This is a genomic window from Pedobacter sp. GW460-11-11-14-TSB4 (assembly GCF_059423705.1).
The window spans coordinates 58252-173594 of record NZ_JBWKYI010000004.1 but is presented as its reverse complement, the minus strand read 5'-3'; the positions used below and the strand labels follow the sequence as shown (position 1 = coordinate 173594).

Sequence of the window (115343 nt, the reverse complement as noted above, 5' to 3'; positions counted from 1 at the left end):
CCGGTGGCGATGTTAGGTTTGTCGATAGTAATGGCGATAAGATCATTGATGATGCCGACCGCGCCGTTATTGGTAACCCAAATCCAGGTTTGTTCGGAAGTTTGAATAATACCTTCACTTACAAAAACTGGAGTTTAGATGCCTTGATCACTTTTGTTAGTGGTAATGATGTTTATAATTATACCAGGTCACAGTTAGAATCCGGAAGTACTTATTACAACCAGACTCCAAATATCAACAACAGGTGGAAAGGTGATGGACAAATTACAACAATACCCAAAGCGACTTATGGCGATCCGGTTGGGAATGCCCGTTTTTCTGATCGCTGGATAGAAGATGGTTCTTATTTACGTTTGAGAACGGTTAATGTAACCTATAATGTGCCTTTAAAACTGAAAGCCATTAAGTACGCAAAAATTTATGCTACGGCTAATAACTTGTTTACCGTAACCAATTATTTAGGCTATGATCCAGAATTTAGCAACTCCGGAAGTTTATTTAGTCAGGGCGTAGATACCACGCTTGAGCCACAGTTCAGGTCTTTTCAGCTAGGTGTTAGAGTTGGATTATAATTAAGAAAGATATACTCATGAAAATGAACTTAAATAAAAAAATTGCATCCCTTTTGTTATTGGGTATTTTATCGGCAGGTTCCTGGTCTTGCAAAAAAATGCTCGATGTACCAACAGAAGATAAACTGGATAGTGTAAATGCATTTAAAACGGTATCTGATGCAGATGCTGCGGTTATAGGTATTTATGGCCAGTTTTTGGGACTGGAAAAACTCTACATCCTTCAGAACGAGCTCCGGGGTGATTTAATGGATGTTACTTCGAAATCAAGTACCGATCTGCAGGAGCTATCAGCACATACCGAAACAAAAAACAATCAATATGTTGACCCAAGACCATATTATCAGGTAATTGTGAATTGTAACGATGTGCTCAAAAACTTTAAAATGATGGTTGATGATCGTCGGATGAGTGTGGACGATTACAACAAACGTTACTCTGATATTGCTACATTAAGAAGCTGGATTTATCTGCATTTAGGTATCCAGTACGGTAGCATACCTTATATTACCGATGCGATCGAAACGGTAGATGATTTAAAAAACCTGGCCAATTACCCGAAAACACCATTCGACCAGCTATTGGATAAATTAATTGCCTTTAACGAAAGCCTGCCTTATAAGGAAGCTTATGCTTACCCAACAGGAACATCGCTGCTGGTTACCATTGATGCTAACAGTACTCAAAAGTTATTTGCTTCAAAAGCCTTTTTATTAGGTGATCTTTATTTGTGGAAAGGAAATTACATCAAGGCAGCAGAAAATTATGCGAAGCTGATGAATGCCGAAAACAATAACGGGAATGATAACTTTAGGTTTAATTTTTATAAGATCAATAACTCCGGAGATCCGGCTTATGCCAATTTAGCCATCTTATTTAGCAGAAGCGGACAAGATCCGACCAGTTTAATCAATAGTTTAGATGCAGGCTGGAGGGCTATTTTTGGCTTACCAACCACATCAAGTGCGTGGAGTTCAGAATGGTTTTGGTCTATGCCTTACAATACGGCATTTAAACCTGTAAATCCGATGATTGACTTATGTTCGCCGCTTAAAAGCTATCAGATTAAGCCATCACAAGCCATAAAAGACCTTTGGAATAGCCAGATGACCTACGGTGGTGTTCCCTTCGATCCAAGAAGCAAATTATCGTTCAATGCTTCTGCCATGGGTGATGAAATTACCAAACTTACTGATAACGGCGGGAAATGGGGCATTTACAGGGCACCTTTGTTGCATCTTCGTTTTTCGGAGGCGGCCAACAGAGACGGACAAACCAAATTAGGCTGGGCATTGTTAAACACAGGAATCAGAAATACTTATTATGTAGGTACATTTACCGCTGGGGCACAGGCACCTGTTTCGGTAGCGGAGTTAAATACCATGATTACGCCTTATCCGCAAAGCTCGCCTTATTATTTCGATGCCAGAAAAAATAACGATGTTTCAGGTACCTGGTACCGTAACTGTGGCATTAGGGGCAGGGCAGTAGTAACCGCAATTGATGTCAGTTACCAGACGGATATGGTTGGCTTGGAAGGTAAATTAATCGATGAGGCTGCACTGGAACTCGCTTTTGAAGGTAACCGCTGGCCAGATCTGGTTCGGATTGCCCGCAGGCAGAACAACCCGGCTTTTTTAGCAGATCGCATTTATCAAAAACTCTTAAAAGCAGGTAATCCTAATGCCAGCCTTACCAGACAGAAATTAATGGATCCGGCCAATTGGGTACTCCCATTTGACTGGAAATAGAAAATAAATAAGAAGTTGTATCATAATGACGATTTCACCTCAAATGCTGTCATGTTGAGCCTGTCGAAACCCCTCAAAGCGTAATAACAGGTCCTTCGACAGGCTCAGGATGACAAAATTATATTGACGTATACAACTTCTTTTTGCTATTCAACAGCTTCAAGGCCCAAAATCTGTGCCTTGTATGCTGCTGGTAGAATCAGGTTTCTTAAAGGTTTATTTACCTTCAGTTTCCGGCTTATTTTGTATAAAGTAAGCACTGGTGTAATTGCTTTTCCATTTCCGAGCTTAAGTAATTCATTCACTTTTAATGGAACGATCAGTGCTTGTATTTTTCGCATTAATGAATATCTTAGAAAACCAAGGTGTTTTTTATACTGATCATAAAGATCATGCGAAAAGCAACTGTGAATTAAATTCTCCTGTAGCTGTTGCTCATGCATCATTTGCCACGCTGCAAAATTACTCGGAAGTCCGTTTATTTCCATGCGGTGCCCAACTTTATAGAAAGTAGAAAATATTTCTTCTTTTTCTATTAAGGTGAGTTTTCTTTCCAGCACTTCAAAAGCGCTGATGGAATAGCTAATCAGCATAAAAAGAACATCTCTATAGGCCCAATCCGGAATTTTAGCGTTTCTTCCGGCTTCAACATGCTGATGGATTTTGGTAATCTGATCTATTGCAGCAGTTGCTTCGGTTACAGAAGAAAATACGATTTTTTGAGCATAGGCTACTGTCGAAAATAATCTTCCCAACGGATCTTTAGGCAGTTTTCCCGTAAAATACAACCAATCAACAGCTTTATTCAGGCTAAATTCTGCTGCAGCACCGGCGAAAATAAAAAGAATAACATCTGTATTACCCCATATTTTCCTTACGATAGAATGTTTGTCTACAAAGTCCATAATCCGTAATGTTCTGCTAATATTTCAATTTTTTTAATATTAATGCGGCATAATATTAACGGGACAATTCCGAAAATACCAAAAGAACAGTCTATCAATTGCCAAAATAGAGGGATCTGACGGATGTTTCCGGCAATTAATGCCAATGGAATAATCGCGATACAGCAGATCATACCAAAGTCGATTACCCATTTGTTTTTTACAGGATCTTTTAATGGCCCGATAAAAAGTATGGCCAGCATGATATGGGCAAATGCCAGCCAATCGGTGCCATAACTTAAAAAAGGATACTGCAGATTGGTCGCTTTAAGGGCTTGATAAACGGCTCCAAGCCAGGTTTGAAGACTCACCGGTAAAATTTCAATATACTTAACCAGATAAGCCATTTCGGTTTCTAACGGAAATGCAGTTAATCCGCTGATGGCCAGTCCAATAATGATGATGCTGACGTATGTTTTTGAATGTAACCTTAATTTTTGCTGTTCGGTATTCATCATTTCTGATTTATAATGGTGATTTGCAAGTTATGATAAGCCTTATGAATAAATTGCTTCATATTTCTATGTTTTGTAAAGTGCTTTGTATTTCAAAGTAAATACTAAAAATTGAATATTCCAAAAAAAATGATGCGGATTTTTCAGCATGATGAATTTTATCTTGCTGTAAGAAGATTGGAAATGGAAGACCAGCGCTTAAAGATTATTCGATTTGGGAGGTTTTTATCACAGATTTCACCGGATAATGGTAGTATATCTAAAAAGCAAAAGCGCCGGCATCGCGCTGGCGCTCTTGGTATCATTAACTAAACTAAATCAACGCACTGCTTCTCGCAGTTGTTTCATTCGTTAAACAAATATCTGTCGCATTGACAATTAAAACGAAGGTGGCTGGTAAATACGGAAAATGTCCTGTTGAATAACTTTTTGCGGAATTTAATTCTGTTGGTAGTTTTAATTATACTTTTTGCCAAAATTTTGTTCTTTTTTTGTGCTCCGCTTAAGGGTTTAACAGAGAGTATTTATATATTTGGATATTCATTATAAACTAAGCCTAGAAAAGAGATAAATAGACTAACCACTATAATGGAATTATACACCCCTGACCAAACAGACAGAGATATTTTAACACTATTACAAAAAGATGCAAGGCTAACCTATAAGGAACTGGCTGCGATGCTGCATTTGTCAAAATCGCCCATTCAGGAACGTGTAAAACGCTTAGAACGTTTAGGATTCATTTCTTCGGTAGTGGCATTAATCGATCCGAATAAATTTGAGAACTGCATGATATCCTATTTGCAGGTTCAGCTTACCAACCATTCTGTTAATACCTTCAGGTTATTTCAGCAGGAGGTAAGTAAACTCGATGAAGTACTGGAATGTTACCATACTACAGGAGGGTTTGATTTTATGCTAAAGGTTGTGGCAAGAAATATGATCGCTTATAACGATTTTTTAATTAATAAGTTTGGTCGTTTGGATAATATAGGTACACTTAACAGCTCGCTTGTAATTACGCAGGCAAAACGCGAAACCGCTTTACCTGTATAGCAAGAGCATTAAATTTATAAATTAAAAAAGCACCGTGGATTTAAATCCATGGTGCTTTTCTGCTTTATTTTGTAGGTTATATCGCTACATTGATCTGTACATTGATATTGCCACGGGTAGCTTTAGAGTATGGACAGGTTTGGTGCGCAGCTTCAACTACTGTTTTGGCTTCTTCGTAAGTAAGTCCGGGTAAAATTACATTTAATCTTGCCTGAAGGCTAAAGCCGCTGTCGGCCAAAGCCAGATCAACTTCTGCATCAATTGCCGCATCTGCTGGAAGGGCAATTTTAAGTTGAGGTGCATTATGTTTCATTGCGCCAATAAAACATGCAGCCCAGCCTGCAGCAAATAACTGCTCAGGATTTGTTCCTTTTCCTGCACTGCCAGGAGATGACAATGCGGTATCAAGCAAACCATCGCTACTTTTGGCAAAGCCCTCACGGCCACCGCTTACATGAACTTTTCCGGTATAAAGTACTTTGTTGATAACTACATTTAAAGTATTTGTCGATTCAATTGCATTTTGATTTTCCATTTTTTTGAAATTTTATTGTGAATATTTGAATTTTTAAGATGATTAGTTTTTATCAGGCCATCATAGCTGCCTGTATAATGGCGTCTGCGAATGCCTGGGGTGCTTCCTGAGGAAGATTATGTCCAATGCCGCCATCGAGATTGTGGTGTGCATATTTGCCCGTAAACTTAGCTGCATAATTAGCAGGATTACCATGTGGGGCACCATTGGCATCACCTTCGAGCGTAATGGTCGGAACGGTTATAACTGGAAATGTGGCTAGTATTTTTTCGTATTTATCATATTGTGCTTCCCCTTCTGCAAGCCCCAATCTCCACCGGTAATTATGGATGACAATGGCAACATGATCTGGATTATCGAGTTCAACTGCTGATTTTTCGAAAATGGCATCGGTAAATTTCCATTCCGGAGAAGCGCTTTGCCAGATCAGTTTGGCGAAATCTTTTCGGTTAGCTTCATAGCCTAAACGGCCGCGTTCGGTTGCAAAATAGAATTGATACCACCATGATAATTCTGCTTTGGGCGACAATGGTTTTTGGTTTACCTCCTGGCTTCCAATAAGGTATCCGCTTACCGAAACCATTGCTTTACAACGCTCAGGCCATAATGCAGCCATAATATTGGCCGTTCTTGCGCCCCAATCAAAGCCACCAATTATGGCTTTATCTATTTTTAGGGCATCCATGAAGGCAATAATATCTGCTGCAATGGCCGATTGTTGTCCATTTCTTGGCGTTTTAGCCGAAAGAAACTGTGTATTGCCATGGCCGCGAAGGTGTGGAACAATTACCCGGTAGCCTTTAGCAGAAAGCAAAGCTGCTACATCTGCATAACTATGAATGGTATAAGGCCATCCGTGTAACAGTATAACGGGTTCACCATCTGCTGGTCCGCTTTCTGCATAAGCCATGTTTAATACGCCGGCCTGAATCTGCTTTATGGCATCGAAAGATGCATTGCTGTGCGATGTAGGGTTGCCGGATGTCTTCTTTACATTTTCCTGCGCATTTAAAAGGTTTAATCCTCCAAGTTCTGCAACGGCAACAGTTAGTGCGGCTACACTTAAAAAGCGCCTGCGGCTGTAATTATTTTGATTTTCCATCGTGCTAAAATTTGTTGACAATTAAGGTTTTACCTGCTTTGGTATGTCAAAATTAATGCGATTAGCAGGAGGTGATTAGCCGTTTCGGGATGAAATAGACAAATTAGGTTTTGACTTATACATTGTTGAGCCTGAGCAGGACAGGAGTAATCGGCTCAGCTAAGGTTATGAAGTTAAAGGTTAAGTATGGGCGTGAAAACATTGTCCTTCGACAGGCTATCATTGAAAGATTCCAATAAGGCGGTCGTCTTTCCCGCGCATGCTGGAATCTTAAAGCGTATTGTATGATGATTATTGAACACTAAGTGATTCCCAATCGAGTTGGACATAACGATATTCTGAGCGCTATCATCTACTTAAAATCGCTCAGTCAATATTATAAACCAAAAATCAGCTGCATAATTACTTTCTTGCGCGCTAACATTAATGCATTAAAATCCTGAACGGTAATTTGGAACAATTGCTGGTATAATGGGGCCATCATCAATGGATAGGAAAGGAGCGAAAAAAGATTCATTAAAAAATGTGCAGGATCGGTTTTTACGATCGTACCCTTTTCCATTTCCTGCTGTACTTCTTTTAAAAATTGCTTAACCGGATTTGTTTGGATATTGCCCATAAGTTCTTTACCCAAAGTATTAATTTCAGTTACCAAAAATGTTTCCTGATAGGGGAAAGCGATCATGTCTTCTAAAAAAACCGTTATCAGGTGTTCAACTTTCTGCTTAAAAGGTTTTTCAGATTCCATACTTTCGTTAAGGCGTTTGCTTAGTCCCTGCATGGTTTCCTGAAATACAGCTGCAATTAACAGGTCTCGGGAACGAAAATAATAGTGAAGCGCCGTTCTGTTTACACCAGCGGCATCAGCTATTTCCTGCGTGGTCGCATGAAGCTTGCCTTCGGCAAACAAAATCTTTTTAGCAGTGTCTTTTATCAGTTGTTCTGTACCTGTATTTTTAAGTGGCATTTTTTATAGATGAAGGCTGTTTTTAGTGAGACTGATCTGGCTGGTTACGCCAATTTCTTTTATAAAATGCTGATCATGCGAAATAACCAATAACGTACCTGTAAAGTTTTTTACGGCTGAAGTTAAGATCTCCAAACTCTGAACATCGAGGTTGTTAGTGGGTTCATCGAGGATAAGCATATCAGGCGCTTGTTTACTTATTGCCAGGCAACATAAAGCCAGTTTCATTTTTTCACCGCCACTTAATCCTATGCATTTTCTATCAAACATCTCCTGACTAAATTGTGAATAAATAAGCAACGATTTTAGTTCATGTTCCTGTAATCCATCATGATTATATTTTTGCACCTGTTCGTAAAGACTGAGGTCGGGCTTTATCATGGTATAATCCTGATCGAGATAAAGATATGAAAAATCCGGGCTCATGTATTGACCTTCTGTAGGTTCTATGGCTCCTGTAATCATCTTAAGCAAGGTGGTTTTTCCTGCACCATTATCGCCCTCAATATGCAAACGGTCTCCGGATCTTACCTGAAAGCTTAGCGCTTCCCATAAAGTGTTGCCATGATAACCATAGTTAACGTTATTCGCATCAATCAGAATCTTACCATGATGAAGATGAGAAGCCGCTATATTAATGTGCAGTGCCTGGTATTGCTGTATTTGCGATCGGGTTTCCCTGATATGCTCAGCGAGGCCAGATATTTTCTCGTGATGAGCATCCAATACCTTAGCTGTACTTTGCTCTGCTTTACTTTTAAGTCTGCCCGCAACAATACGGGGTAACGAATTGCTTTGTCCCGCACTTTTGCCTTTTGCCTCCTTTTTTTGACGTTGCTCAGCCATATCGCGGGCCTTTTGCTGGCTCTGTTTCAACGTTTTGGTTTGTTCTTCGAGTTTGGCTTGCAGAGCATTAACTTTTTCTTGTCTTTGCTCCAGATAAAAGTCGAAATTGCCACCAAAAACCTCTATTCCTGTTTGGCTAAGGGCGAAAGTTTTGTGAAGGAGATTTAATAGCGTTATGTCATGGCTAACGGTCAAAATTGTTGCCTGATGTTGTGTAACCAAATCATATAACATCTTGCGGCTGTTTGTATCCAGGTGGTTAGTGGGTTCATCAAGAAGAATAATCCTGGGTTGATGAATTTCAATACCGGCAAGAAATACTTTTGTTTTTTGGCCACCGCTTAAACTTCCCATGAATTGATGAGCACTAAAATGTCCAAGGCCCCATTTCGTCAGGGCCATTTCTGCTTTTTCTTCAATTTCCCAGTCATCATCCAGATCAGTAAAGTAAACCGGATCGATACTTCCGTTAAGGATGGCTTGCATTGCATTTAACTTTACATCTATTTTTAAAGCCTCAGCAATAGATAGATGATCGTATTGTCCAAGATGTTGAGGCACGTACCAGCAACTTTCAGAAAGCATAATTTCTCCGGACGTAGGCAAAATGGTGCCTGCCATAAGCTGTAGCAAGGTCGATTTTCCCATGCCATTAAGCCCAACCAGGGCTGCCTTTTCACCTTTGCCAAGCGTTAAATTTAATTCGTGGAAAAGCTTTTCTCCATCAGGATGGGTATAACTAAGCGATCTGATGATTAAACTCATGTCTTTTATTATTGAATGCTAAACAATTCGTTTGCAAATATAAATATTTTAATATTTTTGTTTAACAAAATTGTTAAAATAAAAAAATAGCTTTTCTGTTAATCTAAACCTGATATTGTCTATTTCAATACCGAATCTGTCTGGTTCAGGTTCGAAATGGTTTAACTATAAGATTGGGGTGGTTACTTTAGGTGAAAAATGAAGAGAATGATGTGGCTTAGCTTAAAACGAAGTCGTCATATTCTTTAAATTTAAGTGTAATAAATTATTATTTTTGATTATCCCAACCCACCTTAATTGGCCTGGCTAAAAACGAACATGACTAAAAGCCCTTTAAAGATTTCGCCTGTTATTATCTGGGTAAGTTCCATTTTTCTTGGACTTTTATCTTCTGTTCCTCAAATAGCAGAGCATCATTTTAATGCCGCCGAAGCTGCGGTAAATGCGGGCATTACTTCGGTATTTGCCTTGTTGATGTGGTATTTGAATATTTATATGCTGTCGCGAAAGCGCAGCCGGCCGGGCAAACAAGGCATTTCCTACTCCAGGTTATTTAAAAGTCTTTTAATTGGTATTGGGGTGATGCTTTGCCTGGCATGGATTCAGCAATTGATTCTTTCGCACATTAATTTCGGTCCGGTGATGTTGATGGTGGAGGTAAGGGGGATATTGATCAATTTAATTTTTTATATGTTCCTCCATCTGTTACAGCAAAATTACGAAAATCAGCAGGTGAACATGGAACTGGAGAAAATTAAAAGTGACAGTTTGGGTGCGCAGTATGAATTGCTAAAGCAGCAGGTTAATCCACACTTTCTTTTTAATAGCCTCAATACCCTAAAAGCCATGGTAGAAATTGGCGATGAAGAGGCGGTTGATTTTATCCTCAAACTGTCTAATTTTTATCGCTATACCCTCGAGAGCCGTAAATTAGACCTGATTCACGTGTCGGAAGAAATGGAAATACTGAATGCTTATCTGTTTTTACAAAAAGCACGGTTTGATGGTGGTTTCATCTTTACCTCTACTTTAAATGAAGCAGTATTACAGACCTTAATTCCTCCTTTTACGCTGCAGCTGTTAATCGAAAACTGTATTAAACATAATGTTGTTTCATTGGATAAACCTTTGCAGATCAGTTTGTACGCTATCGATGGGCAAATTGTTTTGGAAAATCCTATCCGTTTAAAAATAGCCGGTAACAACTCATTAGGGGTGGGGCTAAAAAATATCACACTACGCTACCAGCATCTTCTCGAAAAACCAATTGAGATTAGTAATGATGGCCAGATTTTTAAAATTAAACTCCCATTAATTCATGAACATCATCATCATTGAGGATGAGCTGAAAACAGCTAAATCACTCGAAAATATAATCCTGAGCCTGAGGCCCGATGTTAAAATAATAGGGCAGTACCAGAGTATTGAGGGATCGGTAAAAGCATTGACAGAACAGCCGCAACCCGATTTGATATTTATGGATATTCAATTGGCAGATGGATTATGTTTTGAAATATTTAAACAGGTTAAAGTTAATTGTCCCGTTGTGTTCTGTACCGCCTTTGATGAATATTCCCTGGAGGCTTTTAAACGAAACGGCGTAGATTATGTGTTAAAACCATTTTCTAAAACAGATATTCAGGAAGCCTTTCAAAAAGTAGATGGCCTTCAGAATTTTTTTCAGCAGAAGGTAATCCCCGATTTAAGCAATTTATTAACCAAATTGAATAGTCCGGCTGGAAAAGAGAGCTTTTTAGTGTTTAAAAACCAGAAATATACCACTGTTCAAACCGAAAACATTGCTTTCTTTTACATCAGAAATGATGCTTCAACCATTATGTGTTTCGATAAGCAGGAGTTTGCCCTAAGTCAATCGCTTGATCAGATTACAGCACTGATATCTTCTAAACAGTTCTTCCGGGTTAACCGCCAATATCTGGTAAATTTTAAAGCCATTAAAGAAATTGAACATTATTTCTTAAGAAAGTTATTTGTAAAACTGGTGATTGAAACCCCTGATAAATTATTGATTAACAAGGAAAAAACACCTGCTTTTCTTTCGTGGATGGAAGATAGGTGAGGATACCATATCCCTGATACGGTGTTGAAAAGGCTTGAAGCAGGTATCTGTTTTCAAGCCTTTTTAATTTCAGGCTGCTGCGCCTTTGTCTTGTTTATCTGTTCCCTGTCCAGCTCTTCCATTAATTTGTCCGGTTCAGCTATTTCCAGCTCATTTCAGCGATGCTACGCGCTTATTTTTGATAAAAAAAGAATAGAAATTATGAAAACACTAAAAAGAATAGCGATCGTAAATGTGGTTATTGTAGGGATAATAGCGCTCAGTGCATTTATTTGGGTAGGATCAGCCCGTGAAAAAAAAGCGGAACAGCCTGTTAATGGAAAAGGTTTTGCCGTTCTGGAGTTATTTACTTCTGAAGGATGCTCAAGCTGCCCGCCAGCAGAAGATTTACTGGCCCAAATAGAAAAAGAATCGAAAGGAAAAGCGGTGTACGTGCTTGGATATCATGTCGATTATTTTGATAACCTAGGCTGGAAAGACGTTTTTGCTAGTCCTGAAAATACAAAAAGGCAAAAAAAATATAGTGCCTGGTTAAATGCACAGGTTTATACGCCTCAATTGGTGATTAACGGCGCTCAGGAATTTATTGGATCTAATGAAAGTGATGTGAGAAATGCCATTAACAAACAGCTTTTGAATCAACAACATACAGCCAGTTTAGCCTTCGGTACCAGAAGAGATGGGGAAGTATTGAAAATAAATTACGAGGCGAAAGGTACCCAGGCTGGCGACGACCTTGTTTTTGCACTCGTACAAAAAAACGGAAGTACTCACGTACAACGTGGGGAAAATGCAGGACTTAAATTATCTCATGTTCAGATCGTACGGAAAACCTTAACCCTATCGCTAAAGAATACAAAATCAGGAACTGCAGCGCTGAATATTCCTAAGAGTAGCGGTGCCGAACAATGGGAAGTAATTGGTATGGTTCAGCATCAAACAACAGGGCTAATTTCTGCAGTTAATGTATCCGCAATTTTTTAATCACCATATCATGGAAAATCATCAAAATAACACGACCAACAGTTTACTTGTTGGATTGGCAACCTTAATGGCGACACTTTTTATGGTTAGCCCTCCATTCGAAAAAAATCCACAGCAATGTGAAATGGTACAAAGTATCGGAAAGAAAAAACAAAAAGGGCTTGAGCGTGAGTCTGACCCAATGGTATAACATCAGATCTAATTACCATTCATAAACAGAATTATTTTTTGAGGTCGCCATATATTTGGCGACTTTTTTAATTAAAAACAATACGCCCTACGCTTTAGGTATAAACTTAGCTAAAGGGATAAACATTCACCACGTCAAATATTTGTTACGGATAAAATCCTCCTGAATATTTACTTTAGTTCGATATTGGGCATCGTTTACAGTAAAATGGAGCTATATCCGTCATTATTTTTAGCATTGAAATCAAATTAACATCATAAATTAATCAACTATGTCGAATCGAAACAACGCAGCCGATACTACTAGAGCCCTAACCGATGCTGGGATAAGCCCAGACAAGAAAACATTTTTACAAGCGCTTACCGAAGATTGGTGGGCCGTTATATTGGGAACAATTATTATTGCCACTGTACTTTATTTAACCAGCAATGGTACTGTTATCAGTTTGCCTGCATTTAAATGGGCAAACAGTGAGGATCTTTTGGGTAAAATATTATCCGCATCTAACTTATTGTTGATTGTTGAAACGGGTGTCGTTTTTATGGCCTTAGCTTCGATAGCGATAGGTTTATCAGGGGGCAATGTTGCGCGGTTTGCTGGTGGTTTTGCACTCATTTATTTTTTAGCGATCGTTTCCTTTATTATCGGCGGTAATAAAAGTGTATCGTATTTCGGATTAGAATATGTGGTATTTGCATTGCTTATCGGTATTGCATTGGGTAACCTGATTAAGTTGCCGTCCTGGTTAAAAGAAGCTGTACGATCGGAGTTTTATATTAAAACAGGTTTGGTGATATTGGGCACCACTATTTTATCAGCCGATTTGATTAAGGCAGGTTTACCGGGTATAATACAGGCAATTATTGTCGTTACCGTAGTCTGGTTTTTTTCCATGTGGTTAAGCCGTAAATTAAAAGTTGATGATGAATTTGGTGTGATATTGGCTTCAGCAGTGTCTATTTGTGGCGTTTCTGCTGCAATTGTTGCCGCTGGCGCTATTAATGGTGATAAACGTAAGTTGTCTTATGTAACCACGCTGGTATTGATCATGGCGATCCCGATGATGATTATTTTACCCTGGGCAGTAAAGTATTTTCATATTCCTGAGGTAATTGGTGGCGCATGGCTGGGAGGAACCTTAGACACAACGGCAACGGTAACGGCTGCAGGCGATTTGGTTGGACCAATAGCTGTTAAAGCAGGTGTGATTGCCAAGTTTTCGCAAAATGTTTTTATTGGTGTTGCTGCTTTTTTTATTGCAATTTGGTGGGCCTATAAAAAACCTAAGGGTGAAGATGGCGTAGTCATTAAAGCAGAACGCCCGGGATTGAAAATTGTATGGGAACGATTCCCGAAATTTGTATTGGGTTTCGTGGCGGCATCTTTGGTATTTTCTTTTTTGTTATCTCCGGCCACTGCAAAAAGTGTTGCACCAACCTTAAACGGTTTACGCACCGTGTGGTTTGCAATCGCATTTATTTCAATTGGTATGGAAGCTAAATTTTCCTCACTGGTCAAACTTCAAGGTGGTAAGCCCGCATTTACATTCGTTACCGCGCAAATATTCAACATCTTCTGGACCTTGTTATGGTCGTATATTTTATTTGGTGGATATGTATTCCCTGTACCTGATTTTAAATAAAAGGGGGAATTTCTTCCAGCAAAAAAAAGCGACATCACTGTCGCTTTTTTTTTGTCTTTTTGTGCGGTTATTTCGCCAGGGCAACCGTTTGCAAGGTGTTTGTATCCGGGTTACTCATTTCCGTTGTTAGAGCAGCAAATCTATCCAGGTTTAGTTTTGGTGTTTTACCCATCACCAAAGTATGTTTATCAGTAGCACCACTCAATTTTAGATCGGCATTGTTTTCGATTACGGTATATAAACTTTCTGTATCTGAATTGATTTCGGCAACTGCATTTCCTTTTAAAAATACCTGAAGATATTTAACATCCAGTTTGCCTTGGGTTTTTACCACCGCGTGGTCAGATGCCTTAACCCTATAAATATTATTCACATAAAGCGTAATCTTCGCCACTTCTTTATCTTCTGAACTGATTTTTAATGCGTAGCCATCTTGTGTTACTTTCACTTTGCCTGTATTGTCATCATTGTAGCTAATGCCTTCTTTCTCTCTTTGAATTAAGGTAACTTCTACATTTCCGCTTACAATTACTTGATTGACGTTTTTAGGCGCAGAAACTTTACTTGGTTGTTTCTCATCGGCCATTACGCTTGTAGAGAAAATAGAAGAACTTAAAACGATAGCTGCTAAAAGCGATTTTGTCAGGGTTTTGATTGAGGTTTTCATAATGCTGTTGTTTATATTTTTAAATAATATTTTGTGATTGTTTTGTAGATAAGACGCCTGTACCCCAAAAACGTTGCAGCAGAAATGCCGCTATTATACCAACACAGCTTAATTGTCGACGAACTGGATTTAAAAACTGCCGAATGGCTGAGGTCATTATTGTATTCGATCAATAGGGGCCTTCTGTTTATTCGGTTTTCCTCAAAATTTCTATTTCTGTTCATGTAAAATCTAATAACCAGATTTTATATTATCTTTAAACCTATAGGAGCGGGGAATTTTAAGATTTCATTTTTTTAACCAAATGATTTGAAGAATAATATGAGAAATACGAAAACTACTTATTTAGCTTTTTTTACCTGCCTGATCTGCATCGGTTTTTGTGGTTTTATTTCCGATAAACAGTCCTACCCGCGTTTAGGTATTGTATCTGGTTTAACACAGGATAGTTTAGCTTACGTTTCGGGTTTTAAAATGATTGGCGAATCGGTTCCAAAGATGCTTTCGCCTGTTTTAACAGATGATCAGTTTCGTGACAATTTGAAAAAGATTAAAGCTGCAAAATGTAAAGTGTTAACCTGCAATCTTTTTTACCCGGCGAGTATAAAAATAGCTGGGCCAGATGAAGATGAAGCAAAGGTTTTAGCATATACCGAAACGGTTCTTTCCAGAGCGCAGCAAGCGGGAATCAAGTTTATTGTTTTGGGTAGCTCGGGTGCAAGGAGTATTCCGGCAGATTATAATATCGTTAAGGCAAAATCAGATTTTATTCGTTTGGGCAAAAAACTGGGGCAAATTGCCGGAAAATATAAGGTGACCATTGCGTTAGAGAATCTCGAAACCACCGAAACCAACTTCATCACCTCGTTAAAGTCTGCAGCAGAAATTGTAAGGGAGATTGATCATCCAAATTTCAGGCTAAATGCGGATATATTTCACATGATGCGTGAAGGGGAATCGCCAGATGAAATTATTGCAGCTGGCGCATTGGTTGCATTTTGTGAGGTGGCCGAAAAACAAAACAGATCATTGCCTGGTGTGATGGGTGACGATTTTAAACCCTATTTAAGAGCCCTGCACAAAATAAATTACAAAGGGTTCATCTTTATAGAAGGAAGCATCAAAAATGCAGCTACCGAAATGCCAGTTGCTTTTAAATATCTTTCTGCCCAGATTGCCGAAGTGTATGCGGAAAAGAAGACAGATTAATTATTGTCCTGTACCAACTGAAATAAGAAATATTATGCCTTTATTTTGATAAGGATACCAGCGTTTGCATACTTGATTTTTCTGCGGCCTGATCAATATTTGGTAAGCGCATTTTTGCAATGTTGGTCTCAACCGTTAAAGATGGATTTTCATTTTTTGCAAGTGCAGCAATGTCCCTCACCGTGCTCGATAACATTTTAAGCGTAATTAAAAACTGACGGTCGATATTCCTGATCTTTTGAAAATCAATGTTTGGATTAAAATGCTCCGTATTCGACCGCTCACTGTAATTAAACTGGATGCTGTCTAAAAGCACCAGTTTGTCTGTAATTTGGTTTAATACTTCGTCCGAAAGAGTTAGTCCTTGTATGCCTATTACCCTATTGTTTTTTACGAAATAATCTAAGCCGTTAAAGCTGATGAGGGTTAGGTTGGTCCTATTAATGATATATTCAGCCTTTGGAAGGCTATTTTTCGAACGGTTTTTGTTAAATGCACTGCGTTGGGCAGCTAATCGCTCAATCATATCGTTGCCATTCAGATGGGCTGTGTTCTCGAAAATATCAGCTTCTTTGGTTTGTTTGTTTTGAGCAAGAACACCAACAGATAAACAAGAAAATGAAGTAATTAAAAGGAACAATAGCGTGGTTGATTTGGCACTTTTCATGCAGCAAAGATATTTTAATAATTGCTAATATTAAACTTTTTGTATGTTTAATATTACGGTTTTAACATGTTTTTGGAATTTTTTTGATGACAAAAATCAATTTTTTATTTAACAGTTATTTAATGCTTAAGGAACACATCAAATTGTTCGGTTCAATAATTTAAAATTGAGGAATAGAAATACTAATTAAACCTTTCATCGCTATGTTTTTTGCGCTTTACAAATAGTTCAATACTTTTGATTTAGTATTATCCGGTATCACCTCATAATTGATGATCGAACTCGACTTTTTCTTTAATCTGCCTAATGGCGATGTTATGCATTTTCAGCTTATCCAGCTTTCGAGAGCTGAGCCATGGACTGTGCTTGATCATGATCAGCTATTGGGAAGGATGACAAAAGAGAGTGGGGAATGGAAACCATTGTTAGGCAGTTCCTTATCTGAAGCACTTATCCAAAATATAGGACTGTTTATTGATCAGCAGGAATATCAGAAATTACCGAATGAGATTAAATTGCGATGGCCAAAGCTTGTTGAGGAAATTATAGTGAAGTCAGATTCTGAATATATGGTCATTTGCAAACCATTTGTCAATTTCAGATCATTTGAAAAACTGTTTGAAAAATTTGTACCTCCAATGATAAAGGATGAATGGGAAATCAGCTTTAAAGTTTATAACCACGATTTTGGTGAGGATTTTACAAAGAAACTTAGCCGGAAGGAAGATAAAACCGGTTATCAACCTATTGAGAAATGGTAATCTTGAATGAGGATTTTAAATCATGTTAAATATCCGGTATTTAAAATATCACAGATAAATTCCTGATCACCCTGTTTGCTACATTTTAGGACGTTAATTCTACCGTACTCAGTAAATGTATTTTTGTTGCAGCAAGTCCCCGTGCGGTAAGCTCGATTTCAAAAGAAATCTCATCATTGATCCTGATTTCTTCCTGAAGTTCCATTAGAAAGAATTGAATTTTCTGCTCATTTTCATCTTTAATAATACCATGTCCACTATTTTGATTTACATAGCATATCGTACCCTTTCTCATTTTTTAATCTGTTTGGTTAAGATTTATACTTAATTCATTAACGAAGAATTATCTAAATATCAAAACGTCAATTAAGATGGTTTAATATAGTAATAATTCTGTTACATTAAATAAAAGAAAGCGATAATATTTTTCGTCGGAGTTGAAGATGTGTTTAAGGGAAGTTTTTCTTATTTCAGCTAAATTTAAATGTTAAACATGGATCGTTTGTTCGGTTTTTTTATCTTCAGATTCTATTGTTAACGCATTTAATGAAATACTGATGCTTAAAGTATAAAAACCTTCTTCGTCAATGCCAGCGGTCATTTCGGCATTTTGATGGTAAGCATATTTTAGCCGGTTACGGATATTATCCATTCCAGAGCCAAAGCCTACCTTACTTTTTACTAAGCGGGGTAAATTGCGGCTTTCGATATGTAGTTTGCCATCAAAGGTATAAACATCTATTGTGGCCTTATTTTCTATATCATTAAGGTTTCCATGTTTAAACATATTTTCCAAAATCGTAAGCAAAACAAGTGGAATTAATTTGATTTCACCAAGATCAGGTCCGCTGGCCAGTTCAATATAAATGGCACCCTGGGTAATGCGGTGCAAACCAATCAGGTTTTCACATTGCGAAATTTCCTCACTAAGATATACGAAGCCCTCATTATGCTGAGTGTTGGCGGCAAAACGCATCATATCAGAAAGATAAAGCATCACTTTGGCATCTTCAGGCGAGTAGGTGCTTAGTTTCTGGTGTACAAACTCAAATGTATTAAAAAGCAGATGGGGATTAATCTGTGCTTTCATAAAAGCATTCTTAGACATGGCCAGCTCCTTATCCATTTTTTCCTTATCAATAAGCATTTGAAAACGCTGTTTTTCAATACGGGATTTCTCTGCTTTTTCTTTAATGAACCGCTTTAAGAAATAATAACCTGTAGAAAAAAGAAGAAAGAACGAACCTCTGTAAAGTACCTTGGTTACCCTGATCTTAAGACTTGGTAATTTTCCAGGTAAAATGTTAGTATAAGTATTTAGCAGAATATCAACACCGGTAACTATACCCAAATAAGTCAGGATGGTGAGCATAACCACTAAGGGGACTTTCCATACTGCTTCATTAGGAAATGTTGTTGCTTTTTCCATCAGTAAAGCATAGGTGTAAAATAAGGTAATATTAATGGTATAATGAATAGCATAGTTTCCAAATGTGCCTAACATACCAATAAAATAAACAACCATAACGGTTTCCCAGATGATAAATACCGACCATGCAATTATGTGTATCCGGTATGTATACAACCAGTTTTGCAACATACTGTTGCTCCATTTTAACCTATTCATAAAGACTTATTTACTATTTGTGTAACAGTTAAAGTTATAAGGTGTTGTCGCCGCTAGTTTTCGAAAAAAAACGATTATGAAAACTCAAAAATTAGCCAAAAGAACACTTTTTGTATTTAAAAAAAAATATAGTGGAAAGTTAGGTGAAACCACCACCACCTCCGAACCTACCACTACGACATTTGTTACAAATACAGGTATCATTTAAAATTGTTGAATGTTTCATCAGTAGCCGTTATTTTTTACGGCTACTGATGATTAGCTTTTCAGCAATAAAATTTTTAAATTCATTATAATAAATATCGCCTACGGTAAAGCTAATGTGGTTATTCAGGGTAATCCGGTTGCCATCTACATACAAAATCTTATCAATGGCAACAATATAACCGCGGTGTAATTGTATAAAATCTTTTTTAATACTCAGCTGCTCCCGAACATCTTTTAAGCTTAAGTAAGCAATAATTACTTTTTCTACGGTATGTATTTTAATGTAATTATGAAAACTCTCAAAAGCAATAATATCTTCATATTTAACCATCACCGCACGGTGTTCCTCTTCTTTGTTTTTAACCAGAAAATAATCTTCGTTGGCTCCACCTGTCATTTCCTGTCCAAAAAGCCGGGTAATGGTGGTGGCAAATTTGGCATAGCTATAGGGTTTAAGCAAATAAGCATCTCCTGCAGCTTCAAAAGCATCAAAAGCGTATTCCTGGTGCGAAGTAGTAAAAATGAGCTTTCTGGTTCTAAACCGGATGGCCTTGGCCAGTTCCAGGCCAGAAATCTGGGGCATTTCCACATCCATAAAAATTACATCAACCGTTTCTGAGTTGGCCAGCTCTCTTAAAGCCGTAATTGGATCAGTATACTGCTGGACGAGCCGCATGTTTGGAGTATCCTCAATATATTTTTGTAGCCCCGCTAAGGAACTAAACTGGTCGTCTATGGCTATGCACTTAATCATCTTCAAAAAATCTGTTTCTCTTATAACGAAATTACGCCTTTTCGTACCGAAAAGGGAACTATCTGTACGGATTAATTTTAAGTCTTTTTCTTATTTACTAATTTAACGCAAAAATGTGTCAATTAAGTTTACAAGATGCAGGCAATAGCTACAATCCATAAAAATATTCTGGAATACCTATAAAATACACGTCACCATTAATGGTTTGGCTTACCGAATTATAAGTTTAATTAAGCTAAGAGCGCAGGTTCGTTCTTTTTGTTACAAGAATATACATACTCCTACAACTGTGTAGTCCCGACCATCTAATTAGCGCTCTCATTCTTTAGAATCTTCAATGGTTATCATCAGTGTATTGATTAGTGTTGGTTAAACGTCATATATATCCAGATAAACATGACTTGGTTTTATTAAAGATATTTTTGCAGCATAGATTTTTATCCCTTTAATTTATGGCTGATCACTTATTAAAAAACGTACCTTATTCCGTTCTCGATCTTGCAACCGTTTTAGACGGTTTTACTGCAGCAGATACCTTTAAAACAAGCCTCGATTTAGCCAGGCAGTCTGAAGATTTGGGTTATACACGTTACTGGTTTGCCGAACACCATAACATGGCTGGTGTTGCCAGCTCGGCAACGGCGGTGCTTATTGGTTATGTTGCCGGTGGTACAAACCGTATTCGTGTAGGTTCGGGGGGTATTATGCTGCCCAATCATGCGCCATTAATTGTGGCCGAACAATTTGGAACATTGGCATCTCTTTACCCCAATCGAATCGATTTGGGTTTAGGCAGGGCACCTGGAACCGATCAGGTTACGGCGGTGGCCATCCGTGGTGAAAATTTTAGTGCTGTTCATAGTTTCCCCAGAGATATAGATAAATTACAGCAATTGTTTTCTTCAGATAATAATCGTGCGAGTGTAAGGGCCATTCCTGGTGAAGGATTGGATATTCCGATCTGGGTGCTGGGCTCGAGTACCGATAGTGCACGCTTGGCAGCAGAAAAAGGACTTCCGTATGCTTTTGCCAGTCATTTTGCCCCGGCCTATTTCGAACAGGCCATTTCCATTTATCGAAATAACTTTAAGCCATCTGTATTTTTACAGGAACCCTATGTAATGGCCTGTGTAAATGTGGTCGCTGCCGATACTGATGAAGAAGCAGAACGTTTATCAAGCTCTGTAAAACGTATGTTTTTAGGTGTTATTACAGGTAAAAGAGAATTGTTGAAACCTGCAGTCGATGATATTAATGTGTATTGGGACCAGTTGGAAAAAGAAGCGGTAGAACAAATGTTGTATTATTCATTTATCGGCAGTGCTAAAACGATCACCGAAAATTTAGAAGCTTTTGTATCGAAATACGGTGTAAACGAGATCATGAGTACCTCACATATTTACGATCATCAGGCAAAATTACATTCGAATAAAATTTTTGCAGGCTTGTTCAGTTAAATCAAACCCATTTAGCCGGCTTCACACTACATTCGATGTGCAGAAATCTCGAACTGCACATCGATTATTGTTATTGTCTTAACACAGGCTTCATCTCAATATGCTTGCTTTGTTTATTAAATTTTTCTAAATCAATGAAGAAAGCGTTACTGAACCTGATGGTATAGGTGCCTAAATGTTATGTTATCATATAAAATGCCTTATTGATATGCCCGACCGTACCGTACTTTTACCCTTTTTGTACCTAAAGTATAGGAATTGAGGCTTACATTGATAACATTTGTACAGCCTATATTAATTTACCTATGTACTACAGTGGTGTAACTGTTGATGATGAGCAGCAACCATTTATGTACGCCATGATGATATTAACGGTAGATTCTTGCTTTAAATGTTATTTCGGTAAACCGATCTCCATAAAACGTTTGACTGGTAACATTGATACAGGGATTATGACTTAATAATCTGCCGATAAAAAATGAAATAGCTTATGATCGAACTTACATACCTTTTTAAACATGAATTTTTAGAAGACGTATCCTATCAGTTAATGCGGGCCGGCATGGAAGATCCATGGTTGGTGCTGTCTGGATGTAAAGTGTTGGGTATTATTGATGAAGTTGAAGGCAGCTGGATCCAGATTGTAGGAGGAGATATTCCTCCAGCAGCAATTGAAGGAATGGGGAAACTGATTAGTATGCAGCAGTTTAGCTGGTTGCCGAATCTGATTAAAAAACAGTGGCCCAATTATGTACTGGATGTGATTGTGGAAGATATAGACCGTTATGAAATAATTTGCCCTAAAGAAGTTTGTCTAAAACGGTTTCAACAACGTTTTACACTAGGTATCCACGCATTGGCCCAAAGAGAATCAGCTCTTGTTTTTAATGTGCGGAGCTTTCAGCAATCAGATAGTTATGAGGTGGTTAAAGCGCCCGCAATTGACCGGTATGTTTAATTCCTCTTTTTGTATTGGCGCTTAATATTTTTTAAGGGTAAACCAATTTGCTAAGGTCATCAGGATAGGCTACGTAATATTTGTATAATTCTTGTTTGTTTAAGTGTCAATGTCAATCTAATATTTAAATTTGGCCCGACAAAAAACCTTCTTCAACATGACCTTTGTAGAAAAATTGCAGGCCTTACGCCAATTAATGGCTGTACAAAAAGTAGATGCTTATATCATTACCGCGGCAGATCCTCATATTAGTGAATATTTACCCGCGCATTATAAGGCTATTCCTTTTGCCTGCGGATTTACAGGGTCAGCCGGAACGCTGGTCATTACTCAGTATTTTGCAGGGCTGTGGACTGACTCGCGATATTTTACACAGGCTGAAACGCAACTGAGCGGTACCGGTTACGAACTGGTAAAGTTGAAAGTGCCTCATACACCCGAGTACATCGATTGGTTGCTCCAGGTTTTACCAAAGGGTGCAAAAGTAGGTTTTAACCATCAACTCATTACGGTTGGCTTAGCCCTCGAGATGCAGAATAGTTTGGCCCAGCGTGCAATTGAGATTACTGACGTTGATTTTATCAGCACGATTTGGCTCGATAGGGTAGGGTTACCCGTAGAAAAGGCCTTTTTAATTGGCGAAGAAGCTGCGGGGCTTAGCATTTCGGCTAAAATAAACGAGGTAAGGGCTGCTTTAAAAATAAATGGGGCAGATTATCATTTCATTTCATCGCTTGACGACATTGCCTGGCTTTTTAACCTCAGGGGAAAAGATGTAGATTATAATCCGGTAACTTTAAGTTTTGCACTTATTGCACCTGCTGAGGTGAAACTCTTTATCGACAAGCAGAAATTATCACAAACAGATATCGATACTTTAAATCAACAAGGTATAACTTTGCACCCTTACCATGTGGTGGCTGATGCATTAAAAAACCTCCCAAAAAATGCACAGATTTTTATCGATCCAAAACGTACCTGTTTCGGCTTGTATCAGTGCTTGCCAGGTGGTTCTAAAATCATTTCAGGCATTAACCCAAGTACACATTTAAAAAGCCTAAAAAATAATACAGAAGTTAGTCATATTCGTAAAGCGATGTTAAACGATGGCATAGCGCTAACGAAATTCTTTAAATGGATGGAAGATCATTTGGGGAAAGAAAAGATTACAGAATGGTCTGCAGCAGATAAACTGGCCACGTTTAGGGCCGAGCAGACATCTTTCGTTGGTTTAAGTTTCAATACGATTGCTGGCTATAATGCCAATGGTGCATTGCCGCATTATAGTGTAACAGCAGAAAGCAATCAGGAAATTTTAGCTGATGGTTTGTTTCTTGTCGATTCCGGGGGCCAGTATTTGTATGGTACAACCGATATCACCAGGGTAATGCCCATTGGTAATTGTTCACCAACCCAGGCCGATGATTATACTTTGGTGTTAAAAGGCCTGATAGAAGGTTCAAAACTGATTTTTCCGGAAGGTACCAAGGGTTATCAAATCGATGCTATTTGTAGGAAACCATTGTGGGAGCACGCCATAAATTTTGGTCATGGGACTGGTCACGGTATTGGTTTTTTTCTGAATGTACACGAAGGACCTCAGAATATTAGCCCGGCTAATGTAGATGTTGCCTTTAAGCCAGGTATGGTAACCTCCATCGAACCGGGGATTTATCGTCCTGGAAAACATGGTGTGCGTATCGAAAACCTGGTTTTATGTATCCCTCAGGGCAATAGTGAATTTGGTGACTTTCTCACTTTCGAAACCTTAACCTTATGTTTTATCGATACCACAATCATCAATAAAACACTTTTGGCGCCAGATCAGATCGCCTGGTTAAATCAGTATAATCAAATGGTACTTGATCAGCTACAGCCACTTCTTTCAACAGAAGAGGTAGCATGGTTAAAAGAGAAATGTAAAGCAGTTTAATAATCCGCATCGGGATGCTGAGCTTGTTGAAGATCTTATGCTATAATGCCTTAAATGCCCTTATACTTTTTAATTGGTAATCATTTGATAGAGGAAAGCAATTCATGCATTTCAATTAATGTCAGCCACGCTTTCCGCTATAGTCCTCATTTCATTCGAAGCTGCCGCTGCAATCGCTTTTAGGTAGCCGATATAGCGATTAATAATCTGCGTGTTTTGCGCAATCTGCGGGAAGTTAAATGCTCCGGGTATTTCAATATAATCGTTGTGCCTTAAATGCCCTTATACTTCTTAAATGTTAATCATTTGATATAGGAAAGCCATTCCTGCACTTCAATCAATGTCAGCCGCGCTTTCCGCTATAGTCCTCATTTCATTCGGAGCTGCTGCTGCAACCACTTTTAGGTATATGGGGCTGTGCTGATGGGGTTGGCTTCCTCTCAGGGATTAATCATCTGCGTGTTTTGCGTAATCTGCGGGAAGTTAAATCTGAGTCAACCTATTTTGTTCATCTTGCTCGCTGCTATGCACTATCGCGCCTATCCGCTCCGCCTCAGGCCCAACTCCCCATAAATACACCAATTCTTTACCGATTTTGCGCTATTTTTAAGTTCGATGCCAGCTTTATCTTTTAAATTTTATTTTTGATTAAACCACATCCCTAAATCCACTTGGTCATCATGAATCGCAAACCACAAAAGAAGAGATCTTTATCTATAATAACTTTTAAAGCAATATTTTGCTGTATTTTACCTTTTCTAAATATTGAGGTAATTATGGCCCAGTCGCCATGGATTGCTTTAGGCAAAAAGCCATCTACTTTGGGCCTCGAAAATGGGTTCTCGACTTACCATACCGGAGCATTTACCCTAAAGCTCGTTAAGTCGTCCCAAACAGTGGCAAGTCTTCAGCCCAAAATGGTTAAGGATTTCGATTTTGTGCCCAGCGACAGTTTAAAAGTGCGGAGTTCAGATGGTTTATACCATTTGGGTGATATCAATTTAAAGTTACGCTACATGGGCGAAGAAAGCTGGAGAAGTTTCAGCACGGCCGCAAAACGAAGTCCCGTAAAAAATATTCCCATGGGTAAAAACATACTCGCTGCTGCAGATCTGGCTGCAACGCTTCCTGCTGATATTCCGTTACAGGTTAAACGGATCTGGGAAATGTTAAATGGAAAACTGGTGCTCCGCTTCGAACTCAAAAACAAGACCGATAAAAACATAGAAATTGGTGCGTTGGGTATCCCGATGATTTTCGATAATATTTTAGAAGGCCGCACATTGGAGCAAACCCATGCTAAAAATGTTTTTTACGATCCCTACATCGGAAAAGATGCGGGTTATTTGCAGGTTACCCGCTTAAGTGGTCATGCACCATCTTTGCTTGTTACGCCTTTAGGACATACGCCATTTGAAGCTTACAATCCGCTTAATGACGACCGGACACCCCGTGGAATTGCTTTTGAAGGCTTTTACGAATGGATGGTATACAGTAAAGCCTATGCCGAAAATGAATGGAAAAACGCTGAGCAATGGAACACCGCAACTTCCACCTTTTTAAAGCCTGGCGAAAGCCGAAGTTATGCCCTTCAGTTTATCCTTTCAGGAACAGCAAAAGATATAGAAAGTAAACTGATTGAAAATAAAAGACCGGTAGCGATAGCTGTTCCAGGTTATGTGCTGCCTAAAGATGTGGAAGGGAAATTATTTATCAGCTACCCTAAAAAAATTAAATCTATTCAGGTTCTGCCCGAAAACGCCTTGAAAGTAAGTGTTTTAGCCTCTACCAAAAATGGATGGAAAACTTATTCCGTAAAGGGAAATGCCTGGGGAAGAGCAAGGCTGTCCATTACCTATGAAGATGGCCTGGAGCAAACGATAAATTATAAAGTAATTGAAGCCGAAAGTGATGTGATTGCTAGTTATGGTAATTTTTTAACAACCAAACAATGGTTTAACCAGGCCGATCCTGTTTTTAAAAGAAGCCCTTCAGTGATTACTTATGATAATGAAAAACAACAACAGGTAACGCAGGATAACCGGGCCTGGATTGCTGGCTTAAGCGACGAGGGCGGGGCCGGATCATGGCTGGGTGCAATAATGAAACAACTGGTACAACCCAAAAAAGAAGAAGTTGATCAGCTGAAACAATTTGTAGATAGTGTAATGTTTGGCAGAATACAGCTTAAAAACGGCCCTCAGAAATATGGCGTAAAAAAGAGCTTGTTTTATTATGCGCCAGATTCACTCCCTAAAGATACTTATGCTGCAAATATCAATTTTAAAACATGGTCTGCATGGCCAAAAAAAGAAGCTGATAACCTGGGCAGGTCTTACAACTATCCGCATGTTGCGGCTGCCCATTGGGTAATGTACCGGTTGGCCCGAAATTATAGCGGCCTGGTAGCAGAGCAGAGCTGGAAACAACACCTGATTGATGCGGCTGAAACGGGTATGGCTATGGTTAACATTGCCCCTTATTATGCACAGTTTGGCCAAATGGAAGGTACAGTTTTCTACCTCATCCTAAACGACCTTAAAAATGAAGGATTAACAGATGAAGCAACCAGGTTAGAAAATGAAATGAAAAAGCGGGCTAATCACTGGCGCTCTTTACAATATCCCTTTGGTAGTGAAATGCCTTGGGACTCTACAGGTCAAGAAGAGGTTTATGTATGGTCGAGCTATTTTGGCTATCAGGACAAAGCAAATGTAACACTTGATGCCATCTTAGCCTATATGCCTGTAGTGCCGCATTGGGCCTACAATGGTAATGCCCGCCGGTATTGGGATTTTCTTTACGGAGGTAAGCTTTCGCGTATCGAGCGGATGATCCATCATTATGGTTCGGCACTCAATGCCATTCCTGTATTGATGGATTATCGTAAAAATCCCGGCGATTTCTATCTTTTGCGAGCAGGTTATGGTGGACTGCTGGGAGCGATCTCCAATATCACTCAGGATGGGTTTGCGCCTGCAGCATTTCATGCTTACCCTTCAACCTTAAAAAATGACGGCATTACCGGCGATTACGGATCTGGTTTTTTTGGCTACGCTGTTAATACTTCATCGTATGTATTAAACCATCCTGAATTTGGTTGGCTGGCTTTCGGTGGCAACCTGAACAAAACAGGTAATAACATCAAGGTTAAATTAACTACAGCAGCAAAATCTGCGGTTTACATCGCACCTGCAGGACTTTGGATTAGCCTTGACGCCGGAACCATTGATGAGTTAGATTACAATACGATAAATGGCGAAATTCGCCTAAAACTGAGCAAGGCAAATGCATATACACCTAATGCCATGATGAGGTTGCAGCAACCGGCAAAAGTTAATGGTATGGGTTCTTATACTGTAAAAAGCAATAACATGAAGAAGAGGGGAGGATATGAATTTCCACTTAACAAAGCGCACACCACTGACATCATTCTTCAAAAGTAATATCAATTAATCTACTCTCTCAGCCTCGTGAAATAAAATTTACGGGGCTTTTTTATGGTATCTTTATTTTGATATTCAGTAGGATATGAGCTTTATTTATATGTTGTATTAAAATATTTGAATATAATTAATTGTAATTAAGTTTGTTAAGTTGTGAAATATTGTTTTTTGAGCTTGTTGATAAGAATTTATATCATCAAAATGAGGCTATTTATAGTTATACTTTTACTTTAAATAATTCATTTTAATTTTTGTTAACCAAACTATTATATTTTATTAAAGTAATATTGTCCATTTAAATTTTAATCCATCATTCTCATTTGTAACGAGAATGAACGAGAAGGGCGATTTTATCGCCCTATCAACAACTCTTATCGCCACATTACAAATGTGGATTTCAATAATCTTCGCTACAAACGAGGACTATATCTTTCCGTGTCTTTTTGCTTCCCTGACTAAAAATTAATTGTGCTATTTACAATCGTCCTCGTTTATAACGAGGATGGACGAGAAGGGCGATTTTATCGCCCTATGAACAACTCTTATTACCACATTACAAATGTGGATTTCAATAATCCTCATTACAAACGAGGACTATATATCTTGCCTTCTTCCGTGGCTAAAAATCATTCGTGTTATTTACAAACTTTCCTTAATTATTCTTACGCTATAAATAGGACCTGCACTATTTTTTGCTTTAGGGAATAGTTTTACGGTTACTTTATTTTTGCCTTTGGTTATTTCAACAGGGATTTTATAAGAAATATCATAAAAGCGGCTTTCTTTATATTTGTTCAGATCTTCAGTGGCAATGTTTACACCATCAACCAGCACATCGAAATTCCGGCCACGGTTATCCATGCCCCAATAAGAAGCGATTATGGTATTTTGCATAGTGGGATCTACCTTCACTTCAAATTGTAAGAAACCGTTTTCACCTGCAACGCGCCATTTACTGCCATGATCTTCGCCCATATATTCTTTAGCTGCACTAAAGTTGTGGTCGCGTTCTGGCTGCATTTCGCCAAACCTGAATACGTCAGTCGTTTTATCTTCTAATTCTTTCTGTTTACGTTTTTGCTCATCGTATATTTTTTGTTGTACCGTCCATTTTTCTGGGGTAAATACATCCCAGTAAACGCTGTAGTATTGGTTTTTGGTTTGATAAAACGGAACTAAGGTAACATCTTGTGGTTGCGCAATATTTTTTGTTTTAAATTGAAGTTCTTGTTTATTTACTACGCTCAACCAATCTTTAGGATCATTATTGGCACTCACAAATACCGGAACCCCCTTTACCGGATCTGGTTCTGTTGTTCCCAGCACACCAGCCAAAAGCACTGGCCCATAAAAAACAGCTCTTCGATCGGCATTATCTGGCATCGCTTCTGTGTACAACTTTTCCGGTGTGGTGTAGGTGATTTTGTCGTTGTTTTTCCAAATGCGGGTAATTACATAATAACCCGTTTCATCCGGAGTAATTTTTTGCAGCTGCCCATTCACAGCAATTGTGGTTTGGCTAGACCATTTTGGCTTTCTCACCCGGATAGAAAATTTTGAACCTTTGACTAAGCTTAGGGTTAAATTTGTTTGGTCGCCTTGTGGTAAAGCCGTTTGTTGTGTAATTTTTATTCCTTTTTCTTTCCAGTCTAAAACCGACGGAATAAAAAGATTCACATATAAACTGCCGTCGCTTCCCCTTGAATAAATGCTTTCATTGTATTTAACATGGTTTTCCATGCCGGTACCCACACAACAGGTAAAGGTGTTAAATTTATCGCTGTATTCTTTTTTTCCACCCATACGCAGTGGTACAAAATAGCAGGTCATACCGTCATCATGGTTCTGAGAAGCCAGGATGTGGTTATAAAGTGCTTTTTCGTAATAATCAAACAGTTCGGCGGATGGATTTTCTGCAAACAGATGCCCGGTAAGTTTGAGCATGTTGTAGGTATTGCAGGTTTCGGTGGTATTTTCTGTGAGTTTATCATTCAGTTTATCCGGCTCGCTCAGGTATTCGTAATTACTGTTTCCGCCGGTTACATAAGAGTGGTGATAAACAATCGTTTTCCAAAAGAAATCGGCAATGGTTTTATCCCGTTGGTCGCCGGTAATTTCATGTCGCCTTGCGCTGGCAATAATTTTAGGGATCTGCGTATTCGAATGTTTTCCGGGTAGAATGTCTGTTTGCTGCGCCAGCGGGTCGAGTATGCGTTTGTCGTAGAATTTGTATGATAAATCGAGGTATTTCTTTTCTCCGGTAATCGCATAGAGGTTAACCAGGGTTTCGGCCATTCCGCCATACTCACAGAACAGCATTTTTTGTAAAAGCTCATCGTTTAAGCCTCCAATGGTAGTGCCTGTCCAATCGGCCAATGCCACGCATGCACTCAATGCTTTTTTATTGTTCGTATACAGGTAGGCATCGAGCAAACCGGCCATAATTTTATGCACGGTGTACCAGGGTGCCCAACCGCCATTCAGGTCGAAACCTCCGGTTTTAACATTGCCTTTTGCCAGCTCGCCCCAAATTTTATCTTCATTGTTGAAAGCACCTAAATAGCCGTTTTTTCTGGCTTTCTGGCACTCTACCAGTTCATCTACGATATAATTTGCTTTTTGCAAAAAAGCAGGATTTCTGCTCGAAGCATACTGCATCGCTATAGCCGAAAGGTAATGCCCAAGCGAATGCCCGGCCAAACCATCACTTTCCCATCCTCCATAAATTTTGGCTTTCGGTGTTAAACCTGCGTTTTTTCTAAAGCCTGATAGTAAACGGTCGGCATCAATAACCGATAGGTACGCCTCATCAGCTTTCATCGCCTTTTTGAAGGTGCTTTCCAGAAGATTTACCTGCGAGAGGTCGAAAGCATAAGCTTTAATTGGTGTGGTGTTTTTAACCTTTATGCGGTTATCGTTAAAATGAGGGACATAGTTTTGGGCATTAGTACTTAATGCAAAAAAGAGCGCACAGCTGAGCAAGCTTTTACCAAGGTGGTGATTCATAGTTGTTAGGGTGTTTAGGGATATTTTTTACTGTTTAAAATTATGAATTTGCCAGGAGGATAAAAGCCCTATAATTTGCCGGTAATGTGCAGATTTTACCTTTCTTTTTCGCTATGATGAAATTTATTGTGATTTTTATACCAGATTACTAGCTTATAATTTGCAGATACCGCCCATATTTTAGCCATAACATTTAATTGTTATTGAATAAAATTAGCTTTTGGGATATTTGCCTAACACTTAAAAATATGTTTGAAAAGAAAGTTTACCTCCAACGAAGAGCAGCGTTAAAATCAAAGATAAATTCGGGAATATTACTCTTTTTGGGTAATGAAGAAAGTCCGATGAATTATAAGGACAATACCTACCATTTTAGGCAGGATAGTACCTTTTTATATTATTTTGGGATTAGTGATCCGTCATTGGGCGCCATTATCGACCTTGATGAAGACCAGGTCATCCTTTTCGGTGATGAAATGGGAATTGATGATATCGTGTGGATGGGCAGAAAGAAAACACTTGAAGAAAAAAGTTTGGATGCCGGCTTGACAAAAGTGCTGCCTTTAGCACAGCTGGATACTTATCTTCAGCAATATCAGGAGAAAAAGCGTCAGGTTCATTTCTTACCGCCTTACCGTTCAGAAAATAAAATTAAACTGGCCAATTGGCTTAATCTCCCTATTGATCAGCTTAAAGAAAAAGCATCACTTAGTTTTATTAAAGCGGTAGTGGCACAGCGATCGATCAAATCGGTGGAAGAAATTGAAGAGTTAGACCGTGCTGCAGCAATATCAGCCGATATTCATTTAATGGTGATGCAGCAGGCAAAACCGGGCATGTACGAACGCGAACTTGCCGCCAAAATTCAAGGAGCGGCATTGGCTTCAGGTGGTCATCTGGCCTATCCGGTTATCCTGACCGTTCAGGGTGAAATTCTCCACAACCATTATCACGGTAATCAGCTAAAGGAAGGTCAGCTGGTTTTAAACGACTCGGGCGTAGAAACAGCTCTAGGTTATGCAGGCGATCTTACGCGTACCTTTCCGGTAGGCAAAAAATTCAGTGCTGAGCAAAAAGATGTGTATGATATTGTATTGAATGCTTATACCCATGGCAAAAACATGTTGGCGCCCGGTGTAAGATATTTAGATGTGCATCTGGCTTCGTGTAAAATACTGGCGCAGGGCTTGAAAGATATAGGCCTGATGAAAGGTAATATTGATGATGCTGTGCAGGCTGGTGCGCATGCGATGTTTTTTCAATGTGGAACAGGCCACATGATGGGCTTAGATGTACACGATATGGAAGATTTAGGCGAGCAACATGTAGGTTATACAGATGAACTGACTAAAAATACCACACAGTTCGGATTAAAATCGTTAAGGCTGGGTAAAGCACTCGAAGCTGGTTATGTGTTAACGGTAGAGCCCGGTGTTTATATTATTCCCGAACTAATAGACCGTTGGAAAGCAGCCAGCCAGTTTACCGAATTCATTAATTACGATAAACTGGAGCAGTTCAGAAACTTTAGCGGCATTAGGGTTGAAGACGATTTTTTGGTTACCGAAAACGGAAGCCGGATGTTGGGTAAACACTTGGCTTTAACCACAGATGAAGTTGAATCGATTAGAAGCGGGGCCTACTAGCAAATAGTATTTAAATTTTAGAATAAGAACGTTTTTTGTTTTGGAGCGCAGGGCTTTTCGCTTTTTTTAAGGGATAGTCCTGCCATCCGCTTTATTCCGATGAACTATCGGAATGCCCGCTGCTGTCAGGGCTAGAAATTTAGGCTTGGAGCACAGAATGAGAAAATGGAATTTAATATTGAGTAGAACCAAGGTTAAATAAACCCCTGCCTGCAACGGGCAGGTGATAGAATGGATCCCGATTTTTCATCGGAGCAGAAGGGATAGCAGGACTGCCATAACCAATGAAAAACTGCAGTTGCTTTTCAAATGAATATTTAGCTAATACAAACATTATAAATCGGCAAAAGGCCATTAAAGAAAAGATGAAAAAACTACCCTTCCTAAGCCTACTCTTCTTAGCGTTTAGCACCATGCTTTTTGCACAGTCGCCAAAAAAGGTTTACACTTTGGCCGATACGTTAAGGGGAAGCTTAAATGCCGAGCGTACCTGGTGGGATGTACAGCGTTACGAACTTTCTGTTAAACCCGATTATAATGATAAAAGTATAACAGGATCGAATAAAATCGTATACAAAGTAATGCGCAGCCACAATGGTCGTACGCGCATGCAGATCGATTTGCAGGAGCCATTGCTTATTGATAGTGTTGTATACAACGAAAAGGCGAGGTTGAAATTCGAACATGTGGGCAGTGTTTGGTATGTACATGTTCCGGCGCAAAAGTTATCCGCACTAAATAATGTCCATATTTTTTACCACGGAAAGGTACACCAGGCAAAAAGAGCCCCTTGGGATGGTGGTTTTATCTTCACCACCGATTCGCTTTCGCGTCCGTGGATGACTGTGGCCTGCCAGGGGTTAGGAGCTTCAGTGTGGTATCCAAATAAAGACCATCAAAGCGACGAACCTAATCTGGGCGCATCATTAACCATGACGGTTCCCGATACATTAGTAGCGGTAGGGAATGGGCGACTGGTATTCAAGAAAAACAACCACGATGGTACGGTAACTTACCAGTACAATGTTAAAAATCCGATCAGTAATTATTGCATTATCCCTTACATAGGCAAGTATGTTAATTTTAAGGAGAAATATGCAGGCGAAAAGGGTGCACTCGATGTGAATTATTGGGTACTTGATTACAATTATCCAAAAGCAAAAAACTATATGCCCGATCAGGTTCATAAAATGATGAAGAGTATGGAGCATTGGTTTGGCCCTTATCCTTTTTATGAAGATGGTTATCAGCTCATCGATGCCTCGCATACGGGAATGGAGCATCAATCGGCAGTTTCATATGGCAATTCTTATAAATTTGGTTACAGGGGCAGAGATATGTCTGGCAACGGTTGGGGCTTGAAATGGGATTTTATCATTATTCACGAAAGTGGTCACGAATGGTTTGGCAATAACATTACCACCAAAGATCTGGCCGATATGTGGGTGCACGAAAGTTTTACCAATTATAGCGAAACCCTTTTTGTTGATTATATTTTTGGAAATAAAGCCGGAAACGAATACAATTTCGGCATCAGGAGAGATATCAGAAACGACAGTCCGGTTATCCCTCCTTATGGTGTAAATGCGCAGGGCAGTGGCGATATGTATCCAAAAGGAGGAAATATGTTACATGCCATCAGGCACAGTTTAAATAACGACGAGCTTTTTAGGTCTATTTTGCGTGGACTCAACCAAACCTTTTACCATCAAACGGTAACAACTGCCCAGATCGAAAATTATATTTCTAAAAAAGCAGGTTACAATTTTTCAAAGGTTTTTGATCAGTACCTGCGTACAGTGCAGGTTCCTGCATTCGAATACTACCTGAAAGATGGTAAAGCTTTTTACCGTTACAGCAATTGTGTTAAAGGTTTCAACCTGCCCTTAAGCCTGAAAAAAGAGGGGGTAAAAACACTGAAAATTATTCCTTCACAAAACTGGCAACAGGTGGTATTGGCTAAAGATCAGGATGTTTTATTTGCAAAAGCCGATATCGAATTGATGTATTACCTGCTGGTGAAAAACATAAAATAATTCATTGGAAAATAGCGTCATGCAGGAGAGTTTTGTTACCTGATTGATTTTGGTAATCAGGTGGTATCATGTTTATAATTCCATTTGAATTTGTCACGTTTAGCTTTGCGATGAATCCTATCGTAGGGACACATCTTTTTCAAGAATGGTTTGGGCATCATGCTAGCTGGCTTTAGTAAACCACAGTCTTTGCCGAAGCACGCCGTCAATCCCAAGTGGCGGAAGAATCAAAAAAATAGGTGCACAATGGCCCAAATAGCATTACCAAACCTGAAACGTAGTGGTTTTGTGTTCATTAACACTGAATTCAAAGTTTAATATAAATTGAACACAAAACGAAGTGCCACTGTTTTTTTGATGAGTGTTGGCGGTGAGAAGCCACCTTGCTGGATTGACAAAGCGCTTTGGGTACTTTGGCGCTCCAAAGTACCATGCCCCGCGGCATAGAGCGGAAAAAAAACATTTATCTCCGAATTATAGTTTTTAAGATATCAAAGCTTGTTATCAGCATAACGATCGCCTTAGGAATATGCAGCTAATAGAAGTGGGCCCACACGATAGGATGAATCTGGACAAGTAGCTAAAACGTCTTGAGTGATATTGATACAGGTCCTTCAACAGGCTCAGAATAACAATCTATATTTATGCTGCGGCATTATTTTTTTTGTGCCGTAGCAAATTTCGGGCAAATCTAATTTTCCCTTCCTTCCTGTCTTGTTCATTGGCGTATTTATGGCCAATATCGGTTAAAATCCAACAATATTATGGTTTAGCAATCACCTAACTTTGAATATCGTTTAATTGATTTATCGCCGATAATTTTAATGAAATGATGATGGACAATAGCCTGTTTTGGGCTCAATGGCCAGATTAATTTTTTGAATCATAATTATTAAAAACATAACATTACAATGAGTATCAAATGGACTGGGGTTTTCCCTGCTGTGACTACAAAATTTACAGCAAACGATGAGTTAGATTTTCCGGCTTTCGATTTAAATATCGAAGCGCAATTAGAGGCAGGAGCAGAAGGTATTATCCTGGGCGGTACCTTAGGTGAGGCAAGTGTTTTAAGTGATGACGAGAAAATCGAAATTTTAAAGCATACTTTAGAAATTGTAAATGGTCGTGTTCCTGTTTTGTTAAACATTGCAGAGCCTACAACCAAAAAAGCTATTGCTGCTGCTCAAAAAGCCGAAGAAGCGGGTGCACAAGGTTTAATGTTATTACCTCCAATGCGTTATTTAGCTGATTCTGATGAAACGCTTGACTATTTAACAGAAGTGGCCAAAAGCACCAAATTACCAATCATGATTTATAACAACCCTGTTGATTATAAAATCGAGGTAACTTTAGATATGTTCGAAGAGTTGGCTAAATATCCTAACATACAGGCAATTAAAGAAAGCACAAGAGATATTTCAAATGTAACCCGTTTGATTAACCGTTTTGGCGATCGCTTTGCCATTTTCACTGGTGTTGATCCAATTGCGATGGAAAGTATTGTAATGGGCTGCGTGGGTTGGGTTGCCGGTTTAGTTTGTGCTTTCCCGAAAGAAACTGTAGCCATTTTCCGCCTGGTAAAAGAAAACAGAACTGCCGAAGCTTTAAAAATCCACCGTTGGTTTTTGCCGATTTTAGAATTAGATACACACCCTAAACTGGTTCAGTATATTAAATTAGCTGAAGTAGGTACTGGTATCGGAACAGAAAGAACCAGAGCGCCACGTTTGGCTTTAAAAGGTGCAGAACGCGAAAGGGTGTTGAAAATAATTAACGATGGTTTAGCCACCAGACCAGAATTGCCAGCAGGTAGTTGGGGGATATAGTTTAAAAACCAAATATGAACGGACAAAATATTGTAGCCAGTACCTATATAGAAGTTAATGAAAGAAGCCTTAAAGCTGTTAATCCCGCAACGGGATTAACGCTTGATGGTGATTTTTTTAAAGCAAGCGAGCGCCTTGTTGATGATGCCTTAACATCAGCAACATTGGCTTTCCAAAGCTATAGAAACCTAAACAAAGACCTTAAAGCTGCTTTTTTAAATGCCATTGCCGATGAAATTGCCAACCTTGGTGAAGAACTGGTAAACAGGGCTTCAGCAGAAAGTGGTTTGCCATTAGGCCGTTTACAAGGAGAGTTGGGCAGGACTACTGGTCAGTTAAGGTTATTTGCCAATCTGGTTGCCGAAGGCTCCTGGGTTGATGCAATTATTGACACTGCACTGCCTGAAAGACAGCCTTTGCCACGACCTGATATTAGGCGAATGTTAATCCCAATCGGGCCGGTAGTGGTTTTTGGTGCGAGTAATTTTCCGCTTGCTTTTTCAGTGGCAGGTGGCGATACCGCATCGGCACTAGCTTCAGGTTGCCCGGTGGTTGTTAAAGCACACCCTGCACATTATGGAACCAGTGCTTTGGTCGGTGGTGCCATTATTAAAGCTGCCGAAAAAACGGGAATGCCTAAAGGGGTTTTCTCTTTATTGTATGATGATGGTTATACAATCGGTGCGGGTTTGGTTCAGCATCCCTTAACTAAAGCGGTAACTTTTACAGGTTCGTTTAAAGGAGGAATGGCCTTAATTAATCTGGCGCAACAGCGTGAGCAACCTATTCCGGTTTTTGCCGAAATGGGAAGCATTAATCCGGTAATTTTTCTTCCAAAAGCCATCGAAAATCAGGCAGAAGAGCTGGCTAAAAAATATGCTGCATCAATTACTTTGGGCGCTGGTCAGTTTTGTACCAACCCGGGTTTACTGTTAGCGGTTCAATCACCGGCATTGGAAAGTTTTAAAGCCGCTTTAAAAGAAGCTATTTCCACTATTCCATCGGCAACCATGCTTACCGAAGGTATTGCCAGCAATTATGGTAAACTTTCTGCTGAGGTGGTAAATGAAGGTGGCGTTGCGCTTTTATCGGCATCGACAGTGAAAAATACTGAACTTCAAAACCAATCAGAGGCGAAAATTGCCCAGGTGAGTGCAGCCGATTTTATCAAAAATCCAAAACTTCGTGAGGAAATTTTCGGTCCATATTCACTGCTCGTTGTCGCTCAGGATATTGCTGAACTTGAAAAAGCCATTGATGTGTTGGAAGGACAGCTTACGGTAACCCTAATGGCCGAAAAACAGGAGCTTCAGGGCTACCAAACTTTAGTGAATAAGCTGACTGATAAAACAGGAAGAATTATCCTAAATGGGGTGCCTACAGGTGTAGAAGTTTGTGCGGCTATGCAACATGGCGGACCATTTCCTGCAACTAACGATAGCCGTTTTACATCGGTTGGTTCTACTGCAATCAATCGTTTTGCAAGACCATTGGCTTATCAGGATTGGGAACAGGAATTATTGCCAGATGAATTGAAAGATGGAAATCCATTGGGTATTTTCAGAACGATAAATCAAAAATTAACGAAATCTCATGAGTAAAACCTTTTTTTGTGTAGATGCACATACCTGCGGGAACCCGGTTAGGCTGGTTGCAGGTGGCGGCCCTGAGCTTATTGGCTCAAACATGAGCGAAAAACGCCAGCATTTTTTGAAAGAATTCGACTGGATTAGGACAGGTTTAATGTTCGAGCCACGCGGCCATGACATGATGTCGGGCAGTATTCTTTATCCACCCCACGATCCCGCAAATGATGTCGCTGTACTTTTCATCGAAACCAGTGGCTGCCTGCCGATGTGCGGTCACGGTACCATTGGCACCATTACCATCGCTATAGAAGAAGGATTGATTCAACCCAAAATACCCGGAGTAATCAGAATGGAAGCTCCGGCCGGATTGGTCTTAATTGAATATAAGCAGGAAGGTAAAAAGGTTAAATCGGTTAAGCTGAAAAACGTAGCATCCTATCTGGCCGCCGAAAATTTATCGGTAGAATGCCCTGATTTGGGTACGCTTACTTTTGACGTAGCCTATGGCGGTAACTTTTACGCCATTGTAGACCCGCAGGAAAATTTTCCGGGACTGGAAAATTATACCGCTTCGCAACTGATTACCTGGAGTCAAACGATTAGAAAACGCATTAATGAACAATATACTTTTGTACATCCTTTAGATCCGACGATAAATGGCTGTAGCCATGTATTGTGGACAGGAAAAACAATCGACCCTACATCAACCGCCAGGAATGCTGTTTTTTATGGCGATAAAGCCATCGATCGGTCGCCATGTGGAACGGGTACTTCAGCCCGTTTGGCGCAATGGTACGCAAAAGGAAAATTAAAACAGGGAGAGGATTTTATCCACGAAAGTTTTATTGGCAGCAAGTTTATCGGAAGAGTGGAAGAAGTTGTAGACCTGAACGGAATAAAAGCCATTATACCAAGTGTAGAAGGTTGGGCAAAAATTTATGGTTACAATACCATTAAAATAGATGCCGAAGATGATCCATATGCACATGGATTCCAGGTGATTTAGTGAGTTTTTAAAATGAATATCAGCAGTATAAATTAAAAGAATGTCGAAAGTATTAATTATAGGTGGTGGAATAGTAGGTTTAACTTCAGCGTATTATCTGCAGAAAAAAGGCTACGAAGTAACAGTTCTGGATAAGGGAGATATTACCGACAATTGTTCTTTTGGTAATGCTGGGATGATTGTACCGAGTCATTTTGTACCCCTGGCTGCACCAGGCATGATCAAACAAGGCATCCGCTGGATGTTTGACAGCAAAAGTCCGTTTTATGTTCGGCCATCCTTAAATGGAAACCTCATTAACTGGGGCCTGAAATTTATGAAACATGCCACGGCAAAACATGTTAGCCAATCGGCAGTGCCGCTACGAGATTTATCGCTCCTGAGCAAAAAACTATATGAAGGGCTGGCAAAAGAACCTGAATTCAATTTCGAATTAACCAACAATGGTATTCTGGCATTTTATAAAACAGAAAAAGCAGGAGAAGAAGAAGCACATTTGGCTGCAAGGGCAATTGAACTGGGTTTAGATATGGCTGTACTAACTGCTGACGAATGCCGCGCTTTACAGCCTGATTTAAAGTTAGATGTTTTGGGTGCGGTACATTATCGCTGTGATGCCCATCTTTACCCAACAAAGTTGATGAATGCTTTGCTTCAGTATTTATTAAATAATGGGGTTAAGATAGAACGTGGCAGAGAGGTTGATAAAATTGAAACGGTTGGCAATCGCATCATGAAGGTTTTCACAGGTAATACTGCCTGGGAAGCCGATCAGTATATTTTAGCAACTGGTTCGTGGTCGCCAGCTGTGGCTAAAATGGCCGATGTCAAAATATCGATAATGCCAGGTAAAGGTTATTCTTTTATGGAGCCAGAACCTCAGCAGCGGCTAACTATTCCGGCATTGTTATGCGAAGCCAGAGTAGCCATCACGCCAATGAACGGACAGATCAGATACGGTGGTACAATGGAGTTAGATAAAATTAATACCCGTATTAACATGCAAAGGGTTAAAGGTATTGTAGAATCCGTTCCAGCTTATTTCCCGGATTTAAAACCCGCGCTTCCGGCAGAAAAAGATATCTGGTATGGCTTCCGTCCATCATCACCTGATGGCTTGCCTTATATTGGCAGAAGTCAAAAAAGAGAAAATTTAATCATTGCAACCGGCCACGGGATGATGGGTTTAAGTTTAGGCCCCGCAACAGGTTTATTGGTGAGTCAGATTGCTTCAGGCATGGCTACCGATCTAAAAATGGAACCATTTGCAGTAGTCAGGTAATATATTAAAGGAAGTCAAGTTTTTCTAAGGATGTAGCCATTGTGAAGCCGATTTGATTCGGATTTGTAAAAGCCGCAATCTTTAAAACAGCGTGGGGCCTCATCGAATACCATGCCCGAACAAGCGCACATACACGAATGAGCAAACCCCACGCATAACGTGGCGGTATTCTACTCGTGTACGTAAGACTTGGGAATTTTTGGTCGGTTCGGCAGTCAGTACGAGTTCGCAGTTCAAGAAATTATTATCTAACGTACGAACAAAACCGGATATCCTTGAAAAGTGATCTTAAATATTATTCTACATGCCCCAATTGAGGATGCTTCAAAACAATCAAATGGAGGAAAGCCCTTTTATTTGTTTTGAAGGATTTTAAACTTTTATTATTCTTCAATTTTCTATTGCTTCAGGAGTCAAAAAAAATTCGTGTAAAATTTCTCTAGGGTTTGATGTAAAGAAAATTAGAGTTGGTGTAAAAAAAATATTAATGTAACATTTTTGATGCTATCTTGGATGACTAATCATTGAAATTATAATGTCTAACTTATTAGCTCTCAAAAGTTCTCTTCTATTATTTAAGAGTTTTTCCCATCTCGGAAAATTTAAAGTTTATAATGCTGGCATTGAAAACCTAAATTTCAAATAGTGCAAAGTGAAACTTTTAAACTATTAAATAATAACATGAACAAAACAAAATTTAAATTAATCGGGAGGTATGTTCTCCTGACTGCTCTTACAGGATTAACAATTTTAGGATGTAAAAAGGGAAATTCAGAAAATTTACCGGATGAAATCGCAAATACTTCAAATGAGAGATTAAGCCTGACCAAAAAAGCTTTTAACGGGCTGTACTCAGAATTGAAAAAAACAAATGGCAAAGAATTGCCTGCTAATTTTTTAAGCCGCTTTCCAGAATTTGTTTCACTACTACATCACGACTCAAAACTAGCAAGTAAAACAGCGTTGTCTATTAAGCCAAATTCACCTCTTATGGTGGCGAGAAAAGCGGCCTTAAAAGCTTCATTAGGACCAGTAGCTAAAACTAGTGTAATGCAGAATTCTGCTTATGAAGAAACTGCTCCAACCTATGATGAAGTGATGACGGAATTAGTTGATGATCAGGCATTCAAATCCCTTCTTAATGTAGAGGGGGAAATTCAGGTGGACGATATTGTCTATAAAGTTACTCCTTACGGCACATTTTTTACAACTGCGAGTAATTATAATTCGCTTAATAGTGTATTTGCAGATATTGCATTACAGAACGACTACACATTACGATTGGAAGATCAAGCTGCGCCGATTTTGATGAATTCGGTACAGGTTCAAAGTACGCAATACAATGATGTGAGGTTACTTAATAGCAATGTTTTTTTTGTTGATTCGTTTATCGAAGAAGACGTGCCACAACCGGAAGTAACTGTTTTTCCATCTGACGAGACTCTAGCTCCTCTTGTGTATCCAAATATTAATGACGGTGGAAACAATAATGGCAATAATATAACTCCCCCACCACCTTCAGATGAGCTTCCAATCCCAAACCGCCAAAGTTATATACTGAATACACAAATGGCTGCAAATACCTCAAATTATGATCCTGCATATAGTAACACTATTGATTACCCAATAGAATTTAGAACTGGATTTGGCAGTATACTTCAGACATTTTTTGATAACTCCACTAGATATAACAATTTTACTAATAAGTATCGTATGAGTGCATTATTCTATAACAGAAACTATGGAATTATCAAAACTCTTGGTATAAAAGTAAAATGCCAAAAAAAGGGATGGTTATGGTGGAACAAGACTGAAGCTCAAGAAATCAGGGCTGGATGGGATTATATTTCTTACAAGTCGGATCGTAGCGTAGACAAAATTGGGCTTCCAAGCAATAAATTCGCTCCATCAATTGGAGAACCTTATTTGATCAATCCAACTGAAGATCCATTTTACGGTGTTCCAATGTGGTCAAGCACTGATACTTATGCTAAACGTTATAATCTTTATGGTTGGTATATGAAACGCGGGAACAACGAGATTTTCACCATTACAATACCTGGTGGGATTTTACCAATTAATAATTTAGAAGATGTCGATTTGCCATCAAGTGTCTTCAAAGGTATAGTACAAAGTGGCTGGAACAAATTAAAAGGTGTTCTTGAAAAATCAGCTCCTTCAGCGGGGCCGTCATTATATAATCCAAATGCTAGTAATTATAAATTACCCGTTTACCCATTAAATGGTTATGGCGAAGTAAAATATCTTTCAATTAATGATATGGAGAATATGCCTAAATCATTTATGAAAGGAATTAGTAAAACACAGTTTTTAAATGGTGACTATAAAGTATATTCAATTGTTTCGCCGCAAGAAATTAGAGAATATAATACGGATATGATTGATATTCCTTTAGAGTTCTCAACAGTCGATATAAACCTATCGACAAATGTTAATAATCTAGCACTTGATATCGGACAAGCCGCAAGGTCTTTAGTGTCTGATCAATTGGGTAAGCACTATGAAGTAGATAAAGGAACAATCATTGGTGCGGTGAAATGGGATAATCAATGGAGATCGATAAGATTAAATTTTAAAATGAAAGACTAACAATAAACTATGAAAACAAACCTATTTTTATTGGGACTTGCAATCTGTACAGCAACCATCGTAAAAGCTCAAACAATTACTAAACAAGAAAAAGGATATTTCAATCTTACGGAGATTGGCTACACAATTGGAAATCATACTTATGAGATTCAAGTAAATCCAACTAAATATGATGGCGGTACTTCTGGTGCTTACGCCCTTAGTTTAAGAAATATCAATGGGGTATTTTTAACCAATAAAATATCAGTTGGTGTAGGTGTGGGATTGGAAAATTATACTGATAACGACAGCTATTCCACCAATAATAATCTGTTTCACCTATTCTTGGATGCAAGATATTATTTTAAGAATCAGAGTAATACCCTATTTGCTTACGGAGATGTAGGAACAGGTTTAAAAATAGATGATAATTTTAGAAAAGGCCAAATGTTTAATTTAGGGCTTGGATACAAATTTAAAGTTGCTTCTAAAGTAGGTATGACCGGAAGTTTGGGTTATAGCGATCAAACAATTAAGGCCGATCCACAGATTACAAAAAACCGTTATTATGGCCTCGCTATTAAGGCCGGACTACTTTTCTAATTAATAATTATCAATAAAAGATAGACCAGAGCAGATCGTTCTGGTCTATCTTCTTTTAGGTCTTGATAGATACTTCATATCAATCTAGGTATATTCCTACATTTACATGAGGTCATTAATAAATTTATCAAATATTGCCGAAATTGAACTTACATATAAACGCCATTCTAATACAACAAACTGCCCTAAAATCTCAACTTCGCAAGATGCCTATAACATTCTTATCAACAACTGGAATGAAAACAAAATCTATTTTCTGGAAGAAGTAAAGATTATCCTGTTAAGCAGCAGTAATCGGGTTTTGGGTATCAGTAATATATCATCGGAATGCGTTGCATGTACCATTGTTGATCCGCGCCTTGTATTGGTTACAGCCTTAAAGGCAAATGCATCTGCCATTGTTCTGGCACACAATCATCCGTCCGGAGGCGTTAATCAAGTAACACAGACAGGATAATGACTAACCGCCTGATCAATGCAAGCGAAATGCTGGGAATTTCTATGTTTGATCACCTGATTGTTGCCAATGAAGGCTATTATTCATTTACTGACAATATTGTTTATCTCAAACGCCATCCCAGAAATTACATCGCTTTTGAAGCGAGCCACCTTTTTAAAAAGGCCATGAAAAGAAAAAGAAACAATAATTTCTTACTGCCCCTTTATCTAAATTAACGCTCTCATTATCTAATGATAGGTTATTCGTTCGTGTTTTAAAATTTGAATAATATTTTCGGACTGATAAAAAATAAAGGCTAAATCCTGAATAGAATTTTAAAGAGAAGTGTAACCCGTAGATATGCCCCGGATTAACTTCGAGGAACTAGGCCACATTGCACCGTATCAATTTAAAACTCCTAGGTTTTTAAAACTTGACTTCCTTAAGATAGTCGGGATTTGTAATCCCGTCTCCAGAAATCCACAGTACAAAGCTTCTGATTGCAAATCCAGACCAACGTTTTGCCAACATATTGCCTGGCACCGATTTAAATTAATCGTTTTAGATGTTGCTTTACAGATGATTAACTAATTGTGTAGTGCTTCAATCACTGTCAGATTCGTCGTTAAATCCGTCATATATTATCAAATTGTAGCAGGATTTTAACCTTATTTAAGTTTTATTGGTTTATTTGAGTTAATATTTATACATTCAATTCATAATCAAACTCAGCTAACTCAACCAAAACTATGAAAGTATTACCATTTACCATGCTTGTTCCTGATGATAAGAGTGTGATATCGGAACATATTGAACTTCCATATTTTTACCAATATCTGCACCGACATGATGAATGGCAGATTACTTACATAGAAAAAGGAGAGGGAACGTTAATTGCAGGGAATGATATGCATGCCTTCCGACCAGGCGATATTTTTGTAATTGGGGCAAAACTCCCACATCTTTTTAAAAGCAACCCTGAATATTTTGCTGCTGACAGCCATAAAACGATCAAAGCATGTTCTATTTACTTTAATCCTAATGGTATTTTAGCTGCTTTGTTCAATCTTCCCGAAATGAAGATGGCCAGCGGTTTTTTAGCTAAACACAAACATGGTTTCAAAATTCCTGCTGCTTTTACTAAAAACATGGCGACCAAAATGTTCAATGTTCACCAGGCATCAGGCGTTGATGTGTTGTTTAACTTTCTGAAATTGGTTAACAGCCTTCAGGATTTAAATGAAAATGTAGAATCGTTGTGCTCAGATATGTATTCTTCGAACGTAACCGAAAATGAAGGTATGCGGTTGAGTAAGATCATTAACTTCATCACCGAAAATTACAATAATCAAATTTCCTTAGAGGATGTGGCCAATGCGGCGTTTATGACTCCTCAAGCCTTCTGCAGGTATTTTAAGAAACATACAGGACATACTTTCGTATCGTTTTTAAATGAAGTGAGAATTAACGATGCCTGCAAAAGCCTTATTTCGGGAGAAAAAGCCGATTGCATTTCAGGCGTAGCCTATAAAGCTGGTTTCAATAGCATTACCAATTTTAACCGGGTATTTAAAAGTATTATTGGTCAATCGCCAAGAGCATATATCGATACTTATAACAGTGTAAGCAGGGTAAGCTACGTAGGCGCCTAAGCAAAAACATTCTTAATTTATAAAAAAAAACTAGCCATTTTTTCAAATGGAGGCAAATGCTATTTGCCTGATTTAACCAAACCCAAATGCAAAACAAATTGACGTTTTTTGCCCTTTTGTTAATGGTAAACCTGTTACCAGGCACTTTTGTATTCGCTCAAACCGCTAATGAAAGTTTGTACGAACAGACCAGCGAAATGGGCACGCTGATTATAGGCTACCAAAGGGATGTAGATGCGATTAATGATTTCTACTATCCTTATTCATCAGGAGGTACTTATGCCTATCCGATGGCTACTTTTAAAAGTCCGGAGCAAAGAAAACGCCTGCAGGATATCAACAACGATTATTTAAGCAAGTTAAAATCAGCCAAATTTGAAGGATTTAGCATTTACGGCAAAGTAGATTATATCCTCCTTAAAAAACAGATCGAATCTTCTGTCTGGCTGCTCGGCAAAGAAGAAACAGATTACAATGCCCTGTCGAAGTATTTTACCTTTGCCGATCCTATTTATGCGCTCGAAAAATTAAGAAGAAGAGGTACCTATAAAGAAGGATCGCTAATGGCTGCCCAGATGGACGACATTGCGAAGCAGATTGATGTGCTAAATCTGAATTTTAAGCAGGGAATACTTAAACCCGATCAGCTTAAAATGGCAACAGCCATAACCTTGAGTTTAAAACACCGTTTAAAGGGTTTTTACCAGTTTTATATGGATTATGAACCTGGTTTTACCTGGTGGGCACCTAAACCTTACGAAAAGTTAGACCTCGCCTTAACCCAGTACGCTAAACTTTTTAACGATAAAGAAGCGCCTACTCCGGCTTCAAAATCAAATAAACCAGAAATTAAGGGAAATCCAATTGGGAGGGAAGAGCTGATCAGGCAATTAAATGCAGAGCTTATTCCTTATACACCAGAGGAACTCATCAAGCTTGCCGAAAAAGAATTTAAGTTTTGCGATGAAGAGCTTTTGAAAGCATCAGCTGCAATGGGTTTCGGAAATGACTGGAAAAAAGCGCAGGAAAAAATCAAGAATAGTTACGTGCCATTAGGTAAACAACCAGAGTTAATTGTAAAACTACAGGATGATGCCTTAAACTTTATCAAAGCCAACGACCTGATCAGCATTCCCGCATTGGCGGAAGAAACCTGGGGTATGGTGATGATGTCGGCCGAACGCCAGTTGGTGAATCCATTTTTTACCGGTGGGCGCGAAATCAGTATTTCCTACCCAACAAATTCGATGGAGGAAGATGATAAGTTAATGAGTATGCGTGGTAATAATCCCTATTTCTCAAGGGGAACGGTACAGCACGAACTTTTGCCGGGTCATCACTATCAATATTTTATCAATAATCGTTATAAAAGCTATCGCGATCCGTTTAAAACGCCTTTTAGTGTAGAAGGCTGGCCATTATACTGGGAACTTTTATTGTATGATAAAGGTTTCGCCAAAACGCCCGAAGAAAAAATGGGAATGCTTTTCTGGCGCATGCACCGTTGTGCCAGGATTCTTTTTTCACTGAACTTTCATCTTGGCAAATGGACGCCTCAGCAGTGTGTCGATTTCCTGGTTGATCGTGTAGGGCACGAACGCGCCAATGCAGAAGGTGAGGTGCGCAGATCTTTCAAAGGCGATTATAGTCCCTTGTACCAGGTAGCTTACCTTACCGGTGGCCTCCAGCTTTTTGCCCTTAAAAAAGAACTGGTTGATCGTGGAAAAATGAGCTTTAAAGCCTTCCACAATGCCGTGATCAAAGAAAACTTAATTCCTGTAGAAATGATCAGGGCTACTTTAACCAACCAGCCGTTAACACGCGATTTTACAACCTCGTGGCATTTTTACGATCAGCTTAAATAAATCAACTCACCAAACCCTTTGAACCACCAAACAACAGAACGCATGATTGAAAAAGAAACCACACAGTTTAAACCTTCACTTAAATTGATGGATGCAACCATGCTTGTAGCCGGAAGTATGATCGGCTCAGGTATTTTTATTGTAAGTGCAGATATTACCCGAAATGTTGGCAGTTCTGGCTGGCTGTTAGTGGTTTGGTTAATTACAGGTTTTATGACGCTTACTGCTGCATTGAGTTATGGCGAATTAAGTGCCATGTTCCCAAAAGCGGGCGGACAGTATATTTATTTAAAAGAAGCCTATAACCCGTTGATCAGTTTTTTATATGGCTGGAGTTTTTTTACGGTTATCCAAACCGCAACTATTGCTGCTGTAGGCGTGGCATTTGCCAAGTTTACGGCTTATCTCGTACCCGCGCTCAGTGAAGATTTAGTAGCCATCGATTTGGGTTTCTTTACCATCTCTCCGGCACAACTATTGGCCATTGGGGTAATTATATTACTTACCTATATTAACAACAGGGGAGTAAACGGGGGGAAAGTGATTCAAACTACCTTTACAGTGGCTAAATTGTTAAGTCTGTTTGGCCTGATTGCTTTTGGACTTTTCTTTTTAGATAAAGGTATCTGGAAAAGCAACTGGGAAAATATGTGGGTTTTAGGTCCACTCTCTGCCGAAGGAAATATTGGTTCTTATACTACGCTGGCCGCATTCGGTGCCATTGCTGCCGCGATGGTGGGCTCGATATTTAGCAGCGATTCCTGGCACAACGTTACCTTTATTGCCGGCGAAATTAAAAACCCTGCACGTAATATTGGTTTGAGTTTAGCCTTGGGAACGATTATCGTAACGGTGCTCTACATCCTTACCAATGTGATGTATACAGGTGTACTTTCATTACATGATATTGCCTACGCTGATAAAGACCGGGTAGCAGTTTCTGCTGCCAACCATATTTTCGGTACCGCGGGCACCATCATTATCGCGTTAATGATTATGGTTTCGACTTTCGGTTGTAACAACGGTCTAATTATGGCTGGTGCCAGGGTGTATTACTCCATGGCCAAAGACGGACTTTTCTTTAAAAAAGTTGGTACGCTGAATAAAAATGCAGTACCTGGATTTGGACTATGGATTCAATGTATTTTTGCTTGTTTATGGTGCATTAGCGGAAAGTATGGCGATCTGTTGGATATGATCTCATTTGTGGTGGTGATGTTTTATATGCTCACCATTTTCGGGATATTTATCCTTCGTAAAAAACGACCTGATGCAGAACGTCCGTACAAAGCTTTTGGTTACCCCGTTCTGCCCATCATTTATATGGTAATGGGACTGGCCTTTTGTATATTACTGATTATTTTTAAACCCAAATTTACCTGGCCGGGATTAATCATTACTTTAATTGGTATACCGGTTTACTACCTGATAAAAGGAAGTATTGCCCGTCAGGATTCGAAAACAAAAGATACGCCTGATAGCAGCGGTTAAAATATTGATGTTATCCATTAAAATCTGAAGGGAATCTGCAAAACGCGAGTACTATATTTACCACAAAAAACCTGTAATGACGATTTACATCATGGCTAAAAAATCAATAGCCTTCATCTTATTAAGTTTTGTTTCTTTTCAGGTACTGGCGCAGCAAGCGGGTTTACAACCTTACGCACCAAGTGCTGCCGAAGTGGCAAATGCTTACCGGTTATCTGTTAAACTAGATACGGCACTACGCAATATTCCTACCAACAATGATCTTATTCCTTTTTGGAAAAAAGATGGAAGCGCATTTTGGTATAAAAAGAATCTTCAGAACAGAACCTGGGAATATTATGATGTAGATGCGGCAACTGGCAAACGTAAACTTGCATTTGATCATGATAAACTTGCGGAGCACATCGAAAAGATCACCGGTAAAAAACAGAACCCGCTAAAACTTCAGTTAACGGAGCTTTATTTCGCCGATCAGGGCAATACGGCAAAATTAAAAATACAACAGAAATGGTATCAGTTAAACCTGAGCGACTATAGTTTAACCCATACAAACGATAGCAGTATTTATCGTTACAATGCCAAAAGACCATTACAGCAGCGGAGATCACGCTGGCAACGAAACCGCGAATCGAGAAAATCGCCAGATGGCAAAAACGAAATCCTGATCCGTGGAGGCAACTTGTTTGTAATTGATTTAGCAACCAAAGCAGAAACCCAGCTCAGTACCGATGGTAACGCCGAAAAACCTTATGGTGAATTTGCATGGTCGCCGGATGGAAAAAATATCGTCGCCTACAAAATCGATCCGAAAGAAATTAAAAAAGTACATTATGTATTAAGTTCGGTTCCCGGTACTACGCGTGGCGAACTAAAATCAAGAGAATATGCGCAACCCGGTGATGACTTTACAGCTTATCAACCCTATGTTTTTAATGTAGCGGCTAAAACGGCGATTAAGGTAGATGCCGATCCGGTAGATTTCTTTGGTGCACCAGAACTGCATTGGCGCGATAATAACAGCCGCTATTATACCTATGAGAAAGTAGACCGCGGCCATCAACGTTTCAGGGTAATTGAAGTGGATGTTTTAACCGGAAAAACTAAAAATATTATCGACGAGAAAACCAAAACCTTCATTTATGAAAATCGCATCTATACAAGGTACTTGCCTAAAACAAATGAAATATTATGGACAAGCGAACAGGATGGGTGGCAACATCTTTATCTGGTAAATGCCTTAACCGGAAAGCAAAGCTTAATTACCAAAGGAAATTATGTAGTTAAGGATATTGATAGTGTAGATATCGTAAAACGCCAGGTTTGGTTCAGGGCAAATGGAATGCATGCCGGCGAGGATCCTTATTTTATCCATTACTACAGAATCGGATTTGATGGAAAAGGACTAATCAACCTCACGCCCGAAAAAGGTAACCATAACCTCAGCTTTTCACCTGATCGTAAATATTACATCGATACCTATTCACAGGTAAATGTACCACCGGTTAGCGAGTTAAGGTTAACGGCAAATACTAAAAAAATAAGCGAAATAGAACATGGGCAAAAAGATGCTTATTTGGCTACCGGAGTTAAACTGCCTGAAGTGTTTGTGGCCAAAGGAAGAGATGGTGTAACCGATATTTGGGGCATTGTTTGCTTTCCTTCAAAAATGGATCCGAACAAAACTTATCCTGTAATCGAGAATATTTATGCAGGTCCGCATGATAGTTTTGTGCCTAAAAGTTTCCTGCCAGCCAGTGAAATGCAAAGCATTGCCGAATTAGGCTTTATTGTGGTCCAAATTGATGGAATGGGAACGGCCAACAGGTCTAAAGCTTTTCATGATGTATGCTGGAAAAATATAGCCGATGCTGGTTTCCCCGACAGGATATTGTGGATGAAAGCGATGGCAGTTAAATATCCAAATGCCGATATTACCAGAGTGGGCATTTACGGTACTTCGGCAGGCGGACAAAGCTCAACTGGTGCATTGTTATTTCATCCCGAATTTTACAAGGCCGCGGTTTCTGCTTGTGGCTGTCACGATAACCGCATCGACAAACAATGGTGGAACGAACAATGGATGGGCTATCCGGTAGGACCGCACTATGGCGAACAATCTAACATCACAAATGCCGCTAAATTACAGGGTAACCTGTTTTTAATTGTTGGCGAAGCGGATGAAAATGTACCACCTGAATCTACCTATCGACTGGCTGATGCACTGATCAAAGCCAATAAAGATTTCGATATTTTAAGCATTCCGGGTATGGGGCATAGTGATGGCGGTATTTACGGACGCAGGCGTAAACGCGATTTCTTTGTAAAACATTTACTTAATGCCGAACCACCAAATCCGAATCTTTCAAAATAAGTTGGTTTATTGGTCATTAGTTTATTGGTCATTGGTCATTGGTCATTAGTTTATTGGTCATTAGTTTTATTGGTCATTGGTTATTAGTTCAATAGTCATTGGTCATTAGTTTATTGGTCATTGATTATTGGTACTTGGTCCTTAGTTTATTGTTCATTCAATAACGCTGTCATTCTGTTAAAATAAATTGTTACTTTGGTACATTGCATTAAATCATCCTTTTCATGTTACCAAAAATTAAAATATCCTGTCTGTTTTTACTCGTGCTATTATTTAGCGCATTTACTGTTCATGCATCGAAGATAGATTACTATCAGATCAAAATTTATCATTTGAAAACCGATGCTCAGGAAAAAACAGTAGATGATTATTTGCAGAAAGCCTATTTACCGGCACTGCACCGCTGTGGAATTGCAAAAGTGGGCGTATTTAAACCCATTTTGAATGATCAGGCTGCGGTTACAGAAAAACTTATTTATGTGTTTATCCCTTTAAAATCATTCAATGGCATGTTGGAGCTGGATAAAGAATTAGCAAAAGACGAACAATATGCCGCTGACGGTAAAAGCTACCTGGAAGCGAATTATACCGAAGCACCTTACGAACGGTTAGAATCTATTGTATTAAAGGCTTTTGAAGATGCCCCGCATTTTATGCTGCCTAATTTAAAATCACCGATGAAAGAGCGGGTTTATGAATTGAGAAGTTATGAGTCGCCTACCGAGCAGTATTTTAAGAATAAAGTTCAGATGTTTAATAAAGGCGACGAAATTGGGTTATTTAAAAGGCTGAATTTTAATGCCGTATTTTATGGAGAAGTAATTGCCGGTAGCCATATGCCTAACCTCATGTATTTAACCACTTTCGAAAATAAAGCAGATAGAGATGCTCACTGGAAGGCATTCTCTGCAGATGATTATTGGAAGAAACTTTCGGCAATGCCAGAATATCAGCATAATGTTTCTAAAAACGACACTAAGTTTGTGTACCCCACAGACTATTCTGATTTTTAAGAAAGATAATAATCCCGGCCATAAAGATTCTGAAATAAATTCAGAATGACGTATTTCTTTTGACTTATACTTAAAAAACTTAATGTCCTTAACTCCTTAATGGTGAAAAGTTAGCGGTGAAAGAAGCTAGAAGCAAAAAACTAATCTAAACGCTCTGGAAATCTATGTTTTCATAGTGAAAAATAATCCCGGTCATAAAGATTCTGAAATGAATTCAGAATGACGTATTTCTTTTGACTTATACTTAAAAAACTTAATGTCCTTAACTCCTTAATGGTGAAAAGGAGCGAGTATCCCTCATTTAGCTATTCACGAAAGCATTTCTTTGTTTTTATCTTCAGTCTGGATCAGCTGATTCACGGTATCTTCAAATTTTTTAAAATCGAGGGGTTTAAGCAAAAAATAGTTGCCTTTATCGAAGGCGTCAATGGCCTTATTGCCATGGGCACTTACAAAAACGACAAATTTCACGCTGTTTCGAAGCATTCTGGCTACGTCAATTCCCGATATTTCCATTTGGATATCCAAAAAAAGGAAATCAATTTTTCCGTAAGTCCAAAAGGCGGCCATAGCCTCTACTGGATCCATAAAACTTCCTTTAAGTTGGAGTTTGTCTATTTTGGAAACAAAATGCTCAAGTACTTTTACACTCATTTGGCTGTCATCTATAATTACACAGCTATAGGATTGGGATGTTGGGGAATTCATTATTCTGGGATTTTATAAACACTTACAAAATGCTTGCCATTCGATTTTTTTTAAAAGTTTATAATACAAAGATGCTGCATTAAAATCTAATTAATCAATGTTTTACATTCAAATAGTGTTAAAAAACAGGCTCTTTATGTGTTTTGTATTTTTTTTGATAATATACGTCATAACCATTCTTCAGTCGTGTTTATAGCGGTTTGTTGAAGTTTTTTATAAATGCTCGTTTATGATTTTCGCCATACTAAACTCCTAACAAAAAACTTTTTTGGTGCTTTTAATTTATTTAAATATTATACCCTATAGCGCAGGACAGTTAATCTGATAAGCCAATTATCTTTGTAAAGCAATAATTGCTGGACCTATAATTATTTCGCTAACCAAATAAAATTTCTGATCATGATGGTATCGATACTTATCCATAAAATAAGCAAAATTTTGCTGTTATTTCTGCTTGTTTTTCTATCATTTAGCGTTGCAGCAACGACCACAAATCAGTTTAACCTTTTAGCTGCTCCAGGTACCTTATCAGAAAATACCGTGGCCTTATTGTGGGATAAACAATATGGTTCAACGCCTATTATTTATCAGATCTCTTTAAATGGTAAAATACATGGTGATACACGAAAAACCAATTATAGCTTAGAAAATTTGATGCCGGATACCTGGTATACGGTAAGTGTAAGTATAAAAGGAAATAAAGCGACTGGCTTAAATAGTATCCGTTTTAAAACAAGGGCGAAGGGGAAAATATACAATGTTTTAGCTTTCGGAGCGAAAGGAGACGGCATAACCATTAATACAAAAGCCATTCAAACAGCGATTGATGCCTGTAGCACTGGCGGCACGGTTTATATCCCCAAAGGAACTTTCGTTTCGGGTGCTTTATATTTAAAAAGTAATATGACCCTACAAATAGAAGAGGGTGGTGTGTTAAAAGGATCAACTGTAGTAGAAGATTATTTACCCATGATTTTAAACCGTTTTGAAGGCTGGGAGCTGAAAACATATGCAAGTTTACTCAACGCAGGTACGCTTAACCGTAACGGAACTTATAATGTAAAGAATGTAAGAATTACTGGTAAAGGCACCATTAGTGGCGGAGGGAAAAAACTTGGCGATGCGATGATCAAAGCCAGTGGAATAAGAAGTAGGGGACGTTTAATCTGCTTAATGAACTGTCAGGACGTAAGTTTGTCTGATTTAACCATTACTGAACCTCCATGCTGGACCATTCATTATATTTATAGTAACAATATAACCTGTCAAAATTTAAATATCATAACGGTAAACATCCGCAATGGAGATGGTATCGATCCTGATTCTTCTACCGATGCTTATATTTTTAATTGTACTTTCGATACTGGCGACGATTGCATTGCCATTAAATCGGGTAAAAATCCAGAAGGCTTTTTTGTAGCCAAACCAACCAAAAATGTACGGATAACAGATTGTGACTTTAAACGCGGTCATGGTATTTCAATTGGCAGCGAAATGTCTGGCGGAGTTAGCGACGTTTTGGTGCAAGATTGCAAAGCCGGGAAACTATTGCATGGTATGCAGATAAAAGGAACAAAAGATAGGGGTGGTTATGTGAAAAATGTAACGGTAACCGATTGCCAACTGCTGCAAATTACCATATTTTCTGCCGTTAATTACAACAACGACGGCGAGGCCGCACCACAAATACCAACTTTCGAAAATTTTGTATTCAAGAATATCGATATGTCTATGGCATCAAATGCCGATGCAGCCATTAATATCAATGGCTTTAAAGATCCAGCTCACCGCTTAAAAAATGTAACCTTTACAAACATTACACTGCCAGAGCAGTCGAAGATTATAATAAACGATGCTGAGAAGATAAAATTTACTACTGTACAATCATTAACAGGTACCAAGCCGCAGTATATGGTAAACAATAGTTCGGAAGTATTACATTAGTTAATGGTTATTCTATTAATCTGTTCTGCCGTAAAGTGTAGCAATACCTTCTTCCGTTATCGCGAGTTTTAAGAGTTCCTTTTGAAAAACATCTATAGCGTGTGGTTCTACTATGATTTCTAACTTTAATTTATCTTTTTCATCATCCCTATACTCTGTAGCAACATTTTCTTCTAAATTGATAAGTACACTGATATGACCTGAATGATTAATCGGCGATAATTTCATTCCAAAATACGCGTAACCATCTTTTTTACCAGCTTCGTAGATCAAATCTTTTTCTGCTTTATAATTTAACAATAACCTTGCAAAATTGGCAAGGTTATCACTTGTTTCATAAACATCGGTCGTTCCTAAATATCGTCCATTAGTTGCTTGTACATTTATCTCAAACATGTGGTCATCTTTCCAAATAACCTTTATTGCTAAATACGATGGTGTAATTTGTAAGTGCATTCTATTAATTTATAAAAATAAAATCTAAGCTAATGCAATTTCATTTAAATACATATAAAGGCACACTGATCATATTTGATTGGGTATTATAGCTTAATGTCCTTAACTCCTTAATGATAGAAACTAATTCTTTATGTTATCGTATTTTCTGTCGTAAAAAATTAGATAGGCAAACGATTGCGCGGTTTTTGTCCTCAAAAACACGCTATTTCCTTTAATGTGTTTGTTAACTTTATCCCTCAGCAACTAAGTCTATTTAGCTTGTTCAACATATAAACACATAACCAAATCAAACTTTTAATGACCCCGCATTATTTTTTCAAAAATTTTAAAATAACCAGTTCCAAAAACCAACCCAAAGGCGTGGTTTTGGCATTTGCGTTTTTTTTAATTGCCGCTCCGTTTTTTGTGACTGCTCAACCGGCTGCTCAGAAAACCAATCAGGTAGCACAAAATACCACCAAAGTGCTTAGCGCAAAAAAGATCAATACCACAACTATAGAATTATTGCTTTCTGATAAGCAGACCTTAACCTTAGATTTTTATGGCGATAATATTTTTCGCCTTTTCGAAGATCCTACAGGAGGTTTTATACGCGATCCGGAAGCCAAACCTGAAGCTAAAATTTTAGTGGAAAACCCACGCAGAGCTGTTTCAAAACTGGACATAAAAGATGAGAATAATCAACTATTCATCTCTACAGCTAAGATTACGGTGCTGATTGATAAAAATACTTCGCTGATCAAAATTATCAACCTTGCTACCCAGGCTGTAGCTGTTGAAGAATTAGCGCCGATTCAATTCGAGAAAGGAAAAGTAACCCTGAGCCTAAAAGAAAATCCACAGGAATATTTTTATGGCGGTGGCGTCCAGAACGGCCGTTTCTCACACAAGGGGAAAAACATTGCTATCGAAAACCAAAACTCCTGGACGGATGGAGGGGTAGCTTCGCCAACACCTTATTATTGGTCTACCAATGGTTATGCTGTCATGTGGCATACCTTCAGCAAAGGAAGTTACAATTTTGGTGCTAAAGAAAAAGGCTTGGTAAAATTGGCACACGAAACCGATTACCTGGATGCCTTTTTTATGATTAACAATGGAGCAGTGCCTTTATTGAATGATTTTTACCAGCTGACCGGAAATCCGATTTTATTGCCAAAATTTGGTTTCTATCAGGGACATTTAAATGCTTATAACCGCGATTTCTGGAAAGAAGACGAAAAGGGAACTTTATTTGAAGATGGCAAACGTTACAAAGAAAGTCAGAAAGATAATGGCGGTATAAAAGAATCGCTTAACGGCGAAAAAAACAATTATCAATTTTCTGCACGTGCGGTAATTGATCGTTATAAAAAACACGATATGCCTTTGGGCTGGGTGCTGCCTAACGATGGTTATGGTGCAGGTTACGGCCAAACCGAAACCTTAGATGGCAATATTCAAAACCTCAAAAGTTTTGGCGATTATGCCCGTAAAAATGGTGTAGAAATTGGCTTGTGGACACAATCAGATCTTCACCCAAAACCAGAAGTAAGTCCCTTGTTGCAGCGCGACATTATTAAAGAAGCCAGAGATGCTGGTGTTCGGGTATTAAAAACCGATGTGGCATGGGTTGGTGCCGGTTACTCGTTCGGTTTGAATGGTGTAGCTGATGTAGCACAGATTATGCCTTATTATGGCAATAGCAGTCGTCCGTTTATCATCTCCTTAGATGGTTGGGCAGGTACACAACGTTATGCCGGTATTTGGTCGGGTGACCAAACGGGTGGCGTTTGGGAATATATCCGTTTCCACATTCCTACTTATTTAGGTTCTGGTTTATCAGGTCAGCCGAATATTACTTCCGATATGGATGGTATTTTTGGGGGTAAAAACCTGACCATCAATACCCGCGATTTCCAATGGAAAACCTTTACGCCAATGGAATTAAACATGGATGGTTGGGGCGCCAACGAAAAATATCCACATGCATTGGGCGAACCTGTAGCTTCGATTAACCGCAATTATTTAAAACTGAAATCAGAGCTGATTCCATATACTTATAGTGTGGCAAGAGAAGCGGTTACCGGATTGCCAATCATCAGGGCGATGTTTCTGGAGTATCCAAATGCTTATACCAAAGGTACTTCAACACAATATCAATATCTATACGGACCATCTTTCTTAGTCGCGCCAATTTATCAGGCAACTAAATCAGACGAAAAGGGTAACGATATCCGCAATGGTATTTACCTGCCGGAAGGAACATGGATTGATTATTTCACCGGAGAAAAATATACCGGAAACAGCATCCTCAACAATTTTGATGCACCGTTATGGAAGTTGCCTGTTTTTGTGAAAAATGGTGCTATTATTCCGATGACAAATCCGAATAATAATGTTTCTGAAATCAGTAAAGTAAACCGCATCTATGAATTGTATCCTTTTGGAAAAAGTTCATTTACCGAATACGATGATGACGGTGCAACAGAAGCCTATAAATTAGGAAAAGGTGCTTCTACTTTAATCGAATCAGAACTGGATCAAAAAAATAATGCATTGGTTACCATCCATCCGGCAAAAGGCGATTTTGATGGTTTTGTGAAAGAAAAAACAACTGAATTTGTGGTTAACGTTACCGAAAAACCGAAAAGGTTAACCTCAAAAGTTGGAAATAACAAAATCAGACTAAGTGAAGTAAATTCGAAATACGAGTTTTTAAAACAGTCTAACGTTTATTTCTACGATGCTACACCAAACTTAAACCGCTTTGCTACAAAAGGAAGCGATTTTGAAAAAGTGGCCATGGTTAAAAACCCGCAGTTGCTGGTTAAACTTCAATCTACCGATATTACCATCAATCCGGTAACACTTAGTATTGATGGATTTAAATTTGAACCTGCAGATAAACAACGTTTGTCAACAGGGAAATTATCGGCTCCTCTTAATGCAAAAGTAAGCGATAAAAACAGAGAAGCTTATACGCTTACCCCAAGCTGGACCAAAGTGAGCAATGCAGATTTTTATGAGATCGATTTTAATGATATGCATTATACCACAATCCGCGATACTGCTCTGTTGTTTGATGGATTATTGGCCGAAACAGCTTACACGTTTAAGTTACGTGCCGTAAACAAAGATGGCGTCTCAGATTGGACCGAGATCAAAGCCACTACCAAAACCAATCCTTTAGAATTTGCTATTCAGGGTATTGTAGCCGAAACTACGGTAGAAAATCAAGGCGGTTCTGGCATCAATAAATTGTTCGATTATGATGAGGGTAATACCTGGCATACCAAATGGGGCGTTAAGGCAGTTCCTTTTGATATGATTATTGATTTAAAATCGATCAATCAGCTGGATAAATTCCATTACCTGCCGCGTACAGGAAAAGGAAACGGAATTCTGTTAAAAGGTAAAGTATTTTATAGCAACAATAAAGAAAGCTGGACGGAAGCTGGTGCATTTGAATGGGCCAATACCGACGAAATTAAAATATTCAATTTTACTTCACATCCTGCTGCCCGTTACATCAAAATTGCTGTTGCTGATGGAGTAGGTGGTTTTGGTTCAGGAAGAGAGTTGTATGTATTTAAGGTTCCAGGTACCGAAAGTTATCTGCCGGGTGATATTAATAACGACCGTTTAATTGATCGGAACGATTTAACCTCTTACATCAACTATACCGGTTTAAGAAAAGGTGATGCTGATTTTGAAGGTTATATCAGCAATGGTGATATCAACAAAAACAACCTGATTGATGCGTACGATGTTTCAGTTGTGGCTACACAGCTCGAAGGAGGAGTGAAAAATGCTAAAACTGATAAAGTTGCAGGTAAACTCGAAATCAGTACCGCTAAACAAGCTTATAACAAAGACGAAATCGTCGAAATTAAAGTAAAGGGAATAAACCTGAAATCAGTAAATGCTTTAAGTTTTGCGCTACCATACAATGCACAGGATTATGATTTTGTAAGCGTTCAGCCTTTAAACACCAAACAAATGGATAACCTGACCAACGATCGCCTGCACACCAATGGCGCTAAGGTTTTGTATCCAACCTTTGTAAACATAGGCAACAAAGATGCTTTAAACGAAACTTCCGATCTGTTTATCCTGAAATTAAGGGCAAAACGCAAACTGCAGTTCGGACTTAAGCTTAGTGAAGGCATTTTAGTAGATAAGAATCTCAATTCAGTTAAATTTTAGTTAGTTAGTTAGTTAGTTAGTTAGTTAGTTAGTTAGTTAGTTAGTTAGTGATTAGTGCGAAGAGGTCGGTTTTTAATCGGCCTCTTTTTTTTGTCGCAAATTTGGATACAAGAAAAGATTAGGTAATAAGTTAGCAAATTGTATATTTACAAGTCATCCATTTCCAAAGAGGCAAGGGTCTAGCTAAGGCACGCTCCATCAAATTTTGTTGTTTAACTATGAGGTTAATTCGTCTGACTTGTTTTATTTTGCATTTTTTTTTGCTCTTTACCCATGTTAAAGCGCAAGAGTTGCGTACAAACAATCAACCTGTACTAACCGGCCACTATGTTATCAAAACATATGGTATAAATGAAGGGCTTCCATCAAAAAGTACAACGGCTGCTTTAAAAGATAAAAGAGGATTTATATGGGTAGGAACCGAAAACGGCCTGTGTAAATTTGATGGTTACGCTTTTAAAATCTACGTCAATATTACCGGCGATACCACTTCACTAACCAATAACTATATCAATGCGGTGGTAGAAGATAAAAATGGTGTTTTTTGGGTTGGTACGATGAATGGTTTAAATAAATTTGATCCTGTAACCGAAAAATTTGAACGTTTTTATCATAAAGAAAACAACAGAACATCACTAAGCAATAATAAAATATGGTCGTTACTCATCGACAGAACAAATAAGCTCTGGGTAGGTACCGATGATGGCTTTAACCTTTTTAACAAAAATTCAAACGCTTTCACCGTTTATCAGCCGGATTTTAAGGATCCGGATGCCATTAAAGGGAAGTCGGTTAATGCCATTGCAGAAGACAAAGCGGGTAACCTATGGTTAGGCAATTGGAGCAAAGGATTAAATAAATTCGATAAAAAAACCAAAAGCTTTAAAAATTACACACAGAAGGAAGTAGCAGGCGAAAAAAATCCAAACGATATCTGGACACTCTGTTTGGATGCGGATGGTATGATATGGATTGGTAGCTATTGGAAAGGCGATCTGTTTCGATTTGATCCAAAAAGTGAATCCTTTACTACCTATGCCAGTAAAGGAACAGGTAATGCATCAATATTTAGTGTTTTAAATTTAGGTACCGAAAAGTTACTGGTAGGTGGAAGCGCAGGTGTATTCTGGGTGAATACCAAACTAAATAAATGGGAGAAAATAGAAGAACTGGAGTTTTTTGCCAATGGCGGTTTATATCGTGATAAATCAGGAATGATATGGATTTGTGGTAAAAACGGCTTCAGCAAAATAGACTTTAACCAATATAAATTTAATTTCATTTCCCTTCCTTTTGGACAGGCAGAAATCAAATCCATCATTAGTTATGGAAAGGATTTTTGGGTAGGCACAAATAAAGGCTTATTTAAATATAATCCCGATAATCATGCTGTAAGTAAACTGCAGCATACCGGTAATCCGAATAGTTTATCCAGCTCTGAAATTATTAACCTGTCAACCGATTTAAAAAACAGGCTTTGGGTAATGGGCGAGAATGGTTTCGATCGTTACGACGAGAAAGCGAATAAATTTATCCACCATCATCACCGTTCGGCATTGGGTAGTTTTTTTAATGAAGATGTTTTTAGGGATTTAATTGAGGTAAATGCAGACGAATATTATTTGGCTACCGATGCCGGTCTGAAAGTCTATAACGATAAAACCAACAGCTATACACATTACTTTAACGACCCTAAAAACCAGGCTTCATTGAGTAATAACCATTTGTACTGCCTTTTAAAAGATGCGCAGGGAAATGTCTGGATAGGAACATACGGAAGTGGGCTCAGCCGCTTTAACCCTAAAACCAGAAAGTTTAGCAATTACATGATCAATAATTCAAAAAGGGGTGGTATTAGCAATAACATTGTAAACAGCCTCTATCTGGATTCGCATCAGAATGTTTGGGTTTGCACCCGCGATGGTCTGAATAAATATATAGCCAAAACAAACACTTTCGAAATATATTCAAAGCAGAATGGTTTTGCCAGCAATGTTTTTACCGATCTGGTGGAAGATAATAATGGCAGATTATGGGTCACAACCGAACAGGGGATTTCACTCTTTGATCCGGTAAGCAAAATGGTGAAAAATTACGACGAGAAAGACGGTGTTTATGCCAATGCCGCTATCTGTAAAAATGCAAAAGGAGAAATTTACCTGGCCGGAAGTAAAGGCATCGTTTATTTTAATCCGCAACTGCTTAAATATAATAAAACGGCGCCGGCTGTTTATTTTTCCGATTTTTCTATTTTCAATAAATTAATTCTGCCTGGTGATGATTCTCCATTAAAATTACCGGTGTATATGACCAGGGAGATTACTTTGCCCTACAGTCAGAGTGTGCTTTCTTTTGGTTTTGTTGCACTCAATTACACGCTTTCGGAAAAAAACAAGTATGCTTATTTTCTCGAAGGTTTCGATAAGAAATGGAATTATAGTGGCAGTGAACATAAAGTTACCTACACCAATTTAAATCCAGGTAAATATGTATTAAAGGTAAGGGCATCAAATAATGATGGGATCTGGAATATGGAGGGCAATTCGATCGGGATTACCATTACGCCCCCATGGTATCGTACCTGGTGGGCTTTTTGTATTTATGGACTTACCTTTTTTGGGATGATTTATGCCTACCTTAAATACCGGGAACATCGGGCAAACCTCGAATTTCAGGTCAAACTGGCCCATGTTGAAAGTGAAAAAGAGAAAGAACTAAGCGAGAAGAAACTTTCTTTTTTCACCAATGTATCGCACGAGTTCCGAACACCACTTACGCTAATTATCAATCCGGTTAAAGAACTTTTATACAAGAACGATAAGAATGTTGATACCACTGATTTAAATATCGTTTACAGGAATGCAAAACGACTTTTAAGCTTAGTAGATCAATTGTTATTGTTCAGGAAAGCAGATACTTATGGTGAAAAATTAAAAGTAGCGCCGGTAAACCTGGTGAGTTTGTGTAAGGAGGTTTTTTTATGCTTTGTGCACCAGGCCCGATCTAAGAATATCGTGCTGGATTTTATAGGTACCGATGAAGTAATTCCTTTTTATGCCGATAGGGAAAAAATAGAAATCGTGTTTTTTAACCTGCTTTCAAATGCGATCAAATTTACACCTGAAGGTGGTACGGTTAAAATGATTGTAGGCAACCGCGGGGAAGATATACAGGTAGGTATTGAAGATACTGGTTGTGGCATTACCACCGTTGCTGGAGAAAAACTCTATGAAAAATTTTACCAGGATCCTGGAAATAAATCAGCAAAAGGAGGTTTCGGTATCGGTTTGTACCTGGCGAAGAATTTTATCGAAATGCATGGCGGAACCATAAACTATACCAGCACTGAAAATAAAGGCACCATTTTTAATATCAGTTTACGCAGGGGGATAAGCCATTTTAAAGATGCCGTTATTTTGCAGGAGGCACTGGTAGATACCGATTCGTCCTTATTTAAAGAGCTGATAGAAGATGAAATAACCGCAAATAAAATTGTAGAAGCTGCAGAAGAACCATTGATAGACAGTCAGCTGGCCCTGGATTTGAAAACACTGTTGATTATTGATGACAATATCGAAATCAGAGAGTACTTAAAACAGGTTTTCAGAATGGATTATCACCTTTACGAAGCTGGCAATGGAGAGGATGGATACGATATGGTAAAAGAACTGTTGCCCGATATTGTCATCTGCGATGTTATGATGGATGGGATAACCGGGATAGAACTTTGTAGTAAAATAAAAGAAGATGTAGCCGTTTCGCACATTCCTATTATATTGTTAACGGCTATTTCTGCTCCAGAAGTTAAACTGAAAGGGATAGAAGGCGGGGCCGACGATTACATCAGTAAACCTTTTGATAAAGATTTCTTAAAAGCAAGGGTAGCCAGCATCTTAAAAAGCAAAAACGCCCTGCAAAGATATTTTTATAACGAAATTACCCTCAATTCGAACAACACCAAAATCTCTGCTGAATACAAAGAGTTTTTAGATCACTGTATTCGTATTGTAGAAGAACACCTCATCGATCCCGATTTTAATATCGATACATTGACGGCAACCATTGGTATGTCGAGATCTAATCTTTACCGTAAAATAAAATCCATTTCTGGTCAGTCGGCCAATGGCTTTATCCGTTTCATCAGATTGAGAAAAGCCGCCGAAATTTTTATCAATACCGATAAAACCATTCAGGAAACTTCCTACATGGTGGGCATTAACGATCCCAAATATTTTAGAGAGCAATTTTACAGGCTCTTTAATATGAACCCATCCCAGTACATCAAAAAATTCCGAAAGCCATTTTCCAATAATATAAATACCACAGTTAAAAAAGGTAAATAGAAAATAGATATTGCTTCTGTTTTAATAATCGGCCTCAAAATGTCGTTTTGGGTTGATTTCGGTTTGTTTACCTCTCTAATTTGGATTGTTTGTACCCCTTTTAAGTTATTTGTTGACGCTAATTTAGCCTTCCACAGTACAGCGCTATAATCGCCATACCGATAGAGAATTTCTGTCGGGTGGATGATAAAACTGAGCTGTTAACCAAATATTAAACTTGCAAACTAAAATGAGAAAAAAAGTTCAGAAGGGATTTTTGCCAAAATCCTTTACCATTAAAACACTGGCATTTCTATTTGTCTTATCCATCAGTTTCCCCGCATTGGCATCTTTAGTTTCTGTTAAAACAGGAATAAAAAACCAGCTTAAAGAAATTGTGGTAACGGGAACAGTAACAAATGAAACGGGTGCTACATTTCCTGGTGTAGCCGTTAAAATCAAGGGCACAGAGAAGGCGGTACAAACCGATGCGAAGGGTAACTATAGTATTGCTGTTGCGACTACAACAGATGTACTCGTTTTTTCTTATGTTGGCTACACGAGTCAGGAACAAACTGTAGGAAACAGAACTTCCATTAATGTTCAGCTTGGTTCAGAATCTAAAACATTAAGCGAACTCGTAGTGGTTGGTTACGGTACGCAGAAAAAGGCAACCTTAACAGGCTCAATATCGCAGGTAAAAGGAAGTGAACTGATGAAAAGCCCACAGCCAAACCTGTCGAACTCGCTGGCAGGCCGGTTTTCGGGTGTAATTGTAAACAACCGCAGTGGCGAACCCGGTGTTGATGGCTCCAGCATTACCGTAAGGGGACTGGCCACCACCGGGAGCAATAATGTGCTCATTGTTGTTGATGGTGTTCCTGGCCAGATTGGTGGCCTGGAGCGTTTAGATCCAAACGACATCGAAAGTGTATCGGTATTAAAAGATGCTTCTGCGGCTATTTATGGTAACCGGGCTGCAAATGGGGTAATATTGGTGACCACCAAAAAAGGAAAAACGGGTAAACCATCTATAAGTTACAGTTTTAACCAGGGTTTTGGTTCGCCTACCAGGTTGCCTAAAATGGCCGATGCTGCTACTTATGCACAAATTATGAACGAAATTAGTTTCGATTCAAACCCTGCAGGAGGCCTTAATCAATCTTATACCGCAGATCAGATTGAGAAATTCCGCAATGGTTCTGATCCGCTCTTGTATCCTAATACCGATTGGATTAACGAAACACTGAAAAAGACTGCGCTTCAAAGTCAGCATAGCCTTTCGGTTAATGGCGGTAGTGAAGATGTAAAATATTACGTTTCATTAGGCACGATCGCTCAGGATGGTTTATACAAAAATGGTGCAACTAAATACAATCAGTATAATTTCCGTAGTAACGTTGATGCCAATATTTCTAAATATATTAAAGTTGGTTTATCCGTATCGGGCAGGCAAGAGAACCGCGTATTTCCGCAAGTTGGGGCAGGTGATATTTTTAGATCTATCTATCGGGCAAAACCAATTGCAGCCGCATATTACCCTAATGGTTTGCCAACAACCGGAATAGAAAATGCAAACCCTGCAATGCAGGTAACCGATATCGGGGGTACCAATAAAAATCCTACACAGGTTTTAAATGGAATTTTAAGGGCTACCTTTATTATACCAGGGGTAGAGGGACTTTCTGTAGATGGCTTTTTCTCGGCAGATAAATCAAATGTATTTAGTAAAAGTTTTAACAAACCTTACCTGTTATACCAGTATGATCAAGGTACAAAAAACTTTAACAGCGTAATTGTTGGCGGTAACAACCAAAAAGCAACTTTAACCGAAAGCCATAGAAATGAGTCGCTGCTGACTTCCAATATTAAACTAAACTATGCCCGTAAATTTAACCTGCACGATATTAATGCCTTTGTAGGTTACGAGCAGAGTGAAAATCACTTAGAGTATTTTGATGCACAACGCTTTAATTTTTTATCTACCTCTTTACCCGAACTTTCTCAGGGTGGTACAGCGGCTACCGATTTCCTGAACTCTGGTTATAGTTCTAATTATAACAGACGAAGTGTAATTAGCCGTTTAGCTTATAGTTACGATGAAAAATATCTCTTCGAAGGGCAACTCCGTGTTGACGGTTCATCTATTTTTCCGCAAGGAAAACAGTATGGTGTTTTTCCATCTGCTTCTGCAGGTTGGGTAATCTCAAAAGAAAAATGGTTTAACGAAAATGTTAAATTCATTGATAACTTAAAAATCCGCGCATCGTATGGTTCTTTGGGTAATGATAATGTAAATGGTTTCCAATATTTTGATAATTATGTACTGGTTGGTAATGGATTTGTAGCCAGAGACGCCAGCAATGCGCTAACTATTCAGCCTGGTGTAAACCTGGTTAAATTGGCAAACCCGAACATTACCTGGGAGGTAGCGAAAAAACTCGATATCGGTTTTAATGCTACGGTATTTAAAAACTTTAGTATCGAAGCCATTTATTTCCAGCAAAAACGTTCTGATATCTTAACCACCCGTAATGCTTCATTGCCAGGCTCTTCAGGTATTGTAAATCCTTACGGATCTGATCCGCTGGTTCCATCAGAAAATATAGGGAAAGTAAACAGCAACGGCTTCGAAGCCACTTTAGGCTATAACCATAATGGTGAAAATTTTAAGTGGAATTTATCGGGTAACATTACCTACGCTAAAAATAAGGTAGTTTTTATTGATGAGGCCAGCGGTACCTTAGATTATCAGCGCCAAACCGGAAGAACACTAAATTCTTACCTCTTGTACAATAGCATCGGTATATTTAGAACACAACAGGAATTGGATGCTTATCCACACGTAAGTGGTGCTAAAATAGGCGACCTTAAATACTTAGATTATAATGGCGATGGCAAAATTACCGCCGATGATCAAACCAGATCAGACTATAGCAATACCCCTCAGATTACCTATGGTGTAAACTTCGGGGCCTCCTACAAGAATTTCGATGTATCATTCGTATTGTCGGGTCAGGGGCAGGTAAGCCAATATGTGTTGCCTGAAGCAGGAAGTGTAGGTAACTTTTACAGTAGCTGGGCCGATAACCGGTTTAGTGCATCAAACCCGAACGGCACTTATCCAAGAGTTACAGACCGTGCATCAAATGCCATCAGTGGCGGGCAGTTTACCAACACGTTTTGGTTAAACGATGCTTCTTTTTTAAGACTTAAAAACGTAGAAATTGCCTATAATTTAAAGGCGGCGTTTTTACAGAAAATAAATGTTTCAGGCTTAAGATTTTATGCCAGTGCATTTAACCTGCTCACCTTTTCAAAAGTTAAAGATTATGATCCCGAAGGAAACAGCGGCAGTGGCCAGTTTTATCCACAACAACGCATTATTAATCTGGGCGCTAATATTAAATTCTAAACATCATGAATACTAAATCAATACATAAAATATTATTAGGCCTGTCGTTCATCTCCTTAAGCATGGTGGGCTGTAAAAAAGATTTTTTAAATGTAGAACCCACAGATAGGATTTCTACCGCTACGATAGAAAGCGATACGTCGGTTCTGGAGGCTTATGTAACCAACCGCTATATTGCTACCCGCTTGCAGGATAAAGAAGGTGATGGTTCTGCACCAGGCTTTGGCAGGGGCTTCGAATACAGCATGTGGAGCTCTTACACTGACGAATCTGTTTACAATAACGACGATTTTACCTGGTTGATTCAAAGAGGACAGCTGGCTCCGGAAAATTTAGGTAGTGCGGGCGTATATTGGGGCAGGAGCTACAAAAGTATCAGAGAATGTAATTATGCGCTTAGTGTGCTTGCTAACATTGCAATGAGTCCATCGCATAAAAAACAATTGATCGCAGAACTCAAATTTGTAAGGGCTTTCCGTTACCAGGATTTAATCCGAAATTATGGTGGCGTAGTGTTAATGGGGGATAAAGTAACCAGCCTGACTGATAACCTACAAGACCCGGCTTTGTTTCAACGTGCAACAATAAAACAGAGTATTGATTATGCTGTGGCGCAACTGGATCAGGCTGCAGCAGATCTACCACTCGATAACAGCAATAGCTGGATGGCTGGCCGGGCTACTAAAGGTGCTGCATTAGCACTTAAATCCCGCTTGCTTTTATATGCCGCCAGTCCCTTGTACAACGCAGGTACATGGGAGGCAGCAGCAGCAGCGGCACAAGCTGTTATTGGCTTAAATAAATACAGTATTTATACCGGAGGTTATGAAAATCTGTTCCTGAATGATCAGAATAACGAAATCATCTTCGCCAGATTGTTTACCAAAAATGCCAATCATACTCACCTGGAAATTGCAAACGGGCCAAATGGTTATGGTGGCTGGGGAGGAAATCTTCCTATGCAGAACCTGGTAGATGATTACCAGATGGCCAACGGAAAACCCATTACCGACCCCACTTCTGGTTACGATGTAAACAATCCATATCAAGGCCGCGATCCACGTTTTGCAGCAACCATTTTGTACAACGGAGCAGCTTACCGCGAACGTAATGTAGAAACTTTTATTCCGGGCGGGAAAGACAGTAAAGATGGAATTGATAACTGGAATACAACTAAAACAGGTTATTACCTTAAAAAATTCATGAACAATGCTTATCCTCTACAAAATCCATGGGGAAATGCAGGTTTTCAGCCATGGATCTATTTTAGATATGCAGAAATATTGCTTAATTATGCAGAAGCAGCAAACGAAGCTTATGGACCAGAGGCTGTTCCTGCCGGAGCTACAATGTCGGCCAGACAAGCCATAAATATGGTACGTGCAAGACCTGGTGTAAATATGCCGGCATTAGCCGTCGGAATTACACAATCGCAAATGCGTGATGCCGTACGTTATGAGCGGAGAGTGGAACTCGCCTTTGAAGAACACCGTTTTTATGATGTAAGGAGATGGAAAATTGCAGATATAACCGAAAATAAACCTGCCGGCGGAATCATTATTACAAAAGTTGGTACAGGATTTACCTATACTTCTAAAATTGCCCTGGATGGACGTAAATTTGAAACCAAACATTATTGGTTGCCAATACCAAGGGCAGAAATTTTGGCCTCTGGAGGTAAATTACAGCAAAACCCAGGATATTAATCAGATAATTAACATCACATGATAAAGTATTATAAACAAATCAGTTCTTTTCTTACCTGTATTTCCTTGTTTTGCTATGGTAATGTTTTGGCACAAAAAACTGTAAAAATTGAAATTGATCCATCGGTTCAGTTTCAAACAATAGAAGGTTTCGGGGCATCTGATGCCTGGTCTTGTCAATTCGCCGGATTATGGCCTGATGAGAAAAGGGATAGAATGGCCGATTTGCTTTTTAGTACACAAGTAACCAAAACAGGCCAGCCCCTTGGTATTGGTTTAAACATGTGGCGTTTTAGCATTGGTGCAGGGAGCGCATCACAAGGTAAGGCAAGCGATATTGGCGACGAATGGCGTCGTCAGTACGCTTTTCTTCAACAGGATGGCAGTTACAACTGGAATGCCATGCCGGGGCAAACCTGGTTTCTGAAGGCGGCTAAAAAACGTGGCGTAAATCAATTTATTGGCTTTGTAAACAGTCCGCATGTGTTATTTACCAAAAACGGAAAAGCCTACTCAACTGATGGTAACTGTAACCTGGATTTTAATAAACTACCTGAGTTTTCAGCCGATCTTGTGGCAACAATAAAAGGATTAAAGAAAACAACAGGTATAACATTGGATTATGTGAGTCCTGCAAATGAACCGCAATGGAAATGGAATGAGCATAAACAGGAAGGTTGCCCGTACAATAATACCGAACTGGCCAAACTGTTTAAAGGCATTAATGAGGCTTTTGTGAAAAACCAGCTCAAAACAAAAATACAGATAGGTGAGGCTGGTCAGTTAGATTATTTATATGACAATGGTAATGAAGCAAAAGGAAATCAGGTTTTTCAGTTCTTTAATGCTGCATCACCCAATTATGTTGGTAATCTTTCCAATATTGACAATTCCATCTCAGGACATAGCTATTTTACAACCAGCCCGGAACAAAAATTCATTGATGTACGTAAAAAAACAGGCAATGCAGTAGCCAGTATAAAAGGTTTAAGGTATTGGATGTCTGAATATTGTGTGCTAGGTGATGATGTTCTAAAAGGCGAAAAACGAGACTTAGGCATGGTAACGGCTTTGTTTATTGCAAGGTTAATTCATCACGATCTGGTTCTGTCCAATGCTACATCATGGCAATGGTGGCTGGCAGTATCAACAGGCGATTATAAGGACGGACTGGTTTATATCGATCGAAATAAAACCGACGGCCAGGTGTATGATAGTAAAATGTTGTGGGCCTTAGGCAATTATAGCCGTTTTATAAAAGAGGGGAGTAAACGCCTTCAGGTTAAAATGGTAGATGAAAAAGCGGCCCCAATTTACGTGTCATCCTACCGGCAGGATAAAAAGATCGTAACCGTGGTGGTTAATACTACTGATAATGATGTGGATCTTGATCTGGAGGTTAAAGGACAGGTACAAAGCGTTGCTCAAACTTATGTTACTTCAGCTGAATATAGTCTGGCCCCCTATAAACAATATACAAACACCAAAAAAATTAATATTCTGCCTAAATCGATTACCACTGTAATTAGCGATTAATTTCTAACATCCTCATTAAATCCCATTTGATTTTAAGGCCGAAAGGCACTATTTAGATCGATATGGCCATGCTTTGTCTTAATTTTTACCTTAAAGATAACACACTATGAAACCTATTCTTAAAAATTTAATGCTTACAGTAATCCTGATTACTTGTTTCGCGGGCCTTAAAAGCCATGCCCAGTCTAAGCATACGTTTAAACTTGCAGACTCTGTTTTCCTGCTTGATAATAAACCTTTCCAGATTATTTCCGGTGAAATGCACTATCCCCGGATACCCAGGGAAGCCTGGAGAGATAGGATGAAAATGGCTAAAGCAATGGGGTTAAATACCATTGGTACCTATGTTTTCTGGAATGTACATGAGCCACAGAAAGATAAATATGATTTTTCAGGAAATAACGATATCGCAGAATTTGTGCGTATTGCCAAAGAAGAAGGTTTATGGGTGGTGCTCAGGCCAAGTCCATATGTATGTGCCGAATGGGAATTTGGGGGGTATCCGTTTTGGTTGCAAAACATTAAAGGTTTACAGGTTAGGAGTAAAGAGGCACAATACCTAAAAGAATATAAAGAATACCTTACCGAGGTGGGTAAACGCCTTGCACCATTGCAAATAAACCATGGTGGCAACATATTAATGGTTCAGGTAGAAAATGAATATGGTTCTTATGGGAACGATAAAGAATACCTGCAGATGAATACCCGGTTTTTTAAAGAAGCGGGTTTTGATGGGGTACTTTCTACTTGCGATCCGGTTCCGGCCTTAGAAGGCGGACATTTGGCCGGATTGCTTCCTGGCGTAAATGGTATCGATAATCCTGCTCAAATCAGAACACTCATCAAGAGATATAATAACGGTGTTGGGCCATATTTTGTACCGGAGTGGTACCCGGCCTGGTTCGATTGGTGGGGTACAAAACACCATCAGGTAGACCCTAAAACTTATGCCGATAAATTAGATACCGTACTTAAAGGAGGCATCTCCATCAATATGTACATGTTTCATGGCGGTACCACCCGGGGTTTTATGAATGGGGCAAACTATAACGATTCTACCGCTTACGAACCACAGATTAGTAGTTATGATTATGATGCACCCTTAGATGAAGCCGGGAATGCAACCCCTAAATTTATGCTTTTTCGCGAAACCATAAAAAAGAATCTGCCGGCTAACCAAACGCTGCCCGATGTTCCCAAACCTAAGCCTGCAATTACATTACCTTCAATAACCCTTACCAAAACGATAGATATATTTAGTTTGATCGGAAAACCGCAACTAAGCGAAAATCCATTAACCTTCGAAGCCCTGAACCAGCCATATGGCTTCGTGCTGTACAGCAGTACGATAAAGGGTGGACGTAAAGGCGTAATCAAAATCAACGAATTGCGCGATTATGGTTTGGTATTTATCAATAAAAAAAGGGTAGGTGTTTTAGACAGAAGGCTTAATCAGGATAGTGTAGTGGTCGATCTTCCTGCAGGGATGGTACAATTAGATATTCTTGTCGAAAATATGGGCAGGGTTAATTTTGGACCTTATTTATTGAAAAATAATAAGGGCATCACCAAAAATGTAACTTTTAATAACACGGTGATTAAATCATGGAAAATGTACAGGCTGCCATTTGATCAGGTAGATGTCCAAAAGAAACCAGCTGGAGTGGCCAGGCCAACGGGACCTGTGCTTAAGTCCGCCTCATTTAATTTAACGAAAGTTGCCGATACCTACTTAGATATGCGCCAATGGGGTAAAGGATTGGTTTGGGTAAATGGACATAATCTGGGTAAATATTGGGCAATTGGTCCACAACAAACACTTTATCTGCCCGCAGAATGGCTGAAAAAGGGGAAAAACGAAGTGGTTGTTTTCGAATTACTAAAAGCAAATCAAAATAAATTAATCAGTTTACCTAAACCTATTTTAAATGAATTAAAAAACTAAAGAAACAACCTCAACCATTTTCTGATTAACGCCTCACTAACCAAATATTAAATTAAAAAACCTATGAAAACTAAAAAGTCAATCGTAATGTTAGCCTTTATGTTAAGCGCATGCTTAATGGCCTGTAAAAAAAAGGAATCAATTACCGAAACTCAACCCGAAATTGAAAAAACAGCAGCCTCAAATGCTCAACAGGCAAGTGTAGAATCTGTTGGAGCTGCAGGGATTTCGGGGGTAAACTGGGCCGATGGCCGCGACAATTTTGTGGACGGATGGGTAATACCATCAGGGTTAACCGCCAGTGATAATTATACCACGGTATCGGCAAAGGCAAACTCCATACTGACGGCTTTCCAAACCAATATGCCCGGAGTGAACACGGTTCGTTTACCAATTAACCCCTCTAGTGTGGCAGATGCATGGTGGGGCGCTTATACCGGAGCTATAGACCGCGCAATAAGTAAAAACATGAAAGTAATTTTAGCTTATTGGGAGGGTGCATCTTCACGCAACGGCACTATTGATAATACCACCCAGTTTTGGGCCATGTGGCAAACTGTGGTTAATAAATATGGAAGTAACGCCAATGTATATTTCGAACCTATGAATGAGCCACATGGTTATACATTGGCTCAATTAACCACGATTTATGCTGAATGGCTTTCCCGTTACCCTAATGTAAGTAGAGGACGGATTCTTTTGGGCGGTACCGGTTATTCTGAAAATGTAACCGCTATCGGAGCCGATAGCCGTTTTTCGAGCTGCTTGTTATCCCTGCATAATTATGCATTTTGGGCGACCAGAACACAGGCGGGCTGGGAAACCGATTGGCGAAGCCGTTTTGGTAATTATGCAAGCCGCACTGTTGTGACCGAATATGGTGCTGCGATGACCACGGGTAAAAATTACACCGGTTCAGTTGGTAGCGATAATGAGATTGCTTACATTGTTGGCTCTACTAATGTATTTAGAAATAGTAAAGTGGCAAGTGTCTATTGGCCAGGGCTTAGAGACAACGATAGCTATAGTATTCAGACCCGTGGTGGAAGCGGAACAAATATTACTTTAACAACCACCAATCAATCTGGTTTAACCCGTATCAGGTATGGATGGGGTTTATAATCATATTTAAGGAAAAGAGTTGTGTCATAAATATAGATTTGTCACCCTGAGTTTCCCGATTCTTCGGGAAGTTCAACATGACAGCATCTGAGGTGAATTCACCTTTATGACACATCTCTTTTGCTTGATCACGATAAACATACCTAGTTACCAGAAATCTCATCTGGAAATGGTACTGTTTTTCCGGTCGTTTTTTCTACAGGCATTTGTGCGCCACGTTCTTTTAAGGTTTTACCTAAAAGCATGGCCAGTTTTTTGGTTTCAGCAGGATGGCTTGCTGAAAGATTATGTTGCTCACCAATATCTTTGCTTAAATCGTAGAGTTCTAATTTTTGTGTACGCATCTGGTAAATCAATTTCCAGTTGCCATAGCGAATGGCGCTGTAATAATTTATTCCAAGCAGCGCTTCATCTTTAACTGTTGTCCATTTGTTCGGGGAATGAAAAATTAAGGACCTGTCCTGAAGTTTTACTTCTGGATTTTTGAGTATAGGAAACAGGCTTAATCCATCTAGTTTTTGGATAATTTTTAGGGTTTTAATTCCTGCTATTTCTAATATGGTTGGAAAAAAGTCATCAATAATTACCGGATTTCGATTAATGGAGTGGGCCGGAACCACACCTGGCCATTTTACAATCATCGGCTCGCGTACACCACCTTCATAAACTGAACCTTTTCCCGATTTAAACGGATAATTGTGTGTGTTTGCAGGGCCTCCTCTTAAATGAGCATCTAAACCGCCATTATCGCTCATGAAAATAATCATGGTATTTTTATCTGCACCTTTAGCCTTCAGGAAATCCATAATATCGCCCAAACTTTTATCCATTCCTTCTACCAAACTGGCATATTTGGCTTCCGTACTGTCTAAACCTGCATCGTAATATTTTTGCACAAATCTTTTATCGGCCATAATCGGCGTATGAACGGCATAATGGGCCATATTGAGATAAAAAGGTTCTTTTCTGGCGATTGGAATGGCGAGCGCTTTTTTTGCCTCAAGTGTTAGCGCTTCTGTTAAAAAGGTTTCAGAATGATAATACTGTTCTAAATCAGGCACTGCCTGCGCCTGCGCTTTGCCAGGCATGTTGCCATAACGTTGCTCAGGAAGATAACTTTGTGGATGGCCTGCTGCGTGCCCGGCAATGTTAACCATAAAACCCAGATTATAAGGATTGGCGCCAGGTGTTCCCATCGAGCCCCAATGTGCTTTTCCCACATGTATGGTATAATAACCAGCATCCCTCAGCAATTTTGGAAAAGGCGTAGCTTTTACTGATTTTTCTATATCCGAATCCGGACTAAAACCATTAATATTCCAATTTAGTGGTGAGAATTGTTCATCTTTTTCTTCAGAGTTAGTGTTTTTTTGAGGCGAAGTCCAGTTGGTAACATGGGTACGGGTGGCATTCATACCCGTCATTAAGCTTACCCTGGTAGGTGTACAGACGGGTTGGGCATAAGCATTAACAAATTTCATCCCTTCTTTTGCCATTCGCTCCATATTGGGTGTATGGTAACGTTTGTTTAATGGCATAATACTGTCGCAAAAGGGTAACGAAGTATCCATGATTCCCATATCATCCAACAAAAAAACTATAATATTTGGACGTGCCTGTATCGTTTTTTTTTGAGCGAAGGTAAAAAGGCTAAAATTTAATAAGGTAATGATGAATGCAAATTTTTTCATGGATGATGTATTTAGCTGGATCTACTATAAAAATAATTGTTTTTAGTCGATTAACATTTCAAATTGTTTGCGCAAACGTTTGCTGCAGGTAGTCGTTTATAGCAGTCTGAAATAATAATTGGATCTTAATGAAGAACAGGACTTAACTTATTTGTCGTTTTTCCCGAAAAAGGAGATGAGAGGAAAGAAAAAAGATATTTTTTTTATGATGCTTAACCTGATGAATCCTAAATATTTAACTGTTATTTGTTTAGTAAATGTTAAGTTTTTATTAAATAGATTGATTTTGTTCTTTGCAGGAATGAATTTAATTTCTAACTTCGCAGCCTCGAAAGGGACAAAATGATTCCGTAGCTCAGCTGGTAGAGCATTACACTTTTAATGTAGTGGTCCTGGGTTCGAATCCCAGCGGGATCACAGAAAGCCTCACAGAAATGTGGGGCTTTTTTGTTTTATTCCCGCTGGGATTCGAACAGAAGTGCCGGCCTGGGTTCGATTTATAAAAGGCTCAAGGCCGAGTTCGGGATTTGCAGGGCTGAGCCAATCCCGGCGGGATCGCGAAAAGCTTCACTGAAATGTGAGTTTTTTTTGTTGGCACATATTTTAAGAATGTAAGCTGATTAAAGCCCAAATAATAAAGGCATTTGAATGTACGAGCTTAGCGTAATCTTTTTTGATTTCGTAGGGTATTTATGCTTCGGAATAAAAGTCTTCCAGGTAATTTATATGGTAGTTTGAAGTTGTCTTGAAAATCTTGATCTTTTTTTTTGACTATGAATATTTATGCTAAATTTGTAAGGTATGAAATTTTATTAATCAATTAACTCTCTCAACAATGTTTTTTCTACACTGAACCCATCCCACACTTATTCGGCTTTCTGCCTTTCAGTGTTATAATCTATTTACATTTATTTAGGTAGTTATTTCGTATTCATTATCGCAAATGAATATAGATTGCTGCATCTTAACCAAACAAAAACGCCCTTTATGTGTCTAAATAAACGCCTAATATTCAATTTAAAACTGTTGGAAATAGCAATTAGAAATCAATTGCTTTCCATTTGGGAAAACTTTGGCTTATTTAAAATTTCTCTGCTATTTTTTTTGTTGGTAATATCGTTTGGATCATACGCACAAAAACCAAATATTAGTTATACAAGCCCGCAAACGGTTTTTCTTGAAAAAGAAATAACGCCCATTAGTGTTACAAATACTGGTGGAGCTGTTCCTGCCAGAATATACCCTCAAGTTCATCAACTTTTTGCATCAAACCCAACGTTTATTAGTCATTTTATAAAAGCATCGTCAGGGGATCTTTACGGCATTCAGTATGCTTCAATAGTCCGTGTAAAACCAGATGGGACTTCTTCAGTATTAGCCGGAACAACAACTTACGGTTATGCCGATGGAGTAGGTACATCAGCACTCTTTGGTACGATGCGCGATATTATAAAAGATAATGCTGGAAATTTGTATGTAGCTGAAAATAATAGCCGGGATGAAACAAATGGGAGGATAAGAAAAATAACGCCAGATGGTGTAGTTTCGACTTATGCGCAAGGGCTGATTAGTCCAAATGCACTTGCTATGGATGCGAATGGTGTAATCTATGTTGCAGAAGCAACGGGTAGGATAATGAAAGTTGCTACGGATGGTACGGTGTCATTTCTTGCAGGCCAGTCTAGAGTTACAGGAAAGGCTAATGGTACAGGAGCTGCGGCATCATTTTATAATGTGGTTGCTATAGCGGTAGCCAGTGACGGTAATATATATGCATTAGAATCGGGCAATAGTTTGATTAGAAAAATTACACAGGCCGGTGTTGTAACAACCTTTGCAGGCTCGAACTTTGGTAGTGTGGATGGTAACGGGGCGTCTGCTTCTTTTTGGGCTCCACTAATGATGCAAATGGATTCGAAAGGTAATTTGATTGTTGCCGATGGAAATTCTATGTTTCGCCGTGTAAGCCCTTCTGCAGATGTGGTTACTATTGGAGGGCCGGTATATTATGATCCAACTGGACAACCGAAAAGTCAGACTTATTATAATAACTTCATATTAGATGAGGATGATAATATCGTGTATCTGGCAGCAGGTCTTTACAAGGTCTTAACAACGGGCTTTACCATTAGCCCCGCGCTACCAATCGGGCTCTCATTGGGCACCAATGGTGCTATAACTGGTACACCAAAGGCACTTTCTGCTGCCACTAACTACAAAATTTCTGCATCAAACGAACTCGGAATAAGTACTTATAATTTAAATCTGACAGTAGCGGTTTCTACAGAACCACCCATAATTGCTTCGTTTTCACCCACATCTGCCTACACAGGGCAAGGTATAACCATTACTGGAAGTTATTTTACAGGCACAACTGCTGTAACCATAGGTGGAAAACCTGCCTCAAGTTTTTCTTTAGCATCGCCAACCAGCCTTTATGCAAATGTTGCTGCTGGTAGCTCAATATCTGGAGATGTTACTGTAACTAATCCGTACGGAACAGCGAGTTTATCAGGGTTTACCTTTATACCTCCGCCTACTATTACAGCTATTTCTTCCTCCAGTGGGGCTGCCGGTAGCGTTATAACGATTACTGGTGCAAATTTTAGCGGAGTATCTCAGGTTAATTTTGGTGGATATTATGCTTCGTTTACAATCGTTTCGCCAACCCAGATAAACGCAGTAGTTGGTAGTAGTGGGGGCACCGGGTCTGTGTCTGTTTACGCACCTGGTGGAACAGCGAGTTTTCCTGGCTTTACCTATATTCCGGCCCCAAATATTAATTCCATATCTCCCTATACTGGCGGCACCGGGGATAATATAACTATAACAGGTAGTAATTTTAGTAACGCAACAAATGTAAGTTTTGGAAACATTGCTGCAAGTTCGTTTACAGTGGTTTCACCAACAATCATCAAAGCTGTAATTGCTGCTGGATCAGGTAATGGCATTACTATAACTACACCAGGAGGAAAAACAACCTATAGTAATTTTACTTATATTTTGCCTCCAGCTATTACTCAGGTATACCCGCTTAAAGGTGGATTAAATAGCACAATTACAATTATTGGATCTAATTTAAGTAATTCACAAGTAAGTATAGGCGGGGTACCTGCCCGCATAGGTTATAGTAGCAGTAGCCAGATTTTTGCTTACGTTGGTAGTGGCGCATCATCAGGGGATATAACCGTTACAAACACCTATGGAACGACATCCATGCCTGGATTTATCTGGGTACCGGCCCCAACAGTTACCACTTTTACACCAATAACTGCCGCTAGTGGAGATGTTATTACAATTAACGGTACAGATTTAACAGAAGTAGCTGCAGTTACAATTGGTGGTGTAAATTCGCTATTTACCGTTTTATCACCTACTTCGATACAAGCAACTGTTGGTGCTGGGGCAAGTGGTTCTATTGGTGTTAGTTCACCGGGTGGTTCTGCATTTTTACCTGGCTTTAGTTATTTAGGGCCAGCTATTACTTCGTTTACACCAGCAAACACGGGTACTGGCCAAACTGTTGTTATTACCGGGAATAACTTTACAAATGTTTCCGATATTTATTTTGGTGGTGTTCCAGCTGCTTCGTTTGTGGTCAATTCGTCAACTCAAATTACTGCTGTTGTTGGTTTGGGAAAATCAGGAAGTGTGACGGTTGTAACGCCTTTGGGACGGATTTCTGCACCTGGCTTTACCCATCCAGGTCCATCCATCTTTTCTTTTAACCCACAGTATGCAGGTACATTATCATCATCACAGGTAATTATTACTGGTGCAAATTTTACAAATGCTACCGCTGTGAGCTTTGGAGGAGTACCAGCCACATCATTTACGGTATTATCGCCAACTTCGATAAGTGCTATGCCTGCTGCATCTTCATCGGGCGATGTTGTGGTTGTAACGCCACTCGGTCAGGATTCTCGGTCAGGCTTTGTGTGGGCTCAGCCACCAACAATTACAACATTTTCCCCTGCAGCACAAAAAAGCGGTGGGCAGGTAACCATTACCGGAACGAATTTTATTGGTGTCACCGGAGTTAAAGTTGGGGGTGTTTCAGTTTTATATTCTACAGTTTCGCCTACTTCCATTGTCGTTTACATTAATAATACCGTTGTAAGCGGTAGTATCAGTGTGAGTACGGTTGGCGGTAGCGCTTCAATAGATGGATTTATTTATAATTCGCCAGTTATTCAGAACATTAGCCCCCTGGTAGCTGCTGCAGGGCAAACAGTTACCATTACTGGTAATAATTTTGAGGGCATACAATCAGTTAGCTTTGGAGGCGTTAGCGCAGCATCTTTTACTATAGTTTCGCCTACTACTATAACTGCTACAGTTGGTACCGGTAACAGTGGCAATGTAAATATTAATGGAACTGATGGATCTTCAAGTATAGCTGGTTTTATCTTCCTACCCCCTCCGGCAATATATTCATTTACCCCTACTTCAGGCGGTTCCGGAACGTCTGTGTCTATCAATGGCGCAAACCTTCTTACGGCATCTGCAGTAACAATAGGTGGTACTGCAGCAACAATTGTCAGTGTAAGCAATAATGTGGTGTTGGTAACCATAAATTCTGGTGCAAGTGGCAAAATTTCTGTAACAACCAATGCAGGTACCACACAAGTTGATGGTTTTAGCTGGTATGCTCGGCCAAACATTACCAGCGTAAGCCCGTTAACTGCCAATGGACAAACTCCAGTTACTATAAACGGGAGTGATTTTATGGGAATAACGCAGGTTAAATTTGGTTCATCTGCTGTTACATTTACAGTGGTGTCGCCAACTCAAATTAAAGTATTGCCTACAAATGCCTCAAGTGGTACCATTACAGTAACAAACCCGGGGGGAACAGCTTCTTTTGATGGTTTCGTTTTTTTACCTGCTCCTGTAATCACTTCATTTACAAAAACTGGTGAAGGCGCTACAGCAGAAGTTAAAATCATCGGGGCTAATTTTACCAATGTTACCAGTGTAAAATTTGGCAGTGTGGAAGCAAGTTCATTTATCGTAAATTCGTCAACCAGTATCCAAGCTGTACCAGGTTTGGGTGAAACCGGATCAATTACCGTTACGGGTGATGGTGGATCCGGAGCAATAGCCGGATTTTTATACAGTAGTCCGCCAGTGGTACTTTCATTTTCACAAGCATCTGGACCAGTTGGAACGACATTAGGTATAACGGGAGATAACTTTAATACCGTACCTGAAAAAAACGTGGTTTATTTTGGCCCGGTTAGAGCTCAGGTTACCCATGCAAGCAAAACAAAGTTAGATGTAGTGGTACCTGCCGGAGCAACTAATTTAGTTACAGTAACCAATATAGACAAGGGACTAACCGGATATTCAAACTTGCCATTTTTAGTTACCACTACAGCAACCTTTTCAGGCTATTCGAACAAGCAGGATATAAATTTCGACTCAGCAGTTTCTTCAATAGCTATCAAAGATTTTGATGGAGATGGTACTCCTGATTTTTTGGTCGCCAAAAACGACTCGCTGTATGTTCTTTTACATGGTAATGATAAAGTATTATCCAGATCATCCTTCACGCAAAAAGTTAATTTAATAAGTGGCAAACAAGTGATAAATATGGTGGTAGATGATGTAGACGGAGATGGAAAACCTGATATTTTATTTGGTACAGGGCTGAGTATTGTCTTTCTACGTAATACATCAACTGGGGCTAATGTATCTTTTAGCACAACGGCATTTGAGTCATTAAATAGTTCATACTCAGGGATGTCTCTTAGAGATATTGATATGGATGGCAGACCAGATTTATTTTTAGGTGAAGATGGAACTTATTATCTTAATACTTCAAAAGGATCCACGGTATCTTTTGGAACAGCAGGTTACTTTCAAAATATCCCCTCAAGTAGCAATGTTTCATTTACCTTAACCGACATTGATGGTGATAATAGGCCCGATCCTATATATGGAAGTTCTTATGATGGATTTACAATATTTAAAAATAATACAGTGCCAGGAAGTTTAAATCCTCAGCTGTATCCAACTACATATATCCGGCACTCGAGTTATTATTCTTCAACTTTAATGTCTGCCGATTTTGATGGAGATAGTAAGGTAGATGTGTTTGAAAATGATTACGGCTATAACAGCGGCAGTGTATTTCTGGTTTCAAGAAATAAGGGAACAAAAGGTACAATTAATACCGAATCACTCGAAACACCTGCCGTATTTTCGAATACGGGTCTATCATTTCGAAATAGTTTGGCCGATATTGATGGAGACGGCAAGTTAGACGTAATTGGGCTGGTAAGTCGTGTTATTAGCTATTCGCGTAATTTATCAGGTGCTGGTAATATTTTGTTTGCATCGCCTGCTCAGTTGATTACGAGTACTAACGATAATGTTAATAATTATAGCATATGTGATATGGATGGCGATGGAAGGAATGATATTATAGTTTTAGACCCTTTAAATACCAAAATAACAATTTATAATAATGGCACTATACCTACACCGCAAATAACCTCCGTATCTCCTCTTATTGCAGCAAAAGACTCAACTGTTTACATTGGAGGTAAATATTTTGACCAAACATCGGTTGTGAAATTTGGTGCTAAGACTGCAAAATCATTTAGGATAGTTTCTCCTCAAACTATTATAGCAATTGTTGGTGAGGGTGAGAGTGGTAGCATTACTGTTCAAACTCCGAATGGTCAGGATTCGTTTCCTGGTTTCATTTTTGTAAGCCCTCCGATTATTACATCTGTAGTAGCTGCAATAGATGGTACAGGCCAATTATTAATATCCGGTAGTAACTTTACCAAAACCACAAATGTTTCTATAGCAGGTGTGCCTGCATTGTCGTTTATGATTAAGTCTGATACACAGATTACTGCAACCTTTTTAGGAATAAGTGGAACGTTATCGGTAACTAATATAGCAGGTACTTCAACCTTTACTGATCAGGTTACCGTTGTGCCCAAACCAACCATCACAGCTTCAGGGCCACTTACATTTTATCCGGGAGGTAATGTATTGTTAACGGCCAATTCGGAAGCCGGCTATACGTACCAGTGGTTGAAGGATGGGGTTAACATTGTAGGGGCAAATTCAGGTACTTATACAGCTAGTCAAAGCGGGGAATACAGCGTTATTGTAAGCCTGAATGGAGTAAGTAGGGCATCAGCTGCTACTGTAATTACCTCAATATTTGCATTGCCTGCTTCTAACTTTACGTTAACGACTAATAGTGCTACTTGTCACGGATCGGCAAACGGTATCATTACGATTAACGCTGCGCAGCGTTTGAATTATACTGCAACAATAACCGGAGGAGGTTTAAATGCTGCCTATCCGTTTACCAGCACAACCAGTATTGACAACCTGGCATCGGGCACTTATAATGTTTGCTTTACCATTGCCGGCCAAAGCAATTATCAGCAGTGTTTTAATGTTGTAATCACCGAACCTAAAAGTTTGGCTGTATATGCCGCTGTTAATAATGCTGCTCAAAGCTTAAACCTTACCCTGGATGGTAGTAGTACCTATTATGTTACTCTGAATGGGGTAACCACTACAACTACAGCAGGTAATATCACACTTAGCCTGAGAAATGGTGTAAACGATGTAACCGTTGCTACAGATAAATCTTGCCAGGGCATTTATCAAAAACGTTTCGACCTGTCAACCGGGATTCTGGCCTATCCCAATCCATTTACCTCAACATTAAACGTAAATCTGGGCAGCACAGAAATTCCTTTCGTAACCATTGAATTATTTAAAATTACTGGTGGAAAGGTTTATAGCAAACAATTTACCAATACTTCTGGCACGGTGCCGATCGAAGCTCAGCATCTTACTCCTGGTGTTTATCTGCTTAAAGTGAAGACCGGCCCAAGTGAAAAAACGCTTAAAGTTGTGAAATTATGAGAAAGTACATCGCCATCATATTAATAACAGTTGCCTTATTTACAAGTTGCAGCAAAAAAGACAATGCTGAGATTACACCTGATCCTCAACCTGCAGTACTTACCTATCCTGCGCAAAATTCAGTATGTACATCTGGAACTATTATATCAAATACACAGAGTACCATAACGTTCACCTGGAACAGCGCAAATAATACTGATAATTATGAGATCAGCATTAAAAATCTGCTGACAAATGCTATTATTACATTAAATGCTTCTTCCAATCACTTATCGGTAAACCTTGATCGGGATATGCCTTATTCCTGGTATGTTTTGTCAAAATCTATTTCATCATCAACAACGGCTAAGAGTGAAGTGTGGAAGTTTTACAATGCAGGTACAGGTACTATATCTCACCCTCCCTTTCCTGCCGACAAGCTTTCTAACGTTTTCGGGCAAGGCACTGCATCCGGTACGGTTAACCTAAGCTGGACAGCAAGCGATCCGGATAATGATATTTCGGGCTACGATGTTTATTTTGGTACAAGCAGTACAGCCCCATCCTACAAAACGGATATCACAGATAAATTTCTGAACGGTATAGCGATAACTTCAGGTACAACTTACTATTGGAAGGTCGTCACTAAAGATGTGGCAGGCAATACCTCAGATTCTGGAATTTTCCAGTTTAAGGCAAATTAATATACATTGCACAAATAAATACTTCTGTAATGACTTTAAAGTCTGCACCAAATGGTTAGATGTTTATAATAATATATGAGCCTATGTGTGATAAACATCCTGTAATTGCAGCACCACGAAAAGTCTCTTAGAAATCTGAGGCTTTTTTATTTTAAAACATTTCTGCTTATTTAATAATAACCTGCCATATCTGTTCTTTTCATCATTATATTTCAATCTGGCCTTAAATTATTCGTAACTTTCTAAAACTGAAAAATTAGAGGCTTACCGATTATGGAGCAATATCCAAAAGTTTACTTATATCGACGGATTGTTCAGGCAAAACTTTTCATCGATAAAAATTATGCTGAAAAAATAGACCTGAGTTACATTTCTGATGAAGCCTGTTTTTCTAAATTTCATTTTACGCGTCTTTTTAAATCCATCTACGCTAAAACACCACATCAATACTTAACCTGGGTAAGAATTGAAAAAGCACAGCTGTTATTGCGCGAAGACAAAAGTGTTTCCGAAACCTGTTTTTTAGTGGGATTTGATAGCTTAACCTCTTTTAGCGGACTTTTCAAACGCAATGTCGGCATGTCGCCTTCAAGTTATCAGTTACAAATGCAGCAATTAAAGTTAGCCATCAAAAAATCGCCTGTTTCTTTCGTGCCAGGTTGTTTTGCCTTACAGCATGGCTGGCTGGAAAAATAGCAATTATGGAGAAGTGAATGTTTAAATCATTACTGAAATTTGGTTCAACATTGATCACATAAAACGAAGAACCATGATTACCAAAATGACCATCACCAACATTCACGTCCTGAATCAGGATAGTGCTTATGATTTTTACGTAAACAAACTGGGTTTTAAACTGGTAGATGATATCCCGATGGGGCCCGAAAGCCGCTGGTTAACGGTGTCGCCACCAGAGCAGCCCGATCTGCAGCTGGTATTGTTTCCTGTTACCGTGAGTAAAATGTTTCCAAAGGATGTAGCAGAAACCCTGATAGGACTGATCAAAAAAGGGATTTTCGGTTGCGGTGTGCTTACCTGCAACGATATTTTTGCAACCTACGAAGAGTTAAAAGCCAAAGGAGTTGAATTCATAAAAGCACCAACCAAAGAGTTTTATGGAACTGAAGCTTTGTTTAAAGATGATTCGGGAAACTATTTTTCATTACAACCATTAAACAATTTTGGTAATGAAAACAGTATTTGAGGCATCAACTAGAAGTGAATTAATCGATAGGGTTAATTCACTAACCGAAAAGAGCAACCGGCTTTGGGGTAAAATGGACGTTTGTCAAATGGCAAAACATTGTACCATCTGGTTCGAATGGGTGTTAGGTAAAGATAAACCCGTTTATAAAGTCGATTTTTTAGGTAAAATATTCGGCCGGATGGCACTTAAAAGCAATATCAAAGATGATAAACCGATAGGTAAAAATATGCCTGCAGGGAAATTTGCGGTTAAAGAAAAGGGTGGAAATTTAAAAATGCAGCAAACGATTCTGATCAAACGTATCGAAGAATTTGAAAACTATGATAACCCCGATTTTGTCCACGATTTTTTCGGTCAAATGACTAAAGAACAAATCGGTGTTTTTTCTTATAAACATGCCGATCATCATTTAAGGCAGTTTGGTGTTTAATCTTAAATCCTGACATTTTAAACAAAGTAAGATTGGCGTTTTGAACAAAGCCAGGCCTGTTATTGTCCATTATTTTTGTTGTGAAATAAAACAATAGAAAAAATGGAAAGTAACCATAATTACAACGGGGCATTACAGCAGCCAATAGGCTCAGGGTTTAATGCAACATCTACCAATACTGATGTGATCGCTGGCGTTAACCTTAAAGGGAAAACAGCCATCATCACTGGCGGTTATGCTGGCATAGGTTTAGAAACGACAAAAACATTTGTACAGGCCGGAGCTAAGGTAATAGTACCTGCACGCGACATTGAAAAAGCGAAGCGGAATCTAAATGGTTTAGCGAATGTAGAAGTAGAGGGTATGGATTTAATGGATTTTCATTCCATTAATGCCTTTGCCGAAAAATTTTTATCGAGCGGACAGCCGCTCGATTTTTTGATTAATAACGCGGGTATTATGTGGGTGCCACTGCGTAGAGATGCAAGAGGTTACGAATCGCAACTGGCTACCAACCATTTGGGGCATTTTCAACTTACAGCCAAATTATGGCCGGCATTAAAAAAAGCCGATAGGGCCAGAGTGGTAAATGTTTCTTCATATGGTCACCAGATTGCGCCTTTCGACTTTGAGGATCCTAACTTTGAACATCGGCCATATGAAACTTTACTGGGTTACGGGCAATCGAAAACCGCCAATAATCTTTTTGCTGTTGAACTCGATGCACGAGGGGCCAAATCGGGCATCAGGGCTTATGCTGTACATCCCGGCTCGGTTAACCATACCGATTTAGGTAGAGAAGCACCTATGGAACTTTACCAACAGATGGGTACACACGATGCTGATGGCAATATTTTTCCGGAGGTAGAAAAGAAACTGAAACAACTAGCACAAGGTGCGGCCACAACGGTTTGGTGCGCCACAAGCCCGTTACTTAATGAAATTGGAGGTGTATATTGCGAAGATGCCGACGTAGCCGAAGTTGATTTAGGTAATATTGAGCACCTGATGTCTGAACCATCAACCTTGCATGGCGTAAGGCCTTATGCCGTTAATGAAATAAATGCAAAAAGGTTATGGGATTTAAGTGAGCAAATGCTTGGTATAACATTCCGTGCCGATTAATTAAAATCAATTATTTGTATTTTAGCCATAATGGAGTTTCAAACAAAATATATCACTTCAGAGATTAAACTCTCTTGTTATGAAGACAAGCTGTTTAAAACTGAAGTGGTTTTCGATAACCATATGCTGATCTGGTTTATCTCTGGAGAGACTAAAATTATCGAGGCCAATAAGGAACATGTATTTAATGCAGGAGATATTTTTTTGATCCCCAGAAATCAATTGGCTACCATCATCAATTATCCTAAAGACGGGCAGCCGCATAAAACGGTGGTGATGCATTTATCGGCGAAACGGTTAAGAGAATTTTACGCAAATATTGAGGTGAAGCATAAAGTACAGGTGTCGCAGCAAATACTGAGTTTTAGCCATCATCCCTTATTAAAAAGCTGCATGGCATCCTTAATTCCTTATTTTGATCTTCAGGAGAACTTTCCGGAACATATCGCTGCATTAAAAATAAATGAAGCCATTAATATTCTGCGTTTTATTGATCCTGAAATCGATAATGTGCTTTCTGATTTTCGGGAGCCCGGAAAAATTGATCTGGTCGATTTTATGGAAAAAAACTACATGTTCAATATGCCGCTTGAGAAATTTGGATACCTTATGGGCCGCAGTTTATCTACTTTTAACCGCGATTTTAGAAAAGCATTTAACCGCGCCCCACAAAAATGGCTTACCCAAAAAAGACTGGAGCTGGCCCATTATCAACTTGCAGAAAAGCATAAAAAACCTGTAGAAGTATACCTCGAATCGGGTTTTGAAGATTTGTCGCATTTCTCTTTCGCCTTTAAAAAAGAATTTGGATATGCGCCTTCTACATTAATAAAATAAAATCATCAGGTAGCAGGAAAGTGTTGCCTGATGGTTTTATATGATCATTTCCTTATTGTACCGGTTTCTATATTCCAGCGGAGATATGCCTGTAATTTTCCGAAATACCTCTCTAAAAGCCTTTACATCTGTATAACCAACCTCATACATCACTTCGTTAACCGTTTTTCTGCTTGTTTCCAGTGCTTTTTTAGCTGATTCTATTTTAGCGCGTTGTAAATATTCTATGGGCGTATTTCCGGTTGCTTTGATGAATCTTCTGTCAAAATTTCTCCTGCCTACCGCAAATTTTGTCGATAAATCCTCTATAGATATTTTTTGCTGCAGGTGGTTTTCGATATAACATTGTGCTTCTTTTACCATTTCATCGCCATGCAACTTTTGTCCCTTAAAAATAATAAAGGTAGATTGACTTTGCCTGTCCATTTCAATTTGAAAAACCTTTGAACAAAAAATGGCCGTTTGCCGGTCGAAGTATTTTTCTACCAGGTATAAGATTAGATTTAAAAAAGAATAGGCACCCCCGTTGGTGTAAATGCCATTTTCATCGGTAATCAGTTTATCGGTCTGTAAATTTATCTTAGGGAACATTTTGCTGAAATGATCAGCCACAATCCAGTGTGTAGAACAGGTTTTGCCATCTAGTAAACCAGTTGATGCCAATAAGTACGCGCCAGTGCAAACACTCGCTATTTCGGCACCGTTTTTATACTGCGCGGCAATCCACCCAATCAGTTCCTGGTTCCCTTCCATTGCCTGTTGGTAGTTGTGGTTTAAAGAGGGAATAATCACCAGGTCGGTTTTGGTGATAGATGAAATATGCCTGTGTGGTTTCACCGAAAACAAACCATCATAAAAATCGACTTCTTTTGAAATACCTGCCAGCTCAATTTTGAATAACTGAGTTTTGCCGCTTTCCTGCCAATAGGCATTAGCCCTGCTCAGTATTTTGTACGAACCAACAATACTGCTTAAGTTGTTTGGCCCGTCGGGTACAAGAATGGTAATGTGTTTCATCTTAATGGTTTTACATGATCTAGGTTTAGCATTGTCTTGCTAATTTGCTGTAGTAAAGATAAAGTTTAAAGTTGTCCAAATCAACCCGCTACAATGTCTATTTTGCACCCTGCTCGCAACACCAATTGCTGCTAACTTTGTTTTATTCTAATCAATCTTAAATTAAACAACAGCAGAACCATGGAAAATCAAGATTTTACAGCCACCATTTTGGTCGATCAAAGTCCGAATGAAGTTTTTAACGCAATCACCAACATTAAAGGATGGTGGTCGGAAGCCATTGAAGGAGATACCCATATCATTAACGCCGAATCTGTTTATCATTACAGGGATATTCACTATTGTAAAATGAAGCTGGTAGAACTGGTTCCAGATCAAAAAGTAGTTTGGTTGATATTGGACAACTATTTTAAGTTTACGGCCGATAAAAGCGAGTGGATTGGTACAAAACTGGTTTTTGATATTACTAAAAAGGGAGAACAAACCCTTTTAACTTTTACACACGAGGGATTGGTACCTCAGTACGAATGTTATGAAATTTGCAGGGAGGCCTGGACTAACTATATTAAAGAAAGTTTGTATAAACTAATTACCACCGGAAAGGGGCAGCCAAACCCTAAAGAAGATGATGGTTTTAATACCGAGCTGGCAAAAAAATGGAAAATTGAAGCCTGATCCTCACTGCAGCCTGCTCAGTTGTAATGACCAGGCTGCAGTTCATATTGAAGCTCATGCTTAATTAATTAGGGTTTCTTTTTAGACTCAAAGCCGTACAAGCCGTTTTGGTAGAGGTATGATGCCATTTGGTAATTAGCGATGGCCTCATGAGTCAATTTCTCATCTGCAGGTATAGCCACCGCACCTCCCGTAGTGAAATCGGGCTTGTATGTAGTTGCTTTTTTATTTGGATTGAGAATAACCAGTTTATTGTTTTTAAGGTAACCCAAACTCTGGTAGGTGCTAATAAAAGCCCTTTCATCGCCGGCTTTCATCTTAAATACATCCTGACCGAAAAACTTACTGTCGTAACTGAAATTCAAATAACCCAAAATGCTTGGACCGATATCAATCTGTGCAGTTAGTTTATCGAATTTACCTGGTTTAATGTGCCCCGGACTGTAAAAAATCATGGGGATATGGTATTTATCTACCGGTAACTCTACTTTACCCGCACTTGATGCACAATGATCGGCTACAATTACAAATAAAGTATTCGAAAACCAGGGTTTTTGCTTTGCTTCGCGTATAAATTTGCCAATGGCGTAATCGGTGTATTTAACTGCGCCTTCTCTACCGCTGTGCGATGGAATATCAATCCGCCCTTCAGGATAAGTATAGGGACGGTGGTTAGAAACTGTCATAATCTGTGCAAAGAAGGGTTTCTTGTTTTTATAATCTTTATCCAGTTCGCGTAACGAAAGCATAAATAAATCTTCATCGGCAACACCCCAGATATTCGAATAATGGATTTCTGAGTCCTGTAATGCACTTCTGTCGGTAACCTCATAACCATTATTCGAAAAGAATTCGTTCATATTATCAAAATACCCATAACCACCATAAATAAATCTGGCGTTATAACCTTTTGAACGGAAGATGCTGCCTAAGGTGAAGAGATTTTGATTATCTGGGCGTTTTACGATCGATTGGCCAGGGGTAGGCGGGATGCAGAGCGATAATGCTTCCAAACCACGCACTGTACGTGTTCCCGAAGCATATAAATTGCTGAATGACAAACCTTCTTTTGCCAGCGAATCAAGCTGTGGCGTGATGTGTTGTGTATTGCCAAAAGTACCCAGAAACTCAGCACTTAAACTTTCTACACTGATCAGTACCACATTCATCTTATTTTCGGTACCCGGATTATTAATAGTTCTGGAGGTATATTTAAATTCCCCCTTTGCAGCAGAATCTTGTTGCAGTAAACGACTCAGAATGGTTTCTGCATTTTTGATCGGGAGTGTTTTGTAAAAAGTATTATAATCCAGTTGATTGTTCCAGAAGGCAAATCCAAAATCATACATGCCATTGCCCGAAAGCTCGTTTACATATTGATTTTTGCTGTGGTATTTCCATTTATGGCTTACACCAAAATAAGTAAGCACAGGCAGGCATAAAAGTACCAGGGCAATTTTGGTGCGCTTGCCAAAGCTGGTTTTATTGATAGTAGATGCGGTGATGAACTTTCTTAAGAAGTAAAGAATTAATATGGTGATGATAACCAGACCTACCATAATAATATTGATCGGGTACGATTGGCGGATATTTCCAATAACCTCTGTAGTATATACCAGGTAATCGACTGCTATAAAGTTATAGCGGACTGAAAATTCTTCCCAGAAAAACCATTCTGAAATGGCATTGAAAATTAGTGTGAAAACAGCAAAGAAAAAATAAATGAACAATAATACCTTGTTGAATTTGCTGGTGTACCATTTAGAAGGGAGCAGCCATAGGTAAATTACAAGCGGAATTACCGCAAAAGATGCTGCCGCAAGATCGTAAAACAGACCAATAACCAGGATTTTAAGGAGGTTTATTATTGACCAATCAACATTAGCTGCACTATAAATTAATAAAGAGAGCCTAGTAATTAGAGATATGGCAGATAATAGTATTGTAACTAAAAAAACTGGTCCGAATCTATGCTCGAGTAATTTATTTGTTTTTTCTTTAATGCTCATGGTTAATGGTGAATCCAATGCTTGAAATTTTCTTGCCACACTTTGTGTAATAATGGACGAAGGTAGTTTTCAATTCTGAAGGAATCCTGAAGGTTTGGTTAGGCCTTAAAGGTATTATTAAAGTATGGTACTTAACCATTAATTAATATCAGGTTAATCAGTTTTTAAAATTTATAACTGTAACCTAACCTAAAAACCTGTGTTTCATAATAATCAGTACTATTAAGCCTGAAACCGTTTCCATTTATTTCTTTTTTGATTTTTAATGTATTCAAAATATCAGTTCCATTTAAGAAAATCTCACCCTTTCCTTTCTGGATCTGTTTTTTGATACCCAGATCGGTAGAAAACCGGGCATCAATTTTCCCTTGTGGAATAATATCAGGAGCCAGGTAAACCATGGCCAGTTGAATGTCTGTTTTTCCAGGTAATTTGAACTGTCCGTTAAATTTGGCATTGCCTGATACAATAGACTGCTCTGGCATGCTGTATACTGTTGGAACGGGGTATTGATTGGTTACGGTAAAAGCATCGATTTTGTTTTGATATATCGTAGCACTTAGGTTAAACGAAATCCATGATGCAAGTTTTTGTTGTAACAGTAGTTCGACTCCACTACTAAAACTTTTACCGGCATTTTGAAAAATATTATATATGATGCTGTTACCAGGAACAATGGTAGCTATGCGTGTTATAGTGCCATTAACTATTTTATGAAAAGCTGCTGCATAGAAATAACCTTCATTCCAATTGTTTTTATAACCTAATTCTATGGCATGGGTAAATTGGGGGCGAAGAGTAGGATTGCCTACTTTTAATAGTTCAGGCTCATCATATTTAGGAAATATCCGAATGTCTACCTCATTTGGCCGATCTACCCTTTGGTTATAAAAAGCACTTATTTTGTTCTTTTCGTCTATTTTATAAGCAAACCGAAGGTTAGGGAAAGGCCTGAAATATTCATAACCATTGCTCTTATAGGTATTATGGGTTGGGTTTACCTGGTAATCCACCTTTACATATTCCATTCTCAAACCAGCCTCCAGTTCGATTTTATTATTCTCATAAACATAGTTGCCATATACTGCGGGAATATTTTCGCGGTAATCAGCCCAGCCACCTGCATTTACATCGATAGGAGAGTTTAAACCCGGATAAAACTGCATATCCGTCGGAATAAGCCGATAGCGATATTTTAAACCACCCTCTATTCTTCCGTTTTTTAGCGGACGTACATAATCCAGGTTGAAATCTGAAACATGTTCATCAGATAAGAGTTTAAAGGCGTCCATTCCTGTAAAAGCAGGCATAATATTAGTAAAGAAATATTTTTCATCTTCTCTATGCCAGGTGTAATTAAAGCCGGCACTTAGGGTATGACCAGGCTGTGCAAATTTATGCTGATATAACGCCGAGCCTGTAGCAGTATATTTTACCTCGTCTTCTACAAACTGCCACAAACGGTTTCTAACTGTAAAATCATTATTGAAATAAGGGATATCGCCAAGATCGCCTATTTTTTCACGATTAAAAAAGCCTGATAAAGTAAAGCTGTCATGCGCATTAGGATTGTAATCGACACCACTTTTCACTGTAGAAAAGGTCGTTGTCCGGTTGCGTTTAACCTGTTGATTAAGAACGATACCATTATCATATATTCTTTGTGAAAATTCGTTTTTATTTAAGGTTTGCGTATACAGATAATCGGCCTGTAAAAAGGTGTTTAATTTGTTTTTTCGGTAATTTAGAGATAAGGAGGGATTGAGTTTTGGTGTAAACTGATATTGGGCGCTTATCGTAGGAAGGTTTTTTTTACGTAGCCAGAGCGCACCGAAACCAGTACTCATACCTAATTTGCCATTAAATCCTTCCTGGCTGGTTTTCTTGTAAATAATATTGATGATACCTGCATTGCCATTGGCATCGTATTTTGATGAAGGATTATTGATGATCTCTATGCGCTCAATGGCCGATGCCGGAATATTATCCAACCCGGTTTGACTGCCGAAACCTGTAATGGCATTTTGCTTTCCATCAATCAGTACTGCAATTTTATCATTCCCCCGTAATTGTACTTTCCCGTCCTGTATGGTTATGCCAGGAAGGTTTTGCATGGCCTGCAGTACCGATCCTCCCAGCTGACTGGTATTTTTGGCAAGATCGTAAGTTTTTTTATCTAGTTTATTACCCAGACCTTCGTTTGGCGAGCCTTGAATGTTAATGGTTTGAAGTGTTTGTGCATCTTCTGTCAGTTCAAAAATCCCGAGATCGAGAAACGGACTAAGTGTGCCAATGCTGATCTCTTTTTTTAAGGTTTGATAACCCATCATGCTGATTTGCAGGGCATAGTTGCCTGATGGAATATCTTTAATTGAAAACCGGCCCTCATCATCGCCAATGGTACCTAAAATAAATTTTTCATCATTGGGCTTTTTAAAAACGATATTGGCATATGGAAGTGTGTTTTTGTTTTTCGCTTCTTTAATTTGTCCTGAAACCGTTATGCGAATTTGCTGCGCGTTAACACTGATATGGCACACGCAGCTAAAAATGAAAAAAAGTAGTGGTAAATATTTGTAGTTTCTCATGACTAATTTATGCTTAATGCGGCCAAAGTAGCCGGCAATTCTGAAGAGAATCTGAATCAGTATGGTTACGTGTTTAGATCTATTGAAGAATATCTGCTAACTTCAGTCTTCCTTCAGAATTATATTTTACTATTGTAATCGCTATTTTAGCTAGGTAATTTCAATGATTGATTTAGTAGAAATATCAATCCCCTTTTTTAAATTAACCATAAGCGATACAAATTACTACACGGATGAAAATTTTGATCATTGAAGATGAACAGGCATTATTGGAGAGTATACTAACTTATTTTACCGGCGAGGGGAATATTTGCGAGTATGCTTCAGATTTTGCTTCAGCCAATGAAAAAATATCGCTTTATAGTTACGATTGTATTCTTTTAGATTTAGGACTGCCTGGCGGCGAAGGACTGGAATTATTAACCAAACTTAAACAACTAAAAAAAAGAGACGGTATACTGATTATTTCGGCCCGCCATTCTTTAGATGATAAACTGATGGGGCTCGATCTTGGAGCCGATGATTATTTGGTTAAACCTTTTCATTTGTCAGAACTTAAAGCTCGTGTAAGTGCAATTATCCGTAGAAAGAATTTTGATGGCGATAATATTATTCTTTTTAATGAAATAACAGTAGATGTTTCGGCAATAAAAATTACCGTTAATGGCCATCGGGTAACACTCACCAAAAAAGAGTTCGATCTTCTAGTGTATTTTCTTTCTAACCGCAATAAAGTAGTCACTAAAAATGCCATGGCCGAGCACCTTTGGGGTGATGAAATGGATTTATCAGATGATTTCGACTTTATTTATACCCATGTAAAAAACTTACGTAAAAAACTGGTAGAGGCGGGGGCGGCAGATTATCTTCGCTCGGTTTATGGAATAGGCTATAAATTTGGCGATATATGAAACTTTCTAACCGCTACAATAGGGCCAATATTTTAACATCTATTGTGATGCTAATCATCACCGGGATTATTTATTATGTGGTTATTCATTTTATTCTGATTAATAAACTGGATAAAGATTTAGCTGTAGAGGAGAACGAGATCAGGCAGTATGTAGGCACCTTTCATAAACTTCCGTTGCCAACAAGTTATTTAGATCAGCAGGTTTCTTATCAACACCTAAAAAAACATATTCCAGAAAGGGAATTTCTGTACACATCTTATTACAATCCGAAAGATAGAGAAATTGAACCCGGAAGAAGTTTGATTACTGTAGTATATTTAAACGGAAATGCGGTACAGGTAACCATTACCAAATCGAGGTTGGAATCAGAAGATCTGCTCAGGATAATCCTGTTCATTACTTTGGGTATTACGATAGTTTTACTGTTATCATTATTGCTGATCAACAGATTTGTTTTGAGTCAGCTTTGGAAGCCTTTTTACAATATTTTGAACAGGATGAAATCTTTTGAAGTGGCACGGATGGAACAATTTGAACCGGAGGTTACCAAAATTGATGAATTTAATGAGCTGGATAAATCGGCACATGCAATGGCCGAGCGGGTGCGGAAAGATTATAAAGAGCTTAAAAGCTTTACGGATAACGCTTCTCATGAAATGATGACACCACTGGCGGTCATCAATTCTAAACTGGATTCTTTACTGCAAACAGAATCATTTACCGCACAGCAAGGAGTGTTGTTAGAAGATATTTATCATGCTACAGGTAAATTGTCCAGGTTGCACCATTCTTTATTGTTACTTGCCAAAATTGAAAACAACCTGATATCGGATCTTCAGACCATCGAGCTGAAAGAAATGATAGAGGCGAAGGAACGCCAGTTTCAGGAACTGCTGGAAAAAGACAGCCTGATATTTACAGCAGATCTTACTCCGGTTGAGGTTAAAATGAGCCGGTACCTTGCAGATATTTTGCTGAACAATCTTTTTAGCAATGCAGTGCGGCATAATGTAAGTGGTGGGCACATGCATATTAAACTGAATCAGCACTGCTTAATCATGTCCAATTCAGGACAACCAGGTCATCTGCAAAACAAAATCTTCGATCGCTTTTCAAAATCAGTAGAATCAGAGGGGATGGGCTTAGGCTTGGCCATTACCAAACAGATTTGCAACCTTTACGGCTTTCGCATCGATTATAATGAAAAAAGTGGTGAACATATTTTTACTGTTTATTTTGGTGATTAATAACACGTCATTGCGAACTGATGGCCGGGGGGGGAAGCAAAGGTTAAAGCAATATTTTCTGCGTAAATCAGCGATATCTGCGGGGACCTTAGGGTAAGGCATTATTTTTATTGTCAGCAGATTGAAGAAGATGCTCGCAGATTTTTTTAAGAGCGAGGACTATTGGCACCTGTCGCAAACGATTACTGCTTCGCAAACACCCAATTTGAATACTAACTGATCACTACAGAATTTCTCCATAATTCGATGATAGTTTTGGTTAAAATTTAAACGATGAAAAGGTTTTTAGGAGTGCTGCTGATTGTGCTAAGTTATAAAAGTCAAACCTATGCTAGGGCTGTTGTTCAAGATGCCCAAGGTATAGATTCGGTAAAAAATATCACTACAGATTCTCTGGGGCGATGGTACACTGGCCAGCCGATGCCCAAAAGAAAGTTTAAGGCCACCGCATTTATTGTACCGGTACTGCTTACTGGTTATGGCTTTGCCGCTGTTTATAACCATGGTTCAGTAAAACAACTCGACGTGAGTACCAAAGCAGAATTACAGGAAGACCATCCTTTATTTGCGGCCCATGTTGATGATTATATCCAATTTGCACCGGCAGCTGCGGTATATGCATTGAATTTATCGGGCATAAAAGGCAAACATAACCTGTTCGATGCTTCGATGTTATATGTAACCTCGGCAGCCATTATGGGCATTTCCACCCATTTTGTAAAACAGGGCGTTGGCAGAGAGCGGCCTAATGGGAATGGCGAAAATTCTTTTCCTTCAGGACACACCGCATCTGCATTTATGGCAGCAGAATTTCTGCACCAGGAGTATAAAGATGTGAACCCCTGGATTGGTTATGCGGGTTATTTTGTCGCCACAGCTACCGGAACATTGCGCATGTATAATAATAAACACTGGTTTAGTGATGTGGTAGCTGGAGCTGGATTCGGGATTGCTTCAACCAAAATATCTTATCTGGTGTATCCATATATCAAAAGCCTTTTCACCACGAAGAAAAATGGGAGTTTTACATTGATGCCCTTCCACCAGCAAGGTAGTACGGGTTTAATGCTTTCGGGCAGATTTTAGGTGATGCCGCTATATTAAACGCATAATATTTTATCTATTCGAATTAAATCGGAACGAAAAATATGGTCATTCTAAGCCAGCTGAAATGAAGGATCGATGTTTTCACGATATCTTTTTTAAGGTAAGAACAAATCGTCCATGGTAACCTGGTGCTGTACCAAACCGATAGCATGAACATTATTTTTAATGCCATAAGTTGTTACCATAGCTAGAAACAATGTTTTTTTCGTCTTACCCTCTCGTCGGAATACATCAAGTTTGTTCTGTAATTCGGCAGCGTAAGTCTTGTCTATAACGAATTCAGTATTGGAGAATTTCATTTCACATATACTGATAACATTATCCTGCCTGTCAAGTAACAGGTCTACCTGCGCACCCATTCCGCTTTTTGGCGCATGTCGCCAGGCAGAAGTTTCGGTAAACACGCCAGAAATGCCCAGGGCCTGCTTAATATGGTTTGTATGTTTTAGGCAAATTCCTTCAAAAGCATAGCCGCTCCAGCTTTTCCATGATGATGTTGACGATTTTTTTATCCATGTGCCTGCACCAGTGGCCCGGGAATTCTCGATAAATTTAAGGTAGAAAAGACTGTATTCGTCACTGAGTTTATAAATGCTCTGATTGGCATTCTTTTGGAAAGGCAGGTGAGGGGTAATGAAGCCAGACTCCACAAGCTCCTCAAGTAAGAGACTGGTAGTCCCCCCACTTTGTAGATTACATGCAGCCATGATTTCGTTTCTTGTCAGTCCCGATGGTTTGTCCGAGAGTGCTTTAACTACTGAAATATGCCTGTCTGCGTTTTCGAACAGAGACCGGTAAAGGTTTGCATACTCTGTTGAAAGGAGGCCGTCTTTAGTGAAACAAAGTCTGTCAATAGCTTGAGTAGCGCTTTCTCCTTTTTTAAGTTCTTTTAGGTAGTGTGGCACACCGCCCATTGCCATAAAAATAGTCAATACCTGGTAACGGTCAATATAGATGTTATTGCTTTTTAAGTATTGTTCGGTTTCGTGCAAGGTAAACGGTAAAAGACGTATTTTTCGGGTTATCCGATTGTGTAAGCCTCCTTTATTGTTGACAACCTTTTTTATCATCCAGGTGGCTGCAGATCCACAGATAGCCACAATCAGATTTGGCTGTTGTGAGGCCCATTGGTTCCAAAAATATTCAAAGGCAGAAAGAAAGCCTGATTTATGCGAGCTTAACCAAGGGAATTCGTCAAAGAAAATTACAGCCCTTCTTTTTTTAAGTATAGGGCTTACAAATTCTTTAAGTTGCCAGAAGGCTTCCGTCCAGTTTTTAGGAGCTGCAGGAGCAAACGGGAAACCTAATGCCTCTGCCATTGCCTTGCTGAAATTAAGCAACTGCTCGGCAGTATTAGCATTGTGTACACCGGATAGTTCAAAGATAAGTTGTTTACGAAAAACAGAGCGGATCAAAAAAGTTTTTCCAACCCTGCGCCTGCCATAAACAGCTAATAGTTCCGATGAAGTTGAGGTAAGCGCCTCTGATAGTATGCTTTTCTCCGCTATTCTTCCAATGAGTAATTCCATGTTTTCTATTTATCTGCAGCCAAAATATAGTTTAAATATACAATTTTGGCTGTGGATATAAAATTATCTGCAGCCAAAATATGCATTAGGTATATTGTTTTGGCTGCAGATATTCTCGTTATCATTTACCTATTCAGGGTCGGCACCGATAGGTGGTGCTTCTTCCTGTAGTTTGGAAATAATATCCTTCATTTTAGGTAAACCAAAATAATGGTGCGCTTCTATTATTTTAATCACCTCGGGATGCGAAACCGAAATATTATATAAGTGAGAACCAGGAATGTTCCATACATCTGATGATTCAGGAGATTTATATTTCTCTCTCGCAGGGTTTTCAATATTAGCAATGTTGGCCACTATTTCTGCTTTTTCTAAGGGGGTGAATTTTTTGGAAGGATCTTCATCGAAAATATGTAGTTCATCCGTGGAATATAAAGCATCCATAAAACTACCTAGTGCATAAATAAATCTATTGTCTGTTGCACTGGTATTTTCTTCTACAAATTTTAATAATCCCTCTCTAATCTGTAATTTATTGTGACTGTCTTTTGCAAAAAACAATTGGCCAATAAATTCTGGGTATCTAGGATTTTGTTTGTAAACAGAATCTAATACCATTTTATTTATTTTCGGCTCTTTATCATAACCATAATCTGTAAGTAAAGTAGTTAAAAAAAAAGACTCGTTATTTAAAAGCCATGCTAAACTAGCTTTGTCGTTATTGAAGATATATTTATTTCTGTGAACTTGAGAAGGTAGAATTGTGATTTTATAAGTATCGTCTTCGTTTATTTTAATCAAGTCTTTTAGTGTTTGAAATTCGGTAATTAAATGCTCCTTTCTCATTAAATAATAATTTTCATTATAGGCGAAAACATCCATTTCACCATTTAATAGTTCCTTATAATCTTTATATTGTTGACCAAAGAGAGTAATGTAGTTGTCTGTTATATTTATTTTGTTAGGACTTTTTAAGTTCTTTATGCCAAATATTTCATTAATCTTTTGATAAAATATTTCATCGTTAACTACTTTATAGCCATTATTTTTTAATCCTAGAAGTAATACTTTTGATGCTAATTCTAAATCTTTAGGCGTTAATTCATATGGATCTTCTGGATCTAGTTCATCACTTACTATCCGTTTTTGATATTCAAGATGTTGTTTAATTTCGTTGATCTGATTTTTTGTTAAATTCATTTGTTTTTCTTTAACTATTTGATTGTTTTTAGTGGGCTTATTTCTACAGGCAATTAATAATAAAATAATCGTGAAGTAGGTTAATGTTCTTTTTATGTACATATGATTGCTTTTAATTAGTTTTTCCATCCTGTTCGTTTTTAATGCCTATTTTTCTATTTAGTGCTTGTATATCACTATAAATATCATTGCTATTTAATTTATCTATGTTTTTAATAGTATAATCCACAGGTATATAAAAACCATATAATTTTTTCTGCTTACTTTTACTTGTATATTCACCATATTCACTAAATCGGATTGAATCATTTTGATTACCACCGAGAAGTATATATTTTCCATTAGTGTTTTTTCCAAATAGTAATCCTGTATGTCCGTGTTTACCGTCAGTGTGTTTGTATACGACAAAACAACCGTATATAGGCTCGGGTATTTTCTTGTATTTAAAATTACTAATAGGAGCTAAGGATGAGGCTGAATTTAAATGACTATATGGAAGTTTAGTTTTTGCATTTTTAGTTTTGCTAATACACCAATTCATGAAAGCTGCACACCACGCACCTTGTTCACCATTTGTTGGTTCAGCAGTGTTTTTGCAATAAGATAAATATTCCTTTGCTTTTGTATACATCGGATTTTCTGACTCCAAACAACCTTTCATCGCTTTAGCTTCATTTAAGGCAATTTCCATCCATGGAGCTCTACTGCCAGTTGCTTTTATCTCAAGTTCTGTCCAATCACAATTGTTAACTTTAAATGTCTTTGAGGTATAGTCATCAAAAGCTTTTTGTTTTTGACTGTAACTATTACCTACTTCGTTACCTACACCATGAGAAACTGGTTTGCTTTCTGAAAATCCATTACTCTTCGCTATCAGCCCATTCCATTTGTAAAATGCCATTGAAGTTAATACCGCAATTTTAATGTCCTTTGCTACAATATCAGAGTTTTTAAGGATGTCTACTTTCTCAAATCTTAAAGTATAGACATTGGCTCTGCTATAATTTTCCCTTCCGGTAAGCTGTATCAAGCCTTTGCCTCTAAAGTTCCAGCCATCTCCTTCTTGTGTGTTGCCAATTCTATTTCCAACACTTCGATTTTTGTCGGCATAAGCCAAGTTGGCAATCATCTGCTCGTTTGCGGCATGGTCTTTTGTCCGCCCATATTTATAGGCATCACTATGATTCTTGGTAAAATAGGAGAAAGGCGGTGAATCCCTTTTGCCAGTTTTTTTATTCAAGTTACCATTGATCAGTGTGTCTGCACTGTAATTCATGCTTTCTCCACTTTTTACATGCAGTTTGGTTCCGGATTCTACCCGGATCTGGCCGAAAAAATGTGCTTTAACCCAGCAGGTATTCATGCCGAGATCTGCCATGTATTTATTATAAGCATTCGCAACTGTTACAAGCGTGGTATTATCCGCATCTTTAAATATTTGTTTTAGTTCTGCCGTAGTAATGTCTTTATCACATCTCGGGCAATCGCTATGACTAACACCTTCCTGTTTCCCTACACCCACCAGCACCTTTCCTCCATTTGCTGGCACATCATTTTTAAATGCTACTAGAGTATTGCTTGTTCCTAAAAACTCCATTTCTTCTATCACGGCATAAAAACGATGCAGTTTTTCACTATAACTTTTCTCCCAGCTTTTAGCTAAAGTAAAATCGAATTCAACCACACCGCTGGAAGTCAAAGGGTGTTCTTCATGATATACAAGTGAATCTTTCCTTAAATTATCGAGTCCCAGGCGGCTTTCCTTGCGATAAATTTTAACGTATACTTTTTTTGCACTGAGGTTACGTGTGCGAATCCGGCATTTCATCTTACTGCCATATAGTGCCTGGATGACTGGTTTGTTTTCGGTTAAAAATTCGATACTTACAATTTCTTCTTTGGTAACCAGCTTTAGTTTTTGCAGCGGTTGTGGAATATTCCCATTTAAGATTTCATATTTTATATTAGTCGAGTATACTTTGAAGTAAAATTCCGTCCCTTCTTTTAGCAGTTTTCTATACTTATCTGCATTGGGGACGAAATGGTATTTATCCAGATCCAATATTTGGTTTTGAGGGATTCTGAAACCAGTAATTACGTGAATGGCTTTCGCTTTACCAGTGTGATCTAAATAACCATATTCTAAATTGATTATTATACCTTCTGCTGCTTTAAATTTGATGTAGGCATAATTTGATTCACCCCAGCCTGTTTTTGTTTTTTTACCACCTTCCGGATATTCCCATTGGGCCAATATAATTTCAGGTTGGGCAACCATTATTTTAGCTGCTACTTTTGCATTTGGCTGTACCATATATGCCTGTACGGTATACTCGCCAGGTTCGTCAAATTGATGGGTTATGGTTTCACCAATTTTCGATTTAAAAGCCTCAATTGGTTTGCCATCTACATTTTTACAGATCCATTTTACAGCTGCAATTTCCTGCGGTAATGCAGGCAATATTTTGAATTGGTCTTTTACACTAAAAGTTATCTCTTCTTTTATTCTCGTACTTTGTGTCGAAGTGATGATTGAAGTAATTCCGTTTTTTAAAGCTTGAATCTGTTTTGACTGTTTTGGAATACCATTAAAATAGGCTGAAACTATATAGGTACATTCCTGATCGCAGATTACCTTCGTCATGTTTCCTGTCGGGATTAACAGTATAGGCACACCAGTGCCACTTGTTTTGGTTACCTGCCAGTTAATAGTATTGGTGTCGCCCGGTATAGCGACTGATGGAAAAAGGCTTTTAAGCCTAAATTCTATAGGTGTCTGTATCCTTACTTTGGTTTTTCCATCGATCGTTGTTACAGTTTCAATCTCATTTTCTTTAATAGTATATGGCCTGGTTACTTTTTTGTCGCCATTGGTTTTACCATAAGCTTCAATCAGGTATGTACCTGCTTTTTTAAAAGTAACGGTAAGGGTTTCTCCTGCATCATTGCGCAATTGCATGGGTGTGCCGTTTACATCGTAAATGATCCAGTTTACGCATTGTTTATCTGCATCGATTGGTTCACCATCAAAATTGGCTTTAAAAGTAATCGGGCTATTAAGAGGTTGTTGCGCTCCGTATGTTAAAGTAGTTATAGATTTTACTGTTGCACCATCTTCATCTTCATTTTTGCTGCCTGTTCGGTATGTATCATCTCTTCGGTAAGCAGTGGACCATTAGCTGCCCAGCTACCTGCATTTGCATTTTCTAGCTCTTGCGCGGTAATGTTGGCTTGTTGTCCATGCTGTACAATTTTGATATTTCCATTCTTTGCTGTACATATTGCAGCGCTTTTATCATTTAACACATAAGCTCCATTTGGTAGTTCTACCTTTTCATAATAATCTTTCCATTGTAATTTGGCGGTACAGGGGGCTGGTTTACTTGGATCTGGCACTTTGCATTGGCCGAAGTTGATATTAAGTAATTTATTGTCTAAAGTGGTCGCAATAAGTTTTGTTTCGCCATCATCATTAATGATGTAATTATTATGGCTGAGTACTTTAAGTTGTTTTGGAGCAGGATCGACAGCTTTATCACAGATGCATTTAGCACCGTGGCACACCAGTAGTTCGGTGATTTTTCCATTTTGTACAGGATCATCTATTCCTTGCCTGCCTGAAGCTTTGGATACAGTTAGGTCATCCCTAACCTCATCATTGCTTAGGTTCTCTTCGCTATTTGGTGGTTCAGTTTCAATATTCCAATCCATTTGGCGGTATCTAATTGGTTGTTAAAGTAATTTTTAATGTTTTTTTATAGCTGTCACTCGCTACTAATAAATAAGTACTTTCCAGGGCGTTGCACCAACCAGTGATTGGATCTATCCGATAAAACCCTTCAACACTAATTTCTGTGAGTTCACTGTCTGTCTTCGTTTTTAACCAATTATTAAATCCTGGTTGATCAACATTCCCGGTCCAGTTACCAGAAAATTTAATTAGTTTTTGATTCGCTGATATTTGAAGTGTCCACTTTTCATTAAATTGAATAGGAAAGGGGCAGAGGCCGTACACCTCTCTTTTTCGGTTAAATTGGTTTTCTACAAAAGTTGCATCATAAACTCCCCTGAAATATTCGTTAAGAAATAAGTCTTGCTTGATCTGTTGGGTTAATACTTCACCAGGCAGCATTTTTTGGTCAACCGCTGTTAAGGTCGAATCAATCCAGTCTCCAGTGTAACTACTGGCTACATTTTCTCTAATGGCTAACCATTTTTGCCATAGTTCATTTTGTTTTTCAACTCTTAGGGGCATTCCGTTAAATCCTATTTTTAAGGTTAGCTGGTGTAGTGCTGCAGAAATCTGCTGCACGAATAAATCAACATCATTATCGGGTAGTGCGTCTATCAAACTTTGTTTGCGTATAATTTCGATATGCTGATGGCCAGACCAAAAAGAGGCCTTAGCTGGTAAAATATCTATATTAAAAAGCTTAAAGATGGATTCATCTTTAAATGTTGTTTTTTCAGCGATTTCTATTTTGAAAAGTATATTTATAGGTTTTTCTAAAGGTTTGTAATCGATTTTATTCATTTTTATACATTTGATTTTGCTAATGCCGCAAGACCGGTTTACCCTTTTTATCTTGAAGGTTCATATCGATCATACTTTATCTTATATTTACTTTTAAGAATTACTTCTTTTGCCGCATTGAAATTTATATCTCCTTGAGTAGAAAACCATTTAGCACTGCCAGTATTTTCAGTGATGGTTTTGCTGATGTATTTAATCGTTCCCATGTTAAAACAATTTGACCTTGTTACCGCTTTTATTCACGATCTCTTTGGCACTATGAAATTCAATATTCTCCCGGGTACTGTTTAGACTGATGTGTTCTGCGGTTTTTTCGATGTGGGTAGCCGTTTTATTAATGTTATTATTAGCTACCATGGTAATATTTTCGGCCATTATTGAATGGTTTTCGCCGGCATTGTTGCTTATATTTCCTGCTGCATTACTGTAGATATGTTCTCCAGCAGCTATAGATATATTTTGCTCGGCATTGATATCTATGTTTTTAGCCCGGATACTGATATTTTCTGGAGCAGAAATCTCAATACTCGATGCATTAGTATCAAAGCGTATAATATTTCGGTTTTTATCTGTAATGGTAATGGTTTCAGTGCCGGCAGCATCATTAAATTCGACTAAATGGCCGCTTCTGGTGGCAATTGTTTTTAAATGATTGTGCTCGTAACCACCTGCACCGTTAATGCCATGGAAAACACTTCCCATTACAATTGGTCTGGCGATATTCCCTTCTTCAAAAGTTACGGCAACCTGATCTCCAACTTCAGGTATAAAAACAAATCCCCTGTTCATATTTACCTGTTCACTACTTCCGGCATCAGGCGCAATTACCCTCAGCCATTCGGTAATATCGTTTGTCAGGCATTTCCATTTAAACTTTACTTTAATCCGGCCTTGTCCTTCGGGATCATTATTGTCCATTACATCTGCCAACAGTAGATCCGGATTTGGCTTTTTATAATTCTTTACCATAATACGCTCCGTGGCGGCTGGTAAACCTGTAAAAGTATTATGGTATTTGCCTGCAATATCTATATGGTGATGAATATTGGTAATCAGGAATTTACCTATGTTTTCGGTTATAAAAGCAGCCTCCTTCCTCACACTCATTGTAATTTCAGCAATATTGCCAATACTTAATTCAGCGTTATCTCCTGTGGCGCTGATTTTAAGAAGTTCTGCTATGGTGGCTTTTTCTTCATTCTCTACATGGCTTTTCATGTCGTTACTGTTATCTACACGAATGAGCGAGGGCTGATTGAATGTTTTGTTGTAAGTGCGGTTCGAAGCCTGTATGGCATGGGCTAGATCGAGTATGCCATCTACTGTGCCTGTGCTTTCACTATGCAGCATTTCATCCTGTTTAGGGTCATATGCAAAGCGGTTATGCTTGATTGGTGAAATTTCCATGGCATACTGAAGTGTCTGTACATCTCGGCCATAAAAAAGCGCTACTTCTTTCTGCTCATCTGGTTTGCCAAAGTTGAGCTGTTTGCCATCGTAGAAAAACCATTCATGATATTCGCCCGATAAGCGGTTCAGAAATTCAAAATCACTTTCCTTGTATTGAATAAGATAATCAATAGGCTTTTTCCTGCTGGCATTGCGTATAACTTTAAGATCACTAGCAGAGGTATCTTTTGTAACCAGCGCTATAATTTCATTTAGGTCTTTATCCAAGTAAGAACCCAAATCGGGACCGCGGTCTATTAGAATTGTAGGACTATAGCCACTTACAATTAAAACACCATGGTAGCCATGGCTCTGTGCGAGTTCTACCTTGGTAACCAAACCTGCAAATTCTTGTAGTTTACTAGCGTGATATCCAAATGAGGCAGTAAGTGTTTTACCTACAAAATCGCGGCTATCATCAAGATTGATTAGACTGGGCAAGCCAAATTGATCCTGCTTAAACCGAAGTTCGAAATAATGATGCCCGTTAAATTGTTGCTCCAGATCGAATGAGTCAAAGTGTATTATGGCTTTGTCTTCAATATTGATTTCGGTGATGAGTTTGTTTTCCATAAGAGATCGTCAGAAAAAACAATAAATAAACGCGAATGCTCATCTTCTTTTTATCGCTGATGTTACTCGCTCTCTATTTGTTAGACAAAAGTTTAACCAGATTTAACTATTACGCTTATGTTTAAATAATAAAGCGGCTTTATTCGATCGACATAGGCTGATAAACCGCTTTTAAGCTCTTGAAAGCCATTTTTAACTGCTACATTTTGCGGAAAAGGATAAAACAGTTTTTGTTATATACTGGATGTAATGATTTTTTTGTTTGTCTTATTTCCCCAATAGCTTTGCCTTTGTGGAATTACTTCCTCAATTTTTAATGATTTCCACAGCTCTTGTTTTGTTTAAAGTAAAAGCTTCAGCCCATTTTTAAATAGCGGTAAAAGGAGAGAAGCTTTAATTAATATTTGCCGGGTACCAGCTTATGTGGCAAAAGCCTTAAAGTATGGGTTAAATAAGCCTTGCAAATAGCCGGTTTGTTTTGGGCTTAAATAAAGCGGTAATATTAAAAATTAGTCAATCGTTTGCGCTGATATTTATGTTGTAATGCTCATTTGCTTGTTCTACTTTTAAAAAATACAAATCAACAAAACCGAAAAGAACCAGCACAAATGCGTACCCATTTGCTTAAAAAAACACTTGTTTTAGGGCTATTAATAGGCTTAACTGTTAATAGCTGGGCCCAAAAAGAAAACACCTTTGCCATAGGTGCCGAATCTTTTGAGCTGAATGGCAAGCCGTATATTATACGCTGTGGTGAAATGCATTTTGCCCGGATACCCAAAGCCGAGTGGAAACAACGTTTGCAAATGGCCAAGGCCATGGGGTTAAACACGGTTTGTGCCTACCTATTCTGGAACATACACGAAAAACAGCCCGATCAGTTTACCTGGACAGGGCAGAGCGATGCGGCCGAGTTTTGCAAACTGGCCAAAGAGGTGGGTTTATACGTCATATTAAGGCCTGGGCCATATTCTTGTGCCGAGTGGGAGTTTGGCGGTTTCCCATGGTGGCTGCTTAAAGATAAGAGCATCCGCCTGCGCACGCAACATCCTTACTTTTTAGCAAGGGCCAAAAAATACCTTTTAGCGGTAGGTACGCAGCTGGCGCCATTACAAATTAGCCGTGGCGGCAATATTATTATGGTGCAGGTAGAAAACGAGTACGGCAGCTACGGCAACGATAAAGATTATATGAACATCATTAAAGCCAACTTACAGGAAGCTGGCTTTACGGTTCCATTATTTCATTGCGACGGACCTTCGCAGTTAAAAAACGACCATCCCGAAGGTTTATTTGCGGTGGTAAATTTTGGCAGCGGGCCTGAAGCTAATTTTAAAGCTTTAAGGGCCATACAGCCTACAGGGCCATTAATGTGTGGCGAATATTATCCTGGCTGGTTCGATAGCTGGGGCAGGCCGCACCACAAAGGAGATACCCAGCGTATTGTAGCCGAATTAAAATACATGCTCGATCATAAGGCTTCGTTTAGTATTTATATGGCACATGGCGGAACAAGTTTTGGTACTTACAGCGGTGCCAATGCACCACCATACCTGCCGCAAACCAGTAGTTACGATTACGATGCCCCTATTGATGAGGCCGGTAACGCAACCGAAAAGTTTTACGCCATACGTAAGTTATTTTCCGGTTACCTGCAAGAAGGTGAGGTATTGCCAGAGGTACCTGCTGCAAACAAAATTCAGCAATTGCAGCCGGTAAAATTCAGTTCAATCGCCATACTATCCAAAAACCTGCCTAAGCCTGTTTTAGCCGATACAGCCATGTTGATGGAAGATTTAGACCAGGATTTTGGTTGTGTGGTGTACGAAACCAGTTTAACCGCAGGCCCAAAATCGAGCCTGGTGTTTAAAGATATCCACGATTATGCTTTGGTATATATTGATGGTAAAAAGATTGGCGAATTAGACAGGAGAAAAAATAAATTCAGCATCGAAATCCCGGCCAGAACGGCTAAAAGCACATTGAGAGTTTTGTTAGAGGCAACAGGCAGGGTAAATTATGGCTACCAGATGCACGATTGGAAAGGCATACATGGCGCCGTATACTTAAGCGAAAACGGGCAACAAACCGCTTTAAAAGGCTGGAAAAATTACCCGGTGAGGCTGGGAGAAGTGAATATTCCGCTTCGTTACGAAGCGCTTGCCAATCAGCCTGCTGCAGCTTCTTTTTATAAAGGAAGTTTTACTGCCGATAAGTTACAAGATACTTACCTCGATATGGGTAAGTGGAATAAAGGTTTAGTTTGGTTAAATGGAATGTGTTTGGGTAGGTACTGGAATATCGGCCCAACTCAAACCATGCTGGTACCAGGCAGCTGGTTAAAGAAAGGGAAAAATGAAATCGTTGTTTTTGACCTCTTCGGAACAGAAAAACCAGCATTAAACTTTTTAGATAAACCCATTTTGGATGTGGTGAACGAAAAACAGCCCGAGCTGCATAAAAAACCTAACCAGAAATGGGTTACGGATGCACAACAGGCTTATGCTGAAGGTAGTTTTGCAAACGATAACAAATGGCAGCTGGTAAATTTTAAACCAGTAACGGCACGTTATTTTTGTCTGGAAGCGTTATCTGAACAAAAAGGACAGCCTTATACCTCAGTGGCCGAAATTGTACTGCTGGATGAAAAGGATAACGAAATTCCGCGCAGCGATTGGAAAATAGTATATGCCGATAGTGAAGAACTGGGTGGCGATGATGGAAATGCAGCTAATGTTTTCGATTTACAGTTTACCAGTATCTGGCATACCCAGTGGGAATCGAAATCGCCAAAACCACCACACCAGATTGTGATAGACCTGGGTAAAAATTACACCATAAAAGGTTTAAAGTTATTACCCAGACAAGATAATGCCAATGGAAGAATTAAAGATTACAAATTATATTTTAACCAAACACTTTTTAAAAACCTTTAGTGCTGTTAACGAGCTGTAAGTGAATGGTTTTTAAGGCGAAAAAAGTGCGAAATAATAGCAAGTAAAACGTTTGTTCAGTATTAACCCGGATCAATAAAAAAACTAAACAATAAATATTAAATAACACAAATGGAACGTAGAGAATTTATCAAAAATGGTGCATTCACGGCTGCGGGTTTAACCGTCCTGCCAACCGGAAGTTTATTTGCATCATCAGACAGTGGAAAAGTAAGAGTAGGTTATATCGGTGTAGGTGCACGTGGTATGAGCCATATTTCTGAAGGTGCCTTAAGAGACGATGTAGAAATTGTTGCAATTTGCGATACCCAGGAAAGCTCGCTTAAAGTTTGCCGTAACTTTATCGCTAAAAAAGGCAGACCGGCAGCAACAGAGTATACCGGTGGTTTAGATGCTTATAAAAAACTTTTAGACCGTAAAGATATTGATGCCGTAATTATTGCCACACCATGGCAGTTTCACAGAGATCAGGCAGTTGATGCCATGAAAGCTGGTAAATATGTAGGTTGCGAGGTAATTGCAGGTTTAAGTGTGCAGGATCACTGGGATATTGTAAACACTTCTGAAAAAACAGGAATGCCTTACATGACCTTAGAAAACGTTTGTTACCGCAGAGATGTAATGGCCGCTTTAAATATGGTTAGACAGGGGCTTTTCGGCGAATTGGTACACCTTGAAGGTGGTTACCAGCACAACTTAAGAAATGTGCTTTTTAACAACGGTAAAGATTATTATGGCGGTGGGGTAGAGTATGGACCAAAAGCATTAAGCGAAGCACAATGGCGCACGCAGTTTAACATCGATCAGGATGGCGATTTATATCCAACCCATGGTGTTGGTCCATTAATGCAATATGCAAACATTAACAGAGGAAACAGCTTTACCAGCCTGGTATCGTTCAGCTCTAAAGCAAGAGGTTTGGCAGCATATGTAGAAGAACTTTCTCCTGGCCACCCTAACGCTAAAATTAATTATAAAAATGGTGATGTAACCACTACATTAATTAACTGTGCAAACGGCGAAACCGTAATGTTGAGTCACGATACCCACTTACCTAGGCCATATTCTATCGGTTTCAGGGTACAGGGAACAAAAGGGCTTTGGATGGATGTAAACAAATCAGTACACATCGAGCATAAATCGAAAGATCATGCCTGGGATAAAGCTGACGAATGGTTTGCTAAATACGATCACCCGCTTTGGAAAAAATATGAAAAAGAAGCTGTAGGTGCTGGTCACGGTGGTATGGATTGGTTTGTATTTAATGGATTTATCGAAGCGGTGAAACAGAAAAAACAAACACCTATTGACGTATATGATTCAGTTACCATGAGTGTAATTATGCCACTTTCTACCAAATCGTTAAAAGAAGGAAATATGCCACAAAAATTCCCTGATTTTACAAAAGGTAAATGGAAAGATCGTAAAAATACTTTCGCTTTAGACGATAGCGGTTTTTAGTCCCGTGTGCGGGTAATGCCCTATGGCTTACCCGCATTATTTAACAAGCAACTTTATCCGGGCCATCATTTTTTTTATTGATTTCCCGGAACAATTTTCATTCAAATATATTACCATCTTATGTTTCAAGCAGTATTAGGTGCTTATGGACTTAACGCAGAAAAATTTAAAATTGAACCTTTCGGCTCGGGCTTAATTAACCATACCTGGAAAGTTTACGGTGAGGGATTAGCCTATATCCTGCAAGAGGTGAATACGGAAGTTTTTCGCCAGCCTCAAAATATTGCTCAAAATATTGAGACAATAAAAAAATACCTCGATCAAACAGCCCCTAAATACTTGTTTGTTGCCCCAATTACGGCAACAAATGGAGATGATTTTGTGGTTCTCGACGATCACTTTTACAGGATTTTTCCATTTGTGGAAAATTCTTGCTCTATTGATTTTGTACATGAGCCTGAGCAGGCTTATCACGCTGCCAAGCAGTTTGGTAAATTTACCAGGATGCTTTGTGCCTTCAACGTACAAAAATTAAAGCCCACCATCGAAGATTTTCATAACCTGCCTTTACGTGTAGAGCAGTTTAAAAAAGCTTTAGAACAAGCTGGTGAAGAAAGGATTGGTGAGGCAAAGTTTGCTATAGAAGAGATAATTAAACATTACGATATAGAAGAGCAGTATGTACACATGGTAGACAGCGGTGCGCTTAATTTGCGTGTGGTACACCACGATACCAAAATTAGCAATGTACTGCTACAAGCCGAAACCGGCGTGGGTTTATGTGTAATTGATTTAGATACCGTAATGCCAGGCTACTTTATTAGCGATGTAGGCGATATGATGCGTACTTATCTGTCGGAAGCTAACGAAGAGGAAAAGGATTTTAGCAAAATAGCCATCAGAGAAGATGTTTTTGCCGCCATACATAAAGGCTACATGGAAGAAATGGACCAGGTTTTGGCCTTTACCGAAAAACAGTTCTTTATTTATTCGGGTAAATTTATGATTTACATGCAGGCAGTAAGGTTTATAGCCGATTTCTTAAATGGCGACATTTACTATAAAACGAATTATCCGGGGCACAATTTGGTAAGGGGCTTAAATCAGATCGATTTATTGAATAAGTACATCGCCAAAGAATCGAAATTTGAAGAAATTATTAAGCAGATTAACGAAAATAGAGTAATAGACTCTAAAACAATATTAAACTAATAAGGTAAAGGCAAGGTGTTCAGTTTTTATGCTTCATCGTTTGGGCTGGACATTCCTCTTACCTTTTTTACACTTCATCTCATCTGTTATTTCTTAACGGATGAGATTCGTATTGGATAACGCGCAAACGTTTGATAAATGCGATTTTACTTTAGATGCGGTCATGTTCAGCTTCCCGAAGAATCCTATCGGGTGGACACATTTCTTTGATTGGATTTTTTAGCGTCTTTATCTAAGGCGATCGTCATGCTGAACTTGTTTCAGCATCTTTTTTGCTATTAAAAACATTCTTGTCCAAAAAATAATTATTAATTTTTGCCACTCTCTGCCGCGGAGGCATGGTAGTTTTTCGCAGATCATGCTGTTTTATTTGTGCTCAAGTCCCGATTTTCATCGGGGTTGGAGCGCCAAAGTACTCAAAGCGCTTCGTCAATCCAGCAATGTGCATTCACACAAAGCCTATTCGCATCAAAAAACCAGCGGCACTTTGTTTTGTGCTTTAAGTGCTTGGGTAATGCCAGTAGAAAACGTGTACAAAACCACTGCGTTTTAGGTTTGGTAGTGCCACTTGTTCTATTATGCAACTGTTTTTTTGATTTCCCTGCACTTGGGATTGACGGACGTTCTTCGGCAATATCTGTTTGTTCTTTTAAGCAAGCTAGCATAATGCCTTAAGAGATGTGTCCACACGATAGGAAGAATCTGGACAAGTAGTCGAAACACCTTAAGCGTATTTAATAGGTCCTTTGATAAGCTCAGGATGACAATTCTATAGATGATACAGCCTTTTTGATGTATTTTACCAAAAGATTTGTGGTTAAACGATTTGTTTTTTGCTAAGACTTTCAAAGCAATCGCCTGTTTCATCAGCGCAGCTCGCCTCCAGGCGATTCATTTTAAATACCCAATATTTCATTAGCGGATAGTTAAAACCATAAGAAACGATACTGTCAATTAGAAGCCTGCCGATTTTATAATCTATATTTAAGCTTTGGTGCAGCAAAAAAGTACCGCCAGATTTTAACGAGATACTGCCCAGCACCACGGTAAAAAAACGGATGAGCTGACCAGTGGTAGAACTGTGATAACCATCGTTAGTTTTAAAAGCCCAAAAACGGTTAATGCAAAAATTAACTAGCCCACCCAGGGTTCCGGAAATTAAAATAGAAATGGTAAAATGGATGTGCAACCACTCGGTTAACAGTATCATCAAACCATAATCGGTAACACCACCAGAAAAAGCTGATACCTGCGCTTTCAGAAAAAGTTTAACCGATGCCCAGCTGATCATTCTTTTTCCTCCCTGTCTTTGGCATCGCCTGCTTTTAAGAGTTTAAGCGTATCGATAATATTGATGACCCATAACAATAGGGTTACAGCGATGGCAAAATAGGTGATGCTGCCTGCAATTAATGTTTCAATAATAAGGATAAATGAAATAATTACACGTAATTCCGTTGGGCCTAAATACCCTGAATCGATTTGATAAAAACCGGTTATTTTATAGCGGAGCTGACTAATAATCATCGACCAGCCATAAAGTACCACAAATAAAAATGCGAAAATCTGTGTGGTTCCGCTGGCATAAAAGTAATAGCCTAAGCCAATGAGGATAATGCTGAGCCAATCCATCACAATGTCGAGGGCAAAACCATACCATTTTCGGGCGATCTTACGGTAATAGGCCAGTCTGCCATCAAGCGAATCGCCAAGCCAATTGATGATCAGGCCTAAAATGCCGATCAGTAAATTATTTCTGGAATAAAAACTGCCTAAAATAAAAGCCGAAAAAACAATTAATGATCCAAACATGCCAATACCCGTCATTATATTTGGCGTAATCCAGTCTGGAACTTTTTTAAGCAAAAATAAGATTAACCTTTGCTCACCCTTACGTAACATATTGGTTCGTTCGCGGTCTGAAAATACCCTTTTATGCGCTGTATTCGCTTCTTTCTCTTTAATAATAGCCTCCAATTTAATATCCCACTAATATAAAGCCAATTAACATAGCGGTTTCTGGTCGATAAAATTTTAAACTGATTTTCTTCGGTATTCCCTTAGCAAAACCACTGATTTGCTTTAGCTTCCCTGATCTGACCAGGTAAGTGAATGCGAGTACAAATAACATCAATTATTTAACTATGCCTGCAAAGCGCTGGTAAAATACAGTTGGACTATTCTCATTTTTTGGTGCGTATTTACCCGCAATAATTGGAACATAGATCACACGTCTTCTGCTTTCCTCACCACGAATGGCCGATTCTGCAACCCTGTGCCACAGTCTTCCATCGTGGATGGTTAAATCTCCTGCTTCGGGTAATATCGATACCTCTTCAGCATCAGGTTTGTTATCCAGAAAGTATTTTTTGCGGAAAAGCATTTGGTAAATACTCTGTTTATGGGTACCCGGAATAATTTTTAACCCGCCGTTTTCAGGTTTTAAGGTACTCAGGTGAATGCCTACATTGAGCATTGGGTTTAGTTTAGCGCCGTAGAAAATATCCCTTAAACCATCTGTATGCCAGCCCATTTTACTAAACTTACTTTCCGGCCCGTTAATGTAGTGGTTAAACACCATGCCATCTTTTTCTTCAGTACCCAGGCGTGCACCTTCACCTGCCAGTTGAAGCAATGCATTAAACCGTGGATCTAATAACAAACCGCTTAAAGTTTGATGTTGCTGGTTGATAAAAGCAAAACGCTGTACAATGGCCGAACCATCAAGATCTTTCCCATATTTAATCGGCACACCGTTTATTTTTTTAATATCTTGCTCAATCCACTTTTGTTCAACCTGTTTAGAAGCATCGATAATGGCGTTTACGGTTTCGGGTTTGATAAAATTTTTGAAATGGATAAATCCATGCGTGTTAAAAAAGTCGAGCTGTTGTGCTGTTAATTGTTCAGATAGGGTAAAGGTTGGATACGATGTTGCCATGTGTCGAAATTTAATGATTATGAAAAGGATAAATTGGAGTTAGAGTTATGCGCAGCAACAGCACATTCGCATTCGCGAGTGGTTCGGTACTGAAGGAAAATAAAACACAAATGTTTTATTCGACATAATCTATAGAATTAGTAGTATTTAATACAAACGTAACATATTTTTAATATTCCAAAGAATTTAATTGGAAATATTTTAAAATATTTTTTTAGAGAAGTAAATTGATGACTTAGGCAGGAGCATTAAATAAGATATTTCCATTATCCGGCTGGCTAATTTTATTAAATGACTTTCTTCTTTTTCGAAGCGCAATAGCTGTGCAAAGCAGTAAGTGTGTTCCCGTTTTCCGCTTATACGCTTCGCTTCCTCATTCTTCGTTGCTGCAGGGTAACGCTGCAACCGGGGCTAGAGGAAAAGTTAAGGCTATTTTTAAGGTTTTATACTGCATTAACCTTGGTTGCTAAACCTGATTGACGAGGAAAGCTCCCGATTTTTCATCGGGACTTGTACCAAAAGCAGGACTGCAAACCGCCAAGAATAACTGCCCTTTCATTTTCAAATACATAAAAACATGATTCCCATTATCCGGCTGGCTTATTTATTAAATGATTTTTTTTTTTCGAAGCGCAATAGCAGTGCAAAGCAGTAAGTGTGTTCCCGTTTTCCGCTTATACGCTTCGCTTCCTCATTCTTCGTTGCTGCAGGGTAACGC

83 protein-coding genes and 1 tRNA gene (1 of these 84 running past the window's edge) are annotated in these 115343 nt (G+C 38.8%); 55 read left to right on the top strand and 29 right to left on the bottom strand.

Features of this window, described 5'->3' with window-relative positions; all coding sequences use genetic code 11:
* Together AC07YT_RS06335 and AC07YT_RS06330 are read left to right on the top strand one after the other, a co-directional pair.
* A protein-coding gene (locus AC07YT_RS06335) for a SusC/RagA family TonB-linked outer membrane protein (RefSeq protein ID WP_494945231.1) crosses the window boundary here: on the top strand, positions 1-572 show its end. Its footprint begins 2662 nt before the window's first position; 572 of the gene's 3234 nt are visible here — the last part of the coding sequence; its start codon lies beyond the left edge, outside the window; it ends in the stop codon at positions 570-572.
* A gap of 17 nt (positions 573-589) precedes the next feature.
* Entirely contained in the window at positions 590-2323 is a 1734-nt protein-coding gene (locus AC07YT_RS06330) for a RagB/SusD family nutrient uptake outer membrane protein (RefSeq protein WP_145954213.1), read from the top strand.
* A 146-nt stretch (positions 2324-2469) separates the two neighbouring features.
* Here AC07YT_RS06330 and AC07YT_RS06325 read toward each other — a convergent pair whose 3' ends face one another.
* Together AC07YT_RS06325 and AC07YT_RS06320 are read right to left on the bottom strand one after the other, a co-directional pair.
* Complete coding sequence (locus AC07YT_RS06325; RefSeq protein WP_494945230.1) at positions 2470-3228, bottom strand: oxygenase MpaB family protein; 759 nt, start codon at positions 3226-3228, stop codon at positions 2470-2472.
* Positions 3216-3725 (bottom strand): hypothetical protein, encoded by a 510-nt coding sequence (locus tag AC07YT_RS06320; RefSeq protein WP_086545622.1) that lies wholly within the window; start codon positions 3723-3725, stop codon positions 3216-3218. Before AC07YT_RS06320 ends, AC07YT_RS06325 begins: the two co-directional genes overlap by 13 nt.
* Before the next feature lie 108 nt (positions 3726-3833).
* On the opposite strand from AC07YT_RS06320, the gene AC07YT_RS06315 reads away from it, so the two are divergent.
* The gene (locus tag AC07YT_RS06315; RefSeq protein WP_494945229.1) at positions 3834-4034 is read left to right on the top strand and encodes a hypothetical protein; all 201 of its coding nucleotides are present in this window, start codon (positions 3834-3836) and stop codon (positions 4032-4034) included.
* A 276-nt stretch (positions 4035-4310) separates the two neighbouring features.
* Complete coding sequence (locus tag AC07YT_RS06310; protein WP_086545624.1) at positions 4311-4778, top strand: Lrp/AsnC family transcriptional regulator; 468 nt, start codon at positions 4311-4313, stop codon at positions 4776-4778.
* Positions 4779-4854: 76 nt separating this feature from the next.
* Here AC07YT_RS06310 and AC07YT_RS06305 read toward each other — a convergent pair whose 3' ends face one another.
* The 4 genes from AC07YT_RS06305 to AC07YT_RS06290 form a co-directional block, all read right to left on the bottom strand.
* Positions 4855-5313, bottom strand: a complete 459-nt coding sequence (locus AC07YT_RS06305) for an organic hydroperoxide resistance protein (protein WP_086545625.1) — start codon at positions 5311-5313, stop codon at positions 4855-4857.
* A 52-nt stretch (positions 5314-5365) separates the two neighbouring features.
* Positions 5366-6415, bottom strand: coding sequence for an alpha/beta fold hydrolase (locus AC07YT_RS06300; protein WP_086545626.1), 1050 nt, complete (start codon positions 6413-6415; stop codon positions 5366-5368).
* Between the two features lie 376 nt (positions 6416-6791).
* Positions 6792-7382 carry a TetR/AcrR family transcriptional regulator gene (locus AC07YT_RS06295; protein WP_086545627.1) on the bottom strand — a complete coding sequence of 197 codons (591 nt, stop codon included), beginning with the start codon at positions 7380-7382 and terminating at the stop codon, positions 6792-6794.
* Between the two features lie 3 nt (positions 7383-7385).
* The gene (locus AC07YT_RS06290) at positions 7386-8993 is read right to left on the bottom strand and encodes an ABC-F family ATP-binding cassette domain-containing protein (protein WP_086545628.1); all 1608 of its coding nucleotides are present in this window, start codon (positions 8991-8993) and stop codon (positions 7386-7388) included.
* Between the two features lie 318 nt (positions 8994-9311).
* On the opposite strand from AC07YT_RS06290, the gene AC07YT_RS06285 reads away from it, so the two are divergent.
* The 5 genes from AC07YT_RS06285 (at position 9312) to AC07YT_RS06265 (ending at position 13889) form a co-directional block, all read left to right on the top strand.
* Entirely contained in the window at positions 9312-10331 is a 1020-nt protein-coding gene (locus AC07YT_RS06285) for a sensor histidine kinase (RefSeq protein ID WP_086549277.1), read from the top strand.
* Positions 10312-11073, top strand: a complete 762-nt coding sequence (locus AC07YT_RS06280) for a LytR/AlgR family response regulator transcription factor (RefSeq protein WP_086545629.1) — start codon at positions 10312-10314, stop codon at positions 11071-11073. Before AC07YT_RS06285 ends, AC07YT_RS06280 begins: the two co-directional genes overlap by 20 nt.
* 201 nt (positions 11074-11274) lie before the next feature.
* A complete protein-coding gene (locus AC07YT_RS06275; RefSeq protein ID WP_086545630.1) occupies positions 11275-12057 on the top strand; it encodes a DUF1223 domain-containing protein in 783 nt (260 codons plus the stop codon).
* Positions 12058-12067: 10 nt separating this feature from the next.
* Positions 12068-12247 carry a Rossmann-fold NAD(P)-binding domain-containing protein gene (locus AC07YT_RS06270; RefSeq protein ID WP_086545631.1) on the top strand — a complete coding sequence of 60 codons (180 nt, stop codon included), beginning with the start codon at positions 12068-12070 and terminating at the stop codon, positions 12245-12247.
* Between the two features lie 271 nt (positions 12248-12518).
* Positions 12519-13889: a YeiH family protein gene (locus tag AC07YT_RS06265; RefSeq protein WP_086545632.1), complete on the top strand. Its 1371-nt coding sequence runs from the start codon at positions 12519-12521 to the stop codon at positions 13887-13889.
* A gap of 67 nt (positions 13890-13956) precedes the next feature.
* Here the strand turns inward: AC07YT_RS06265 and AC07YT_RS06260 are convergent, their stop codons facing one another.
* Positions 13957-14556, bottom strand: coding sequence for a GIN domain-containing protein (locus AC07YT_RS06260; RefSeq protein ID WP_086545633.1), 600 nt, complete (start codon positions 14554-14556; stop codon positions 13957-13959).
* A gap of 321 nt (positions 14557-14877) precedes the next feature.
* On the opposite strand from AC07YT_RS06260, the gene AC07YT_RS06255 reads away from it, so the two are divergent.
* Positions 14878-15765: a sugar phosphate isomerase/epimerase family protein gene (locus tag AC07YT_RS06255; protein ID WP_086545634.1), complete on the top strand. Its 888-nt coding sequence runs from the start codon at positions 14878-14880 to the stop codon at positions 15763-15765.
* Between the two features lie 40 nt (positions 15766-15805).
* Here the strand turns inward: AC07YT_RS06255 and AC07YT_RS06250 are convergent, their stop codons facing one another.
* A complete protein-coding gene (locus AC07YT_RS06250) occupies positions 15806-16432 on the bottom strand; it encodes a hypothetical protein (RefSeq protein ID WP_086545635.1) in 627 nt (208 codons plus the stop codon).
* A gap of 272 nt (positions 16433-16704) precedes the next feature.
* Between AC07YT_RS06250 and AC07YT_RS06245 the strand changes: the two genes are divergently transcribed.
* Positions 16705-17193 (top strand): hypothetical protein, encoded by a 489-nt coding sequence (locus AC07YT_RS06245; RefSeq protein ID WP_086545636.1) that lies wholly within the window; start codon positions 16705-16707, stop codon positions 17191-17193.
* Positions 17194-17278: 85 nt separating this feature from the next.
* On the opposite strand, the gene AC07YT_RS06240 is transcribed toward AC07YT_RS06245, so the two are convergent.
* On the bottom strand, positions 17279-17488 hold the full coding sequence (locus AC07YT_RS06240; RefSeq protein ID WP_086545637.1) for a cold shock domain-containing protein: 210 nt from the start codon (positions 17486-17488) through the stop codon (positions 17279-17281).
* Between the two features lie 192 nt (positions 17489-17680).
* Entirely contained in the window at positions 17681-18820 is a 1140-nt protein-coding gene (locus tag AC07YT_RS06235) for a sensor histidine kinase (RefSeq protein WP_086545638.1), read from the bottom strand.
* A 76-nt stretch (positions 18821-18896) separates the two neighbouring features.
* Here AC07YT_RS06235 and AC07YT_RS06230 point away from each other — a divergent pair, with 76 nt between their 5' ends.
* The gene (locus AC07YT_RS06230) at positions 18897-19028 is read left to right on the top strand and encodes a hypothetical protein (RefSeq protein WP_494945228.1); all 132 of its coding nucleotides are present in this window, start codon (positions 18897-18899) and stop codon (positions 19026-19028) included.
* Between the two features lie 27 nt (positions 19029-19055).
* On the opposite strand, the gene AC07YT_RS06225 is transcribed toward AC07YT_RS06230, so the two are convergent.
* Positions 19056-19781 (bottom strand): LytR/AlgR family response regulator transcription factor, encoded by a 726-nt coding sequence (locus tag AC07YT_RS06225; RefSeq protein WP_086545639.1) that lies wholly within the window; start codon positions 19779-19781, stop codon positions 19056-19058.
* A 452-nt stretch (positions 19782-20233) separates the two neighbouring features.
* Between AC07YT_RS06225 and AC07YT_RS06220 the strand changes: the two genes are divergently transcribed.
* The 5 genes from AC07YT_RS06220 (at position 20234) to AC07YT_RS06200 (ending at position 27575) form a co-directional block, all read left to right on the top strand.
* Complete coding sequence (locus tag AC07YT_RS06220) at positions 20234-21238, top strand: LLM class flavin-dependent oxidoreductase (RefSeq protein ID WP_086545640.1); 1005 nt, start codon at positions 20234-20236, stop codon at positions 21236-21238.
* A 305-nt stretch (positions 21239-21543) separates the two neighbouring features.
* A complete protein-coding gene (locus AC07YT_RS06215; RefSeq protein ID WP_494945227.1) occupies positions 21544-21699 on the top strand; it encodes a hypothetical protein in 156 nt (51 codons plus the stop codon).
* A 29-nt stretch (positions 21700-21728) separates the two neighbouring features.
* Positions 21729-22196 carry a hypothetical protein gene (locus AC07YT_RS06210; RefSeq protein ID WP_086545641.1) on the top strand — a complete coding sequence of 156 codons (468 nt, stop codon included), beginning with the start codon at positions 21729-21731 and terminating at the stop codon, positions 22194-22196.
* 157 nt (positions 22197-22353) lie between these two features.
* Positions 22354-24129, top strand: a complete 1776-nt coding sequence (locus AC07YT_RS06205; RefSeq protein ID WP_086545642.1) for an aminopeptidase P family protein — start codon at positions 22354-22356, stop codon at positions 24127-24129.
* 680 nt (positions 24130-24809) lie between these two features.
* Entirely contained in the window at positions 24810-27575 is a 2766-nt protein-coding gene (locus AC07YT_RS06200) for a DUF5695 domain-containing protein (RefSeq protein WP_494945226.1), read from the top strand.
* A gap of 639 nt (positions 27576-28214) precedes the next feature.
* Here the strand turns inward: AC07YT_RS06200 and AC07YT_RS06195 are convergent.
* Positions 28215-30581 (bottom strand): glycoside hydrolase family 127 protein, encoded by a 2367-nt coding sequence (locus AC07YT_RS06195; protein WP_086545644.1) that lies wholly within the window; start codon positions 30579-30581, stop codon positions 28215-28217.
* Between the two features lie 248 nt (positions 30582-30829).
* Between AC07YT_RS06195 and AC07YT_RS06190 the strand changes: the two genes are divergently transcribed.
* The 15 genes from AC07YT_RS06190 to AC07YT_RS06120 all read left to right on the top strand — a co-directional run bounded on the left by AC07YT_RS06190 (position 30830) and on the right by AC07YT_RS06120 (position 51992).
* Entirely contained in the window at positions 30830-32227 is a 1398-nt protein-coding gene (locus tag AC07YT_RS06190) for an aminopeptidase P family protein (RefSeq protein ID WP_086545645.1), read from the top strand.
* Positions 32228-32592: 365 nt separating this feature from the next.
* A complete protein-coding gene (locus tag AC07YT_RS06185; protein ID WP_086545646.1) occupies positions 32593-34263 on the top strand; it encodes a M1 family metallopeptidase in 1671 nt (556 codons plus the stop codon).
* A gap of 911 nt (positions 34264-35174) precedes the next feature.
* A complete protein-coding gene (locus AC07YT_RS06180) occupies positions 35175-36092 on the top strand; it encodes a dihydrodipicolinate synthase family protein (RefSeq protein ID WP_086545647.1) in 918 nt (305 codons plus the stop codon).
* Positions 36093-36106: 14 nt separating this feature from the next.
* Positions 36107-37693, top strand: a complete 1587-nt coding sequence (locus AC07YT_RS06175; protein WP_086545648.1) for an aldehyde dehydrogenase (NADP(+)) — start codon at positions 36107-36109, stop codon at positions 37691-37693.
* On the top strand, positions 37686-38687 hold the full coding sequence (locus tag AC07YT_RS06170) for a 4-hydroxyproline epimerase (RefSeq protein ID WP_086545649.1): 1002 nt from the start codon (positions 37686-37688) through the stop codon (positions 38685-38687). The genes AC07YT_RS06175 and AC07YT_RS06170 overlap by 8 nt, the downstream gene beginning before the upstream one ends.
* Positions 38688-38727: 40 nt before the next feature.
* Positions 38728-39969: an NAD(P)/FAD-dependent oxidoreductase gene (locus AC07YT_RS06165; RefSeq protein WP_086545650.1), complete on the top strand. Its 1242-nt coding sequence runs from the start codon at positions 38728-38730 to the stop codon at positions 39967-39969.
* 681 nt (positions 39970-40650) lie between these two features.
* Positions 40651-42579 carry a hypothetical protein gene (locus AC07YT_RS06160; protein ID WP_494945225.1) on the top strand — a complete coding sequence of 643 codons (1929 nt, stop codon included), beginning with the start codon at positions 40651-40653 and terminating at the stop codon, positions 42577-42579.
* A gap of 9 nt (positions 42580-42588) precedes the next feature.
* A complete protein-coding gene (locus tag AC07YT_RS06155; protein WP_086545652.1) occupies positions 42589-43161 on the top strand; it encodes a hypothetical protein in 573 nt (190 codons plus the stop codon).
* A 106-nt stretch (positions 43162-43267) separates the two neighbouring features.
* Complete coding sequence (locus AC07YT_RS06150) at positions 43268-43618, top strand: JAB domain-containing protein (protein ID WP_086545653.1); 351 nt, start codon at positions 43268-43270, stop codon at positions 43616-43618.
* Positions 43618-43836, top strand: a complete 219-nt coding sequence (locus AC07YT_RS06145; protein WP_086545654.1) for a JAB domain-containing protein — start codon at positions 43618-43620, stop codon at positions 43834-43836. Before AC07YT_RS06150 ends, AC07YT_RS06145 begins: the two co-directional genes overlap by 1 nt.
* 513 nt (positions 43837-44349) lie before the next feature.
* Complete coding sequence (locus tag AC07YT_RS06140) at positions 44350-45252, top strand: AraC family transcriptional regulator (protein WP_086545655.1); 903 nt, start codon at positions 44350-44352, stop codon at positions 45250-45252.
* Between the two features lie 86 nt (positions 45253-45338).
* The gene (locus AC07YT_RS06135; protein ID WP_086545656.1) at positions 45339-47117 is read left to right on the top strand and encodes a DUF885 family protein; all 1779 of its coding nucleotides are present in this window, start codon (positions 45339-45341) and stop codon (positions 47115-47117) included.
* 42 nt (positions 47118-47159) lie between these two features.
* Complete coding sequence (locus AC07YT_RS06130; RefSeq protein ID WP_086545657.1) at positions 47160-48608, top strand: APC family permease; 1449 nt, start codon at positions 47160-47162, stop codon at positions 48606-48608.
* A 76-nt stretch (positions 48609-48684) separates the two neighbouring features.
* Positions 48685-50979 carry a S9 family peptidase gene (locus AC07YT_RS06125; protein ID WP_494945224.1) on the top strand — a complete coding sequence of 765 codons (2295 nt, stop codon included), beginning with the start codon at positions 48685-48687 and terminating at the stop codon, positions 50977-50979.
* A gap of 224 nt (positions 50980-51203) precedes the next feature.
* Positions 51204-51992, top strand: coding sequence for an NIPSNAP family protein (locus tag AC07YT_RS06120; protein ID WP_086545658.1), 789 nt, complete (start codon positions 51204-51206; stop codon positions 51990-51992).
* 309 nt (positions 51993-52301) lie between these two features.
* Here AC07YT_RS06120 and AC07YT_RS06115 read toward each other — a convergent pair whose 3' ends face one another.
* Positions 52302-52700 (bottom strand): LytR/AlgR family response regulator transcription factor, encoded by a 399-nt coding sequence (locus tag AC07YT_RS06115; protein ID WP_086545659.1) that lies wholly within the window; start codon positions 52698-52700, stop codon positions 52302-52304.
* 399 nt (positions 52701-53099) lie between these two features.
* Between AC07YT_RS06115 and AC07YT_RS06110 the strand changes: the two genes are divergently transcribed.
* Positions 53100-54644: a glycoside hydrolase family 28 protein gene (locus tag AC07YT_RS06110; RefSeq protein ID WP_086545660.1), complete on the top strand. Its 1545-nt coding sequence runs from the start codon at positions 53100-53102 to the stop codon at positions 54642-54644.
* Positions 54645-54659: 15 nt separating this feature from the next.
* Here AC07YT_RS06110 and AC07YT_RS06105 read toward each other — a convergent pair whose 3' ends face one another.
* Entirely contained in the window at positions 54660-55100 is a 441-nt protein-coding gene (locus AC07YT_RS06105; protein WP_086545661.1) for a hypothetical protein, read from the bottom strand.
* A 300-nt stretch (positions 55101-55400) separates the two neighbouring features.
* Between AC07YT_RS06105 and AC07YT_RS06100 the strand changes: the two genes are divergently transcribed.
* From AC07YT_RS06100 to AC07YT_RS06070, 7 genes are all read left to right on the top strand, one after another.
* Positions 55401-59291: a TIM-barrel domain-containing protein gene (locus AC07YT_RS06100; protein WP_086545662.1), complete on the top strand. Its 3891-nt coding sequence runs from the start codon at positions 55401-55403 to the stop codon at positions 59289-59291.
* Between the two features lie 290 nt (positions 59292-59581).
* A complete protein-coding gene (locus AC07YT_RS06095; protein ID WP_494945223.1) occupies positions 59582-63634 on the top strand; it encodes a two-component regulator propeller domain-containing protein in 4053 nt (1350 codons plus the stop codon).
* 229 nt (positions 63635-63863) lie between these two features.
* Positions 63864-67028 (top strand): SusC/RagA family TonB-linked outer membrane protein, encoded by a 3165-nt coding sequence (locus AC07YT_RS06090; protein WP_086545664.1) that lies wholly within the window; start codon positions 63864-63866, stop codon positions 67026-67028.
* 5 nt (positions 67029-67033) lie between these two features.
* The gene (locus AC07YT_RS06085) at positions 67034-68734 is read left to right on the top strand and encodes a RagB/SusD family nutrient uptake outer membrane protein (protein ID WP_086545665.1); all 1701 of its coding nucleotides are present in this window, start codon (positions 67034-67036) and stop codon (positions 68732-68734) included.
* Between the two features lie 18 nt (positions 68735-68752).
* A complete protein-coding gene (locus AC07YT_RS06080; RefSeq protein ID WP_086545666.1) occupies positions 68753-70270 on the top strand; it encodes a glycoside hydrolase in 1518 nt (505 codons plus the stop codon).
* 106 nt (positions 70271-70376) lie between these two features.
* Positions 70377-72215 carry a glycoside hydrolase family 35 protein gene (locus AC07YT_RS06075; protein WP_494945222.1) on the top strand — a complete coding sequence of 613 codons (1839 nt, stop codon included), beginning with the start codon at positions 70377-70379 and terminating at the stop codon, positions 72213-72215.
* Positions 72216-72278: 63 nt separating this feature from the next.
* Complete coding sequence (locus AC07YT_RS06070; protein ID WP_494945221.1) at positions 72279-73337, top strand: cellulase family glycosylhydrolase; 1059 nt, start codon at positions 72279-72281, stop codon at positions 73335-73337.
* A gap of 143 nt (positions 73338-73480) precedes the next feature.
* Here the strand turns inward: AC07YT_RS06070 and AC07YT_RS06065 are convergent, their stop codons facing one another.
* Positions 73481-75028 (bottom strand): sulfatase, encoded by a 1548-nt coding sequence (locus tag AC07YT_RS06065; RefSeq protein ID WP_086545667.1) that lies wholly within the window; start codon positions 75026-75028, stop codon positions 73481-73483.
* A 344-nt stretch (positions 75029-75372) separates the two neighbouring features.
* Here AC07YT_RS06065 and AC07YT_RS06060 point away from each other — a divergent pair.
* From AC07YT_RS06060 to AC07YT_RS06025, 8 genes are all read left to right on the top strand, one after another.
* Positions 75373-75445: transfer RNA gene (locus AC07YT_RS06060), tRNA-Lys, on the top strand.
* A 609-nt stretch (positions 75446-76054) separates the two neighbouring features.
* Positions 76055-82933: an IPT/TIG domain-containing protein gene (locus tag AC07YT_RS06055; RefSeq protein ID WP_494945220.1), complete on the top strand. Its 6879-nt coding sequence runs from the start codon at positions 76055-76057 to the stop codon at positions 82931-82933.
* The gene (locus AC07YT_RS06050; RefSeq protein WP_086545669.1) at positions 82930-83616 is read left to right on the top strand and encodes a hypothetical protein; all 687 of its coding nucleotides are present in this window, start codon (positions 82930-82932) and stop codon (positions 83614-83616) included. Before AC07YT_RS06055 ends, AC07YT_RS06050 begins: the two co-directional genes overlap by 4 nt.
* A gap of 273 nt (positions 83617-83889) precedes the next feature.
* Positions 83890-84312 carry a helix-turn-helix domain-containing protein gene (locus AC07YT_RS06045; protein WP_494945219.1) on the top strand — a complete coding sequence of 141 codons (423 nt, stop codon included), beginning with the start codon at positions 83890-83892 and terminating at the stop codon, positions 84310-84312.
* Positions 84313-84385: 73 nt separating this feature from the next.
* Complete coding sequence (locus tag AC07YT_RS06040; RefSeq protein WP_057934711.1) at positions 84386-84820, top strand: VOC family protein; 435 nt, start codon at positions 84386-84388, stop codon at positions 84818-84820.
* On the top strand, positions 84804-85253 hold the full coding sequence (locus AC07YT_RS06035; protein ID WP_086545670.1) for a DUF1569 domain-containing protein: 450 nt from the start codon (positions 84804-84806) through the stop codon (positions 85251-85253). Before AC07YT_RS06040 ends, AC07YT_RS06035 begins: the two co-directional genes overlap by 17 nt.
* A gap of 102 nt (positions 85254-85355) precedes the next feature.
* A complete protein-coding gene (locus AC07YT_RS06030) occupies positions 85356-86378 on the top strand; it encodes an SDR family NAD(P)-dependent oxidoreductase (RefSeq protein WP_086545671.1) in 1023 nt (340 codons plus the stop codon).
* Between the two features lie 30 nt (positions 86379-86408).
* Entirely contained in the window at positions 86409-87215 is an 807-nt protein-coding gene (locus AC07YT_RS06025; protein WP_086545672.1) for an AraC family transcriptional regulator, read from the top strand.
* Between the two features lie 36 nt (positions 87216-87251).
* Here AC07YT_RS06025 and AC07YT_RS06020 read toward each other — a convergent pair whose 3' ends face one another.
* Positions 87252-88232: a GlxA family transcriptional regulator gene (locus tag AC07YT_RS06020; RefSeq protein WP_086545673.1), complete on the bottom strand. Its 981-nt coding sequence runs from the start codon at positions 88230-88232 to the stop codon at positions 87252-87254.
* Positions 88233-88412: 180 nt separating this feature from the next.
* Between AC07YT_RS06020 and AC07YT_RS06015 the strand changes: the two genes are divergently transcribed.
* On the top strand, positions 88413-88907 hold the full coding sequence (locus AC07YT_RS06015; protein WP_086545674.1) for an SRPBCC family protein: 495 nt from the start codon (positions 88413-88415) through the stop codon (positions 88905-88907).
* 68 nt (positions 88908-88975) lie between these two features.
* Here the strand turns inward: AC07YT_RS06015 and AC07YT_RS06010 are convergent, their stop codons facing one another.
* Together AC07YT_RS06010 and AC07YT_RS06005 are read right to left on the bottom strand one after the other, a co-directional pair.
* Positions 88976-90916, bottom strand: coding sequence for an LTA synthase family protein (locus AC07YT_RS06010; protein ID WP_086545675.1), 1941 nt, complete (start codon positions 90914-90916; stop codon positions 88976-88978).
* Between the two features lie 164 nt (positions 90917-91080).
* Entirely contained in the window at positions 91081-93504 is a 2424-nt protein-coding gene (locus AC07YT_RS06005) for a TonB-dependent receptor (RefSeq protein WP_086545676.1), read from the bottom strand.
* Positions 93505-93737: 233 nt separating this feature from the next.
* Here AC07YT_RS06005 and AC07YT_RS06000 point away from each other — a divergent pair, with 233 nt between their 5' ends.
* From AC07YT_RS06000 to AC07YT_RS05990, 3 genes are all read left to right on the top strand, one after another.
* Entirely contained in the window at positions 93738-94415 is a 678-nt protein-coding gene (locus tag AC07YT_RS06000) for a response regulator transcription factor (protein WP_086545677.1), read from the top strand.
* Entirely contained in the window at positions 94412-95665 is a 1254-nt protein-coding gene (locus AC07YT_RS05995; RefSeq protein ID WP_086545678.1) for a sensor histidine kinase, read from the top strand. The genes AC07YT_RS06000 and AC07YT_RS05995 overlap by 4 nt, the downstream gene beginning before the upstream one ends.
* A 273-nt stretch (positions 95666-95938) precedes the next feature.
* Positions 95939-96751: a phosphatase PAP2 family protein gene (locus AC07YT_RS05990; protein WP_086545679.1), complete on the top strand. Its 813-nt coding sequence runs from the start codon at positions 95939-95941 to the stop codon at positions 96749-96751.
* Between the two features lie 116 nt (positions 96752-96867).
* On the opposite strand, the gene AC07YT_RS05985 is transcribed toward AC07YT_RS05990, so the two are convergent.
* The 7 genes from AC07YT_RS05985 to AC07YT_RS05955 all read right to left on the bottom strand — a co-directional run bounded on the left by AC07YT_RS05985 (position 96868) and on the right by AC07YT_RS05955 (position 106057).
* Positions 96868-98301, bottom strand: a complete 1434-nt coding sequence (locus AC07YT_RS05985) for an AAA family ATPase (protein ID WP_086545680.1) — start codon at positions 98299-98301, stop codon at positions 96868-96870.
* Positions 98302-98430: 129 nt separating this feature from the next.
* A complete protein-coding gene (locus AC07YT_RS05980) occupies positions 98431-99630 on the bottom strand; it encodes a hypothetical protein (RefSeq protein ID WP_086545681.1) in 1200 nt (399 codons plus the stop codon).
* Positions 99614-102460: a hypothetical protein gene (locus AC07YT_RS05975; RefSeq protein WP_494945218.1), complete on the bottom strand. Its 2847-nt coding sequence runs from the start codon at positions 102458-102460 to the stop codon at positions 99614-99616. The genes AC07YT_RS05980 and AC07YT_RS05975 overlap by 17 nt, the downstream gene beginning before the upstream one ends.
* A 140-nt stretch (positions 102461-102600) precedes the next feature.
* Entirely contained in the window at positions 102601-103212 is a 612-nt protein-coding gene (locus tag AC07YT_RS05970) for a DUF4280 domain-containing protein (RefSeq protein WP_086545683.1), read from the bottom strand.
* Positions 103213-103222: 10 nt separating this feature from the next.
* Positions 103223-104035 carry a hypothetical protein gene (locus AC07YT_RS05965; protein WP_086545684.1) on the bottom strand — a complete coding sequence of 271 codons (813 nt, stop codon included), beginning with the start codon at positions 104033-104035 and terminating at the stop codon, positions 103223-103225.
* 47 nt (positions 104036-104082) lie between these two features.
* Positions 104083-104241, bottom strand: coding sequence for a hypothetical protein (locus AC07YT_RS05960; protein ID WP_494945217.1), 159 nt, complete (start codon positions 104239-104241; stop codon positions 104083-104085).
* Between the two features lies 1 nt (position 104242).
* A complete protein-coding gene (locus tag AC07YT_RS05955) occupies positions 104243-106057 on the bottom strand; it encodes a type VI secretion system Vgr family protein (protein ID WP_086545685.1) in 1815 nt (604 codons plus the stop codon).
* Positions 106058-106665: 608 nt separating this feature from the next.
* Here AC07YT_RS05955 and AC07YT_RS05950 point away from each other — a divergent pair.
* The 3 genes from AC07YT_RS05950 (at position 106666) to AC07YT_RS05940 (ending at position 111684) form a co-directional block, all read left to right on the top strand.
* Positions 106666-108993 carry a beta-galactosidase gene (locus tag AC07YT_RS05950; RefSeq protein WP_145954214.1) on the top strand — a complete coding sequence of 776 codons (2328 nt, stop codon included), beginning with the start codon at positions 106666-106668 and terminating at the stop codon, positions 108991-108993.
* 129 nt (positions 108994-109122) lie between these two features.
* Positions 109123-110472 (top strand): Gfo/Idh/MocA family protein, encoded by a 1350-nt coding sequence (locus AC07YT_RS05945; RefSeq protein ID WP_086545687.1) that lies wholly within the window; start codon positions 109123-109125, stop codon positions 110470-110472.
* Between the two features lie 120 nt (positions 110473-110592).
* On the top strand, positions 110593-111684 hold the full coding sequence (locus tag AC07YT_RS05940; protein ID WP_086545688.1) for a phosphotransferase enzyme family protein: 1092 nt from the start codon (positions 110593-110595) through the stop codon (positions 111682-111684).
* Between the two features lie 416 nt (positions 111685-112100).
* Here the strand turns inward: AC07YT_RS05940 and AC07YT_RS05935 are convergent, their stop codons facing one another.
* The 4 genes from AC07YT_RS05935 to AC07YT_RS05920 all read right to left on the bottom strand — a co-directional run bounded on the left by AC07YT_RS05935 (position 112101) and on the right by AC07YT_RS05920 (position 114625).
* Positions 112101-112349, bottom strand: coding sequence for a hypothetical protein (locus AC07YT_RS05935; RefSeq protein WP_086545689.1), 249 nt, complete (start codon positions 112347-112349; stop codon positions 112101-112103).
* Positions 112350-112501: 152 nt separating this feature from the next.
* Positions 112502-112975 (bottom strand): GtrA family protein, encoded by a 474-nt coding sequence (locus AC07YT_RS05930; protein ID WP_086545690.1) that lies wholly within the window; start codon positions 112973-112975, stop codon positions 112502-112504.
* Positions 112972-113661 (bottom strand): CDP-alcohol phosphatidyltransferase family protein, encoded by a 690-nt coding sequence (locus tag AC07YT_RS05925; protein ID WP_494945216.1) that lies wholly within the window; start codon positions 113659-113661, stop codon positions 112972-112974. Before AC07YT_RS05925 ends, AC07YT_RS05930 begins: the two co-directional genes overlap by 4 nt.
* 157 nt (positions 113662-113818) lie before the next feature.
* On the bottom strand, positions 113819-114625 hold the full coding sequence (locus AC07YT_RS05920) for a phytanoyl-CoA dioxygenase family protein (protein WP_086545691.1): 807 nt from the start codon (positions 114623-114625) through the stop codon (positions 113819-113821).
* Positions 114626-115343: the final 718 nt, after the last annotated feature.

Bases quoted from the DNA above. Each gene is read 5' to 3' on its own strand.
- AC07YT_RS06330 (WP_145954213.1), top strand. From the start codon at position 590: ATGAAAATGAACTTAAATAAAAAAATTGCATCCCTTTTGTTATTGGGT.
- AC07YT_RS06325 (WP_494945230.1), bottom strand. From the start codon at position 3,228: ATGGACTTTGTAGACAAACATTCTATCGTAAGGAAAATATGGGGTAAT.
- AC07YT_RS06320 (WP_086545622.1), bottom strand. From the start codon at position 3,725: ATGATGAATACCGAACAGCAAAAATTAAGGTTACATTCAAAAACATAC.
- AC07YT_RS06310 (WP_086545624.1), top strand. From the start codon at position 4,311: ATGGAATTATACACCCCTGACCAAACAGACAGAGATATTTTAACACTA.
- AC07YT_RS06305 (WP_086545625.1), bottom strand. From the start codon at position 5,313: ATGGAAAATCAAAATGCAATTGAATCGACAAATACTTTAAATGTAGTT.
- AC07YT_RS06300 (WP_086545626.1), bottom strand. From the start codon at position 6,415: ATGGAAAATCAAAATAATTACAGCCGCAGGCGCTTTTTAAGTGTAGCC.
- AC07YT_RS06295 (WP_086545627.1), bottom strand. From the start codon at position 7,382: ATGCCACTTAAAAATACAGGTACAGAACAACTGATAAAAGACACTGCT.
- AC07YT_RS06290 (WP_086545628.1), bottom strand. From the start codon at position 8,993: ATGAGTTTAATCATCAGATCGCTTAGTTATACCCATCCTGATGGAGAA.
- AC07YT_RS06285 (WP_086549277.1), top strand. From the start codon at position 9,312: ATGACTAAAAGCCCTTTAAAGATTTCGCCTGTTATTATCTGGGTAAGT.
- AC07YT_RS06280 (WP_086545629.1), top strand. From the start codon at position 10,312: ATGAACATCATCATCATTGAGGATGAGCTGAAAACAGCTAAATCACTC.
- AC07YT_RS06275 (WP_086545630.1), top strand. From the start codon at position 11,275: ATGAAAACACTAAAAAGAATAGCGATCGTAAATGTGGTTATTGTAGGG.
- AC07YT_RS06270 (WP_086545631.1), top strand. From the start codon at position 12,068: ATGGAAAATCATCAAAATAACACGACCAACAGTTTACTTGTTGGATTG.
- AC07YT_RS06265 (WP_086545632.1), top strand. From the start codon at position 12,519: ATGTCGAATCGAAACAACGCAGCCGATACTACTAGAGCCCTAACCGAT.
- AC07YT_RS06260 (WP_086545633.1), bottom strand. From the start codon at position 14,556: ATGAAAACCTCAATCAAAACCCTGACAAAATCGCTTTTAGCAGCTATC.
- AC07YT_RS06255 (WP_086545634.1), top strand. From the start codon at position 14,878: ATGAGAAATACGAAAACTACTTATTTAGCTTTTTTTACCTGCCTGATC.
- AC07YT_RS06250 (WP_086545635.1), bottom strand. From the start codon at position 16,432: ATGAAAAGTGCCAAATCAACCACGCTATTGTTCCTTTTAATTACTTCA.
- AC07YT_RS06245 (WP_086545636.1), top strand. From the start codon at position 16,705: ATGATCGAACTCGACTTTTTCTTTAATCTGCCTAATGGCGATGTTATG.
- AC07YT_RS06240 (WP_086545637.1), bottom strand. From the start codon at position 17,488: ATGAGAAAGGGTACGATATGCTATGTAAATCAAAATAGTGGACATGGT.
- AC07YT_RS06235 (WP_086545638.1), bottom strand. From the start codon at position 18,820: ATGAATAGGTTAAAATGGAGCAACAGTATGTTGCAAAACTGGTTGTAT.
- AC07YT_RS06230 (WP_494945228.1), top strand. From the start codon at position 18,897: ATGAAAACTCAAAAATTAGCCAAAAGAACACTTTTTGTATTTAAAAAA.
- AC07YT_RS06225 (WP_086545639.1), bottom strand. From the start codon at position 19,781: ATGATTAAGTGCATAGCCATAGACGACCAGTTTAGTTCCTTAGCGGGG.
- AC07YT_RS06220 (WP_086545640.1), top strand. From the start codon at position 20,234: ATGGCTGATCACTTATTAAAAAACGTACCTTATTCCGTTCTCGATCTT.
- AC07YT_RS06215 (WP_494945227.1), top strand. From the start codon at position 21,544: ATGTACTACAGTGGTGTAACTGTTGATGATGAGCAGCAACCATTTATG.
- AC07YT_RS06210 (WP_086545641.1), top strand. From the start codon at position 21,729: ATGATCGAACTTACATACCTTTTTAAACATGAATTTTTAGAAGACGTA.
- AC07YT_RS06205 (WP_086545642.1), top strand. From the start codon at position 22,354: ATGACCTTTGTAGAAAAATTGCAGGCCTTACGCCAATTAATGGCTGTA.
- AC07YT_RS06200 (WP_494945226.1), top strand. From the start codon at position 24,810: ATGAATCGCAAACCACAAAAGAAGAGATCTTTATCTATAATAACTTTT.
- AC07YT_RS06195 (WP_086545644.1), bottom strand. From the start codon at position 30,581: ATGAATCACCACCTTGGTAAAAGCTTGCTCAGCTGTGCGCTCTTTTTT.
- AC07YT_RS06190 (WP_086545645.1), top strand. From the start codon at position 30,830: ATGTTTGAAAAGAAAGTTTACCTCCAACGAAGAGCAGCGTTAAAATCA.
- AC07YT_RS06185 (WP_086545646.1), top strand. From the start codon at position 32,593: ATGAAAAAACTACCCTTCCTAAGCCTACTCTTCTTAGCGTTTAGCACC.
- AC07YT_RS06180 (WP_086545647.1), top strand. From the start codon at position 35,175: ATGAGTATCAAATGGACTGGGGTTTTCCCTGCTGTGACTACAAAATTT.
- AC07YT_RS06175 (WP_086545648.1), top strand. From the start codon at position 36,107: ATGAACGGACAAAATATTGTAGCCAGTACCTATATAGAAGTTAATGAA.
- AC07YT_RS06170 (WP_086545649.1), top strand. From the start codon at position 37,686: ATGAGTAAAACCTTTTTTTGTGTAGATGCACATACCTGCGGGAACCCG.
- AC07YT_RS06165 (WP_086545650.1), top strand. From the start codon at position 38,728: ATGTCGAAAGTATTAATTATAGGTGGTGGAATAGTAGGTTTAACTTCA.
- AC07YT_RS06160 (WP_494945225.1), top strand. From the start codon at position 40,651: ATGAACAAAACAAAATTTAAATTAATCGGGAGGTATGTTCTCCTGACT.
- AC07YT_RS06155 (WP_086545652.1), top strand. From the start codon at position 42,589: ATGAAAACAAACCTATTTTTATTGGGACTTGCAATCTGTACAGCAACC.
- AC07YT_RS06150 (WP_086545653.1), top strand. From the start codon at position 43,268: ATGAGGTCATTAATAAATTTATCAAATATTGCCGAAATTGAACTTACA.
- AC07YT_RS06145 (WP_086545654.1), top strand. From the start codon at position 43,618: ATGACTAACCGCCTGATCAATGCAAGCGAAATGCTGGGAATTTCTATG.
- AC07YT_RS06140 (WP_086545655.1), top strand. From the start codon at position 44,350: ATGAAAGTATTACCATTTACCATGCTTGTTCCTGATGATAAGAGTGTG.
- AC07YT_RS06135 (WP_086545656.1), top strand. From the start codon at position 45,339: ATGCAAAACAAATTGACGTTTTTTGCCCTTTTGTTAATGGTAAACCTG.
- AC07YT_RS06130 (WP_086545657.1), top strand. From the start codon at position 47,160: ATGATTGAAAAAGAAACCACACAGTTTAAACCTTCACTTAAATTGATG.
- AC07YT_RS06125 (WP_494945224.1), top strand. From the start codon at position 48,685: ATGACGATTTACATCATGGCTAAAAAATCAATAGCCTTCATCTTATTA.
- AC07YT_RS06120 (WP_086545658.1), top strand. From the start codon at position 51,204: ATGTTACCAAAAATTAAAATATCCTGTCTGTTTTTACTCGTGCTATTA.
- AC07YT_RS06115 (WP_086545659.1), bottom strand. From the start codon at position 52,700: ATGAATTCCCCAACATCCCAATCCTATAGCTGTGTAATTATAGATGAC.
- AC07YT_RS06110 (WP_086545660.1), top strand. From the start codon at position 53,100: ATGATGGTATCGATACTTATCCATAAAATAAGCAAAATTTTGCTGTTA.
- AC07YT_RS06105 (WP_086545661.1), bottom strand. From the start codon at position 55,100: ATGCACTTACAAATTACACCATCGTATTTAGCAATAAAGGTTATTTGG.
- AC07YT_RS06100 (WP_086545662.1), top strand. From the start codon at position 55,401: ATGACCCCGCATTATTTTTTCAAAAATTTTAAAATAACCAGTTCCAAA.
- AC07YT_RS06090 (WP_086545664.1), top strand. From the start codon at position 63,864: ATGAGAAAAAAAGTTCAGAAGGGATTTTTGCCAAAATCCTTTACCATT.
- AC07YT_RS06085 (WP_086545665.1), top strand. From the start codon at position 67,034: ATGAATACTAAATCAATACATAAAATATTATTAGGCCTGTCGTTCATC.
- AC07YT_RS06080 (WP_086545666.1), top strand. From the start codon at position 68,753: ATGATAAAGTATTATAAACAAATCAGTTCTTTTCTTACCTGTATTTCC.
- AC07YT_RS06075 (WP_494945222.1), top strand. From the start codon at position 70,377: ATGAAACCTATTCTTAAAAATTTAATGCTTACAGTAATCCTGATTACT.
- AC07YT_RS06070 (WP_494945221.1), top strand. From the start codon at position 72,279: ATGAAAACTAAAAAGTCAATCGTAATGTTAGCCTTTATGTTAAGCGCA.
- AC07YT_RS06065 (WP_086545667.1), bottom strand. From the start codon at position 75,028: ATGAAAAAATTTGCATTCATCATTACCTTATTAAATTTTAGCCTTTTT.
- AC07YT_RS06050 (WP_086545669.1), top strand. From the start codon at position 82,930: ATGAGAAAGTACATCGCCATCATATTAATAACAGTTGCCTTATTTACA.
- AC07YT_RS06045 (WP_494945219.1), top strand. From the start codon at position 83,890: ATGGAGCAATATCCAAAAGTTTACTTATATCGACGGATTGTTCAGGCA.
- AC07YT_RS06040 (WP_057934711.1), top strand. From the start codon at position 84,386: ATGATTACCAAAATGACCATCACCAACATTCACGTCCTGAATCAGGAT.
- AC07YT_RS06035 (WP_086545670.1), top strand. From the start codon at position 84,804: ATGAAAACAGTATTTGAGGCATCAACTAGAAGTGAATTAATCGATAGG.
- AC07YT_RS06030 (WP_086545671.1), top strand. From the start codon at position 85,356: ATGGAAAGTAACCATAATTACAACGGGGCATTACAGCAGCCAATAGGC.
- AC07YT_RS06025 (WP_086545672.1), top strand. From the start codon at position 86,409: ATGGAGTTTCAAACAAAATATATCACTTCAGAGATTAAACTCTCTTGT.
- AC07YT_RS06020 (WP_086545673.1), bottom strand. From the start codon at position 88,232: ATGAAACACATTACCATTCTTGTACCCGACGGGCCAAACAACTTAAGC.
- AC07YT_RS06015 (WP_086545674.1), top strand. From the start codon at position 88,413: ATGGAAAATCAAGATTTTACAGCCACCATTTTGGTCGATCAAAGTCCG.
- AC07YT_RS06010 (WP_086545675.1), bottom strand. From the start codon at position 90,916: ATGAGCATTAAAGAAAAAACAAATAAATTACTCGAGCATAGATTCGGA.
- AC07YT_RS06005 (WP_086545676.1), bottom strand. From the start codon at position 93,504: ATGAGAAACTACAAATATTTACCACTACTTTTTTTCATTTTTAGCTGC.
- AC07YT_RS06000 (WP_086545677.1), top strand. From the start codon at position 93,738: ATGAAAATTTTGATCATTGAAGATGAACAGGCATTATTGGAGAGTATA.
- AC07YT_RS05995 (WP_086545678.1), top strand. From the start codon at position 94,412: ATGAAACTTTCTAACCGCTACAATAGGGCCAATATTTTAACATCTATT.
- AC07YT_RS05990 (WP_086545679.1), top strand. From the start codon at position 95,939: ATGAAAAGGTTTTTAGGAGTGCTGCTGATTGTGCTAAGTTATAAAAGT.
- AC07YT_RS05985 (WP_086545680.1), bottom strand. From the start codon at position 98,301: ATGGAATTACTCATTGGAAGAATAGCGGAGAAAAGCATACTATCAGAG.
- AC07YT_RS05980 (WP_086545681.1), bottom strand. From the start codon at position 99,630: ATGGAAAAACTAATTAAAAGCAATCATATGTACATAAAAAGAACATTA.
- AC07YT_RS05975 (WP_494945218.1), bottom strand. From the start codon at position 102,460: ATGCAATTGCGCAATGATGCAGGAGAAACCCTTACCGTTACTTTTAAA.
- AC07YT_RS05970 (WP_086545683.1), bottom strand. From the start codon at position 103,212: ATGGATTGGAATATTGAAACTGAACCACCAAATAGCGAAGAGAACCTA.
- AC07YT_RS05965 (WP_086545684.1), bottom strand. From the start codon at position 104,035: ATGAATAAAATCGATTACAAACCTTTAGAAAAACCTATAAATATACTT.
- AC07YT_RS05960 (WP_494945217.1), bottom strand. From the start codon at position 104,241: ATGGGAACGATTAAATACATCAGCAAAACCATCACTGAAAATACTGGC.
- AC07YT_RS05955 (WP_086545685.1), bottom strand. From the start codon at position 106,057: ATGGAAAACAAACTCATCACCGAAATCAATATTGAAGACAAAGCCATA.
- AC07YT_RS05950 (WP_145954214.1), top strand. From the start codon at position 106,666: ATGCGTACCCATTTGCTTAAAAAAACACTTGTTTTAGGGCTATTAATA.
- AC07YT_RS05945 (WP_086545687.1), top strand. From the start codon at position 109,123: ATGGAACGTAGAGAATTTATCAAAAATGGTGCATTCACGGCTGCGGGT.
- AC07YT_RS05940 (WP_086545688.1), top strand. From the start codon at position 110,593: ATGTTTCAAGCAGTATTAGGTGCTTATGGACTTAACGCAGAAAAATTT.
- AC07YT_RS05935 (WP_086545689.1), bottom strand. From the start codon at position 112,349: ATGCTAGCTTGCTTAAAAGAACAAACAGATATTGCCGAAGAACGTCCG.
- AC07YT_RS05930 (WP_086545690.1), bottom strand. From the start codon at position 112,975: ATGATCAGCTGGGCATCGGTTAAACTTTTTCTGAAAGCGCAGGTATCA.
- AC07YT_RS05920 (WP_086545691.1), bottom strand. From the start codon at position 114,625: ATGGCAACATCGTATCCAACCTTTACCCTATCTGAACAATTAACAGCA.